Consider the following 111633-nt stretch of genomic DNA (forward strand, 5'->3'; position numbering starts at 1 on the left):
CGCCCGCGAAGCGCGCAGGCAGCACACCGTCAATGCCTTCTGGCTGCACGGCGCGGGCACCCTGCCGGTCGGCGCGCCAGCACCTGCGCAGCCCGTGACCGTGTCAGATGGCCTGCGCGCCAGCGCGCTGCACGGCGATGTGCAGGCCTGGCGACAAACCTGGCAACAGCTGGATGCCACCGCGGTGGCCGACCTGCTGGCCCACTTCAAAGCCACCGGGCAGGCTACGCTGAGCCTGTGCAGCGAACACGCGGCGCACACTTATGAAGCCGCGCCTGCCGCCTGGCACCAGCGCCTGTTCAAGCAACTGTTCAACAAAACCACCCCTGCAGCGGCACTCCAAGCCCTCATCACCGCCTGATCACCCCATGAATTTGCTCACCCGAGATGTGCCCCCCCGCAGTGCCTGGGCACTGGAACAAGCGGGCATCCACCCCCTGCTGGCCCGCCTGTATGCCGCCCGGGGCGTGCAGTCCAAAGACGAACTCGACGACGCGCTGAACCTGCTGCTGCCCCCGGCCGGCATGCTGGGCACCCTAGAGGCGGCCAAGTTGCTGGCCGACGCCATGGCAGACAACAAACGCCTGTGCATCGTGGCCGATTACGACTGCGACGGCGCCACCGCCTGCGCCGTGGCGGTGCGCGGCCTGCGCATGCTGGGGGCGCACAACGTGAGTTATCTGGTGCCCGACCGCGTGGTGGACGGCTATGGCCTCACGCCCACCATCGCCCAGCGTGTGCACGCGCAAGGAGCCGACGTGCTGATCACGGTGGACAACGGCATCGCCAGCGTGGCTGGCGTGCAGGCGGCGCAAGCCCTGGGCCTGCAGGTGCTGGTGACAGACCACCATTTGCCCGGCAGCGAACTGCCTACCGCCGAAGTCATCGTCAACCCCAACCAGCCCGGTTGCGGCTTTGCCAGCAAGTCCATCGCAGGCGTGGGCGTGATGTTTTACGTGCTGCTGGCCCTGCGGGCCGAGCTGCGCCAGCGCGGCGTGTTTGACGCCAGCAACCAGCCGCGCCTCGACGCCCTGCTGCCCTTGGTGGCTTTGGGCACCGTGGCCGACGTGGTCAAGCTCGACGCCAACAACCGTCGCCTGGTGGCGCAAGGCCTGCGCCGCGTGCGTGCGGGTGCCCTGCCCCCAGGCATGGCCGCGCTCATGCGGGCGGCCAGCCGCGAAACCGCCAAGGCCACGACTTTTGACTTTGGCTTTGCCCTCGGCCCACGCATCAACGCCGCTGGTCGCCTGGCCGACATGACACTCGGCATCGAGTGCCTGCTGACCGACGACGCAGGCCGCGCCGACGAGCTGGCCAAGCAGCTGGACGCGATCAACCGCGAACGCCGCGTGATCGAGGGCGACATGCGCGAGATGGCCATGGAAATGGCCGAGTCGCTGTTTGACGAAGGTGACGAGCCGCCGCCCGCCATTTGTGTGTTCGACCCGGATTTTCACGAAGGCGTGGTGGGCATCGTGGCCTCGCGCATCAAGGACAAACTGCACCGCCCCACCTTTGTGTTCGCGGCCAGCAGCGCCCCGGGCAAGGAGCACGAACTCAAGGGGTCAGGCCGCTCGATCGCTGGCTTTCATTTGCGCGATGCGCTCGACCTGGTGGCCAAACGCGCCCCGGGCGTGCTGCTGCGCTTTGGCGGCCACGCCATGGCGGCAGGCTGCACGATTGCCGAAGAGCATCTGGATGTCTTTGAGGAAACGCTGAACCAGGTGGCCATGGAATGGCTGGACGCGGCCACGCTGCAGCGCCGCCTGGAAACCGATGGCCCGCTGCCCGCCGAGTACCGCCGGGTGGACCTGGTGGACATGCTGCACCACGAGGTCTGGGGCCAGGGCTTTGCACCGCCCGTGTTTTGCGAAGAGATCGAGGTGGTGTCGCAGCGCCTGGTGGGCGAAAAACACCTGTCCCTCAAAATGAAGCACCAAGGCCAGCCGGTCGACGGCATCTGGTTTGGCCGGACTGAGCCTTTGCCTGCGCGGGTGAAATTGGCTTACCGACTGGACGCCGACGAGTGGCAGGGCCAAAAGCGGGTGCGCTTTTTGGTGGAAGGCGCGGAGCTTTGAGTTTCAGTGCTTGGTGGCGACCTTGGCTTGCAAGGCATTGAGCACCGGGGCGGACACCAGCCCCGACACATCACCACCGAGTTTCGAAATCTCACGCACCAGGGTGCTGCTGATGTGCTGCACGCCCGCGCTGGTGTGCAAAAACACCGTGTCCACCTCGGGGGCCAGGTGGCGGTTCATGCCCGACATCTGGGTTTCGTAGTCGTAATCGGTCACCGAGCGCAAGCCGCGCACGATGACCTGGGCGTTTTGCGAGCGCACAAACTCCACGATCAAACCATCAAACGGCAGCGCTTTCACGTTGGGGCAATCGGCCAGCGCGGCTTGTGCCAAGGCCAAGCGCTCGTCCAAAGAGAACAGGGTGTTTTTGTGGTGCGCCCGCGCCACCGCAATGATGACTTGGTCAAACAGCTGTGCAGCGCGGCGAATCGCGTCTTCGTGGCCCAGCGTCAGGGGGTCAAAAGTGCCGGAATACACGGCGGTCACAGCGGCGTTGGCAGATCGGCTCATGGCGGGTCCTTGAAAAACGGGGTCGGGCTGGAATGGCTTGACCGGCGAATTATGCGGTCCGTTGCAACAAATGCGCATGCACAGCGCCGGCTTTGAGGTGGCGTTCACATTGGAGCCCCAATTCACCCAAGGCCTCGGCGGTCCAGGCCACTGGCGCCTCCAGATAAATCCAGCCACCGGCCGGCACGGCCTTGGCTGCTGCTTTGAGCGCAGGCTCAAACCAGGGCCCGTCAAAAGGCGGGTCCAGAAAGACCAGGTCCACACTGCCCGCCGTCAAACGCGTCAACGCCGTCACGGCATCACCGCGCTGCACGCTGACCATGTCAGCTTTCAGGCGCGCAGCGTTGTCTTGCAAATCGCGCACCAGCACCGCATCTTGCTCCACCATCAGCACATGGGCTGCACCACGCGAGGCAGCTTCCAGGCCCAACACGCCGGTGCCTGCAAACGCATCCACACAGCGCCAGCCGCTCAGGTCTTGACCCAACCAGTTGAACAGGGTTTCGCGCACGCGATCGGGCGTGGGGCGCAAGCCCGGTTTGTCGATCACTTTCAGGCGGGTGCGGCGCCACTGCCCGCCGATGATGCGGATCTCGTGCGAAGGCGGGCCTTTGGGCGTGCGGTGCACAGGCTTTTTGGCGTCAGGTTTGCGGGCATTGCCGCTGGTCGACTGACGTGAAGATTTGGATGAAGACATAGGCCACAAGTGTAAAGGCCATGACGCAGAACGATTTGCCAGCCCCTTCACGAAGACCTGCACCCTGCGCGAAACACAGACAGAAAAAAACCAGCACGAAGCTGGTTTTTTCTGAGGCCTTAAGCCAGGCCGTAGCCTGGCCATTCAGGTCACTTGGTTGGTGCGACTTTGGCGTCGGCTTTGGCGTCCGCCTTGACAGCTGGGGCATCGGCCTTGGCAGCTGCTTTGGCCGCTTTCTTTTCCGCTTTGGCGGCGGCTTTTTTCTCGGCTTTGACTTTGGCGTCTGCCTTTGCTTCGGCCTTCACATCTTTTGCCTCAACCTTGGCTGGCGCAACAACTGCAGCAGGTGTCGCAGCCACAACGGGCGCAGCAGCAGGGGCTTGGGCGAATGCACCGGCAGCAAAGAAACCGGCAACGAGGGTGGCGAGCAGCTTGTTCATGATGAGAGTCCTTGATTCAGGTTTTCAGTCCAACACCTTGTTGGACTTGCAACTACAACGCGGCCCGATGGCGTGCTGATGACCGCCAGAGACGTGCAGTTGTAACGCCGTGTAATGGGTCAGGGCTGACCACCCACCACCACCGTGACCATGCGCTGGGGTTGCAGCACCCGCGCCATGGCGCGGCGCACATCGGCCACAGTGACACGCTCCACTTGCTGGGTCCAGGTGTCCAGGTAATTCAATGGCAAACGGTTCCAGGCGATGTTGGCCACGTTGTCCAGCAACTTGCGGTTGCTGTCGATGCGCAGTGCAAAGCCGCCCACCAGATTCGACTTGGCCGCCTGCAACTCGGCCTCGGTCGGACCTTCACTCACAAAAGCCTGCACCACCTCCTTGGCCACGCTCACGGCTTGTGCAGCCTGGTCTGGCCTGGTTTGCAGGCCGACGGTGAACGCCCCTGCATGCAAGCCCGGCGAAAAATAACTGTACACGCTGTAACTCAGCCCCCGCTTTTCGCGCACCTGTTCGGTCAAACGCGACACGAAACCGCCCCCACCCAGAATATGGTTGCCGATCAGGAGCGGAAAAAAGTCAGGGTCGTTGCGTTTGTAGCCCGGCTGTCCGATCAGGACATGGGCTTGGGCTGAATCAAAAACCACATTCAGGTTTCGGGGTTCGGCCAAGGGTGCCACCTCGGGCACTGCTGGCAGGGCCTGGCAAGCGGCATCGGCAGGCCACAGCGCCAGCAAACGCTGAACCAAGGCATCGGTCTGTGCGCGGGTCAGCGCGCCCACCACACTGACCGATGCGCGACAAGCGCGCAGCGACGTGGCGTGCAGCGCCTTCAAGTCTTTCACATCCATGTTTGACAAGGACTCGGGTGTGACACGGTAAGCATACGGGTGGGTGCCATACACCGCAGAAGCGAAGTTGTTTTGCACCAGCGTGCCGGGCTGGGTCAAGGACTCGCGCAAGGAGGCCGACATGCGCTCCCGGTCGCGCAGCCAAACGTCTTCTGGAAAAGACGGGTTTGCCATTTGCCGGGCAGCCAAAGCCACCGCCTTGCCCAGCAAATCCGGATAACTCAGGCTGCGCAAGGCAAAACTCAAACGGTCAGCGCTGGCGCTGCTCGAAAAACTGGCGCCCAGATCGGCCCAGGCTTCCCCGATCTGGTTTTCATCGAGCGCCTGTGCATAAGGGCCCTTGTCTGCAAGGGCCGCACGCATGCCGCTCGAAATCTGCCCCGCCATCACCGATGCCAAGCCGGCTTGGGCTGCGGGATCGCGGCGGCTGCCGGCATCCAGGTCAATCTGGACATCGACCATGGGAATGGCGTGACTTTCCACCAAATACACACGGGCACCACTGGCTTGTGTCCAGTGCTGAATCGGCAAAGCGGCTTGCGCCCAACCGGCCGCACACCAGCCCGTGAGCGCCAAAACCGAGTGCACCAGAAAATTTGACATGACCGATGGGTGAGGAATCAAGGTCATTTTGCTTGTGACTTTCATGAAATAACGGTGGCTCAATGCCGAGCGCCGGGAACCGAACGCCGCACACGCGGCTGGCCTGACAAAGGCTGGGGACGCAAAATCGCGACCGTGAGGCTGTCGTCTCCAAAATATTTCTGAGCGACGGTCTGCACCTGTGCTGGCGTCACTTGGCGCAGACGCGAAATCAGTTGCGAACCGTAATCCGGCGGCAAACCCAAAGTCCAGGCGACACCCAATTCACGCCCCTGGTTGAACACCGAGTCGAGTTTGTAAATTTCACTGGCGACCCACTGGGTTTTGACGCGCTGCAATTCCGCTTCGGTCACGCCCTCTGTCGCCACGCGCTGGACCTGGGCACGCAAGGCCACCTCCAGTGCTTCAGGGGTTTGCCCCTTGGCGGGCACACCGTCCAGATAAAAGAACTGAGGGCCTCTGCCCATCAGCCCGTTGTGCGCACCCACGCTGTCAGCCAACCGGTTATCACCTTGGGTCAGGCTGCGCTCCAGCCGTGCGCCGCTGTAACCGTCCAGCACGGCGGCCAGCACCGTCAAAGCCAGGGCATCGTCGTGCTCGGGGGTCACCGCCAGGCTGGCCAAGCGCGGCACCTTGAACGCCAAGGCCACATAAGACTGTTCAGCAGGCGCTTTGAACTCCAAAAGCCGCCGACCTTGTTGTGCAGGCTCTTGCTGGGGCTTGCGGTCTGCAACGGGACGCACGGGGATGGTGCCGTAGTACTTTTCGGCCAAAGCTTTCACTTGCAGCGGGTCTACATCGCCCGCCACCACCACCACCGCATTGGCTGGCGTGTACCACTTGCTATAAAAATCACGCGCATCTTGCGCGGTCATGGCCTCCAAATCGCTCATCCAGCCCACGATGGGGCGACGATAAGGCGATGCCGACAAGGCCGTGGCCGACAGCATTTCGTGCAATTGGGCACGGGGGTTGTCATCGGTGCGCAGGCGACGCTCCTCTTTGACCACCTCCAGCTCCTTGGCAAACTCCGCATCGGGCCACTGGTTGTTGGCAAAGCGGTCCGCCTCTAGGCGCATCACGGCTTCGAGCTGGCCAGAAGGGATTTGCTGGTAATAGCCGGTGTAGTCCTTGGAGGTGAAGGCGTTTTCACGCCCCCCCAACGCGGCCACGCGGCGCGAAAACTCCCCAGCAGCCAGGCTGGGCGTGCCCTTGAACATCATGTGTTCGAGCACATGCGCCACGCCACTGGTGCCGTCCACCTCGTCCATCGAGCCCACACGCACCCAGACCATGTGCACAGCCGTGGGGGCACGACGGTCGGTTTTGACCCACAGCGTCATGCCATTGGCCAGGGTGAAGGTGTGAACTGGCGTGGCCACGCTGCTCGAAGCGCCCGGTGCTGGCCTTGCAAGGCCCGTTGAGACCTGTGCCCCAGCGCTCCAAGGTGCGGCCAGCAAGGCCATGACCAAAGAAATATCCAGAAGAAAGTTCGGTTTCATAGAATGCATGATCCTTGAAATCCACACCATGTTCAGTTTTTTCAAAAAAAAATCCCCTGCCCCAGAGGCCCAATCCGTCTCTGCGCCTTTGTCAGAGCCCACGCAAACGCCTGACGTCAGGGTCGCCACCACAGCCGTGCAGACAGCCGCGGCAGCCAAGCCTGGCACCACGCACGAGACAGAACCCAGCCCATCTGGCAGTGAAAACGTCCCTGCCACCCGCCAAGGTTGGCTGGACCGCCTGAAGGCCGGTCTGCGCAAAACCGGCTCCAGCATCACCACCGTCTTCACCGGCACCCGGATCGACGACGAACTGTATGAAGAGTTGGAAACCGCCTTGTTGATGGCCGACACCGGCGTCAAAGCCACCGAGCATTTGCTGCAAGACCTCAAGCGCCGCGTCAAAGACGCCAAGGCCACCGACCCTTCGCAGGTGAAGACTTTGCTGGCAGATGCCATCACCGACCTGCTGCAACCCTTGCAAAAGCCCCTGGCCATCGGCGACCACCACCCCACCGTGATCATGGTGGCGGGCGTCAACGGCGCGGGCAAAACCACCTCGATTGGCAAACTGACCAAGCACCTGGCCGACGAAGGCCTCAGCGTGCTGCTGGCAGCTGCCGACACCTTCCGCGCAGCAGCCAAGGAGCAACTGGCCGTCTGGGCCAACCGCAACACGGTGGAAATCGTCAGCCAGCAAGGCGGCGACCCGGCGGCAGTGAGCTTTGACGCCGTGACGGCTGGCCGCGCACGGGGCCGCGATGTGGTGCTGGTGGACACTGCAGGCCGTTTGCCGACACAGACTCACCTGATGGAAGAGCTGAAAAAGATCAAGCGCGTGGTGCAAAAAGCCGATGGCACGGCCCCGCACGAAGTGCTGCTGGTGATCGATGGCAACACGGGCCAGAACGCCTTGGCCCAGGTGCGGGCCTTTGACGACACCCTGGGCCTGACGGGCCTGATCGTGACCAAGCTGGACGGCACGGCCAAAGGCGGGGTTTTGTGCGCCATTGCCCGCGAAAAGCCGATTCCTGTGTATTTCATCGGCGTCGGCGAGAAGCTCGAAGACCTGGAAACATTTGACGCCCGCGAATTTGCACAGGCTCTGTTGAGCTGAAACCTGTCCTTTAACGCACAGACATCATGACGCCCTCCTCTCAAAATACGGGAAAACCCTGATTTCAACGCGCCATCAGGGTCAGGCTTAGCACTCTACCCCTTGGAGTGCTAATATCTCGGTATTCTGAAAGGAGTTCTGGTATGAACATTCAAACTGGTTCCCCCGCCACAGCCATCACGCTGAGCAACCCTTGGGCGGTGGTGCCCTCGCTTGGCCACCTCGACGCCTATATTTCTGCGGTTAACCGCATGCCCATGCTCACCCTTGAGGAAGAGCAAGAGGCCGCCTGCCAACTCAAAGCCAACGACGACATCGAAGCCGCCCGCAAACTGGTGCTCTCGCACCTGCGGCTGGTGGTGTCGGTATCGCGCCAATACTTGGGCTACGGCCTGCCTCACGGCGACCTGATCCAGGAAGGCAACGTGGGCCTGATGAAGGCCGTCAAGCGTTTTGACCCAGATCAAGGCGTGCGCCTGGTGAGCTATGCGCTGCACTGGATCAAGGCCGAGATTCACGAGTACATCCTGAAAAACTGGCGCATGGTCAAGGTGGCGACCACCAAGGCCCAGCGCAAGCTGTTTTTCAACCTGCGCTCGATGAAGCAAGGCTTCAAAGCGGATGCCGCAGAAGGCACACACCGGGACACGCTGACGCCTGACCAGGTCGACTCGATGGCGCACAGCCTGAACGTCAAGCGCGAAGAAGTGCTGGAAATGGAAATGCGCATGTCCGGTGGCGATGTGCTGCTGGACCCGTCACCGTCTGACGATGGCGAGCAGGCTTTTGGCCCCATCGCTTACCTGGCCGATGTGAACCACGAACCCACGGCCATGATCGAAGCGCACCAGCGCGATGTGATGGCCAGCGATGGCTTGGCCACGGCACTCAATGCCTTGGACGAACGCAGCCGCCGAATCGTGGAAGAGCGCTGGCTCAAGGTGAACGACAACGGCTCGGGCGGTATGACGCTGCACGACCTGGCCGACGAGTACGGCGTCAGCGCCGAGCGGATTCGCCAAATTGAAGTGGCCGCCATGAAGAAAATGAAAAAGGCCTTGGTCGAATTCGCCTGATCCATTGGCCGAAAGCGGATCCCATCCATACCCGGTCTTGACCGGGTATTTTTTTGGGTACTGTGGCATGGGTCAAGGTGCAAGCCACAAACGCTGTGCGCTAAAGTGCTGAATGTTTTGTTTTCTAGGATTCGGTCATGCCCTTTGACAGGTTTGTTCATTTTTCACACCGCCTTTTTCGCCAAACCGCTTGCGTGGCTCTGGCTTTAGGCTTGGGGTCGGCCTGGTCGGCAGGCTGGCCGAGTCAAACCCTCAAATTGGTGGTGGGTTTCCCAGCAGGCTCCAGCCCCGACTTGACCGCTCGTGCTTTGGCCGAGCCCTTGGCCAAGGCTCTAGGCCAAAACGTGGTGGTCGAGAACAAAGTGGGGGCGGGCGGCAACATCGCTGCCGACTTCGTGGCCAAGTCCACCGACGGGCATACCCTGGGTCTGATGATCAACGGCAACATGACGATTGCCCGCATCCTGAACCCCAAGGTGCCGTACGACCCTCTGAAAGACCTGGCACCGATCAGCCTGATCGGCAAAGCCCCACTGGTCCTCACCGTGCCCGCCAATGCCCCAGGAGCCACTGCAGCAGAGTGGCTGAGCCAGGCCCAAAAGGCAGGCGACAAACTCAGCTATGCCTCACCCGGCGTGGGCACTGTCGCGCATTTGGGCATGGAGCTGCTGAAGACCAAAGCAGGCATCGCCCCCGTGCATGTGCCCTACCCCGGCAATCCGCAAATCATCACCGCCATGATCGGGGGCCAGGTGCAACTGGCCTTGCTGCCACCCGCCATGGCGGCAGCCCAAGTCAAAGGCGGCAAATTGCGCGCCATTGGTGCCACCAGTACTGGACGCAGCCCGGTCGCACCGGAGGTGCCCAGCTTGGCCGAAATCGGTGTGAAAGACTACCAGCTGGAGATCTGGAATGCAGTGGCTGCGCCCGCTTCGATGCCTGCGGCCGTGGCCAGCAAACTGTCGGCTTTGGTCAGCGACATCGTGCGCTCACCCGACATGCGGGCACGTTTGTTCCAGCAAGGCTGGCAAGTGGTGGGCTCATCGCCCGAAGGTTTGCGTAACCGCGTCGATGCAGACACCAAGGCCCTGGGGCAGATCATTCGGAGCCAGAAAATCGAGCAGAACTGACGCCTGCGCACCCCTGAGTCAAATATCAACGGGGTGATGCACCCGGGGCTGGCAACTTTTGCAAAGGCCCCATCGTCGGCGTGAAACTCAGCGGCCCTTGAGCAAGATCTTCACATCGTCGGCCAAGGCGGCTGCGCCACTGCCATGGCGGTTGTACAAGCGCACCCTGCCTTGCGGGTCAAAGCTAAAGCTGCCCGCCGAGTGGTCCATGGTGTAGCTGGTGGGCGTTTTGCCTTCCACCTTTTTGTAGTAAATCTTGAAGTCCTTGGTGACCTTGGGCAACTGGTCAAGCGTCGGGTGCAGGGCCACAAAATCAGGGCCGAAATTGGCCATGTAAGCCTTGAGCAATTCCGGCGTATCGCGCTCCGGGTCCACCGTGATGAAAACACCTTGCAGTTTGTCTGCGTCTGCGCCCAACAGCTGCTTGGCTTCCACCATCTCTTGCAAAGCGGTAGGGCAGACATCAGGGCATTGGGTGTAGCCAAAAAAGACGACGACCACTTTGCCTGCAAAGTCTTTCAGGGTGCGCACCTGGCCGTTGTGGTCGGTCAGCGCCCAGCCCTGGGCATAGTCGGCACCCGTGATGTCCACCCCCTTGAAAGCCGGTTTGTCTTGGCCACAACCACTCACGGCCAACAAGGCCGCCAGGCACAAGGCCCCTAAGCACTGACGTTTGTTCATGTGGATGCTCAGAAAAGGTAATGGTCCACCAGCAACGCGGCAAACAAGGCGCTCAGATGGATCAGTGAAAAACGAAAGGTCTTGCGGGCCAGCTCATCCGAATAAGCCCGGTAAAGCGCGATGGCATAGCCCATGAAGCCGATGCTCAAAACCACGGCCACGCCCAAGTAAAGCCACGAGCTCATGCCATAGACAAATGGCATCAGGCAAGCCGCCATCAGGACCACGGTGTACAGCAGGATTTGCAAGCGGGTGAACTCGTTGCCATGCGTCACGGGCAACATGGGCAGGCCCGACTTGCGGTAATCCTCCACCCGGTACAAAGCCAGTGCCCAAAAATGAGGTGGCGTCCACAGAAAAATGATCAAGAACAAAATCAGGGCTTCGGGGCCGACATCCCCCGTCATGGCCGCCCAGCCCAACACGGGAGGCATGGCGCCACTGGCTCCGCCGATCACAATGTTCTGCGGCGTGAGCGGCTTCAGGATCACGGTGTAAACGATGGCGTAACCCACAAAGGTGGCAAAGGTCAGCCACATGGTCAAAGGGTTGACCATCACATAAAGCACGGCCGAGCCGACTGCGCACAACAGACCCGAAAACAGCAAGGCCTGGCGGTCACTCAACTCCCCTTTGGCCGTCGGGCGCCAAGCCGTTCGTTTCATTTTGGCGTCAATGGTTTTCTCGACCAGACAGTTGAAGGCCGCCGCCGCACCCGCCACCAGCCAGATGCCCACGCAGGCCCAAAGACCCAGCAACAGCTCTTGCGGGCCTGGCGCACCGGGCACAGCCAGCACCATGCCGATCAGTGCGCAAAACACGATCAGTTGGACCACACGGGGTTTGGTCAGCGCGTAATACTGACGCCAAGTCGAAAGAGAAGCAGTCGCAGCAGTCATGCAGCAGGCCTTGAATCAAAAGAGGGATGCACCGCATGGGGCGGCACATCAGAAACCACAAAAATACCCGACCGGCTGATGCCGAGCGCCCAGGTCAATGACACCACCATGGCCGCAGCCCCACCGGTGTGCAACACCGCCGCAATCAATGGCCACTCGAACACCACATTGCTCACGCCGGTGAGCAATTGCAATGCCGACAAAGCCAACAAGACCTGTCCTGCGTGCCGCATGCCCGGCACTTGGCGCAAACGCCAACCCACCGCCACCAACACCGCCAGCACCAGCCAAGCCGCACTGCGGTGCACAAAGTGAAGTGCAGACAAAGCCGCGAATGGCAAGATTTGACCGTCTGCAGCGAGGCCCAATTCGCGCCACAACGCGAAGCCTTGCAGGTTCATTTCAGGAATCCACTGGCCGTTGCAGGTCGGAAAGTCCGGGCATGCCAGTACGGCGTAGTTGGTGCTGACCCATCCGCCCAAGGCAATTTGCACCCAGAGCAACGCGAAAGCCAGCCACAAACCCTTGCGCAAGCCCTGGGGCACGGTGCGGGATTGCCAGCCTTCGTAACGAACCGCTTGCGCCATAAGCAAAGCCAACAAGCCGATCCCCAACATCAGATGCAAAGTCACGATGGCTGGAAAAAGCTTCATGGTGACCGTCAGGGCACCAAATGCGCCCTGCAAGCAAACCCAAACCAGCGTCACCGTAGGCCACCATGGGCTGACCGCCGAAGTCGCGTGTCTGAGGCGCTGCCACCAAGTCATGCCGGCCAAGGTCAAGATCAACACCCCAACGCCCGTCGCCAGATAACGGTGGATCATCTCGACCCAGGCTTTACCGTGTGTCACAGGGCCTGTGGGCATGGCTGTTTGTGCCGCGGTGATGTGCACCTGGGCCCCCATGGGGCTGGCACTGCCATAGCAGCCAGGCCAATCCGGACAGCCCAGACCTGAGTCGGTCAAGCGCGTGAATGCGCCAAACAGCACAAGATCAAAGGTGAGGAACAGCGTCAACAAGGTCAAGGCCTGCAGGCGGCGCGAAGGCGCAGCATGGCGTTGTCGCCAAGCCAGCCACCCCAGGGGCAAGGCCGCCACCGCCAAACCCACCCCCATGAGGTGAAAGACAGGCTGCAGGTTGTACAAATCGACATCGGTCATGGTTCAACGTCCAGGCTGGTCCCAAGATGCAGAGGCACGTAGCAAGCGCTCCAGATCTTTCTTGGCCTTGGACGCACTGGCCACATCCATGTTCGCGGGGAAACGCATCATCCAATTGCCCATCGGGTCCACCACATACAAGTGGTCTTGCAGTGCATGGCCCGGCGCTGGGCTGAGCCATGCCTGAAGCACCGCTGGCGCCAGGCGCAGCACATGGGCTTGGCTCAGAGCGGGCAACAAAGTTTCAGACACGGGCGCGTCATCACTCACCAGCCAGACACGGTCAAGCCTGTCTTTTTCCTTGCCCATGATTTCCCGCAATTGGCGCTGGAAATACAAATTCTTCTGGCACAGATCGTCACAAGCGCCCGGGCCCACCGTGACCAGCAACCACTGGCCCTTCAGGCTGGACAAAGTCACCGCTTCGCCATTCAGGTTTTTGGCTTCGGCCTGTGGCAAATCTTTCTGTGGCGAAATCAATTCACCATAATTTCGGCGGGCTTCGGGTCGCAACACGTAATAGGTGAAGTAAGACGCGATGACCGGCGCAGCACAGACCAACATCAAGGCCACCATCTTCCAGCGGCCCATGCGGGTGCGCTGCCCATCGGCCTGCGCCACTTCGCCAGGCTGCGGTATGGAATGAACAGTCATGCTGAGCGGACCGTCAGGCAATTCGTTTTTTTCGACGGGGTTGGACAATTTGGAACCAGACATAAAGTAAAGCGATCAAGGCACTGAGCCCAAACCATTGAAAAGCGTATCCGTGGTGCTTTTCGACACCACTGGCCACCACGGGCCAATCACGCAACAAACCTTCCGATGCGGGGCCTTGCTCGAGCACACTGACTTCCAGCAAGGGCAAGCCTGTTTGTTGCCTGAACAACGGCAGATCGAGATTTTGCCGTATCGGGCCCTCCTCGGCAGCGCCAAAGTCATACAGCCGTGACGGCCATGGGGCCAAATGCCCGGTCACTTGCACCTCGGTGCTGGGGGTGACGATGGCAGGCAGTGCAGCCCGATCCGTGAACGAACGAGGCACCCAGCCACGCTGCACCAAAACAACTGCTCCACTTTCAGCCACCTTCAGCGGTGTCATGACAAAAAAACCTGGTCGGCCCTGCATCTGCCGGTTTTCAAGATAGACCGTGTGCTCTGCCAACCAATGGCCTTTTAAAACCATTCTCCTGTGGATCAAACCCTGTCGGTGAGCCGCAGAATCGGATGCACCGCCCAGCGTCCGGCCATCCAAAGGCGCCAAAGCAGCTTGCTCGTATTTGGCGTGTTGCAATGCCATTTTTTCAGCGCCACGGCCGACTTGCCACAGCCCCAAGGAGGCCGTGATGGCCACGCCCGCAACGGTCACCAGCAGGATCAGGATGTGCTGCCAAGCAGGGGGTTTTCGACTCATTGGATAATGCAGCTTATGAAAATTCTGGTTGCAATTGCTTTTATCGCCATCTTGGCAAGTCTGGCCTCGGCCTTGATCTACATGATGCGAGCCCCTCGCGAAGATGGTGCACCGCCGCCAAAAGGCAATATGGCGACTGCTTTGGCCTTGCGTGTGGGCTTGTCGATTGTGCTCTTTGTTTGTGTCCTGGTCTCATGGAAGATGGGTTGGATTCAACCCACAGGCATACCCCCTGGTGCCTGAAACAAGGACACTTCAATGCACCAACAAAAAAGCGCCCGAGGGCGCTTTTTTGTTGCGGCTTGTGTGCCTTACATCCAGTAAACCAGAATGTACAAGCCCAACCACACCACGTCCACAAAGTGCCAGTACCAAGCAGCCCCTTCGAAACCGAAATGGCGCTCTTTGGTGAAGTGGCCTTTTTGCAAGCGCAAAGTGATGAACAAGAGCATCAACATACCCACCAACACGTGGAAACCGTGGAAGCCGGTCAACATGTAAAACGTAGAGCCGTAGATGCCCGAAGACAACTTCAAGTTCAACTCACTCCAAGCGTGTGTGTACTCATAGCCCTGAACAAACAGGAAAGTCACACCCAACAGCACCGTCATCCACATGAACTTGATGGTCTTGCTGCGGTCGCCATGCTGCAAGGCATGGTGTGCAACAGTCAGCGTCACACCCGAAGTCAACAACAAAGCCGTGTTGATGGTGGGCAACCAGAATGGGCCCATGGTCTGGAAGGGCTCAATGATGCCCGCTGGCGACGTGGTCGCACCAGCCACCAAGCTGGGCCAAGCGGCTTTGAAATCTGGCCAGAGCAAAGCGTTTTCGAGGCTGCCCAGTGCTGGCACAGAGTGCGAACGGGCCCACCACAAAGCGGTGAAGAATGCGCCGAAGAACATGACTTCGGAGAAGATGAACCAAGTCATGCTCCAACGGTAAGACAGGTCAATCTTGCGGCCGTACATGCCGCCTTCACTTTCACCAATCGCCTCTTTGAACCACTGGTACAAAACAGTGAGCCACCAGACCAGTCCGAAATAGAGCGAATACATGCCCCAATCGGCACCATTGATCCATTGACCGGCGCCCAAAATGACAAAAAACAAACCAATGGCGGCCATCACGGGATGACGCGACTCATGTGGCACGTAGTAATAAGGCGTTGTGCCGTGTGCTGCTGAACTCATGGTGACTCCTGCTCTCTCTTCTTTCGAAATCTAATCTTGCGGGTTACAGACCAGTTGGCTGGACCACAACCCAATTGACCAGGGCGATCAGCCCCAGAACAAACAACAATGCCGCGCCGATGGCCACACCAATGATGTGAAACGGGTTGAGCTTTTCAATGTCTTGCTGGTATTCGGAATTCTTGCGAAGACCGACAAACGACCAAAGTACGGCCTGAATGGTGCGCAACCATGAGGCTTTCCGCACAGGCACCAAGGGCTTCATGCTCATGAGCCCACCCCGGCTTTGACCACGGCAGCCACTGGCGCCGCGGGTGTTTTGCCACCCACTTCAAAGAAGGTGTAGGACAAAGTGATGGTAGTCACGTCTTTGGACAACTTGGGGTCGATCACAAAGGCAACGGGCCAGGATTTTTTCTCTCCAGGCTCCAAGGTGTACTGATTGAAACAGAAACACTCGAGCTTGTTGAAATGGCTGGCGGCCTGACGAGGTGCGTAACTGGGAATAGCTTGTGCAGCCATGCGCCGGTTTTGCACGTTCTGGAATTCATACATCACCGTGCTCAATTCACCAGGATGAACCTGAATGGAGCGCTTTTCGGGTTTGAACTCCCATGGACCACGCACGTTTGCATCAAATTCGACAGTGATCGTGCGCGATGTGTCCACCTGGGTGTTGGCTGGCAAACGGGCGTCTGCACCCGCCTTGCCATTGCCTGGAACCTGACGCTCTGAAATAGACAGGATATTGATACCCGTCATTTCACAGATGTGCTTGTAAATCGGAATCAGCGCATACCCAAAGCAGAACATGCCAACGGTCACAACCGCCAGCTTGCCCACCATCTTCAGGTTTTCACCGCGCAAATTCATGATTGATCTCTCAGCGGCTCAGCAAAACCAACTTGGCCACAAACCCCACCAAGACAGCCAGTGCCACCGAGGCCAAAATCAGGCCCAGGCGCACGTTGCTTTTCTTTTGTTCAGGTGTCAAGGCCATCCTGGATCAACCAATCACGCGGGTCGCAGTGGCGTCCAGCTTGGGTGGGTTTTCAAAGGTGTGGAAAGGTGCTGGCGAGGGAACTTCCCATTCCAGGCCTTCAGCCGCTTCCCAAGGTTTTTGAGGTGCTTTTTCGCCTTGACCGCGCATGGTCGGCACAACCACAAACAGGAAGAAATAAACCTGCGCAAAACCGAAGAAGAAAGCACCCACCGATGCGACCATGTTGAAGTCGGTGAACTGCATGGGGTAGTCGGCATAACGACGGGGCATGCCAGCCAGACCCAGGAAGTGCATCGGGAAGAAGGTCACGTTGAAGGAAATCAGCGACCACCAGAAGTGGATTTTGCCGCGTGTCTCGTGGTACATCACACCGGTCCACTTGGGAACCCAGTAGTAAAAACCAGCAAACAAAGCGAACAAAGAGCCAGCCACCAGCACGTAGTGGAAGTGGGCCACCACGTAGTAGGTGTCCTGCAACTGGATGTCGATCGGGGCCATGGCCAGGATCAGACCGGTGAAGCCACCCATGGTGAACACGAAGATGAAGCCCACAGCGAACAGCATGGGGGTTTCAAACGTCATAGAGCCGCGCCACATGGTGGCGATCCAGTTGAAGATCTTCACAGCAGTCGGCACGGCGATCAGCATCGTGGCGTACATGAAGAACAGCTGGCCAGTCACGGGCATGCCAGTGGTGAACATGTGGTGCGCCCACACGATGAACGACAGGATGGCGATCGAAGAAGTCGCGTACACCATGGAGGCGTAACCGAACAGCTTTTTGCGGGCAAATGCGGGCACGATCTGGCTGATGATGCCGAAGGCCGGCAAGATCATGATGTACACCTCGGGGTGACCGAAGAACCAGAAGATGTGCTGGTACATGACCGGGTCACCGCCGCCAGCGGGGTTGAAGAAGCTGGTGCCAAAGTGACGGTCTGTCAGGGTCATGGTGATCGCGCCAGCCAACACAGGCATCACGGCAATCAGCAGGTAAGCAGTAATCAGCCAAGTCCATGCGAACATGGGCATCTTCATCAAAGTCATGCCGGGAGCGCGCATGTTCAGGATGGTCACGATGATGTTGATCGAACCCATGATGGACGAAGCACCCAGGATGTGCATGGCAAAAATACCAGCGTCCATCGAAGGGCCCATCTGCAGGGTCAAAGGTGCGTAGAGCGTCCAACCGGCAGCGGGTGCGCCACCTGGCATGAAGAACGAACCGACCAACATGGCGGCAGCAGGAATCATCAGCCAGAAGCTGAAGTTGTTCATGCGGGCAAAGGCCATGTCAGACGCGCCAATTTGCAAAGGCAGCATCCAGTTCGCGAAGCCCACAAAGGCGGGCATGATCGCACCGAACACCATGATGATGCCGTGCATGGTGGTGAACTGGTTGAACAACTCGGGGTTGACCACCTGCAGACCTGGCTGGAACAGCTCAGCACGAATGCCCAGTGCCAAGATGCCACCGATCATGAGCATGGTGAAACTGAACAACAGGTACAAGGTACCAATGTCTTTGTGGTTGGTGGCATACACCCAACGACGCCAGCCCGCAGGCGCGTGACCGTGATCGTCATGGGCGTGATCGTGATGGTCTAGAACGGCACTCATCTTGATTTCCTTTGATTTGAATACGGTACGGCTTATTTGCGAGCGGCCAGAACTTCAGCCGGTTGCACGATTTGGCCAGTCTTGTTGGACCAGTTGTTCTTGGTGTACGTGATCACAGCGGCGATCTCGGTATCAGACAACTGCTTCCATGAAGGCATGGCCGCATTGTTCTGACCATTCAACAAAACCGCCACCTGCTTGGACTTGTCGGCATCCAAAACGACAGCCGAGCCATCGAGCGGCTTGATGGGACCCGCGCCTTTACCGTTGGCTTGGTGGCAAGCAGCACAGTTGGCGGCATAGACCTTTTCGCCACGCTTGGACAGGTCGTCCAATGCCCACACTTTGGCAGGATCGTCTGCTTTGGCTGCTTGTTTTTTCTTCTCGCCCACAACCCAAGCTGCGTAGTCTTCAGCAGACAACACTTTCACATGGATAGGCATGTAAGCGTGTTCTTTGCCGCACAGCTCTTGGCACTGGCCGTAAAAATCGCCCGTTTTCTCGGCACGGAACCAGGTGTCACGCACAAAACCTGGAATGGCGTCTTGCTTGATGCCGAAAGCAGGCACAGCAAACGCATGGATCACATCATTGGCTGTCGTGATGACACGCACTTTTTGGCCAACAGGAACCACCAACGGGTTGTCTACTTTCAGCAAGTAGTTGTCACCCTCGGGTTTGCCCGCATCGGACATGGCGCGTTGCGACGAATCGAGCGTCGAGATGTAGCTCAGGCCTTCACCTTCACCCTTGATGTAGTCATAACCCCATTTCCACTGGTAACCCGTGGCCTTGACGGTCAGGTCGGCGTTGGTGGTGTCCTTCTGGGCGACCAATACTTTGGTGGCGGGCAAGGCCATGAGAATCACGATCAGGAAGGGGACTGCCGTCCAAATCACTTCAACCGTGATCGATTCGGTGAATGTGGCGGGCTTGTGGCCAACCGACTTGCGGTGCTTCCAGATGGAATAGAACATCACCGCAAAAACGGCAATGAAGATCACGGTGCAAATGATCAACATGAACCAGTGCAGCCAATGCTGCTCTTCGGCGATTTTGGTTGCCGGAGGTGCAAAGTTGAGCTGGTTGACCGCGGGGCCGCCCGGCAAGTCTTTGACCGCATAGGCGGCAGTAGCCAGCCAAGCGCCGACAAAAATGCCCGCGCGCGACAGCAGCGAAGCCAATTGGTTGGAAATATTCTTCATGGTTCTCACTAACTTCCAAGTCTCTGTTGAACTCACACCATGGACAAGACCAGCACAGGCCAATCCTGCCAACCAGCATCACGCATTGCGCAATGCCCTTCTGATTTCTCGCGCCAGCACTTGACGCAGCTCGGGACGCACGAAACGCCCCACCTCAATCGAACGACCCTGGCCCGACAACTCGATCAGACTGTGGTCGCCAGACTTTGGCTCAACCCTTACCCATTGACACGCAAACTCTGCTCGCTCACGGCGCCCGGCGGACTCACACTCCACGACAAGACTTGTGCCCTGCAATGAAATCCACTCGCCATCGGCCGCATGCCGGGCATAAGCCAAAAAGGCCAGCCCCACCAGCGTGATTTCCAATCCTGCAAAGGCCAACACCAAAGTGGCTCCTTGCAACCAGAAAAACACACCTATACCCAGCGACAGCGCACACAAAGAAAAGTAAAGCCAGCCCAATTGGGCTGGCGTCACAGAGCAATTGCGCCTGAGCCGCCAATGAATGGCCGGGCCAGACTCTTGTGCGAACTGGTAAGTGGGATTTGACACGCGTCAACTTTCAATAACCTAACATGCCCTTAGGCACGCATTTTGGCTAAATTCGGCCGGATTTTACCCGAGTTACGAAGGGGTTTTGATTTAACTCAAACTTTGTCGGGTATCCCGGTAGAGGTGCGCAGCATTTGCCGCATTTGATCCAAACCGATTTCCGTTTGCGCACTCAGCCGGACACGCGGCCGGGGTTTCAGGGCATGGCCATACACCACTTCAAAGCTCAACGACAGCCGCCCGCCCTCTTCTGGACGCGCTAGGCTCATCAAAAGCCCAAGCAGTTCATCGCGCCAGCGGCGCCCTCGCAAACCCGCAAAACGCTGAACATGGAGGTTTCGCCCCAATTCACGCAGTTCAGCCAGCAAGCGTTCTGGCGTCTCATAAGTCAGGGTGATGCGCTCCATGTCCATGACAGGCTCGGCAAAACCCGCCTCCACCAGCATATCCCCCCAATCGTGCATGTCGGTGAACTCATGCGCCGGCTCAGACCAGCCCCTCTGCGCGTAAGCACTTCGCAACTCGCGCAAAGTGTCAGGACCCAAACAGGAAAACATCAAAAAACCGTCAACGGCCAACGCCTGGTGCCAAGTTTTTAACAAATCCTGAGGATGGGCGGACGTGTGCAGCAACATGTTGGCCCAGAGCATCTGTGCCTGCCCCTCTGGGGGCGACCCCACCTGAATGCGGGGCTCCATCCAGCGTGCAAGTTGCCACCACCGTGCCTCCACCAAGGACTTCGCCCGTAAAGCCTGAGCGGGTTGATCACCGCTGAGCCAGACCTTTGCCTGCGGATAACGCAGCCGCAAAGCTTCATGGGCCTGCAAGCCGCCACTCAAAGGCGCCCAATGGACCCATTGACGGGGCTGCTGCTTGATAAAGTCCAGTCGATCCAGCATGCGAGAGGCGACCTCTTCATGCAGCCAGGGCGAGGTCATCCCCACAGGGTGTGCAGCCCAGCGGGCTGCAGCGACAGGGTCAAGCGAAGGAGGACGTTCGGGTGCAGACATGGTCAGGAAGAAGAAAGGGAAAATAGCCCAGCGGCACGCAAACGGGGGGGATGCCGCGCTTGTGGTCAAGCCAAGGCGGCAGTATATTGATTCCATGTGGTCAAAATGGCTCAGGGGGATAGGCTCAACGCCTGCGGTACACCACCCCGACAAGGTTTGGCGTTGGCTGCCGAGTCGCTGCGCCATCTGCCGCAGTTGGCCGCAAGCCCCTTTGTGCGATACCTGCATCAGCCGCTTTGCCCCTCCTCGGCACCGATGCCGCACTTGTGCTTTGCCCTTGCCCGGCGCGGCCCAACGGTGCGGAGCATGCCTGACCGAATCCCCGCCACTGGACCAGTGCCTGACAGCGACCGCCTACAGCTGGCCCTGGAACCAACTGATCGCAGATTTCAAATTTCACCAAAGTGCGGGCTGGGCGGGTCCATTGGCGACGCTGATGGCGAGCAGCACGGGGGCCGAAGACGCACTGGATGCCGCTGACTGGGTTTTGCCCATACCGCTGTCGGCGCAACGCCTGTCCGAACGAGGTTACAACCAGGCCTTGCTGTTGGCCCGCCAACTCAGTCCGCAAAAAACCGGTGCCGACTTGCTTTTGCGCACACGACACACCTTGGCCCAACGCACCCTGCCAAGGGCTGAGCGCCTGTCCAATCTGGCGGGGGCCTTTGCTGTCGATCCCTTGCGCACGCATCAGATTCGTGGCAAACGCATCGTGCTGATTGACGATGTCATGACCAGCGGGGCCTCACTTCATACCGCTGCGCAGGCGCTAAGACAAGCAGGAGCAGCGCACATTTGCGCTCTTGTATTGGCGCGCACAGAGGCCGAACTGGAAAGCTAGGCCCCAAGGACGACTCATTCGACCGGAGCCAAGGCACAATACCAACCATGTTTCACATTGTCCTGGTCGAACCTGAAATCCCACCCAACACGGGCAACATCATCCGTTTGGCAGCCAACACCGGCTGCACGCTTCATTTGATTGAGCCCTTGGGATTTTCAATGGACGACAAACACATGCGCCGGGCAGGCCTGGACTACCACGAATACGCTGCGTTGCGCCGCCACGAGAGCTGGGAGGTTTTTTTAGCCTCAGAACAACCTGCGACCGATCGCATGTTTGCACTCACCACCAAAGGCAGCACCGTGGCGCACACGGTGATGTTTCAGCCCGGTGACTGGCTGGTTTTTGGCGCTGAGACCCGCGGACTGTCCCCTGAACTGCGCGAGGCCTTCCCATTGTCACAACGCATCAAGCTGCCCATGCGTGAGGGTCAGCGCAGTCTGAATCTGTCCAATGCCGTGGCCGTGACCGTGTTTGAAGCCTGGCGGCAAAACGGCTTTGGCAGCGCGAGCACTGAGACAGCCCACACTCAAACGTAAAGACGCGCCAGCGATTCAGCCACGCAAACGGGTTTTTCGGCACCTTCGCGCTCAATCGTCACGTTCCACTGCACCTGCAAGCCCCCCTCAATGGGGGTGGCCGATTGCAAATGCAAATGGGCACGCAAGCGACTCCCCACCAAGACCGGGGCCATGAAGCGAACTTTGTTCAGGCCGTAATTGACACCCATGCGGGCCTCGGTCACATCAATGGTCTTGTCAAAAAATTGGGGGAGCAAAGACAGGGTCAAAAACCCATGTGCAATTGGCCCGCCAAACGGCCCTTGTTTGGCTCGCTCAATATCGACATGGATCCATTGGTGATCCCCAGTCGCTTCAGCGAACTGATTGACTTGTTGTTGGGTAATTTCAACCCAGTCGGTGATGGCCACATCCTGACCCACGCATGCGGCCAAATCGGCCAATGTTTCAAATTTTTTCATAGGCTAACTGTATTCAGCTTCCGTCATCCAGGGTGTCGATAGCGTGACACACGCCTGGGCGAATGATCAGAATTCCCAATCCGGGCTCATGTCCAACACAACACGCCCCTCAGGTGTCTGACTTCACCTGAACTGAACGCAACTTCGTCAGTTCAGAACGCAAGCGCAACAGCTCAGCTTGGTAATTCTCAGCATCCCCATAATCCGCAAACCCGTGGTAATGAGGGTGCGCCTGCATCACCTTGCGTGCATGCTTGATAGGACACCAGTATTGCTCGGTCAAGCCCACCACTTCGCGGCAATAGGCGATCAGGCCGTTGGCATAGGAACAATAGGCGCAATTGATTTTTTCGAGTACATTCAAATACGCCAGATGCGTGCGGTCATACACAAAATAGTCTGAGCGTTTGACCCGCGCAATCCGATACAAGGGAAAGCAAACCCATTGGTACAGGGTGACAAAAAAATCCAGAAAAACCATGGGCAAGAGCACAGGGTAAATAAAAGGCACACTCAGTACGTGCCGCCAATCCGCTGTCAGCACATAGCGCAGCAGACCCTCTTTGAAGCGCCGTTGCTGGGCCAGAACTTCCTTTTCAAACTTCACTTTGTGTTGGTCAAAATCCGCTTGCAGTTGCTGCCTGCGCAGCTGAATTTCCTGTTCAATGTCTGCCTCCAATTCACGGATGCGCTCCAGAAATTCATGGATGTTGGCGTTCATGATCGTCTTTCAGAAAAATTAGGCACAAGCTTCAAGCACACCATTTCAAAGGGCTTGACCTGCATCAAGCCAGTGCACGACACAACACGGCACAGTCAGTGCACTTATGCCTGCAAATCACCATAACACTCTTGGCGGTCTGACGACAACCGAAGCATCAAAACGTTTGACAGCATACGGGCCCAACGAAATTCAACAGTCGTCGGCAAGATCCGTGTGGCAGCGTGGCATCGACATGCTGCGCCAACCCATGTTTGCCTTGCTGTGCACAGCGGCCTTGCTGTACATCATTTTGGGGGATTTAACAGAGGGCCTGACGCTGTCCGTCTTTGTGCTGGCCGTCTTGGGACTCACGTTTTACCAAGAGGGCAAGTCGGAAAAATCGATACAAGCCCTGCGCGACCTGACCCAAGCCTATGCCCAAGTGGTGCGTTCGGGCCAAACCATCAAAGTGCCCGCACGCGATGTGGTGGTCGGCGATTGGCTCATGTTGTCTGAGGGGGACCGTGTCGCTGCAGATGGCGACCTCATCCGTTCGGACCATCTGCAAATCGATGAATCTTTGTTGACTGGAGAATCGGTGCCGGTCGACAAAGCCCCCGTGGACCATGGCAACGGCTCAGCCCATGGCGCTGTCAGTGGTGGCACCTTTGTGGTGAAAGGCCAAGGGCTGGCAGAAGTCACCGCCACAGGCAACCAGAGCCAAATCGGACGAATCGGCCTGTCATTGGCGCAACTGCACACAGAGGACACCCCGCTGCAAAAGCAAACCGCACGGCTGGTGAAAGTACTGGCCGGCATCGTGGGCGTTTTGTGCATCACCATGGTGATCACTTTGGGCATGCGAACAGGGCAATGGTTGCCTGCACTGCTGTCTGGCATTGCCCTGGCCATGGCCATGCTGCCGGAAGAATACGCGGTGGTGCTCACGATTTTTCCAGCACTGGGCGCACACCGCCTGGCACACGAAGGGGTTCTCACCCGGCACATCAATGCGATTGAAACACTGGGCGCCACCAGCGTGCTGTGCACCGACAAAACCGGCACCTTGACGGAAAACCGCATGACGGTGACGGCATTGGCAGCACCGAATGACAGTGACCTCAACAGCAACGCGTCAGCAGAAGTTTTGACATGGAACGCTGCGGCAGGGGGACTGCCTGACGCCTTTCGTGTTTTGCTCGAGCACGCCATTTTGGCCAGCGCCCCCGAACCTTTTGACCCCATGGAGACGGCATTTCACCAAATGGGCCAACAGCATTTGAGCGACACCGGTCACCTGCACAACGACTGGGCGCTGGTCCAAACTTATGCACTCAGCCCGGCCTTGAAAGCCATGTCACATGTCTGGCAAATGGATGACGGGCCTGCGCGCACCGTGTCCGCCAAAGGGGCTCCCGAAGCGGTGATGGACCTGTGCCACCTGACACAGGCACAACGCGAAACCTGGGGCCGCGCAGCAGATGACATGGCGGCACAAGGCTTGCGTGTTTTGGCCGTGGCACAAAGCCGTTTTATGGGCGACGACTGGCCCGACACCCCGCATGCCTTTGACTTTCAGTGGCTGGGCTTGATGGGCTTGACCGACCCTCTGCGTGCTGAGATTCCCCAAGCCGTGGCCGAATGCCAATCTGCGGGCATTCGGGTGATCATGATCACGGGAGACTATCCGGCCACGGCGCGCGTGATCGCGGCCCAAGCCGGTCTGCCCGATGGTGAAACATTGACAGGCGATGCCTTGGACCAACTGAGCGATGTGCAATTGCGCCAAACCCTGCCCCGCGTGACGGTTTGCGCTCGCATCTCACCCCACCAGAAGTTGCGGATCGTGCATGCGCTGCAAGCGGAGGGCGAAGTGGTCGCCATGACGGGTGACGGCGTGAACGATGCCCCCGCCTTGAAAGCCGCGCATGTAGGGGTTGCCATGGGCGCACGTGGCACCGACGTTGCACGCGAAGCGGCGGACCTGATCCTGGTGGATGACAACTTTGCGTCAATCGTTCGAGGCATTCGGGTCGGCAGACGCATCTTTGGCAATTTGCAAAAGTCCATGCGTTACATCTTTGCCATCCACATTCCGATTGCGGGCATCGCACTCTTGCCCATGGTGATGGGTTGGCCACCCTTGGTGTTGCCACTGCATGTGGCCTTGCTGGAATTGGTGATTGACCCGGCATGCTCGATCGCATTTGAAAACGAACCGGCCGAAGCCAATGTGATGCAAAGCCCGCCACGCGACACCCTTGCCCCCTTGTTTGGCAGCGATGCCATCGCCTTGGCCATGGGCCAGGGCTTGTGCGTATTGGCCAGTGTGGCGCTGACTTTCTTTTGGGCACATGCCGGTTATGGCACTGTGTTCAACGCCGTTTTGAGCGAAGAACAAATCCGCGCCATGGTCTTCATCACCTTGATCGCAGGCAATGCAGCGCTCATCTTGGCCAACCGCGCTGGTGGTGGAAAATTCTGGCAGAGTTTGCGCACCCCCAACCGCACGGCCTATGCCGTGATCGGGTTGGCCATGGCATTTTTGGCTTTGGCGATTCACTGGCCCTGGCTGGCCACCCCCTTGAAGTTTGAACCCTTACCGCTTGGGTCCACGGTCATTGCCATGGGCTCCGGCTTACTCAGTTTGGTCAGCGTCTCGGTGTTGCAGTGGGCTGTCGCCGCATGGCCACGGAAAGCCCGGCACAGCCATTGACCCAAAAAGCAGTGTCGCCATCTCGTTCGGCGCAGCCTCACACCTCGGGCCAGGTCACCACCACACGCAAACCGCCAAACTCTGCACTGCGCTCAACCAGAACCTGCAACCGGTAGCGCTGCGCCAAGCGCCGCACGATGGACCAACCCAAGCCACTGCCATCTGCACCATTTGCGGCCACACGGAAAAAACGATCACCCAAGCGCGCCAAGTCCGCATCGCTGAGCCCCAGACCACTGTCCTGCACCACCAATTGAGGTCGTGGCATGGCATGCCATTGCACATGGATACTCGCTCCTTCAGGACTGTAGCGCTGCGCGTTGTCCACCAAATTGCCGACAAGCACCCCCACCAAACCCGGTGGCATGGCCAATTGCAAACGCTCTGGTGCATTCAAACTCAGGCTCTGGCTTCTGGCCAAAGCCTGTGGCCCCAAGTCTGCCAAAGTTGAGCGGGTTTCAGCCACGGCATCGCAAGGTTCCTCACCCACAACGGCCTCGTCAGCCTCCAGTCTGGCCAACTGCAGCAACTGCGCCACCAGGCGCGTGGCCCGATCACAGCCTTGCAAAACAGCATCCAGGGCGGTGTTTCGGTCACTGTCCTCATTGGCGCCACGCGCCACTTGGGCCTGCATGCGGATCGCGGCAATTGGCGTTCTCAGTTCATGAGCGGCGTCGGCTGTAAAACGGCGCTCCCCCTCCATTTGCAAGGCCATCTGCTCAAACAAACGGTTGAGCGCCGCCACCAAGGGCTTGACCTCTACAGAAACCTGCTCGCTCAGTGGCTGGTGGGCATCGGCATGCCGCTGAGACACCGACTGGCTCAGTTGGCGCAATGGCGCCAATGACCTGAAGATCGCGCCCCAAATCAGAAATGCCAACACAGGCAAGGCCAGCAGCATGGGCACAATGGCGGACTTCAATCCGGCCATCAAAATATCGTTGCGTGCCGAATGCAACTCGGCCACCACCACCCAAACATCGTCTTCGCGTCCGGGCGTGGCAAAGACCCGCCAGTGTTTCTGGCCTTGCCATTGGTCGGAAATACCGCTTTGCCCCAAGGGTGCAAAAGGTGCCATCGGCGCTCCGGCTGAACGCGACATCAAAGCCTTGTCGTACCAAATCTGAAACGCCACACGGGGCTGGTATTTGTGCAGCACCGCTGCGGTCGTGAAGTCGTCATCGTGCGCATCGTCTGTTTGAACCGCCAGTACCGCGGCCGTTTGAGCCAGATGGGCATCCAGCAACTCACTGAGCTCATGCTCCGTGTTGAGCCAGGTCATCACCAACACCAGCAACCAAACAAGGCCCGTAGCCAGCAACAGGCTGAATGTCAGACGCCATTGCAGTGAAGATTGTGACCAAGACTTCATGCCGGGCCTTTTTGCACCGTTGCCGCATCCGGCTTGACCTGTTGGGGCAGCATGTAACCCACACCCCGCAAAGTTTCGATCACATCCGGGCGAAGCTTTTTGCGCAGGTTGTAAATGTGAACCTCCACCGTGTTGCTGCTGACCTCGGTGCCCCACTGATAAAGCTGTTGTTCAATTTGCGTGCGGGTCAAAACCCGTCCAGCGTGGAGCATGAAGATTTGCAAAACCTCGTATTCACGCAAAGACAACTCCACCACGCGATCACCCAGCCAGACTTGTCGCGATGCGGGATCCATTCGCAAGGCCCCCGCCTCCAGCGTGGGTTCTGAAACACCATGGGCCCTGCGTACCAAAGCACGCAAACGCGCCGCCAACTCCATCAAATCCACAGGCTTGACCAGATAGTCATCCGCACCGGCATCCAGACCGGCAATGCGATCGGGCACACCATCACGGGCCGTCAGGATCAACACCGGTGTCGTGATCTTCCGTTGCCGGACCGCGACCAAGGATTGCATGCCATCCTGCCTAGGCAAACCCAAATCGAGCACGCAAGCCTGATAAACGCCAGTCAACAATTCACGCTGAGCCGCCACACCATCTTGAACCCAGTCGACCTGAAAACCTTGTTGCTGTAACCCAGCCCGGAGACCAGCCCCCAGCAAGTGATCATCTTCAGCCAATAAAACGCGCATGTGCAGTACCTGGCTTTCCATTCAGAAAAACATCAATCATCGTCTTCTTCAGATTGTGCCTTGCCGGGTGCTGAGTGCGATACATCCAAGCTGCCGGACGTCTGCGATTGCATACCCGACTGCCATTGCCACACCCAAAATGACAACACCGCAGCCAACAACGCAGCCGCCAACACCGCGTAGTTGCGTTTGATCAAGTCTGGCCCAACGCCAGGCACACGCCCTGTGAGCATGGGTGCGGCCAGATTGCGGCGGCGCATCACACTGAGCGCCAGCACACCGCCAATGTGGGCCAACACAGCCATCAGCATGAAGTTCCCGAAAAACTCATGCACCTCTTCCATCCAGTCACCCGTCCATTCCTGATAGGTCACGTAGCCTGTCAACACCACAGGTGCGATGGCCAATAAAACCAAGCCCACCGATACCGCCATGTAAAGATTTTGAGCTTGGCTCCAGGATGCATGGCCTGCACGCAACCCCAGCAACCAGTCACCCAAGCCACGCAGCTTGCCCCACAAGGCCAACAAGCGCGCGTGGCGAGGCCCGAACAAGCCCCAGACCACACGGACCAACAGCAATCCCCCCAAGGTGTAGCCCAAGCTCACGTGCACCCCTCTGAAAATCTCGCTTTCTGCAGTGACATAGGCTCCTGCAAAGCTCAAAGCCAGCAAGGCATGCAAGGTCCGAGTGAAAGCATCCACGGTGCGGCGAGTGGGCGTGGGCACGCCATGGCGCGCATCGGCAACGGAAGAAATGTTCGACGTCATGAAGGACTCCTTGTACACATGTGCTGTCTTGAAACTTGAAGAACTGGCAAGCCAAGCGACCTGTCAGCGCGGAATCCGAACTTGATGCTCATCAAAGTTCCCCGCGTCGGCTTGGGTATGGCAAGCGCTGCACTGCGCGGCACTCTTGATGCTGGCCCGCTTCCAGACCGAGGATTCCACTTCGCGGTGTTTGCGGACAAACCAGGCCGACCGGGTGATGCGGTCGTCGACCGGCTCTTCGCGCACGCGCTTGTAAGTGCCCGCATTGGCCTGCAACCAAGCCCCAACTTGCTGAACCTGCGCAGGCTCCATCGACGCATCGCTGCCGTAGTGCCGATCCAGCCCACTGAGGATGCGTCGCCAAGAAGCCGCTGGCAACAGGCCCGGCGGATAGGCCATGTGGCAGGCAGCGCATTCCTGCTTGTAGACGGCAGGCACTTGCACTGGCATGAGTCGCCCATCGGCCCATGCCGAGACAAAGCCACCCCAAGCCAGACAGCACAAGACCACAGATTTGATGCCCATTGATTTCATCACTTGAGCCCAATCAGGTAAGCCATTACGTCGGCCTTTTCAAGGGCCGTGCACTCCCGTGACAAAACGTCCTTGCAATTGCGCTTGAACCATTTGTCCACCTTGGCACTGTCGGTGAAGCGTTCGGCATTGAACGCGGGCGCCAACGCGGTGATCTTTTTGCCTGTAGAGGCGTGTTTGCTGTCCTGTGTGGGTGGCTGACCATGGCATGACGCGCACGACCACTCACCGTTGTGACGCCGTCCGAAAAAAAACTGCCCTCGACCCGCATCACCCGACTGCCCTGCGGCCTGTTGCCAACGCAGCAATTCGGCTTGGGGTGTAGCCGCCAAGACCACGGTCTGAAACATCCAGGCACTGACGGCCAGGAGAGCGACTTTTGCACAGAAAATTTTGTTCAAGCTCATCATGGATTCGACCTTTCATAGCATCTCAATGTATAGATTAAAGATCGTGGATGAAGCACGGCTTAAACAAAAAAGCCCACAGGCCAGAGCACAAACACTCTGACCTGTGGGCGGATGAACCTCGATCAGGCTTGTGGTGCCTGGCCCTCTGGCCCCTCGTACACACTGCCGCCAAACTTCAATGCGGTGTGTTCGCGCTTCGATTGCAACAAGGGGTACCACATCTGGTGGTACCAGCGCTCTTGACCAAACAGCTTGTCATCAATCAGGCCAACCTGCGCAGGGTAGCGGCGTGTGATGTGCGCGCTGCCAAAAATGATGTCCCACAAAAACAGCAGGTTTCCAAAGTTGCCTTTGTAATGCCCCACACCATCGGCATTGGAGATGGCATGGTGCGCCCAGTGCGTTGCCGGCGTTGAAATGGTCCGCTCCAGCACCCACATGACCGGATGCAATGCGCGAATACGGTACAGCGGCTCGTCCCAACGCCACGCGCTGTGCGCCCCCAGAATGACAAAGAGCTTGACCACGATATAGCCCGCGTAAACCATGCCACCAAAACCCAAATACAACAACGCACCTGCAAACCACAGGCCCAGCATCATCAGGTAATAGAAGAAATTGTTGCGGAACGTCACCCGAATGCTCATGTACTCGGCAGAGTGGTGCGCACGGTGCAGGGGCCACAAGAACGACGTGTGCGAGAGGCGATGCCACCAATACTGCGTCATGTCGTCCAGCACCAGCAAAACACCCACCATGCCCCACCAAGGCATGTCGGCCAACACACCTTTGTATTGCGGCACCCACAAGGCACCCAGCTTGGCCGTGACAAAAATGGCCAACGGCTGCGTCACAGCCAACACGCTCAAAAACATCAACAGTTCAAGTTTGGTGTCATTGCCTGTCGCATGGACCGTTTGTTTGTAGCGTCGACTGACAAACTCCATGGTTGCAAAACCCACAATGATGCAAAGCACCAACGCGTTCTGTATCTGCGCAGCGGTCATGGATGTGTCTCCTCTAATGGATCTGCAACCCTCAAGACGGTAGAGGGCTGGATGCCGCTTAAGGTATCAAATCATCCAGGGATCGAACATCCGGGTATTCCCCTTCCTGCTTGCGAGTGATTAAAAAGAATTCAACGTATTTCATGAATTTCAATTCATGCAGCGCAATTCACATGAGCACGCCGCACGCCGACCCTCGAAGATGGCGATCATCCACCCACATAGCGCTTTCGCCAAAATAAGAGTGCCAACCCGATCGCAACGAAGGCCATGAACATCTCGGTGAAAAGCAAGCCGTGATCGGAGTGAAGCACCGGAAAATTCTCAAAGTTCATGCCAAAAAATCCGGTGATCAAATTCAAGGGCAAGAAAATGGCCGTCAGCACCGTCAACGTGCGCATGATGTCATTGGTTCGGTTGCTTTGTGCGTTGAAATGCATTTGAACCGCCGTCTCCGCACTTTGCTCCAAGCGCCCCACATGGTGCACCACACGTTCAATGTGTTCCAACACATCACGGCTTCGGACCTTCAGCATCTCCAGGTTTTCAGGCAATAAGACGTCGTCGACTTTCCAGGCATCCAGCGCGTCAATCCAGTCGGTAATGGCTGCACGCTGGTCTTCACACACCTCGTCCAGATAATGCAGAGTCAATCGGGCATTGAGCAAGGCACTCCAATCGTTGAAGCTGGTTTTCGGGTTGATCAACTCACTTTGCCAATGATCGAGCTGTCGGGTCAACTCACGCCGCAAATCAAGGTACCCATCCACAACACTGCTGACCATGCGCAGCATCAAGTCGGCTGAATTGGCAGGCAATCTGTGGGCAGCCTGGACGGGTGAAAAATGGATGGCACTGAGCAGCCGAGCCGCAAACACATCGCGCACACTGCAATCGGTCGGATGCACAGAGATGACCACGCGATCCAGCACCAAAAATGCGACGGGGCTGGTGTCGATTTTTCGCAAAATGCTGGGGCCACCTCGGGTGTTTTCCTGGTGCAGTATTTCACCTGGCTTCGACACATCGGTTTCGGTTCGCCCACGGGCCAGTCTGCGAAAAACCAGCAAATCGTAGTCTGCCGTGAAATCGTAATGAGACGGCAACTGGTTGTTGAGCAAATCCTGCAGGTGCAAGTCATAAATTTTCACACCGCAATGCGTCAACAAGAACGCCTGGACCTGTTGCTGCAATATCTCGAATTCACGCCGTGCAAAAGCCATCCACAAGAATCCCTCCGGAGGCAACCCCAGCGGCAATGTTGCAGATTCTTGAACCTGGTCTTTTTGAATCGAAAAAATACGCATATCGCCCTTTGCAAATTCAGATGCAGTGAACACATGCTGAACCACCGTCATGAAAGTGTCATGACAATCTCGAAAAACAGCGGGCGACTTGTCATGAAATTTTCATCAAACAACACGACAGTGGAAGATTATTTCCATTTGATGAACTGCCATGACACAGATCACCCACATCAACGAAGACCAGATGCGCCAATTGCGCGAAGACTTGCTCGACAGCCTGGACGAAGAACTGGAACTCGAGCTGGACGACCGTTTAATGGAAGGCGCAGGTGCATCAAAAGAAGATGCCAGCGCACGTATTCACTATTTCAAAGAACTGCTTCGCCTGCAGTCGGAACTGGTCATGCTGCAGGACTGGGTGGTTAAAACCGGTCACCGCATGGTCATTCTGTTTGAGGGCCGTGACGCCGCCGGCAAAGGCGGAGTGATCAAACGCATCACCCAGCGCCTGAACCCCCGCGTGTGCCGTGTCGCAGCTCTGCCCGCCCCCAACGACCGCGAAAAAACCCAGTGGTACTTCCAACGCTACGCATCACACCTGCCTGCTGCTGGCGAGATCGTGCTGTTTGACCGCAGCTGGTACAACCGTGCGGGCGTCGAAAAGGTCATGGGATTTTGCAACGACGAAGAATATGAAGAGTTCTTCCGGTCTGTGCCTGAATTTGAAAAGATGCTGGTGCGCAGCGGCATCCAATTGGTCAAATACTGGTTCTCAATCACCGATGACGAACAGCATGCCCGCTTTTTGGGTCGCATCCACGACCCCCTCAAGCAGTGGAAACTCAGCCCGATGGACCTGGAAAGTCGCCGTCGCTGGGAAGACTACACGCATGCCAAGGAAACCATGATCGAGCGCACCCACATCCCCGAGGCGCCATGGTGGGTGGTACAGGCCGTAGACAAGAAGAAAGCCCGACTGAACTGCATTGACCATCTGCTCAGCCAGGTCCCCTACCATGAGATCGAGCACCCCCAGATCAACTTGCCGGGCCGTGTGCGCAACCCAGACTACATTCGCCATCCCGTGCCTCAAGAGATGGTCGTTCCCGAAAAATACTGAAACGACCGCCCCTGGCCTCAAGGTCTTCTGAGCAGGGGCTGTCCCATCTTGATCCGGTGACCGGTGGCGATGCCATCGGCCCAATCAAAGCCTGCAGGCACAAACACCAACAGGGTCGAGCCGTGCTCGAACCAGCCCATTTCCTGGCCTTTGGCATAGACCGCGTCACAGGGCATTTCGTTCGGGCCTTTGTAACGCAAATTCAGCAGCACATCGACCGCATGCAGCCGCATGCTGGCCACAAGCACAGCCGCCACAGGGACAATCAAAAAGGGCACGCCGTTTTTCGTTTGCATGTGCAGCACAGCACGCTCGTTCTTGCAAAAGAGTTGCTCTACGCGCTTGAGCGCTACAGGATTGACGTTCCAAGTGTCACCTGAAATGTAGGTCACATGCTTGAGCTGAACATCATGGGGGGCATGAAACCGGTGGTACATGCTGCTGGTCAGCCGCAAGGTCAGGTATTTACCGCCTTCCAGCACCTGCTGCCAATGTTGGCAGCATGGTGACTCCCCCAGCAATGTTTGCAACTGATACGGAAAGCCTTTGGCCTGAAAGACTTGCCCCTGGCGAATCTCGCCGCATGCGCCAACGATGGCATCACATGGCGAGGTCATCAACGCCGGATCGGGGTCCACGACCCTGGCACCGGGTACCAATTCGCGTGTGAAGCACGCGTGCAGGCTGTCGAATTCCTTGTGCTTGGCATCGCTCAAGTCAAGGTCACTGAACAAGCGCCAAACCGCCATGGAAAATTTGACCACCCAAGGGTGTCGTATTTGGCTCCACCAGCCCATGAAGCGCGTCAAAGTGATGCGGGGAATGCGGTTGGTCAGCAAGAAGTTCAGGTCTTCCTGCAGCATCCATTTTTGAAACAGTGGGCGTATCTTCATCAGGTTGTCACTCAAATTGAATAAAAAGAAATTTCATTGACACAAGGAAATCGACTGTGAACCCCACTTGGATCACTTTGGCTGCATTGACCGCGTTGTTGCCATCGGTACACCGACGCATACAACTGTCGCGCGCCAAGCACCGCTCGCTCGCCGGCCATTCGCGCATGGCCAAGCGGCTGGCCCGCTGGTTGCCGGGATACAGCTTCGACGAAGCTGCATTTTTCGGCTGCGACGGCGCACCGACAGACGTGCAGGCTTTGCGCCGTGCCGCGTTTTTCGCCATGGCCCAGACACTTCAAACCCGCCATCGCCTGAGCATCAAAGCCACTTCGGATGCGCGCGAAGACATCTCGGACATGCAGTTCATTGCAGCCTACCGGGTGCCATTCCAGTTCAGTCGACTGGTGCGCGAAAACCTGAAGGTCGGCTCCTTTTTGCAATCGGCACAGGGCGTACAGGTCACCGATCTGGATGGGCAGGTGTTTTACGACCTGACGGGCTCGTATGGCGTCAACGTCTTCGGCGCCGATTTTTACAAACAAACCATGGCCGAAGGTCTGGCCCGAACCCAGGCGCTGGGCCCGGTGCTGGGCTCTTACCACCCGGTGGTCGCCAGCAACGCAGAGCGCCTCAACGCCTTGTCGGGCATGGACGAGGTGTCGTTTCACATGTCGGGCACCGAGGCGGTCATGCAGGCCGTTCGCCTGGCGCGTTACCACACACGCCGCAAAAACATCGTGCGGTTTTGCGGGGCATATCACGGCTGGTGGGAAGACGTTCAACCCGGCCCGGGTAATCCGATGCCCCCGCGGGAAACCTACACACTCAGCGACATGAACGAGCGCAGCCTGGATGTGCTGCGCACACGCAAGGACATTGCCTGTGTGCTGGTCAACCCCTTGCAGGCGCTGCATACCAACGCCAATGCGCCGGGCGACTCGACCCTGGTCGACAGCAGCCGACGCGCCGCTTATGACCGCCAGGCTTACACCGCGTGGCTCAAGGCGCTTCGCCAGGTCTGCACCGACAAAGGCATCGTGCTGATTTTTGACGAAGTCTTTTTGGGCTTTCGACTCGCCTCTGGCGGTGCACAGGCCTACTTTGGCGTGCAAGCCGACATGGTCACTTATGGCAAAACCTTGGGAGGTGGCTTCCCTGTGGGTGTGGTGTGCGGCAAAAAGGAATGGATGCACCGCTTTCATGAAGACCGCCCTGCGGACATCTGCTTTGCGCGAGGCACCTTCAATGCACACCCGGTCGTGATGGGCGCCATGTCGGCGTTTCTGGATCAACTCGAAACACCTGAAGTGACGGCCATGTACGAGGGGCTCGACGAACGCTGGAATGCCAGGGCCCAAGACTTCAACAGCACCATGAAGGCGGAGGGCTTGCCATTGCAGGCCGCCAACATGTCCAGCGTCTGGACACTTTTCTACACACAGCCCAGCCGATACAACTGGATGCTGCAGTACTACCTCAGGCTGCATGGTCTGGCACTCAGTTGGGTGGGAACTGGACGTTTGATCTTCAGTCTCAATTACAGTGACGCCGATTTCGAGATCGTGACTCAAAAGTTTGTGCTTGCCGCCCGGCAGATGATGCAAGACGGCTGGTGGTGGCACACACCTGAACTCACCAACAAGTCGATACGTCGCCGCATCTTGAAAGAAACCTTGTTTCGCTGAGTCTTTGCCCAGCCGGGTGCAGGCACCCGGCTGGGCATTCATGAAACCGACGGGGCTCTGTCAGTCATCGACTGGCGTGCAGATCCTGATCTGCAAAGCGCTGACCACGCAACAATTGCCATGGGGCCTTGTGGTACAGGTACATGTCATGAAAAGGGTCGGTCAGTATCTTGGTCATCCAGACCAAGCCCGTCTGGACATCTTGCAAGATGAACAAATGCACTGTGCGAAACACCAATGCCCCGGCTCCCAGATACAGCCAGGCATAGCCCACCGCATGCAAAAACTCGGGCAAGGATGCATGTTCGGGCAAGAGGCCGAACAAGCCAGGGTTCATGAAAATGGCCAAGGGCAACAAAGCCCACACACTGAGCAAAACCACTTTTCGGCGCAGGTTGTAACCAACCTTGATCTCTTCCTTGAATTCATTCGAGGCCTGATTGACATGGTCATATCCCAAAGGCTCGAAGAAAAAATGACCCGCTTGCCTGGACGTCATGGAAACCATCCATGCAATCAACGCCGCCACGGCAGGGTCAATGAACAACATCACATACGCCAAGACAAAGGCCATGGCACTCAGAAAATGCAAGGACTGGTTGATTCGGCAATGGTGGTAATAACGATGATCGTCCCAACGCTGAACACGCAAAGCTTCTAAGAAATCTTTCACACAGTCACCTCTTGATTAACGAAGCCTGATCATCACGAATTCGTGTGAAAAAACAATGACAGCAAGCGTTTCAAGAAATTGACACACGTCTTTCAAATCACTGGCTTTGTCATCAAGTTGTTAAACACGGCCGTCATGATCCCAGTCATGGACCTTTCACAAACTGACCGAATTCTGGTGGAAAATTTTGAGCCGGAGTCCGCCTCCATGCGGATTGCCGTGGTGACCGAGACATGGCCACCTGAAGTCAACGGCGTGGCACTCACACTGTCCAAGTTGATTCACCTGCTGAGTCAACGCAACCACACCATCCAACTGATCCGCCCTCGACAAGACAAAAATGATTCGGGTGCCGATCAAACCGGCTGGTCAGAGCTGCTGATGAAGGGCTTGCCCATTCCTCACTACCCTCAGTTGAAATTGGGACTGCCCAGTAAAAAAGCCCTTGTCAAAGCCTGGAGTCATAAAAGGCCTGACCTGGTCCACATCGCCACCGAGGGCCCATTGGGCTGGTCCGCCCTGCAGGCGGCCCGGGTCTTACGTTTGCCCGTCACTTCTGACTTTAGAACCAACTTCGCCAGTTACAGCAAGCACTACGGTGTTGGCTGGCTGAGCAAGCCCATCATGGCCTATTTGCGGAAATTTCATAACCGCACGGCCTGCACCATGGTCCCAACCCATGCATTGAAAACACAACTCCAAAGCTGTGGCTTTGACAACTTGCGCGTCGTCGCACGTGGTGTGGACACCCAACTCTTTCATCCCCATCAACGCAACAATGCCTTGCGTCAATCATGGCAAGCGAATCAAGACACCATCGTTCTGCTGTCGGTCGGTCGTCTGGCTGCAGAAAAAAATCTGGATTTGATCGTGACCACCTACCAGTCACTCCAGCAAAGTGGCCGGCCCGTGAAATTGGTTTTTGCCGGTGATGGCCCTTACCGGGCGACACTTCAGGCCCGTTGCCCCGATGCGTATTTCATGGGCATGTGCAGCCATGCGAAATTGGCAGCACTTTATGCCAGCGCTGATCTTTTCTTGTTCCCCAGTTTGACCGAAACCTTTGGCAACGTGACCTTGGAGGCACTGGCCAGTGGCACCCCCGTTCTGGCATACGACTGTGCAGCCGCCACCGAGTTGATCAAGGACACGTACAACGGCTGGCTGGTCGAAGGCGAGGACCCCCAACGCTATGTCCTCAAGGCCCTGGAAATCACACAGCACGCCAACACCCTGGCCAATGCCCGCCAACACACACACACCAGTATTCACCAATGGGATTGGCAGGAAATCACGCGACAAGTCGAGACTATTTTCCGAATGACAGCGATGAACAACGGACATGTCTGAACCAGAACATCGACGCCAGAGAAGTCCACGCGGGAGGAGCGTCGCACTCAAGCGCTCATTTTGAATGCCGCGGCCACCCCGTTTTCAAACGCCAAGGCATCACCGCAGCCAGCAAGGGCAGTGTCAACAGCAGCATCACAAGCAACAAGGGAACTTGCCATGCCAGCAAGATGCTGTAAGTGCCCAGCATGAGCAGCACGCTCAAATTCTCATTGAAGCCCTGTACTGCGATGGATCGGCCTGAAGTCAGTATTTTTTGACCTCGATGCTGCAGCAATGCATTCATCGGAACCAGCAGCATCCCTCCCGCACAGCCTGCCAGGATCAACATGGGAACAGCCAGCCACAACGATGTCGTCAACGCCATGCAGGGCAACAACAGCGCCAGCACAAAACCCCAGGGCAAGGTCTTGCGGGCATTGAAGATCTGAAACGCATTGGCGGCGATCACCGCCCCTGAAATCACACCCACGGCCACGAGCGCCTGCAAATACGCCCCCTGCTGCAAACTCAAACCCGCAGCGGTCTGGGCCCATGACAGCACCGCAAACTGGAGCACCGCCCCCACACCCCAGCTGAGCGTGGTCACGTACAAAGACAAACCACCCAAAGGGTCTGCCCACAATTGGCGGTTGCTCTTCCAAAACAAAGACCATTGGATCGAATGCCAAGTCAACGCTGGTCTTGTGCGTCGGACATCCATCGCATTCAAGCCCATGTTCAGACACGATGAAAGGATGTAAATCAGGCACACCACACCAAAGGCTGGAAATATCTGCGTCTGTGCGAGTCCTGGGGTCAAGGCCAAGGCGATCGCTGATGCCTCATGGACCCATTTGTCGTTGTACCAGCCTGTCAGCCACCCGCCCAAGGCCACGCCCAACAAAACAGACAACACCACAGAAACCTCCAACCAGGCATTGGCCTTCACGAGCAAAGATGCCGGAACCGACTCTGTGACCAAGGCATATTTGGCAGGTGCATACACAGCGGCGGCCAGGCCAGCCAATGCAAACCCAAGCAAGGGATGAACGCCACACAAAAGCAACACCACACCCGTGAGCTTGAGCATGTTCATGGACGCCATCAAACGTCCTTTTGAAAAAGCGTCTGCCATGGGGCCCACCACACCGGCCAGGAGGACATAACTCAAGGTGAATGAGAACTTCAACAAGGGTGACCACCATCCTGGATAGCCCTGCTCTTGCAGAAAGTACACCCCCAATATCATAAAGGCGTTGTCTGCCAGGCCACTGGCGAACTGCGCCAGTATCAGCAGATAAAAGCCTTTAGGCATTGACCATCAGATCATGTGTATTTGAATGTGAAACTTGAGCGCCCACAGCACAGGGCGGCACGGGATCAAATGACAAAAGTTGCACCAAATCGTTGCGACGCCCCACACCTTGGTACGCCATGCCCAGCTCGCTCAGCGCTTCAGGGTTGTACAGGTTACGGCCATCCAAAATGAAGGGTTTGCGCATCAAGGCCTTCATGGCCTCGAAATCCGGGTTGTGAAAAATCTTCCATTCCGTCAACACCATCAAGGCATCTGCACCTTGCAGGGCCTGCATGTCGTCCGAGGCCAATTCAAATCGATCCAGCCAACCGGGATTTCCCTCGCAATCGATTCGCAAAGCACGCAAGGCCTCAGCACCGGCCACCGGATCGTAAGCACTGACCTGCGCACCACGCATCAACAAGTTCTGAATCACCACGCGGCTGGTCGCCTCACGCATGTCGTCGGTATTGGGTTTGAACGACAGCCCCCAAATGGCGATTTTTCGACCCGTCAAATCAGCACCCATGCGCTGTATCAAACGCTCGACCAGCAACAGCTTTTGTTGCTCGTTGACTTGCTCTGTCGCACTGACCAGTTTCATGGACTGCCCGTGTGACTTGGCGGTGCTCACCAAAGCTTGGGTGTCCTTGGGAAAGCAACTGCCACCATAGCCACAACCTGCATACAAAAAACTGTGCCCGATGCGGCTGTCCGCACCGATGCCACGGCGAATGTGGTCAACATCTGCCCCCAAAACATCGGCCAGATTGGCGATTTCGTTCATGAACGAAATACGGGTAGCCAACATGGCATTGGCCGCGTACTTGGTCAGCTCAGCACTGCGCACATCCATCCAGACAGTCCGCGAGTGGTGCCGATTGAAACTGGCGTAAAGATCGCCCATCATGCGCTGACTTTTGGCCTGATTCACACCATCATCAACACCGACCACAATGCGATCAGGCCTCATGAAATCGTCGATGGCGGCGCCTTCTTTCAAAAACTCCGGGTTTGAAACCACATCAAACAAATCCGGAGGCATGCCTCGCTGGGACAGTTCGTGAGATATCGCAGCTCGAACACGGTCTGCCGTTCCCACGGGCACCGTGGATTTGTTGACCACCAGCTTGAAGCCCTTGAGGTGACGCCCAATCAGGGAGGCCACAGACAACACATGGCCCAGATCTGCCGAACCATCTTCTGCAGGTGGCGTGCCTACGGCAATGAAAAGAATATCGCCGTGTTCGATGGCTTCGCAGGCATCGCTTGTGAAACGAATGCGGCCGTCCGCCCGGTTTCTGGCCAAAACCTCTTTCAGACCTGGCTCGTAAATGGGCACTTCACCTTCTTGCAAGGCACGAATTTTGGCTTCGTCCTTGTCAAGGCAAACCACCTTGAAACCCAAGTCAGACAGGCAAGCCCCTGTCACCAAACCCACATAACCAGAACCTATGACCGTGATGCGCATCGCTCAACTCCTCGTTGAGATCGATGATTGATCTTTCAAATGAAATGCTGAAGTCAGTTCAAAGAATTTCAGATGACACTGAAACACTGACCCATGCTCAGTCGGACAAAGGCTCGATTCGACCGGCAGGCAACACCAGCATGAAGGTTGAGCCCTTGCCCACTTGACTCTGGATGCGCAGTTCCCCACCGTGGCGTTGAACCACATGCTTGGCGATGGCCAAGCCCAAGCCTGTGCCACCGGTTTCACGCGAGCGACTGCGATCCACGCGGTAAAACCGCTCTGACAAGCGCGGCAAATGTTCAGGCGCAATGCCAGGCCCGGTATCACTGACTGAGAAAATGGCACCATCCGACGTGCGAGACCACGCCACTCGGATCTGACCACCTTCAGGTGTGTACCGCACGGCGTTGCTCACCAGATTTGAAATGGCACTGAGCAGCTCCGAGCGCACACCCAGCAATGACCAATGCGGTACCGGCTCAAAAATCAATTCATGTACAGGTCCACGCTCGTCACCTTCTTGACCCGACAACACCGAGGACAAAGCCGCGGCATCGGTGGCCACACGGCTCATCAAGTCAGGCAAGTTCACCTTCTCGTACAAACTTGGGGGCAAGCTGCCTTCGAGCTGAGACAAAGTCAACAAATCGGCCACCAGGCTTTGCATCCGATCGGCCTGAACCGCCATCAAGTGCAGGTAGCGTTGCTGTTCATCAGCCTCCAAGGGAATGGACTGCAAGGTTTCTACAAAACCACTGAGCACGGTAAGCGGGGTGCGAATTTCGTGCGACACGTTGGCCACAAAATCACGGCGCATGGCATCGGCCAAGGTGACCGACGTGATGTCGCGTGTGAGCAGCAACTGCTGCCCTTCGCCATACGCATGAAGCTGTACCGACAACTTGGGTGTTTTGACCAGGGAGCTGGCACGACCATCGATGACCACTTCCGAGTCATGCTGGTCCATGGCGAAATATTTGGAAAAAACCGGATCGCGCACCAAATGGACAATGTGTTGCTTCAAATCGCGACGGACATCCAAGCCCAAATGGCTGGATGCGGTGGCGTTGCACCACTCGATGCGGCCTTGCGCATCCAGCAAAGTCACGCCATTGGGTGAGGCCTGAATGGCTTGTAAAAAATACTGCAAGCGCTGCTCGGCAGCAAGCGCTTGATTTTCACGTTGGCGCAGCAAGCGCTGGATGCGGTGAACAATTTCCGACCAGACACCTTTCCAGGGCACGGGGGTGTGCAAATCAGATTCAGACAACCAGCGTTCGATGCGGTAAGTTTTCCAGATCACCACGACCGCACTGACCGAAACGACCAACAGCGCAGCGAGGGCCGCTTCTGTCAAGCCAAACCACCACCAGACGGGCAAAGCCACGACCAGCGTCGATAAAAAAAGCTCAATCAATGAAACAAGCATTCAAACGCCCACCGTTAAATGGCAGGGGAGCCCGTCATGCGGTAGCCTGCACCGCGCACCGTTTCGATCATGGTGCCGGCATCACCCAGCGACTCTCGCAAGCGCTTGACATGCACATCCACCGTCCGCTCTTCGATGTAAACGTGATCACCCCAGATTTTGTCCAGCAACATGCCGCGCGTGTGCACACGCTCTGGATGACGCATCAGGTATTGCAACAACTTGAATTCGGTAGGGCCGACTTTGATGGGTTTGTCTTGCCAACTGACACGGTAGGTGTCCGCATCCAGTTGCAACTCGCCAATTTTGACGGCACCACCGACCGACTCTGGGACCCGCCGGCGAAGAACCGCACGGATTCGGGCCAGAAGTTCACGCGGAGAAAAGGGTTTAACGATGTAATCGTCCGCCCCGGCATCCAAACCGGCCACTCGATCGGCCTCGTCACCACGCGCAGTGAGCATGAGAATCGGAATGGCCTTGGTGCGCGCAGCGGACCGCCAACGGCGCGCCAATGCCAGACCGCTTTCACCCGGCAGCATCCAGTCCAGCAAGATCACATCGGGCAAGATTTCATCCAGTTCGCGCTGCGCCGACTCCGAGTCCATGGCCCAGACGGGTTGAAAACCGTTGTGACGCAAGTTCACCGAGATCAACTCGGCAATCGGAGCCTCGTCCTCAACGATCAGGATTCTGGGCAGGCTTCTCATTGGACCGCTTTTTCAATGTCCGTCAGGGCCGTGTGACGAACATCGGCACCCTTGACCACATAAATCACAAATTCAGCGATGTTCTTGGCATGGTCACCAATGCGCTCGATCGCTTTGGCCACAAACAGCAGATCCAGGCTGGCCGAAATGGTGCGGGGGTCTTCCATCATGTAGGTGACCAGCTTGCGCACAAAGCCATTGAACTCGGCATCAATCAGATCGTCTTCTTTCAAAATCACGAGCGCTGTATTGACATCGAGGCGCGCAAACGCATCCAGTGCTTTGCGCAACAAACCCGAGGCCAGATCTGAAGCGATGCGCAACTCGGACGAAGGCAGGTTGCGAGGGCTGCCTTGTTCCAGAATTTGCTTGACCATGCGGGCAATGCGTTCGGCTTCATCACCCGCCCGCTCCAGGTTGCCGGTGATTTTGGAGATCGCCATCAACAGACGCAAATCGCGGGCGGTCGGCTGGCGACGCGCAATGATGGAAGCCAGTTCAGCGTCGATCTCGACTTCCAGTGTGTTGACTTGCTTTTCAGTAGCGATAACTTGGTCAGCGACTTCCATGCTGAACTGGGCCAAAGAATAGACCGCGTGGCGCGTCTGCGACTCCACCAGGCCACCCAGCTCCAGAACCCGTGATGACACGTTGGTCAAGTCGGCATCGAATTGGCTAGAAATGTGTTTTTCCATGGTACTTCTCCTGATCAGCCGAAACGGCCGGTGATGTAGTCTTCGGTCTCTTGACGGGCAGGCTTCATGAAGATTTGCTCGGTCTGCCCGAATTCAACCAACTCGCCCAAATACATGTAGGCCGTGAAGTCCGACACACGTGCTGCTTGTTGCATGTTGTGCGTCACGATGGCCACGGTATGGTCTTTTTTGAGCTCGCTCACCAGCTCTTCCACCTTGGCCGTCGAGATCGGGTCCAGCGCAGAAGTGGGTTCATCCAGCAAAATCACAGAAGGCTTGACGGCCACGGTGCGCGCAATGCACAGGCGCTGCTGCTGGCCCCCCGACAAAGACAAACCGCTTTGACCGAGTTTGTCCTTGACTTCGTTCCAGATCGCCGCCTTGGACAATGCCCACTCCACGCGCTCGTCCATGTCGGCACGGCCCAATTTTTCATAAAGGCGAATGCCAAAGGCGATGTTGTCGTAAATTGACATCGGGAACGGCGTGGGTTTCTGGAACACCATGCCGACACGGGCGCGCAGCAAGTTCAAGTCCTGCTTGGCATCCAGCACGTTCTGGCCATGCAGGTTGATCTCACCTTCGGCACGCTGGCCGGGATAGAGGCTGTACATGCGGTTGAGCGTGCGCAGCAAAGTCGATTTGCCGCAACCCGAAGGACCGATGAAAGCGGTGACCTTGTTCTCGGCAATGTCGAGGTTGACGTTTTTCAGGCCCTTGAAGGTGCCGTAGAAAAAATTCAGATTGCGAATTTCAATCGCATTCTTCAATGGCAATGGTGAAGTTGCAGGCATGTCAATTCCGATTCATTCAAAAAATTAGGCTTGGGCTTTGTCGCGGAAAAAAACGCGCGCCAGGATGTTCAAAATCAGCACCGTCAAGGTGATCAGCAAAGCGCCACCCCAAGCCAGTCGGACCCAGTTGTCGTAAGGGCTCATGGCGAACTGGAAGATCACCACGGGCAAGTTGGCCATGGGGGCGTTCATGTCGGTCGAGAAGAACTGGTTGTTCAGCGCGGTGAACAGCAACGGCGCTGTCTCGCCGCTGATGCGGGCGAGCGCCAGCAGCAAGCCCGTCATCACACCCGACTTGGCCGCACGCAGCGTGATGAAGGTCGCCACCTTCCAGCGGGGTGCACCGAGGGCAAACGCCGCTTCACGCAAACTGCCAGGCACCAGACGCAGCATGTTTTCGGTGGTGCGAACCACCACAGGCACGGCAATCAACGACAATGCCAGCGAACCGGCCCAACCGGAAAAGTGCTGTACCTGCGCCACCAAAATGGCATAAACAAACAGGCCCAAAACGATCGAGGGCGCCGACAGCATGATGTCGGTCACAAAGCGCGTCAGCTCGGCGGTTTTGCTCTGATCGCCGTATTCGGCCAGATACACCCCGGCAAAAATGCCGATCGGCGTGCTCACAAAGGCTGTGACCAGCACCATCATCAAGCTGCCCACAATGGCGTTGGCCAGACCACCACCGTCCGAGCCGGGTGCGGGTGTGGATTGCGTGAACATGGCCCAATCGAGCGCAGCGATACCGTTCGAAAACAGCACATACAAGATCCACAGCAAAACGAACAAGCCAAGACCCATGGCCATCATGGACAAGGTCAGTCCGACCCGATTGGCCAGCTGCCTGCGTTTGTAAATTTTCAAATCCATCAAATTTCTCCTGTGCGGTGCTCAGCTTTTGGTGCCTTTGGCTTTTTCTGCACGGATCAACATGATCTTGGCAATGCTCAAGACAATGAAAGTGATCACGAACAGCAAGAAGCCCAATGCAAAGAGGGTGGACAAGTGGAAGTCTGCAGCCTCGCCGAATTCATTGGCCAAGGTGGAGGCGATGGTGGTGCCTGGCGAAAACAGCGATGCACTCAGGCGCTGCGAGTTGCCAATCACAAAGGTGACGGCCATGGTTTCACCCAGTGCGCGACCCAAGCCCAGCATCACGCCACCGATGACGCCTTTTTGGGTGTAGGGCAACACAATGCTGCGCACCACTTCCCATGTGGTGCAGCCCAAGCCGTAAGCCGACTCACGCAAGATGGGCGGCACGATTTCAAACACATCGCGCATCACCGCGGCGATGAAAGGCAAGATCATGAACGCCAAAATGATGCCTGCAGCCAAAATGCCAACGCCATTCATGGCCCCGCCGAACAGGCTGCCGATGATGGGCATCTGCCCCAAGGTCGACTGCAAGGCAGGCTGCCCGTACTCGGCAAACAGGGGGGCAAAAATGAACAAACCGAACATGCCGTAAATGATGGACGGCACTGCCGCCAACAATTCAATGGCCGTGCCCAGAGGCCGGCGCAAATAAGTGGGGCAGGTTTCAGTGAGGAACAAAGCAATGCCAAACGACAAGGGCACTGCAATCACCAGTGCGATGACCGCGCTGACCAAGGTGCCAAAAATGGCAATGGCTGCACCGAACTCGTCGTTGACGATGTCCCACTCAACGCGCCAGATGAACTGGAAGCCGAACTTCGACAGCGAAGGCCAGGCGTTGATGAGCAAAGAAATGATGATGCCCATCAGGGCGAACAAAACCAGAAGGGAAAAGCCCAAGGTGATTTTGTGAAAAAAGAAATCCTGGATGCGTTGTCGCTTCACGACGGACAGCATGTTTTGATCGGGCACTTGGCTGGCCGTTTCGATCGAGCCCATAGTTATTCCTTGTGACAACTGCATCGCAAATACCACTGTTTTGAGCGACGACCTCCCACCCACACGGGTGAGAGGTCGGTGAAACCTGCAGGGCAGGCTTCAACTCGGTTTACTTGATTTCGGACCAGACCTTGGTGCGAATCTGGCTGGTCAGGCTATCAGGCAATGGCACGTAGTCCATGTCCGCTGCCATTTTTTTGCCATTCTTAAAAGACCAGTCAAAGAACTTCAGGACTTCGTCAGAAGCCGCTTTGTCGCTTGGCTTTTTGTACATCAGGATGAACGAAGCGGTGCTGATGGGCCAGCTCTCGTTGCCCTTGGCATTCACCATGGACACGCCCATGCCGGGCACGCTGAACCAGTCGGCACTGGCCGCTGCGGCTGCAAACGTCAGATCATCCGGGCTCACATACTTGCCAGCGGCGTTTTGCAACTGCAAGAAATTCATGTTGTTTTTCTTGACGTAGGCGTATTCCACATAACCCACAGCGCCTTTGACGCGGTTCACGTTGGCGGCCACGCCTTCATTGCCCTTGCCACCGACGGACGAGTCCGCTGGCCACTTGACCGCAGCACCCTTGCCCACTTTGTCAGCCCAAGCTTTGCTGATCGAAGTCAGGTAATCGGTGAAGTTGAACGTGGTGCCCGAACCATCGGCACGGTGCACAACAGTGATGGCTTGGTCAGGCAACTTCTTGCCAGGATTCAAAGCGGCCAATTTGGCATCGTTCCACTTGGTGATGACGCCCATGTACACCTCGGCCAGCACGGGACCGGTGATGCGCAATTCGCCGGGCTTGAAGCCTTCCAGGTTCACGACCGGCACGGTGCCACCCACGATGGCAGGAAACTGGACCATGCCGTCTTTGTCCAGATCAGCACCAGACACGGGCGCATCCGAAGCGCCAAAGCTGACGGTCTTGGCGCGAATTTGCTTCAAACCACCGGAAGAGCCGATGGATTGGTAGTTCAGGCCCACGCCGGTGGCGGCTTTGTAAGCCTCGGCCCATTTGGCATAGATGGGGTAAGGGAATGTGGCGCCTGCGCCTGTGATGTCGGCAGCCCATGTGGTGGCAGCCACCACACTCAGGCCAATCGCAGCGATGGCAGATTTCATTTTCAACATGTCAACTCCTGGTTCAGGGTGATAAATATTCGGGATTCGAACGGGTGCTCACTCGAGCGTCTTTGCACCTGTCTCCACTCTATCCATCAATTGTGACAATGCCGTGTCAGAAAACCCATTGTTTTGATGACGAACAAGGGCCGGATCCTCTAAAACTTGGTTCAAATCAAGTTTCTAACCTCCTTTAGGGCTAGGCTCATGCGTCTTTCTGTTCTCAAAAAGCATCAAATGTCGAGCTTTCCCTCTGTTTCGGTTCTTTTTGATCTTTCTGTGGCTTTGGGCATTGGCCTGCTGGTCGGGGCTGAAAGAGAACGCCGCAAAGGCCATGGCCCTTTGCGGCGCTCATCGGCATTGTCTTGACGGTACTGCTGGCGCAACGCGAGCGCATCCACCAGTTCGTGCGCCAAGCCATGACACAACAAGAGCTGGAAGACTTGATTGTCTTTCTGGCTTTGGCCATGATTGTGTTGCCATTGGCACCCGATGAATTCACCGGCCCTTTCAACGCGGTCAACGGGCATCAATTGACACGTTTTGTGATCCTGATGATGACCATTGGCGCCTTGGGCCACGTCTTCAGAAGCTTGCTGGGACACCCCGGGAGCTTGGCTTGGGCTGGTTTTTTGGGTGGTTTTGTGTCGAGCACAGCCACCGTGGCCACCATGGGCGTGCTGGTCAAGCAGAACCTGATTTCTCACCCGCAAGCACAGGCTTGCATCTGGCTGGCCGTGAGCGCCAACAGCCTGAGCAAAGCCTTGATGGCCGCACTGGTGGGTGGCAAAGCCTTTGCGATGCAGTTTTTGCCCAGCCTGTTCACCCTCATCGCGGTGGTCTGGCTCGGTGTGCTGGCGGTGAATGTCCCGTTTTTTCGCTGAGCCCAACACAGCGCGGCAAAAAAAGGCCACGCACGTGGCGTGGCCTTGGTGTCACCCGGCAAACGGGCCAAGCTTGCAGGTCGTGTTTACAAGCCGATCACACCGCCGTCTTTGCGCGTGATGACGATCGTGGCTGAACGTGGCCGGCCTTTGACGCCCACGCCCTGGCTGCCTGGCCAGGTGCTTTGAGGTGCCACGCCTGTAGACAAGGCTTTGGACAACTCGCCCGGATGCTGAATGTTCACGAACAAAGTGCGGCCATCTGCGGTTTCGGTGATGCCCGTGACTTCGGCGCCAGCAGGCGACACCAGAAAACGGCGCAATTTGGCCTCACCCAAAGCAGCCCCCAGAAAAGTCTCCTGGGTGCCGGTTTGCTCGACGCCATTGACCACCATCTTGTTTTTGACAGTGACCTTGCCACCATCCCCCACCTGACCCGGAATCGCGGCCAGCAGCATGCAATTGGTCTCATCGGTGTAGGCGTTATCGTCCGTCTGGATCCAGCAGATGCCAGTGGCTTTGCTGAACCACAGGCCATCCGGCGAAGAAAACGCGTTCTTGGCGGTCAGGCCTGACAAGTTGGCATCCGTCATGTCTTCTTCTGCACCAAACAAAAAGATGTCCCAGGCAAAAGTCTTGGCTGTGCTTGTGTGGCCCGACTCCCTGAAGCGGATGATGTGACCGTTGGGATTGCCTGCCAGTTTTTTGCCATCCAGATCCATGTACGCACGCGGGTTGGCCGCATCCACCTTGGCGGGCGTGCGGTTGACGGCACTGTTGTTGGTCAGTGAAAAGTAAATCTCGCCATTGCGGTGGTTGACGGCACCCCACTCCGGACGGTCCATCTTGGTGGCGCCCACCGCGTCTGCGGCATGGCGGGCATTGACCAACACATCGGCCTGGTTGGCAAATGTGTAAGCGCTGTGCTTGGCAATGCGCGGGTCGGCCATGTTCAGCTCCAGCCATTCCCCCTGGCCGCTCGCGTCAAAGCGCGCGACATACAGTTTGCCTTCACTCAGGTATTTGTCACCGGCCACCATGCCGCCACCCACATCACGCGGGTCCCACAAGGCAGCGGTCACAAACTTGTAGATGTATTCGTTGCGCGAGTCGCAACCCATGTAAAACGCCAACGGCTCGCCTGCTTTAGGCACCCCGCAAACGGCCGCTTCGTGGGCAAAACGGCCCATGGCCGTGCGCTTGGCTGGCGTGGCGTTGGGGGCCAGAGGATCGACCTCCACAATGAAGCCAAAGGTGTTGGCTTCGTTGCGGAAATCCTTTTCGGCGTTGGCACCCAAGGCCGCCAAGTTCCAGCGGGCAAAGCGGTCGTCAGTGGCAGACACGGTATACCAGCCTTGGCTCACGGCTTTGGTCGCGCCGGCAGCCGGGGCTGCTGCTGCCACACCGTAGCGCTTGCGCGATGCCACCTCGTTCGCTGACAAAGCCGCGCCTGCGCCAGTGGTTTGAAAGTAAAAGGCCCAATTTTCTTCGCAGCCCAAGTAAGTGCCCCATGGGGTTTTGCCATGGCCACAGTTGTTGAGCGTGCCACGGGTCATGGCCCCGGCCGTGTCCCAGCGGCTGACCATGAAGTTGCGAACCTGCTCGATGTGGGCACGTGGGCCGCTGACGCGCATGGGGGTCTGCGGCGTGATGCGGCGGTTCAGCGGTGAGTCTTGCTGAATGCGCCAGCCTTGTGGGGTCTTGACCATTTCGACCACAGAGATGCCATGGAGGTTGATTTCCTTGAGCACTTCCAACTCAGGGCGCGATCCCAGATCCCATTCGCCGAACTGGTCAAATTTTTTGCCGCTGACTTTGTTGGAAGTCTGGCCGTTGGGATGCAGGAAATGCGCATCGGCCGAGCTCTCGTGGTTCACACACAATACAGCGCGACCGGTTTCCTTCTCGGAATAACGGCCATTCGCATCGATGTAGTAAATGTCCATGCCGTCATGGTGATCACCAATGCGGCGCGACCAGTCGTCTGTCTCGGCACCCACGTTGGAATAAGCGGGCAAACTGGAATCCAGTGCATCACCCGTGGCGTGCAGCACGCTGTACTGGTAGCCAGGAGGCAACACCACGTTGTCGAGCAGGCTTTTGTCCACTGCCGCAAAACCCAAGGCGGCAGGTGCCGCGGCCATGCCGGACGTCACCGAGGCACAGCCGGGCAACATGGCCAGACCCGCCAGCCCCAAACCACCGCGCAACAAACCACGGCGCATGGGGTTTTGCAAGGACTGGGTCAAGACATCCTGAAAGTGGGCGTTATCAGAGGTGTTGCACACAAGGTCAATATCGGGATGGGACATGAAAAACTCCATTGCAGAAAAGCTTGATTTGAAGGCTTTTTCATGACAACTTGATGTCGAATTTCCTGAGCTTCAATGACAACATGGCGCTTGAATTCGCAAAGGTTCATGCGTCATGGGATCGTCACAAATCTATGGCAAAGTTCACGACGTTACATTTCCAGAATCATAGAAAGATTGTTATGAAAGTCGGTATCAATGGCATGGGCCGCATCGGTCGTTTGGCCTTGCGCGCGGCCATGGGCGCGGCCGAGCGCCAATCTGACGACCCCCGCGCAGGCAATCGCCTGGAGGTGGTGCACTTGAATGAACTCAAAGGCGGCGCAGCGGCCACGGCGCATTTGCTGGCCTTTGACAGCGTGCAAGGCCAATGGCGCGAACACATCGAAGCCGAGGGCGAGAGCCAAATCCGCATCGGCGCGCGCAGCTTGGGTTTTTCGTCGCACGCCAACCCGGCTGACATCCCCTGGGGCGATTTGGGTGTGGACCTGGTGCTCGAATGCACCGGCAAATTTCTGACACCTGAAACCATTCAGGGCCACCTGGACCGGGGCGCCAAGCGCGTGATCGTGGCAGCGCCCGTCAAGGTGGGCGATGTGCTGAACATCGTGGTGGGCATCAACCACACGCAGTACAACCCGTCCAAAGACCGCATCGTCACGGCCGCGTCCTGCACCACCAACTGCCTGGCCCCCGTGGTCAAAGTGGTGCACGAAGCCATCGGCATCAAGCACGGCCAAATCACCACCATCCACGACCCGACCAACACCAACTTGGTGGTCGATGCACCGCACAAAGACCTGCGCCGCGCCCGCAGCGCCATGACCAGCTTGGCTCCCACCACCACCGGCAGCGCCACCGCCATTGCCCTGATCTACCCCGAGCTCAAGGGCAAGCTCAATGGTCACGCCGTGCGTGCCCCGGTGCTGAACGCCTCGCTGACCGATTGCGTGTTCGAGATGAAGCGCGAAACCAGCGCGGAAGAAGTCAATGCCTTGTTTGAAGCAGCTGCACGCGGTCCGTTGGTGGGCATCCTGGGCTACGAGCCCCGCCCCTTGGTGAGTGCCGATTACGCCCGTGACACCCGCAGCGCCATCGTCGATGCCCTGTCCACGCTGGTGACAGACGGCACTTTGCTCAAGGTCTACGCCTGGTACGACAACGAAATGGGCTACGCCTGCCGCATGGTGGACTTGGCTTGCCACATGCAGGAAGTCGGCATCTGAGATGAGCGCCGCTGAACGCCACGATGGCAGCATCACCGCCGCCGAACGCAACTACGGCATCGTCACCGCCGCCTATTGGGGCTTCACCCTCACCGATGGCGCTTTGCGCATGTTGGTGTTGCTGCACTTTTACAAGCTGGGCTACTCGCCTTTCACACTGGCCTTTTTGTTCTTGCTGTACGAAGCTGCGGGCGTGCTGGCCAACCTGATCGGCGGCTGGCTGGCCACGCGCTTTGGCATTGCCCGCATGCTCAGTGTGGGCCTGATCACACAAATCATGGGCTTTGGCTTGCTGTCGGCCCTGCAGCCTGAATGGACCGCCAGCATGTCGGTCGCCTGGGTGGTGCTGTCGCAAGGGGTGTGCGGTGTGGCCAAAGACCTGACCAAAACGGCCAGTAAATCGGCCATCAAGATCACGCAGGCGCAAGCCAAAACCCAAGGCAACGGCCAGTTGTTCAAATGGGTGGCCTGGTTCACCGGAAGCAAAAATGCCATGAAGGGCTTTGGCTTTTTCCTGGGTGGCTTGCTGTTGGAAACGCTGGGGTTTCAGGGTTCGCTCTGGACCATGTCGGGCCTGCTGGCCTTGGTACTGATCGGCGTGGTGACCAGCTTGCCGCCCATGATGGGCAAGAGCAAAGCCTCCAGCTCGGCGCGTGAATTGTTTGCCAAAAACCAAGGCATCAACGCGCTGGCTGCTGCACGCGTGGCCTTGTTTGGTGCGCGTGATGTGTGGTTTGTGGTGGGCGTGCCGGTGTTTTTGTATTCGGTGGGCTGGACCTTCACCATGGTCGGCGGCTTTTTGGCGGCTTGGACGATTGGCTATGGTCTGGTGCAAGCGCTGGCCCCGCAGCTGGTGCGCCGCAGCGCCGACGGCTTGAGCCATGAGGTGCCCGCAGCGCGGTGGTGGTCGGCGGTGCTCACACTCATTCCACTGGGCATTGCGGCCGCCTTGTGGCTGCAAGTGCCGCAGCTGCAGTGGTTGGTGGTGGGGGGTCTGAGCCTGTTCGGCTTTGCCTTTGCCATCAACTCGTCGGTCCACAGTTACCTGATCCTGGCCTATGCAGGCTCTGAAAAAGCGGCCGAAGACGTGGGCTTTTATTACGCCGCCAACGCACTGGGCCGCTTCATGGGCACACTGCTGTCGGGTTTGTTGTACCAGTGGGGCGGCTTGTTGTATGCCTTGCTGGGGTCTGCGCTCATGCTTTTGGTGTGCTGGCTGACCACCTTGCGTTTGCCTGTGGGTTTGCTCGAGGACGCCACCCCCTCAAAAAAGACAGCCCACCAATGACCACCGACACCGTTTTGAACGCCATGGACGAGGACCTTGCCGTCAAGGCGCTGGCGGCTTTGGCACAAAGCTCGCGCTTGCGCGTGTTCCGCGCCATCGTGGGTGCAGGCCCTGAAGGCATGCAACCGGGCCAGCTGTCGCAAGCGCTGGAGGTCCCGCCCAACACACTGTCTTTCCATCTCAAGGAACTGCACCATGCGGGCCTTGTGAGCGTGCAACGCGAAGGCCGGTTCATGCGCTACCGCGCCGACATGCCCACCATGCAAAGCCTGGTCGGCTTTTTGACCGACCACTGCTGCCAGGGCGTGCCCTGTGTTGACATGCCTCCTGTGGCTTGTAGGCAGGACAACTGCTGAACAGCGGATAGCGCCACGTTGAAGCTTGGCGCTTGCGGTCAACACCGCAGTCAGACCAGCACGTTAGTCATCAAATCGACATACATTCGTCACATAATCTGAACTTCCCTTCGCCAACGTCAGCTGCCCTCATGCAAACCAAGTCCCTCTACGCCGCCATTGATCTGGGCTCCAACAGTTTTCGGCTCGAAATTGGTCAAATGGATGCAGGTCAGTTGCGGCGCGTGGAGTACATCAAAGAGACTGTGCGACAAGGCAACGGCCTGGATGCCGAGCGCAACCTGACAGACGAAGCGATGGAGCGCGGTTGGGATTGCTTGGCTCGCTTCGGCGAACGCATTGCAGGTTTCAGGCCCAGCCAAGTGCGTGCGGTGGCCACACAAACCCTGCGCGAAGCGCGCAACCGCGATGTTTTTCTGACCAAGGCCAAGCGCATTCTGGGTTTTCCGATCGAAGTGATCGCCGGCAAAGAAGAAGCGCGGCTGATCTATTTGGGGGTCTCGCACCTGTTGCCGCAATCCCCTGAACGGCGGCTGGTGGTGGACATTGGCGGGCGGTCCACCGAAATGATTTTGGGCCAGAACGAAAACGCCAGCACCCTGGAGTCTTACCGCGTGGGCAGCGTGGCTTGGTCGATGAAATTTTTTCCGGACGGGGTTTGGACCCCATCGGCCTTCAAGGCTGCCGAAATCGCGACCAAGGCCGTGCTGGACGAAGCCCTGGTCCTGTTCAATCGCAACCACTGGGACAAGTGCTACGGCTCATCGGGTACCGTGGGTGCCGTAGCCGATGTGTTGACCGCTTCAGGCTGGCCGGAAGGCAAGATCACACGCGAAGGTCTGGCTTGGCTCAAAGACCGCCTGCTCAAAGCTCAAAAACCGGACAACCTCCGGCTTGAAGGGGTCAAGGAAGACCGCAAACCCGTCATCGGTGGCGGTTTGGCGGTCTTGCAAGCTGTATTTGATTTGCTGCAAATCGATGAAATGCACGCGGCCCAAGGCGCACTCAGACATGGCGCGCTGTACGACCTGATCGACCGTGAAGGCATGCAAGATGTCCGATCATCGATGGTGGACTGGCTGGCCCAACGCTTTGGCACCGACAAGCTGCAGGCCGACAGGGTGTCCCGAACGGCTCAAAGTTTGCTGCAAGCACTCATGGTTGCCCCCCCCAACACACCGGCTGATGAACGCCAGCGCTATTTGCAAAAGTTGCACTGGGCATGCCAGTTGCACGAAACGGGCTTGCGCATCTCGCACAGCGATTACCACAAGCACGGTGCCTACATTCTGGACAACACCGACCTGCCCGGCTTTACCCTCGACGAACTGCACCGGCTGAGTCAATTGGTGCTGGGGCACCGGGGAAAATTGCGCAAACTTGAAATCGAGATGGAAGATGCCAGCTTGGTGCAGCAACTCATGGCCCTGCGCCTGTCGGTCATCTTGTGCCACGCACGCCGAGACCCTGACTTGTCGGGTCTGGACATCGCCTGCGATGCGCTGCGACGCACAACGCGACTCAAAATCAGCAGCGAATGGGCCGAGCTTTGGCCCCAGTCCGCACACCTGTTGCGAGAAGAAAAAACCGCTTGGCAAAAAACGGACTGGACGTTTCAGGTTCAGACAGATTAAACATTGGCCTGAGTACAAATCGGCGAGATGCAAAGCAAGCTGATTCGCGCTGGCTTGAGCGCATTGGCAGGCATGGCAGACACCCCTGCAAGAAGGCCTTAGCCAGTATTCCGACCATCCAGACTGGACGCCTAGCCCAAAACCGACGCCATTTACAGTTTTTCCGGACAGGTGACGGCCAAAAGTACCGTCTGGTCCAGTCCTTCCCGGCTACGCCTGCGCAACCACCAGACAGCGCCTTTGCGAATAGCGCATGCGTCATCCGGCATTTTCAGCAAATGCGCCATCACACCACCCAATGCGGGCTGATGCCCGACCAGCAAAACCGGGTACTTGGCATCAGGCCAGCCCGAAGTCTCCAGCACATCCTGAACCGAAGCGCCGGGTGACAAGGCATCACGCACTTTGTATTTCCGGCCCAAGGCACGCACCGTTTGCTCGGACCTGACGGCCGGGCTGCTCAAAATCCGGGTACCTTGTGGCAGCTGGTTTTCAAGCCAGACCGCCATGCGCTCTGCCTGTTTGCGCCCACGGGGCGTCAAGACCCGCTGCATGTCGTCTTCTCCGGGCTCTGCCTCATGGGCTTCGGCATGGCGCCACACAATCAAGTCCATCGCATTCACTCCTGTTGGGTGATCCCGCTGTAACGTGCCATCAAGGCGTTTTGGGCACCGTGACCGGGTGCAGTCAAGCCCACTCGGTGGTACTGCCCGTCTGGTGCCAGATCCCAGGCATCACGCCCATCATGCAGATAGGCAATCAGGCATTCATCGATGATGCGCTGACGCAAAGCCGGGTCCGTCACCGGCCAAGCCAATTCGATCCTGCGCGTCATGTTGCGGCTCATCCAGTCGGCACTCGACAGGTAAAGCGATTCGTCCTGGTCAGCGCAAAAGTAAAACACCCGCGAATGCTCCAGAAAGCGGCCAATGACCGAACGCACCCGGATGTTTTCACTCAGGCCCGCCACACCGGCAGGCAGCATGCAGGCCCCGCGCACGATCAGGTCAATCCTGGCACCCTTTTGCCCCGCCTCCAGCAAAGCCTCGATCAAAGGCTCATCGGTCAAGGCATTCATCTTGATCACGATGCGCCCCAAAGCACCTCGTGCGGCTGCATCGCCCACGGCTCTGATACGCGCTTGCATGTCGGCATGAAGCTGAAAAGGGGCCACCAGCAAACGCTTCATTTTGGGCAAACGGCTCTGGCTGGCCAAGTGGCCAAACAACTGGTCCATGTCCGAGGTGATGTCGGTATCGGCCGTGAGGTAGCTGATATCGGTGTACAAGGCTGCGGTGCGGCGGTTGTAATTGCCGGTCGACAAATGCCCATAACGCTTGAGCGAACGGCCCTCGCGGCGTGTCACCAGCAGCATCTTAGCGTGTGTCTTCAGGCCCACGATGCCATACACCACCTGCACGCCAATCGATTCGAGCTGCTCAGCCCAGTTGATGTTGGCCTCTTCGTCAAATCGGGCTTTCAGCTCCACCACCGCTGTGACTTCCTTGCCGCGGCGCACCGCCTCACGCAGCAAATCCATCATGGTCGGATCGCTGCCTGAGCGGTAAATCGTTTGCTTGATGGCCAGCACATTCGGGTCCATGACCGCTTCACGCAAAAAGGCCAAGACGCCGTCGAAAGTCTCAAACGGCTGGTGGATCATCACATCGCCCTCTTTGAGGCGCGCAAAGATCGATCCATGCTGGGGCACTTGCGCAGGAAAACTGGCTTTGTAGGGCGGAAACAGCAATTCGGGGGCATCGATCAAATCGATCAGCTGCATCAAACGCACCAAATTCACAGGCCCGTTGACACGAAACACCGATGGCTCTGGCAGCTGAAATTCTTTGCGCAAAAATTCCACCAACCTGGGCGAACAGTTGGCAGACACCTCCAGCCGAACCGCTTGACCGTAGTGACGGTGCTGCAGTCCTTGCCGCAAGGCCATGCGCAAATTGGCGATTTCGTCTTCGTCTACCGCCAGATCAGAATTCCGCGTGACGCGAAACTGCGAAAACTGTCCCACCTCACGACCCGGGAACAATTCGGCCAAATGTGCCCGAATCACACTGGACAGCATGACAAAGGCGGTGCTGCCATCGCACACCTTGGCGGGCAAGGGGATCAATCGGGGCAGCACGCGAGGCACTTTTACAATGGCGATCTCATTGGATCGGCCAAACGCATCCTTGCCCGACAACTGAACGATGAAGTTCAAAGACTTGTTGGCCACCTGAGGAAACGGGTGTGCAGGGTCCAGCCCCACAGGCACGAGCAAAGGCTGAACCTCACGCTGAAAATAGCTGCGTACCCATTGGCGCTGCGCTGCATTGCGCTCACCATGCGACAGGATGCGATAACCCTTGCGCTGCAATGCGGGCAGCAAATCATCGTTGTACAGCGCATATTGCCGTGCAATCATCGCGTTGGTTTTTTCAGCAATGGCCGCCAGACTCGCTGCGGTGTAATGCCCTGATTTCAAGCCCTGCAAACTGCCCATCACATGGGGCTCGGCTCGCACCTCAAAAAATTCGTCGAGGTTGGACGACACGATGCACAAGTAACGCAAACGCTCCAGCACAGGTACTTCCGGGCGGTGCGCCCAGTCCAGCACACGTTCATTGAAGGCCAGGATGCTCAGATCCCTGTCCAACAGGACAGGCCGATCGTCTGCAGATGAAATCGCGTCTTTTGAATGAACCATGGCACTGTGTAATGAATTGAAAAATCATTCTAAGAAGCCACCGTGTCAATTTGATGACATCCTCGTGAATCAAAAACCAGCACCAGGGCCTGACACAGGAACCAAATGCGACACGAACAGTTCGACCGTTTTGGGCCACCCAAACGCCTCGGCGCGCTGACGCGGCTCTGAGCGGTCCATCGGAAGACACGCCAATACCGCTGCATTCAAATCTTCGGACAAGGCCCCCCCTGTCGTCTGCCCATCGGCATCGCCCAGCACTTGCAAGGGGCCATCCACCGGAAACGCCGCCACCGGCGTGCCGCAAGCCATGGCTTCGAGCATGACCAAACCAAATGTTTCATGGCGAGAGGGAAACACAAACACGTCGGCTGCCGCATACACCTTGGCCAACTGGTCACGTGGCAACACGCCCATCCAGACCACGTCCGGATACCGGGCCTTGAGCTGCGCCTCCAGCGGCCCGACACCGCAGACAATGCGCGTGCCTTCCAGTTTCAAGTCCAGAAAGGCATCGATGTTCTTTTCGTAAGAAACACGGCCCACAAACAAGGTGTAGGGTCGTGGGTGGCCCTGCAGTTCGGGGATCTCCAGGGGCGAAGTGTGGTGGTCAAACAAATCCAGATCCACACCATGCGTCCAGGGCTTGAGCGACTTGAACCCCCGACTTTTCAGCATGTTCAGCACGCCTTGCGTGGGCACCATCACGCCTGACGACGGACGGTGAAAATGGCGAAACAAGCCGTAACCCAAGAACAAAGGCACACGCAACGCTGCCCTGAGGATTTCAGGAAACTTGGTGTGAAAGGCGGTGGTGAATTTCCAGCCTCTTTTCAGACAATGCTTGCGTGCCGCCCAACCCAAAGGGCCTTCAGTGGCAATGTGCACAGCATCCGGCTGCAAAGCATCCAGCATCGCGGCCAAGGCTTTATAGGGACGCACGGCCAGATCAATGCCCGCATAACCGGGACAGCTGCGGTTCTTGAACAGGCCGGGGTGCATCACCGACACATCCACGCCCCATGGACCCAAGGCTTGCACCAACTCATGCAAGGTGGTGACCACGCCATTGACCTGGGGATGCCAGGCATCGGTGATGAGTGCCAACTTCATGCCGCTGCCCCCACAGCCACAGGCGCACGGTTAAGCACCACCGCCTGGGCACCCCAGTGGATGATCTCCAGGCGTCCATCAGGGTGTTCCACCAAGGCGGTTCGGCTTTCCACCCAATCGCCATCGTTGCAATACAAAGTGCCATTCACTTCGCGAATTTCTGCATGGTGAATGTGTCCGCACACCACACCATCAAAGCCCCGGCGTTTGGCTTCGTGCGCCACGGCCACTTCAAAATCGCTGATGAAGTTGACGGCCTTTTTCACCTTCAGTTTGAGGTAGGCCGACAAGGACCAGTATTCCAGCCCGATGCGTGCCCTGAAACTGTTCAGGTGCCGATTGATCTTGAGTGTCAGCTCATACAGCCAGTCCCCCACATAAGCCAACCACTTGGCACACTGGATCACGCCATCGAAATGGTCACCGTGCACCACCCACAGCTTGAGCCCCTGGGCTGTGGTGTGGGCCGCATCGTGCATCACCTCGACCCCCCCAAATGCGTGCCCCACAAAATGCCTGGCGAATTCGTCGTGGTTGCCCGGAACATAAATCACGCGGCAGCCTTTGCGGGCCCTGCGCAGCAGTTTTTGCACCACGTCGTTGTGGCTTTGTGGCCAAAACCAGCGTCTGCGCAACTGCCAGCCATCCACAATGTCCCCCACCAAATACAAAACATCGCTGGGGTGGTGCCTCAAAAAATCGAGCAAAGCTTCGGCCTGAAACCCCGGTGTTCCGATGTGCAGGTCTGAAATGAAAATCGCCCGCAACCGTTGAGGGTCTGCAGGCGATGTTTCTTCATCCTGGGGTGGGGTTCGCCCCCCAACACCCAGCGGCTCCCCCACCAAAGCCTCGTCCAAGCCCGCGTAAGAGGTCTTGAACAAGGGACTGCTTTGCAGTGGTGCAAGCGCAGACGTCATGGCACACCCATCGAAAAATGCTTGCGATACCGGGCCGGCAAATCGGCTGTGCGCATCATCATGGGCAGGTCGGCCGTGTTGAAGTCAGGATCCCATGCCGGCGCCCCCAAGACCTTGGCACCCAGCCTCAAGTAGCCCTTGATGAGCGCTGGCGGCTCGACCTGCAAACCATGGCCCAGCTCATCCACAGGCAAAGGCAATCGCGGACGAACATGGTATTGAATATTTGCCAAATGTGTCTCGCGCAGCTGATGCCAAATGCTGGCTGCCGCATCGCCTGTGACCACGCCGTTGTGGAGCATGGGAATGCTGGCACAGCCGATCATGGTGTCCAAGCGGTTGCGGTCCATGAACTCAAACAGGGCGCCCCACAAAGCCATGATCACGCCGCCATGGCGGTGATCCGCATGCACACAGCTGCGTCCCAGCTCCACCATGCGCTTGCGCAGATCACGCAGACGGGTCAAATCAAATTCGGTGTCGCTGTAGGTGCTGCCTGCGCGCTTGGCTTGTGCCGGCGTGAGCACCCTGTATGTGCCAATCACCTGCCCACTCAAGGTGTCACGGACCAGCAAATGCTCGCAGTAGTCATCGAACAAATCGATGTCATGACCGGGCAAGGTTTTTGGCAGTCTCGCGCCCATTTCGGTCGCAAAGACGGTGTACCTCAATTGTTGCGCCTCACGAACTTCGTCTTGATGCTTCGCCCAAGCCACTTGAATGGTGCTTTGCACACGTCGAGGCAAGAAATCCACAGTGGGGTTGGCTGGCCCTCGATGAAGTGACCCCCTGGGAAAATACACCGGCGACAACGCGAAAGTGGGATTTGGCAACTCTTTCATGGCAACAACTCCTGGTGATCCATGCAGCCATGGTCCCAAGAGGCAATGACAAGAAAAAGTCTGCTGTGTGAATATTTCGTGTCGGCCGCAGCTTCAACTGCGGCCAACAACGCCCATTCAAATGCGACTCAGACGGCCCGCAGCGCCTCACTCAGCTGGTCGATGCGATGGGCCCAGTCGGCATCTTCCAGCCATTTCTCACGCAACAACGCCGCCTGGGCTGGGGTCCAGAAATCGGCATCGGGCAGTGCAATGTCGCCTGCCAGTGGTGTGTGTTTTTTGACAAACGCCGCAATGCCCACGGCATCACAAGGCAAGCCCAATTGGGCAAACAACTCATGAAATGGATGGTTGGGGTTGTCCATGGGATTGGCCTTCATTTTTGCAACACATACTGACCCGGCGCATCGTCCAACGGCGACAAACCCATGTCGGGTGCGCCCATGGCAGGCAAAGGCCCCAGCTCACCCGAATGGGCTTGCAACCACGCCAGCCAATGCGGCCACCAAGAGCCTTCGTGGTGGATCGCAGCTTGCAGCCAGGCTTCAGGATCAAGATACGGCCCATCGTGCCTGCGGGTCAACACCTGGTAACTTCGCCCCGGCAGACCTGGCGGATTGACGATGCCTACATTGTGGCCACCTGAAGTCAGCAAAAACGTGGTGTCCACATTGGTCAGCAGGTGCAGTTTGTGAACCGAACGCCAAGGTGCCACATGGTCACGTACCGTGCCAATGCCGTAAATCGGGCATTGAATGTCCGTCAAGGCCACCGGCTTGCCATTGACGGGGTAACGCCCGCTGGCCAAATCGTTTTTCAAAAACATGCGGTGCAGGTATTGGGTGTGCATGCGATACGGCAAACGTGTGCCGTCTGCATTCCAGGCCATCAAATCACTCAAAGGCGTTCGCTCTCCCAGCAAGTAATCCTTGAGCAGTCGCGACCAGATGAGGTCGTTCGAGTTCATCCACTGGAACGCACCCGCCATCTGCGCACTGTCCAGATAACCCCGGTCCCACATGATGTCCTCCAGATGGGCCACCTGGCTGTCGTCGATGAAGAGTTCCAACTCGCCGGGCTCGGTGAAATCGGTCTGGGCTGCAATCAGTGTCATGCTGGCCAAGCGGTCATCGGCATCTCTGGCCATGGCTGCTGCGGCAATGGCCAGCAGTGTGCCCCCCAGGCAATAGCCCACAGCATGGACTTTGTGTCTGGGCACCACAGCGCACACCACCTCCAAAGCATCCATGATGCCCATGCGCAAGTAGTCGTCCATGTCGAGGTCTCGGTCATCGGCCGTGGGGTTGGCCCAGGACATGGCAAACACGGTGTGCCCTTGATCGACCAGGTATTTGATCAGCGAGTTGTGCGGCGACAGATCAAGGATGTAGTACTTCAGAATCCATGAGGGCACGATCAACACGGGCTCAGGCCTCACCTGAGCGGTGGTCGGTGTGTACTGAATCAGCTCAATCAGGTGGTTGCGGTAAATGACCTGCCCCGGCGTCACGGCCAGATTGCGCCCCACCTGATAAGCCTCTGCACCGATGGGTGGTGCACCCGATTGCAAGCGCTGAACGTCTTCCTGCCAATTTTGAAAACCCTGCTGCAAATTGGCACCCATGGTTTTCTGTGTGCGCTCCAGCACTTCGGGGTTGGTCAGCACAAAGTTGGCAGGCGACACCATGTCAAGACACTGCCTGGCCGTGAAATTGACCACGGCTTCGTGGTGTGGCGAAACACCGCGCACGCCGGTCGTGGCGTCGTGCCACCATTGTTGTGTCAACAAGAACGACTGACTGATCGCATTGAAAGGCCAGTTCTGCCAACCGGGATGCTTGAAACGGGTGTCGTGCACCATGGGCTCGATGCAGGGCTTGCAATCGTTTCTTTGCGCTTGAGCGGCGTAGTTGAGTCCCTGCTGCACACTTTGCATGGCCAGTTGCAGCAGCTTGAGTTGCTCGGCCGGATTCATGGACAGATGCGTCACCCAATCGTCAAACGCCATGCGCAAGGACGCCGTGGAAACACCTCGGGTCAATGGCGACCACTGGGCATGTGCCCAACGGTCCAGCGTAGGCCCTGGATGGTGGGAATCGGCAAAACGGGTTCGGTGATGAGGCATGTTCACCACGCCATGCTATGCGTCTCGGTGGCTGCCCAACATTGGCCTTTGGGTGTGTTTTTCTACACCTTAAGACCCATACCGAGAGGACACGCCAAGCTGACACGCGGCACGGTGGCAGCCCGGGTCAACACTCAAAAACTCAGAGCATCATGCTCAGCTGGAACACCGAGTTGGGCGCTTTGGGCATGACCGGGGCAGGCATGGGCTTCAGACGGAACTGACCCAACATGGAGGTCACACGGGCGTCGCGCGGCATGTGAGGCACAGCCACATCGTCCAGTGTTTGTTCAGACAAAGCTTCCTGAAGATGCCGCTGAATTTCGGACTCCAAATGCTTCATCGGGTGCGCGTCATCCGGGTACACCTCGTCAAAACGGTGCACCACTTCGAAGTGTTTCACCACGTCCCACAGGCTGATGTCTTCGGGGTTGCCGCGGATTTGATAACCACCACCCGGGCCACGGTGGGCCCTGATCAAACCGGCTTCGCGCAGCTCCTTGAGGATCGACTCTGTGTAAGAGCAAGACAGGCCCAAGCCCGAAGCAATCTCTTCGGTCGTGACAGGCTTCACGGTGGCACGCGAAGTGATGTAAACCGCGATGTCCACGGCTTTGGCTGTTTTCTTCAAGATCATGGCTTGTCCTTATTTGCACGGCAATTGTATTGTTTAACGCCTTAAATTCAACTCAAAACATATTTTATTTCTGAAAAATACTTTTATGCCATAAAATATCTATTCAATACATAAACAGACAATGAACACACCTCACTCGCTCGACTCGGCGCTTTACCGCATCGGTGCGGTCTCCAAGCTCAGCGGCATTCCTGTACCGACCTTGCGCGTTTGGCAAACACGCTATGGCGCTTTTTCACCCGTCACCACACTCGGACAGCACAGGCTGTACAACGAAGACGATGTGCGCAAAGCCGTGTTGTTGAAATCGCTGACCGGCCAAGGCCATGGCATCAGCCAAATTGCGGGCTTGTCCACCACGCAACTGCAGCAATTGCTGCAAACAGGTGCTGGCTTTGCCTCTGTGCAAGCACCGCCAGCCGAGCAGGCAGGCCAGACCACAGGCACCTGGGTGGTGATTGGCCAGGGCTTGGCCCATCGGCTGCAATCGGGCACATTCACCTCAAGCGGCTGGGGGCAGCCACTGCCCATCCAGCAGGTGTGGGCTGATCTGGCAGCGGCCAGTCGTAGCGCGCTTGACCATGCACCCGATCTGTTGCTGGTGTCGGTGAATGGCCTGACCGAGCAGATTGCACAAGAAATTCAAGCCGTCTCACAACAACATGCGGCGCGCAAAACGGTGGTGCTGTACGCATTTGGCCAAACGGGTGCTGTCACCCGATTGCGCCATGCGGGTCATGAGGTGCAACGGGATTCTTTGAACGACAGCGCATTGCTGGACATCCTCCAAAACAACCGCCCACCGCTGGCTGCGCCGTCTTGGGCACCGGACCCTCTCGCCAACCCGATTCCGGCACGCCAATTTTCAGACGAAGTTCTGCAACGCGTGGCCAACATTCCCAGCCAAGTGCTGTGTGAATGCCCCAGGCATGTGGCAGAACTCATTGGCCAACTGGGTCGGTTCGAAGACTACAGCCACGACTGCCTGAACCTCAGCCCCAAAGACGCCGAACTGCACAAACAACTGAACATCGTGGCCGCCACAGCGCGGGCCTTGTTTGAAAAAGCACTGCACATGGTCGCTACGCACGAAGGCATTTCCCTGCAAGAAAGTGCTTGAGCTGATGATCTGCAAAGCCAGCCCATGAAACGCCACGTCGCAGCCACTCTGCAGGGGGTGCTCGGATTTTGGGCCATCGAAGCATCCCGCTATGCCGCAGCGACACCCGGGACGGAACCCGGGGTGGGTGCATGACTTACCGCGTCGTTTGGTTCAAGCGCGACTTGCGTCTGCAAGACCATGCGGCACTGGTGCACGCGGCCCGGCAAGGGCCCGTGCTGTGCCTGTACATCGTCGAGCCCCCACTGTGGGCGCAGCCCGATGCCGCCTTGCAGCACTTTGAATTTGTGCGCGAATCGCTGGCCGAACTGCGCGCCGACTTGCAGGCGCTGGGTGGTGCTTTGCACTTGCGCGTGGGGTCTGCCGTGCAGGTGTTGGCAGCGCTGCACCAACAAGCGCCGTTTGCAGAGCTGGTCTCGCACATGGAAACCGGCAACGCCTTCACTTACGAACGCGACCTGGCGGTGGCCGCGTGGTGCCGCAGCAAAAACCTGAGCTGGACCGAACTGCCCTCTTTTGGTGTGGTGCGCTGCCTGAAAAACCGCAACACCTGGCAAGGCCGCTGGGAGGCGCACATGGCCGCGCCGCAAGCGGTCTTGCCTGCCCTGCGCTTTGTCAGCCCCCCAAGCGAAACGCCACATCTCACCCCAGACATGCTGCAAGCCCCCTCGGGTCTGCACCACAACCCCGCGCAGCGCCAGCTTGGCGGACGCCGCCTGGCGGTGGAGACCTTGCACAGTTTTTTGAACGCACGGGCACGGGGTTATCGCGGCGGCATCTCGTCACCGCTGTCTTCGCCTGACGCGTGTTCGCGCCTGTCGGCTTACCTGGCCTGGGGCTGCATCAGCCTGCGCGAAGTGGTGCAAAGCACCCGAGCGACCTTGGATGCCTTGCCACCCCAAGCCAACCACCACCGTGCAGGCCTCGTCGGTTTCATGAGCCGCTTGTATTGGCATTGCCACTTCATTCAAAAGCTCGAAAGCGAGCCCGAAATCGAGTGGCGCAACATGCACCCGGGCTACGACGGCCTGCGCGAAGACGGCTGGAACGACGCCCACTTTGCCGCCCTGACCTCGGCACGCACCGGTTGGCCCATGGTGGACGCCTGCATGGTCATGCTGCACGAGACCGGCTGGCTCAACTTTCGCATGCGGGCCATGCTGGTGTCGGTGGCCGCCTACCCGCTGTGGCTCGATTGGCGGCCCGTGGGCCAATGGCTGGCCACCCAGTTTCTGGACTACGAACCCGGCATCCACTGGAGCCAGCTGCAAATGCAGTCGGGCACCACGGGCATCAACACCACGCGGGTTTACAACCCGATCAAACAAGCGCAAGACCACGATCCCAAAGGCATCTTTGTGCGCCGCTGGTTGCCCCACATGCGCCGCGTGCCCGACACCTGGTTGTTTGAGCCTTGGCTCATGCCGCCCGAGGTGCAGCGCCACTGCGGCCTGACCGTGGGCAGCGGGCCAGAGGCCGACATTCCGCTGCCCCTGGTGGATCTGGCCGAAGCCACCCGCACCGCCAAAGCGGCGCTGCACGCACGCCGGGCCGACCCGGAAGTGAAGGCCGGCAAAAAAGCCGTCATCGACAAACACGCTTCGCGCAAAACGCTGGCCGCGAATTCACGCAACGCCCGAAAAAAATCAGCAGACACCACCCCACCCAGCACGCAGCTGGGCTTTGACTTTTAAACCATGCGCACCACCCTTTTTTGGTTTCGAAACGACTTGCGCTTGCACGACCAACGCGCATTGAAGCAAGCCATCGAACACGCCGAACAACATGCACAGCGGCTGCTGCTGGTCTATGTGCACGAGCCTGTGCAGGATGCACCCACCGCTTGGGGCTTTCAGCGCATGGGCGCGCACCGCAGGCGCTTTCTGGCCGACACGCTGCAAGACCTGCAAGCCTCGCTGCAGGCTTTGGGCCAACGCTTGGTGTTGCTGCACGGCCCCGTGGCCGATGTGCTGCCCGCTTGCGCACGCCAAGTTGAAGCGGACACCGTGTTTTGCGAAGACATCGCCGCACCTGAAGAGGAAGCACAGGTGCAGGCCCTGATCAACGCGGGGCTCACAGTCAAAACGCTTTGGCAGTCCAGCCTGATCGAACCCGACGCCCTGCCCTTTGCGGCCGAGGACATGCCGCAAGTGTTCACGGTGTTTCGCCAACGCATCGAATCGGCCAGGCTCCAACCCCTGGCACCTCTGCCCGCCCCCACCCAGCTGCCAACGCCGCCCCATGACGACCTGACCACCTTGCCCGGCTGGACCGACAAGCCCTTCGCACTGCTGCAAGCCCACACCGAAGACGACGCTCACGCGCGCTCGAACTTCCCATACACACAAGCCGCCTGCCAGGGCGGTGAAAGCAGCGCCTTGGCGCACCTGCAAAGCTACCTCACCCCGCCTTGGCCCGACCGCTACAAACAAACCCGCAACGCCCTGCAGGGCCAACACACCAGCAGCCACTGGTCGCCCTGGCTGGCCACGGGCGCGGTGTCGGCCCGCCGCATTTGGGCAGACCTGCATGCTTATGAACAACAGCACGGCAGCAACGACGGCACGTATTGGCTGTGGTTTGAATTGCTGTGGCGCGACAACTTCCGAATGCTGCATTTGCAACACGGCCCGCAACTCTATGCGGCGCGGGGTTTGTCTGCCCTGCCGCGACCGTCGCACTTTCCCAAAGACTTTCAACGCTGGTGCAGCGGCCAAACGGGAGAGCCCATCGTGGACGCGGGCATGCGCGAGCTGGCCGCCACCGGCTTCACCTCCAACCGCATGCGACAAATCGTGGCCAGCTTTCTGGTGCACGACCTGGCCTGCGACTGGCGCGCCGGTGCGGCCTGGTTCGAGTCTCAGTTAGTGGACTTTGATGTCTGCAGCAACCAGGGCAACTGGCTGTATGTGAGCGGCCGGGGCACCGACCCACGTGTGGGCCGGCGCTTCAACCCCACCAAACAAACGCAAGACCACGATCCGCAAGGCCGCTATCGCCAGGTCTGGCTGGCCTGATAATCCCCTTCATGTATGGCATTCAATCTTGGGGTGAAACCCTGCGCCTGTTGGTCGAGTTGTCGGCCACCGCCGCTTTTGCGCTGTCGGGCCTGATGGAGGCCGCGCGCAAGCGGCTCGATGCAGTGGGCGTGTGCGTGGTGGCTTTTTTGACCGCATTTGGCGGTGGCACGCTGCGCGACCTGCTGCTCGATCAAAGGCCCTTCTTTTGGGTGCAACACACCGAAATGCTCTGGGGCATGTTGGCCCTGTGCGTGCTGGCCATGTTGTTCATGCGCCAGCGCCATTTTGAAGTCACCGAAAAAGCCATCCTCTGGCCCGATGCGCTGGGCCTGGGTTTGTTCACCGCCACGGGCGTGCACCACGCGTTGCAGGCGCTCATGCCGCCTGTGGTCGCCGTGCTGATGGGTTTGATCACGGGCGTGTTTGGTGGCGTGCTGCGCGACATGGTGTGCAACGAAATACCCACCGCCTTCAAGGACCACCGCCCCTATGCCGTCTGCGCCTTTGCGGGCGGCTGGACTTATGTGGGTTTGTGGTTCACCGACGCCCCCGGCTGGGTGGCTCTGTTGGGCTGTCTGGTGGTCACCGTCGGCTTGCGCGCACTGGCACTTTGGCACAATTGGCAACTGCCAGCCTGGCGCACCTGAACCTGTTTACAACCCCCAACATGCCCAACAACACAAGCGCCTTCTGGGGCGGTATCTTATTTTCTCTGGCCGCCGGCATGATGTGGGGCTTGGTATTCGTCGGCCCGCTGATGCTGCCCGACTACCCCGCCGCGCTGCACACCTTTGGCCGCTATCTGGCCTTCGGTCTCATTGCGCTGCCCCTGGCCTTTGTGGACCGCGCCGACATCCGTCGCTTAAGTCGCGCCGACTGGCTGGCCGCACTCAAGCTGGCCGCCATTGGCAACGTGCTCTATTACCTGTTTCTGGCCAGCGCCATCCAGCGCGCAGGCGGGGCGCTGCCCACCATGATCATCGGCACGCTGCCGGTGGTCATCGCCATCTCTGCCAACCTGCTCAACCACCAGCGCGACGGGCGTTTTCCGTGGCTGAAACTCGCCCCGCCGCTGGTGCTGATCCTGCTGGGCATCGCCTGCGTCAACCATGTGGAGTGGACCGCCCTGGTACAAAACCCGGCGGCCGACACCACGCGCTACATCACGGGCGCCGTGCTGGCCTTAGGCGCCGTGGTGTGCTGGACCTGGTACCCGCTGAAAAACGCCGACTGGCTGCGCGGCCACCCCGACCGCAACCCCCGCGTCTGGGCCACAGCACAAGGCATCGCCACCTTGCCGCTCGCCCTGCTGGGCTATGCCGCCTTCTGGCTGTGGGCCATCGTCACGCACGACCCGATGCCCATGCCGCTGGGCCCACGCCCGCTCGAATTCATCGGCCTCATGATGGCCATTGGCCTGTTCGCCTCCTGGCTGGGCACCCTGTGCTGGAATGCCGCGAGCCAACGGCTGCCCACCGCCCTGGCCGGACAGCTCATCGTGTTCGAAACGCTAGCAGCCCTGGCTTACGCCTTCTGGCTGCGCGGCCAGTGGCCCGAACCGCTCACGCTGGCGGGCATTGCACTGCTGGTGGCGGGGGTGATTGGTGGGGTGCGCGTCAAGGCGGTTTGATTCAAGCCCCATGCCTTGGGCGACCAAGGCACTGCGGACGACCGGCACAAGAACGTGCACACCGAACTTGTCGATCCAAAGAAAGCCTTACTTCTTGGCGGGTGCATCTGGCACCCCATTGGCCTTGGCAAAAGTCAGGATCACTTCGCGAATGATCTTGCGCTGCGCGGCTGGGAGCTGCAAAAAAGCGTCGAAGGTTTCGCGCTCCAGATAGCCCATGCCGTCATCCCAGCGTTTTTGGCGCTGCTCAATGGACTTGCGCACAGCATTGCCAAACCGAAGAACCTCTGGCTCCACGTTAAGCGCTGAGGCCAGCACCAGCAACTTGTCCTGCGCAGGGATGGATTCCCCCTTCAGCCAGCGAGATACCGCCTGGAACGTCACAGAACGGCCCCAGTAATTGGTATTGAACAAATTCAACAAAACCGCCGGGCGCGGCTCCAGACCTGCAGAGCGCATGGCGGCCTGCAAGCGCTCTGAGAATTCAAGCTTTTGATCCATGCAGGAACACTAAATTTCTGTTCCATATCCATTTAACTTTGTGTTGTACTATTGGTTGAATTTTCTATTCAACTTTCGATTGAACAGGCATTCATGAATGTAGTGCCTGTGCAGACAACATGCCCAAATCCCTTCTAGAACAACTCCCCGACATCGTAGCCAATGGCCGCAAGCAAGCTGAAAAAATCCTGGAAGGCATCGAGAGCCGCCACCGTGTGGGGCTTCAAACCCGTGAAGTGGTGCTGCCAGCCCGTGACACCGCAGCGCAAGACTGGATCGCCCAGCAAAACCGGGCCAGCCAACGCGAAGTATTTGCACCGGGGCAAGCCAGCCTGGTCGATGGCCCTCAAGCCACGCTCGGGGCTGCGCAGGAAGCACCTTGGGCCAATCGGCTGATTTATGGCGACAACCTGCTGGCCATGGCGGCCTTGCTGGCGGGGGACGACAACACGCCCAGCCTGCGCGGCAAGGTGGACCTGATCTACATCGACCCACCTTTTGACTCCAAGGCCGACTACCGCACCAAGGTCACGCTGCCGGGGGTGGAGATCGAGCAAAAGCCTACAGTCATTGAGCAGTTCGCCTATTCAGACACCTGGAGCGACGGCACGGCCTCTTACCTTGCGATGATCACGCCGCGCCTGATCTTGATGCGTGAGCTGCTGGCCGATACCGGGTCCATCTACGTGCATCTGGACTGGCATGTGGGGCATTACGTGAAGTTGGTGATGGATGAAGTTTTCGGAAAGCGAAATCTGTTGAACGAAGTGGTTTGGATGAAAACCAAGCCCAAAGGCGGAACACCCACTGGCAGCGTTCACGACACCATGTACTGGTTCGCGAAAAATGCAGATCTTGCGGAGGTGAACTTTGTTTACAGGGATCATTCCCCAGAATATGTCGAAAAAACCTACAAGTACTCAGATGAAGGAGGCCGATACGGGCTTGTTACCTTGGATGCACCAGGGTCAGGACCAACCCGACGTTTTGGCGAAAGGGAAATTGCACCTCCAACAGGTAGACATTGGGCATGGACACAAGATCGCATCAACGAGCAATTCAAGTTAGGCAATGTTGTAGTAGGACCGCAGGGTGCTGTTTATCAAAAGCGCTACTTAGATAAAACAGATGGTCAGGTCGTGGGGAGTCTTTGGATTGACGAGGAGGTACGAATCGGCCTTATGGATTCAAGCAAAGAGGCAGTTGGATACGGCACTCAAAAACCAGAACGCCTCTTACAAAGAGTCATCCAGTCGGCCACCTCACCTAACGCATTGGTCACAGATTTTTTTGCGGGATCAGGCACCACAGCCGCAGTTGCCGAAAAACTAGGCCGCCGCTGGATCACCTCGGACCTTGGCAAGCCAGCCTGCATGATCATGCGCAAACGCCTGATCGACCAAGAAGCCATGCCCTTCCTTTACCAAGCCATTGGCGATTACCAAGTTGAAGCCGCCAAGGCCACGCTGGGCCGCGACTTCCGCATTGGCGATTTATCGCAAATTGTGTTGTCACTCTACGGGGCGCTTCCCTTGCCTGCCGACGTCAATCCCCAGCGCAATTTGGGCCAGATTTCGGCTTACGCCTATGGCAACTCCAAAGGCAGCAAGACCCTGGTGCTGGCCGACTCGCCCAACAAACTCACCGGCATGGCCACGCTCAAAAAGGCCATCGCGCAGCGTGACAACCTCATGGGCGGCTGGGACCGCGTGGTGGTGCTGGGCTGGAACTTTGAGCCCTCGATTGGCGAGACCATCACCGCGCTCAACGACAGCCGCCTCGAAGTACTGGTGATCCCGCCCGACCTGATGGACCGCCTCAAAAAGAAAGGCGGCATCGACAAGTTGCGTGGACAGGTGCGTTTTTCGTCACTGCAATACCTGACCATCGAGCCGATCACGCGCCAAGTTTCTACCGGTGTAGGTGAAGAAGCTCCAACCGAAACATTGACGGTCAAGCTCAAAAACTACGTGTTGCTCTCGCCCGAGGCGATCAACCTGGACGACGCAAACCGCCAAGCCTTGCAGCAAGTGGCCAATAAGGAGCCGCTGGCCCTGATCGAATATTGGGCGGTGGACCCGGACTACGACGGCAAGGTCTTCCGCTCGGTCTGGCAAGACTACCGGGGCAACACCGCCAACGATGCCGATGTGCTGCGCGTGGTCACGCAGGCGCAAGTGACAGTGCCTGCAAAAGCAGAGGCTCGCAAGGTGTGCGTGCGTGTGGTCGATGTATTTGGCTTTGAAGCCGAAGTGGTCGCCGTCGTGGAGGCCGCATGACCACAGCCGCCCACAAGGCCGATGACCAATTGGCCCTGGCCGCAGGTCTGACCGCCAAAACCAACCAACTCTGCCTGGGCCTCGAATCGGGCGCAGCAGACATTTTGGAACTGGTCACACCCACGACCGCCGATTTGCTGGCCTGGTGGTTTGGCGAAGACATGGTGATGGCCCGAGGTGCGAGCGCCGCAGGTGGCGGAGGCTTAAACTTTCATGCCGGCCAAAAGCAGGCAATTTTGAACGCCATCGTGGCGCACGAAGTGCTGGGCGCAGGCCTTGACCGCTGGACGCTGCTGGACTTGTACCGCGCCGCCGCGCCCGATGCGCTGCTGACGGGCACGCGATTGAACGAAGTGTCGGCTGACAAGCATGGCCACCCCAAGTACTGCCTGAAGATGGCCACGGGCACAGGCAAGACCTGGGTGATGCAAGCGCTGATGATCTGGCAGCTGCTCAACAAAACCGCTGCACTGACCGAAGGCATTGACGACCCGCGGTTTACCCGCCAGTTCATGGTGGTGGCGCCGGGCCTGATTGTTTATGAGCGTTTGCTCGATGCGTTTTGCGGCAAGTTGGTCACTGGTGGCAATGGCTCGCGTGACTTTGCCAGCTCGGACATGGCCAAGTTTGCCGACCTGTTCATCCCCGAGGCGCACCGCGAATCGGTGTTTGCCTTTGTGCGCGGCAACGTGTGCAGCAAGAACGACATTGGCCTCAAAGCCACAGGCAACGGCATGATCGCCATCACCAATTGGCACCTGCTGGCCGAAGGTGGCGATGTGACCGAAGACATTGAAGAAGTTGAAACACTGGGCGCACCACTGGACCCGCAAGATGTGGTGGCGCAGGTGCTGCCGCTGACACCCGGGCGCGCCACGGGCAACAGCCTGGACGTGCTGGACCGCCGCTATGCACGCGGCAATGTGCTGGAGTTTTTGGCACAGCTGCCCGAGCTGATGGTGTTCAACGACGAAGCGCACCACATTCACGAATTCAAGCGCGAGGGCGAAACCACCGAAGTGGAATGGCAAAAAAGCCTGAGCCGCATCGCCCAGACCAAGGGCCGCCGCTTTGTGCAGGTGGACTTTTCGGCCACACCTTACAACGCTGTAGGCTCGGGAAAAAACAAGCGCAGGGTGTTCTTTCCGCACATCGTGACCGACTTCGACCTGAAAAGCGCCATGCGCGCCGGGCTGGTCAAGTCGCTGGTGCTGGACCGCCGCAAGGAAATCGGCGCATTGCCACTGGAGTTCAAGGCCGAGCGCGATGAATCGGGCAACCCGGCTCTGAGCGAAGGCCAGCGCGTGATGCTGCGGGCAGGCCTGGCCAAACTGCGCAAGCTCGAAAAAGACTTTGCGGCGATTGACCCGCACCGTCACCCCAAGATGCTGGTGGTCTGCGAAGACACCACCGTGTCGCCGCTGGTGGCCGAGTTTTTGCGCGACCAGGAAGGCCTGAACGAAGACGAGGTGATGACCATCGACTCGGGCAAAAAGGCTGAACTGGGCGAAAAAGACTGGGCGCCTGTGCGCGAGCGACTGTTCAGCGTGGACCACCACGCCACCCCACGTGTGATCGTGAGCGTGCTGATGCTGCGCGAAGGCTTTGACGTGAACAACATCTGCGTCATCGTGCCGCTGCGCTCCAGCCAGGCGCAGATTTTGCTGGAGCAAACCATCGGGCGCGGCCTGCGCCTGATGTGGCGCGACGCGGAATACAACGACATCAAACGCGAAAACCGCGAACTGATCGAGGCCAGCAAAGAACCAGGCAGTTTGCTCGATGTGCTGTCCATCGTGGAACACCCGGCGTTTCAGTCTTTCTATGATGAACTGATCAACGAAGGCCTGGCGGGCACCACAGGCGATGACAACGGTGACGGCAGCTCGGCCACGGGCGACGTGATCGCGGCTGAACTGCGCGAAGACTTTGAAGCCTTTGACTTCGGCATCCCGTTCATCCTGCAAGAAGCCGACGAACTGCGCGACCACAACCAGATCGACGTGACCGCCCTGCCCGCCTTCACGGCCATGACGGCGGACCAGCTCAAGGGCATGCTGGGTAAGGGTGACACCTTTGTCTCGCAAGACCTGCAAAGCGCCACGCTGTTTGGCGACTACCGGGTGGATGGCGCGGTGATGAACGTCAGCGGCTACAACGATTACCTGTCGCGCCTGACGCGGCGCATCAGCCAGGCGCTGAGTGAGCCACTGCCCAAAGGCAACAAGATTGCCACGCACCTGGCCAAGCCCTATCTGCAAGTGAACACCGCCGAGCTGACCGGCTGGATCGACGACTACGTCTGGACGCAACTGTTTGCAGGCACCTTCAACCCGCTGGAAGATGAAAACTGGCGCTTGCTGCTGTTGCAGCCCGTGGTGGATCACATCACCAAGGTGTTTGCCGTCGGCCTGCTTGAATCGGAAGAAAAGCACCCCACAGGCCAAACCGAAGTGCATCTGCGCTATTTGAGCGAAGTGCCCAAGCTCATGGTGCGCGAGAGTGCGTCGCTCGAAGTGTCCAAGTGCGTCTACACCCGGCTGGGCTGGCCCAGCCGCAACGGCGGGCTGGAACGCGCCTTCATCCACTGGGCGCAAGCCGACACACAGGTGCTGGCGTTTTGCAAGATCAGCGAAAACCGCCACACCTTTGCCCGCCTGCGCTACGTGAAAGACGATGGCCTGCCCGCCTTCTATTCACCCGACTTTCTGGTGCGCACCGCTGGCGCGGTGTATCTGGTCGAAACCAAAGGCCAGGAACAAACCATCCACCCCAATGTGCAACGCAAACTCAAAGCCGCGCTGGCTTGGTGTGAACGCATCAACAACCTCACCGAAGACCAACGCGGCGGTCCGCCTTGGCATTACGTGCTGCTGGGTGAGGCTGCGGTGTATGAGTGGCAGGGCAAAGGTGCACGATTGGCGGAGCTGCTTGACTATGCAAGGCTGCGACCATTGGGTGAGGCTTCGTTGCAGCAGCGGTTGATTTGAGGGGTGACTGCAAGTAGGGATTCAGGGCAACGGGTCAAAGGTCAGCTGTGCAGCGGGAGCTGCCGTTCAGTCCTGGGTTGCTATGCTCGGCAACCGGCCATACGCCTTGATCGCCCAAGTTGTTTGCTGAACGCTCGAGGACCGCAGGTGCTTGGTAAAGTCGACTTCTAGCACACGTAACGTGCACGGCAAGGAATCAGGATGGCGAAGAAACCGACAGGGATACTAGGCCCAAACAAGTTGACCGTTGAGACGGACGGAACTGTGAGTCACTCATTCGCGAAGATCGTCTTCCCAAAAGAGAAGGACGCAGTCGAAGTGCTGATGGTCAGCGACTTCATCTCATCGATGAACATGTTGATGTCGCAAAGCGGCATGAAATGGTTCATGTCTGAACCGGTACAGAACTCAGAAAACGACTTCGATTTCACGATCACTTTGCCTAATGGGAACAAGGCATGGCTTGAGCTCATGGAGATCGCCCCGTTAGAACTTTTCGGGGGTTACGACAAAGTGCCCGCCGCATATAAGCCTTACGACCTAGCAAAAATCATAACTGCCATGATCATCAAGAAGGCAGTTCGGTACTCGGGCCGCATTGGAAGTGAGCTCCATCTGCTCACCTACATCACGCACTGGGGCTTCACGCCAAGCGAGAGTTTGATCAACCTTGTGCGCGTCTTCCTGGATCGAGAGAGACATCCCTTCGACGGCGTGTATTTGTACTCGCCGATCGAGCCTGGCACAGGAAGTGGGCGCGTCCTGTCGCCTATCGACGCCAATTTACGCAAGGAATTTGACCCTGAGAATTACAAGCACAACACAGTGATCAACGTCGATCCAACGAAGTTCCAGTTGGTCCAAGGCTCCGGCGGCTGGTCGCTGGGCTGACCATCGCACTTAGCCCGCCGCGGATCGCTGAATTTATCGAGACGGCCGATGGCGGCGGCAAATTGACTAAACGAACGGCCGCTATGGAGTGGAGCCAAATGCCCGCTTGAGTCGGCTGCTGCTGTCTACATGCCCGCCGTGATCGTCCGCTCCCAGCCTAAACCCGACGGAGCACATAACTCTTTGAAAGGCGGACTCTCTTAGCCCGAAGCAGCCTCAACCGCCTTCACCGCCCCCCATCAAAAAACGCCGCCTAGTCACCCAAGCGCTGCGTTTTATTTTGCAAGCCCTATCGGGCCTGCCTCTCAATACACTGGCTGGTGCTGCTTCAAGCTGGCGATCACTTCCGCCGTCAGCGCAAAACCCTGGCCGTATGCCGCGGCCAATTCTGCGCAGCGTTTGGCAAACGCATCCACCCCTTGGCCATAGATGAATTGCAGCGCCCCGCCCGTCCAGGCCGGAAAGCCGATGCCGAAGATCGAGCCGATGTTGCCGTCGTGCACCGAGGTCAGCACGCCTTCTTGCAGGCAGCGTGCAGTCTCCACCGCTTGGCGGTACAGCAGGCGGTCCTTGATGTCTTGCAGGCTGTAGCTGACGTCTGACTTTTCAAAGCGAGTTTTCAGTTCGGGCCACAGCACTTTTTTCTGGCCAGCGGGGTAGTCGTAAAAACCACCGCCTGCGGCGCGGCCGGGGCGTTTGAGTTCTTTGACCATGCGCTCGACCAGCAGCTCGCCAGGGGTGGCGGTGTAGGTCTTGCCTTCCTTGGCGAAGTCATCGCGGGTCTGGTCGAGCACATGTACCGACAAGGACAGTGCGGTTTCGTCCAGCACGGCCAGCGGGCCCACAGGCATGCCCACTTGCATGGCAAGGTTCTCGATCACGGGGGCAGGGATGCCCTCGCCCAGCATGGCCGCGCCTTCCATCACAAAGGTGCCAAAGGTGCGGCTGGTGTAAAAGCCACGCGAATCGTTCACCACGATCGGCAGCTTGCCCAGGGCCTGCACGTAGTCGTACGCACGGGCAATCGTTTCGTCGTCGGTCTGTGCGCCGCGAATGATCTCCACCAGCTTCATCTTGTCCACTGGGCTGAAGAAGTGGATGCCCACGAATTTCTCGGGCTTGGCACTGGCCGTGGCCAAACCGCTGATCGGCAAGGTGGAGGTGTTGCTGGCAAAGAACCCGCCCTCCGCCAGCATGGGCTCAGCCTCTTGCGTGACCTTGGCCTTGAGCTCTCGGTTTTCAAACACGGCTTCGATGATGAGGTCGCAGCCTTTCAGGTCTGCGGCGCTGGCCGTGGGCTGGATCAGCGACAACAAGGCCGCTTGTTTATCCGCCGCCATGCGGCCTTTGTCCACGCGCTTTTGCGTGAGTTTGTGGCTGTAGGCCTTGCCTTTTTCAGCGGCTTCAATGCTCACGTCTTTGAGCACGGTGGCGATGCCCCGGCTCGCTTGCGAATACGCGATGCCCGAGCCCATCATGCCTGCGCCCAGAATGCCCACCTTTTGGGGCTTGTAGCGCGGCGCAGCCTTGGGTCGGCTTTGGCCGCCCTTGATGCTGTTCATGTTGAAGAAGAAGGTGTTGATCATGTTGCGCGCCACCTGGCTGGTCATGAGACCGGCCAGGTAACGGCTTTCGATGCGCATGGCGGTGTCAAAGTCCACCATCGCGCCTTCGACCATGGCGGCCAGCGCCGCTTCGGGCGCGGGGTACAGGCCGCGTGTTTTTTGCTTGAGCACGGCCGGGGCCACGCTCAGCATGCCTGCGATCTTGGGGTTGCTCGGCGTGCCGCCGGGCATTTTGTAGTCCTTGCGGTCCCACAGGTGTTGGGCCGCTTCGGGCTGGCCTTGGCTGGCCGCGATGTGCGCCAGAGCGCGGGGGCGCAGCTGGTCGTCGCTGGCCACGATCTCGTGCACCAGGCCGAGCTTTTGCGCTTCTTCGGGGCCAAAGAGCTTGCTCTCCAGCACATAGGGCTGCGCGGCCAGAAGGCCCAACTGGCGCGTCATTTTGGTGATGCCACCGCCACCAGGAATCAAGCCCAGCGTGACTTCGGGCAGACCAAACTGTGTTTTGGGGTTGGCCGTGGCAATGCGGTAATGACCGATCAAGGCCACCTCCCAGCCGCCGCCCAGCGCCGTGCCGTTAAGGCAGCTGACCACGGGCACGCCCAGGGTCTCGATGGTGCGAAAGCTTTTCTTGATGCCTTCGATCTCGGCGAAGACACGCGGGCCGTCCGAAGCTTGCGAGCGCATCACGCCCTTGAGGTCGGCCCCTGCAAAGAAGGTGGACTTGGCCGAGGCCAGGATGACGCCCTTGATTTGGACTTTGTCTTTGAGCACTTGCTCGGCCGCCTGGGCCAGATCGGCCTGCCATTGCAGGCACATGGTGTTGACCGGCGAGCCTTGCTCGTCAAAGGTGATGGTGGCAATCCCGTCGGCCAGTTCGTAGCGCAGTGTTTTCAAAATCATGTTCTGTCTCTCCGGTCAAACGCGTTCAACAATGGTGGCAATGCCCATGCCGCCGCCCACACACAAAGTGGCCATGCCGTAACGCAGTTTTCGGCGGTGCAGCTCGTCGATCAGGATGCCAATGATCATGGCGCCCGTGGCCCCCAGCGGGTGGCCCATGGCAATCGCGCCACCGTTCACGTTCACTTTGTCGTGCGGCACATGCATCTCCTGCATGAACTTCATCGGCACGGCGGCAAAGGCTTCATTGATCTCGAACAAATCGATCTGGTCAATCGTCAGCCCCGCCTTGGCCAGCGCCTTGCGCGCTGCGGGCATGGGGCCAGTCAGCATGATGGTCGGGTCGGCCCCCGACAAGGCCACCGACACGATGCGTGCACGCGGCGTCAGCCCATGGGTCTTGCCTGCAGCTTCAGACCCGATCAGCACCGCAGCTGCGCCGTCCACGATGCCGGACGAATTGCCCGCGTGGTGCACATGGTGGATGCGCTCGACCTGAGGGTAGCGCTGCAAGGCCACGGCGTCAAAGCCCATGGCACCGAGTTGTTCAAACGAAGCCTTGAGCCCGCCCAGTGTTTCCACCGTGGTGCCCGGTTTGATGAATTCGTCTTGCGCCAGGATGACCTGGCCCAGCTTGTCTTTGACCGGCACCACCGAGCCATTGAAGTAGCCTGCCGCACGCGCAGCCGTGGCGCGTTTTTGCGACTCGACCGCAAAGGCATCGACATCGTGGCGGCTGAAGCCGCTCATGGTGGCGATCAAATCAGCACCAATGCCTTGCGGCACAAACAAAGTGGCGCTGTTGGTTTCGGGGTCTTGCGCCCAGGCACCGCCGTCCGAGCCGATCGGCACGCGGCTCATGCTCTCCAGGCCACCGGCCACGACCAGGTCTTCCCAGCCGCTGCGCACTTTCATGGCGGCGGTGTTGACCGCTTCCAGGCCTGAAGCACAAAAGCGGTTGAGCTGCACGCCCGAGCAGCGCCAGTCCCAGCCTGCGGCCAGCGCCGCCACTTTGGGGATGACCGAGCCTTGCTCGCCAATCGGCGAGACCACGCCCATGACCACATCGTCCACCGCAGCGGTGTCCAAGTTGTTGCGGCTTTGCAGCTCACGCAGCACGCCTGACAGCAAGCTGATGGGTTTGACTTCGTGCAGGCTGCCGTCTTTTTTGCCCTTGCCACGCGGTGTGCGTATGGCGTCATAAACAAATGCTTCGCTCATGCTGTCTCCTGGGGGTCATCAGGGGGTTTGCCCTGTGTTGCGGGGGTTTTCAAACAGTATAGACTTTTACCAAGCAAACGCTTTGTATAAATCAACCCTCCAGTCCTACAGGTGACACCATGATCGAACGCACACTTTTCAACGCCGACCACGAAGCCTTTCGCGACAGCTTTCGCCGCTTCATGGACAAGGAAATCGCCCCCCACCACGAAGCCTGGGAAGAGCAAGGCTATGTGGACCGCGCAGTCTGGAACAAGGCTGGCGAGAACGGCTTTTTGTGCATGACCCTGCCCGAGGCCTATGGCGGTTCGGATGCCGACAAGCTGTATTCGGTGGTGCAGATGGAAGAACTCTCGCGCGCCGGTTTCAGCGGCATTGGCTACGGCCTGCACAGCGAAATCGTGGCACCTTACATCCTGCATTACGGCACCGAAGCCCAAAAGCAAAAGTACCTGCCCAAGCTGGCCAGCGGCGAGATGGTCGGCGCGATCGCCATGAGCGAACCGGCTGCGGGCTCGGACCTGCAGGGCGTGAAAACCACGGCGCTGCTGCAGCCCGATGGGACCTACCTAATCAACGGCAGCAAGACCTTCATCACCAACGGCTGGCACGCCGATCTGGTGATCCTGGTGGCCAAGACCGACCCGGCCGCCGGGGCCAAAGGCACCAGCTTGTTCCTCATCGAGCGCGGCATGCCCGGCTTTGAAAAGGGCAAGCGCTTGAAGAAACTGGGCCTCAAAGCGCAAGACACGTCCGAGCTGTTTTTTGACAACGTCAAGGTCAGCGCCGACCAGCTGTTGGGCGGCACGGCCATGCAGGGCAAGGGCTTCATTTGTCTGATGGAACAGCTGCCCTGGGAGCGCCTGCAAATCGCGATTGGCGGCATTGCGGCGGCGCAAGCGGCCATCGACTGGACGGTGCAGTACGTGAAGGACCGCAAGGTGTTTGGCCAAGCCGTGGGCAACTACCAAAACACCCGCTACACCCTGGCCGAGCTGCAGACCGAGGTGCAGGTGGCCCGCGTGTTTGTGGACAAATGCTGCGAACTGATCGTGGACAACAAACTCGACACGGCTACTGCCAGCATGGCCAAGTACTGGTGCTCGGATTTGCAATGCAAGGTGATGGACGAATGCGTGCAGCTGCACGGTGGCTACGGCTACATGTGGGAATACCCGATCACCCGCGCCTATGCCGACGCCCGCGTGCAACGCATCTACGGCGGCACCAACGAAATCATGAAAGAAGTGATCTCGCGCAGCATGGGTTTGACCGGGCGCTGAATGCCAAGCAGGTCACCACACCCCCTGTGGGAGCGACGCCCTCGTCGCGAAGGTTTTCTGCCATGACCGAATTGGCTGAACCCAAACGCGCACGCGGTCGCCCCAAAAAGGCCGAACACGAACGCGATGACGGCAACCGCCGCCAGGCGCTGATCGCAGCCGCAGCACAGTTGTTCCACCGCAAAGGTTATGACGCCACCAGCACCCGCGAAATCGCAGCGCAGGTCGGCATGCAGCCGGGCTCGCCCTTCTACCACTTTGGCAACAAGCAAGACCTGTTGCTGGCCGTGATGGTCGAGGGAATGAAGCAAGCCGCCGAGCGGCAAAACGCCGCCTTCGCCACGTTGAGCGCACAACAGACCGACCGCGACCGCCTGCGCGTGCTGATCCGCAACCAGTTCGATGTGCTGCTGGGGCCTGACAGCGATTTCATCCCGGTGATGCTGTACGAATGGCGGTCCTTGAGCGCTGAACAACGCCAGACCATCACGCGCATCAAGGACGAATACGAAGCAGCCTGGATACCGGTGCTGCAAGCCCTGCACGACAGCGAGCAACTGCAAGCGCCCGTGGGTTTGGCCAGGCTGATGATCTTTGGCGCTTTGAACTGGTCGGTGCAGTGGTACCAGCCCCCTTCCCGGAAAACCACCAGGACGAAAAACCACCACGCCAGCCTGGACGAGCTGACCGAGGCCGCCCTCGCCCTGTTTTTGAGAGACACACCATGAGCACCCTCACACCTTACCAATCCATTTTTGCCCCCAGCTTGCTCAATGGCCAGGTCATTCTGGTCACCGGCGGCGGCTCAGGCATTGGCCGCTGCACCGCACACGAGCTGGCCAGCCTGGGGGCGCATGTGGTGCTGGTGGGCCGCAACCCCGACAAGCTTACGGCCACCGCACAAGAAATCATCGGCGACGGCGGCCAAGCCAGCTGGCACAGCACCGACATCCGCAACGAAGGGGATGTGAAGGCCATGGTCGCGCAGGTGGTGCAGCAGCGCGGCCGCATCCACGGCCTGGTCAACAACGCGGGTGGGCAATACATCTCACCGCTGGCCAACACCAGTGCCAAAGGCTGGCAGGCGGTCATCGACACCAACCTCACCGGCGGTTTTTTGGTGGCACGCGAGTGCTTCAACCAAAGCATGCAAGCGCACGGCGGTGCGGTGGTCAACATCGTGGCCGACATGTGGGGCTCCATGCCCGGCATGGGCCACAGCGGCGCAGCGCGGGCGGGCATGGTCAGCTTCACCGAAACCGCCGCGCTCGAATGGGCCGCACACGGGGTACGCGTCAACGCCGTGGCGCCCGGCTACATCGCCAGCAGCGGCATGGACCACTACCCACCCGAGGCCGGGCCCATGCTGCGCGAGATGCGCCAGACCGTGCCGCAAGGCCGCTTTGGCACCGAAGCCGAAACCTCGGCGGCGATCGTGTTTTTGCTCACGCCTGCGGCCAGCTTTGTCAGCGGCACGGTGCTGCGCGTGGACGGTGCACGCCCGCAGATGCGCATGGGCTGGCAACAGACGGTGGCCACGCCCGATGTGCAGCAACGCGACGCCGTCAAAGCCTTTGACGGTTTTCACCGCGCCGCCACCCCCAAGGTTTTCCAATGACGTTTGAATCCACCTGGAACCCGCACAGCCCCGTGGCGCAACAGCGGCGTGAAGCGGCACTGGCCCGCCTGGCGCAGTGGCAAGCCTTGCAAGAGCGGGCAGCGCAGGCCTCAGCCCAATCCAAACCCGTGTTCGACAAACGCGGTCAATTGCTGCCGCGTGAGCGTGTGGCCTTGTTGCTCGACCCCGGTGCCCCCTTTCTGCCCCTGTGCGCCTTGGCGGGCTTCATGCAAGACACGCCCGACCCGGCCAAGTCGGTGCCCGGCGGCGGCATGATCGCGGGCATTGGCTTCATCAGTGGCGTGCGCTGCATGGTGGTGGCCAGCGATTCGGGCATCGAGGCCGGGGCCATTCAGGCGCGGGGCCTTGAAAAAATACTGCGCGTACAGGAACTCGCACTCGAAAACAAACTGCCCTTTGTGCACCTGGTCGAGAGCGCCGGAGCCAACCTGATGCAGTACAAGGTCGAGGGCTTTGTGCTGGGGGGCAGCCTGTTCCGCAACCTGGCGCGGCTGTCGGCAGCGGGCTTGCCGGTGCTCACGGTGCAGCACGGCTCGGGGACCGCAGGTGGGGCCTACATGCCGGGCCTGTCTGACACCGTGATCATGGTGCGTGGCAGGTCACGCGCCTTTTTGGCTGGGCCGCCTTTGCTCAAGGCGGCCACGGGCGAAGTGGCCACCGAAGAAGAACTGGGCGGCGCAGAGATGCACACCAGCGTGTCGGGCCTGGGCGAGTACCTGTGCGAAGACGACCGCCACGCGCTGGGCACGGCACGCGATGTGGTGGCGCGCTGGGATTGGGCTGCCTCTGTAAAGGTCCGTCATGCCAAGGCACCACGCCACGATGCCGAAGAACTGCTGGGTCTGATGCCCGCACACCACCGCGAACCCATCGACATGCGCGAAGTCATCTTGCGGCTGGTGGACGATTCGGACTTTCTGGAATTCAAACCACTGTTTGGCGCGGCCACGGTGTGTGCACAGGCCCGCATCGGTGGCCATGCGGTGGGCCTCATCAGCAACAACGGGCCCATCGACGTGGCCGGTGCCAACAAGGCCACCCACTTCATCCAGTGGATGTGCCAGCTGGGCCACCCGATTGTGTATTTGCAAAACACCACCGGCTACATGGTGGGCAAAGACAGCGAGCAAGGCGGCATGATCAAGCACGGCTCCAAGATGATCCAGGCCGTGACCAACGCCACCGTGCCGCAGATCACCATCCAATGCGGTGCATCCTTTGGTGCGGGCAACTATGGCATGTGTGGCCGAGGTTATGCGCCGCGCTTTTTGTTCAGCTGGCCCGGTGCCAAGACGGCGGTGATGGGTGGCGAGCAGGCCGCCCGCACCATGCAGATCGTGGCCGAGGCGGGCATGGCGCGCAAAGGCATTACCCCCGACCCCGACAAGATGCAGGCTCAGTTTGACAAGATCGTCGGCCTGTTTGAGGCGCAAGCCGACGCCTTTTACACCAGTGGTCTGGTGCTCGACGATGGCGTGATCGACCCGCGTGACACCCGGTCTGTTCTGTCGTTTTGTCTGGACACCTGCGCCGAAATTTCAGCCCGCCAGCCCCGCGCCATGACCTTTGGCGTGGCCCGCATGTAAACAACCAAACCCCACGGAGACAAGTCATGCAATACACCCACGAGCACCGCGAGATCCAGAACACGCTCAAGCGTTTCATCGAATCCGAAATCAACCCCCATGTGGACGAATGGGAAGCGGCCGAGATTTTCCCCGCGCATGAGGTCTTCAAGAAGATGGGCAACTTGGGCCTGCTGGGCCTGACAAAGCCCGAGGCCTTTGGCGGTGCGGGTCTGGACTATTCCTACAGCATGGCCATGGCCGAAGCGCTGGGGCACATTGACTGCGGCGGCATCCCCATGGCCATTGGCGTGCAGACCGACATGGCCACACCCGCGCTGGCGCGTTTTGGCAGCGACGAATTGCGTGCACAGTTTCTGGCCCCGGCCATTGCGGGCGACATGGTGGGCTGCATTGGCGTGAGTGAGCCCGGTGCGGGCAGCGATGTGGCGGGCATCAAGACGGTGGCGCGCAAGGACGGCGACGACTATGTGATCAGCGGCCAGAAGATGTGGATCACCAACAGCCTGCAAGCCGACTGGATGTGCATGCTGGTCAACACGGGAGAAGGCGCAATCCATAAAAACAAAAGCCTGGTCATGGTGCCCATGCGCGAGAACGGCAAGCTGCTGCCCGGCATCGAGGTGGGTAAAAAGATCAAGAAGATCGGCATGAACAGCAGCGACACCGGCCTGATTTATTTTGACGAAGTGCGTGTGCCGCAGCGCTACCGCATCGGGGCCGAGGGCCAGGGCTTCATCTACCAGATGCAGCAGTTCCAGGAAGAGCGCTTGTGGTGCGCAGCCAGCACGCTGCAGTCGCTGACGAACTGCATCCAATGGACGGTGGAATGGGCGCAAGACCGCAAACTGTTTGGATCGACCCTGGCTGACCAGCAGTGGGTGCAGTTCAAGCTGGCCGAACTCAAGGCCGAGGTGGAAAGCCTGCGCGCCCTGACCTACCAAGCCTGCGAGCACTATGTGGCGGGCGAAGACGTGACCGAATGGGCCACGATGGCCAAACTCAAGGCCGGACGCCTGAACCGCACCGTGCCCGACACCTGCCTGCAGTTCTGGGGCGGCATGGGCTTCACTTGGGAGAACAAGGTCTCGCGCATGTACCGCGATGGGCGCCTGGCTTCGATTGGCGGCGGCGCAGACGAAGTCATGCTGGGCATCCTGGCCAAGATGATGGGCATTGCCAAGCGGCCCCAAAAATGAACACTGCGACGCTTTTGATCGAGCGCCAGGGCGCAGTCGAGACCTGGACGCTGAACGACCCGGCCACGCGCAACGCCCTGAGCGATGCCATCGTGGACGGCTTGCTGAGCGCCTGTGCGCGTGCAGCGCAAGACCCTGCGCTGCGCACCGTGGTGCTGACCGGCGCAGGGGGTGCCTTTTGTGCGGGCGGCAGTTTGGGCGGCTTTGCCAGCCTGATCGGTCAGCCATTGCAGGACGGGCAAACCGACCCGCTGCTGGCCATGAACCGAAGTTTTGGTGACCTGCTGCACGCCCTGTACGCCCTGCCCCAGCTGCTGGTGTGCCGGGTCGATGGCGCGGCCATGGGCGGCGGCTTTGGCCTGGTGTGCTGCGCCGACCATGTGGTGGCCACAAAACGCTCGGTGCTGGGCACGCCCGAAGTCACGCTGGGCCTGCCGCCTGCACAGATCGCGCCTTTTGTGTGGCAACGCCTGGGCGAGAGCGCCACCCGCCAATGCCTGCTGCAAGGCCTGAGTTACACCGCTGCGCAAGCACTGGAAGTGGGCTTGGTCAACGAAGTGATCGAACAAGACGCCGACGAAGTCTGGCAACCCATTTTGCAGCGCCTCTTGCGTGCCGCGCCCGGCGCAGTGGCCAGCACCAAACAACTGCTGCGCAGCTTGCGCGGCCCTGTGCCCGATTTGCGCGATGCCGCAGCGAAGGCCTTTGCGCACAGCTTGCGCAGCACCGAAGCCGCCCAAGGGCTGGCAGCGTTTACACGCAAACAAGCTGCGCCTTGGGTCCAAGCCACCGGAAACCTGCCATGAACCGAACAGTGACCCGCCTGCTGATCGCCAACCGAAGCGAGATCGCCCGCCGCGTGATCCGCACCGCCCGCCAGATGGGCATCCAGACAGTGGCCGTTTATTCAGACGCCGACCGCGACGCCCTGCATGTGCAAGAAGCCGACACGGCCTTCGCCTTGGGCGGTACGCTGTCGGCCGATTCGTATTTGCGCATCGACAAACTGCTGGCAGCAGCACAGGCCACCGGGGCCGATGCGGTGCACCCGGGCTATGGATTCCTCAGCGAGAACGCCGAGTTCGCGCAAGCCGTGATCGACGCGGGCCTGGCCTGGGTCGGGCCACCGCCTGAGGCCATCCGCGCCCTGGGCAGCAAATCGGCCGCCAAGGCACTGGCTCTGCAGCATGGCGTGCCTTGCCTGCCGGGCTACTTGGGCGCAGACCAAAGCGATGCCACGTTCACAGCGCAAGCTGAGCAGTTGGGCTTGCCGCTCATGGTGAAAGCCGTGGCCGGGGGCGGCGGGCGCGGCATGCGCCTGGTCACCGACATGGCGCAACTGCTGCCCGCACTGCACAGCGCACGCTCCGAAGCGCTGGCCGGTTTTGGCAACGGCGACTTGCTGATGGAGCGCGCTTTGCTGCGGCCCCGCCACATCGAGGTGCAAATCATGGCCGACACGCACGGCCACTGCATCCACCTGGGTGAGCGCGATTGTTCGGTGCAACGCCGCCACCAAAAGATCATCGAAGAATCGCCCAGCCCGGCCGTGACGCCTGCACTGCGCGAGCAACTCGGCCAAGCGGCCATTGCGCTCGCGCAATCGGCGGGCTATGTGGGCGCAGGCACGGTGGAGTTTTTGCTGGATGAAGCGCAAATTGACAAGCCGTTTTACCTGATGGAGATGAACACCCGGCTGCAGGTGGAACACCCGGTGACAGAGATGCTCACGGGTCTGGATCTGGTCGAGTGGCAACTGCGCATCGCACGCGGCGAGCCCTTGCCGCTGATGCAAGCCGATGTGCACCTGCAAGGCCACGCCATCGAAGTGCGGCTGTGCGCCGAAGACGAACACTTCACCCCGCAGACCGGCACGGTGCAGGCCTTTGCCGCGCCCGACGGTTTGCGCTTTGACCATGCACTGCACGCAGGCGCGGTGGTCACACCGCACTACGATGCGATGCTGGGCAAACTGATCGCCCACGCGCCCACGCGCAGCGAGGCCATCGACCGGCTGCATACCGGCTTGCGCCAGACGGCCGTGCTGGGCCTGCCCACCAACCGCGTCTTTCTGGCCGCTTGCTTGCAGCACCCGATGTTCCGTGCCGGTGAAGCCTTGATCCCCTTCCTGGCCGAAGAGGCCGATGCGGTGCGGCAAAGCCTGCAAGCCACGAGTGATGGACGAACCGTGGCCTCGCTGGCTGTGCTCTACGCCAGCCAAGCGCCCGCCGCCGCGATGCCCAGCCCGTTCACACGGCCGGTGCGCATGGGTTTGGGCCTGGAACTTGGCACTGGCATCTTGTCTCTGAGCCTGCAAGAACTGGGGCAGGGCCAAGTGCGCCTTCAAACCGGTGATGCCACACACCTGGCCCAGGTGGAGCGCAATGGCGAGTTGCTGCACATCGGCTTGAATGGCCAGCGCTGGCAAGCCCGCGCCGTGGCCTGCCGAGGCACGGGCACCGCCACGCGGTGGCATGTGCAGCTGCAAGGCCCCGAGAGCTTTGAGCTGTGGCTGCGCGACGAAAGCCACAGCGCCCCCAGCACAGGTAGCAGCGCGCAAGCCGCGCAGTCTTTGCGTGCGCCGTTCAACGGCAAGCTGATTGCGCTGCATGTGCAAGAAGGGCAATCGGTCCAACAGGGCGATGCCGTGCTGGTGATCGAGTCGATGAAGCTTGAACACATCTTGTGTGCCCCACGCGATGCACTGGTGCACAGCCTCTCGGCCGCCGTGGGCCAACAAGTGGGCCCCGGCCAGGTGCTGGTGCAATGGAAAGACGCCCCATGAATACCGCTGATTTCTCCACCGAAGACCTGCAAAGCCTGCAGACCACGGTGGAACGCTTTGCCCGCCAAGCCATCGCCCCGCATGTGCCCGTCTGGGAAGAAGCAGGTCAATTTGACCGATCGCTTTATACCGAAGCCGCACAGCTGGGATTGCTGGGCTTGGGCTACCCCGAGCACTTGGGCGGCACGCCCGCACCCTGGCGTGCGCGCAACGCGATGTCGCAAACTCTGGCGCGTTACGGCGGCAGCGGTGGCGTGATGGCCAGCTTGTTTTCGCTCAACATCGGCCTGCCGCCGGTCATGGCGCATGGCAGCGCCGAGTTGCAAGCCGAAGTGGTGCCCCCTGTTTTGCGTGGCGAGCGCATCGCGGCGCTGGCCATCACCGAACCCGGTGGCGGATCGGATGTGGCCGGCCTGCGCACCACCGCGCGCGCCGATGGCGCGGACTATGTGATCGATGGCGAAAAGGTCTTCATCACCTCAGGCCTGCGCGCCGACTGGATCACGCTGGCCGTGCGCACCGACCCGGCCAGCAAGGGCGCCAGCGGCATCTCCATGGTCGTGGCGCCCGGCGACACACCCGGCATCTCGCGCACACGCCTGCACAAAATGGGCTGGCACAGCTCGGACACCGCACAGCTGCGCTTTGACGGCGTGCGCGTGCCCCAACATTACCGGCTGGGCGACGAAGGCACGGGCTTCAAGATGATCATGGGCAACTTCAACGGCGAGCGCTTGGCCATGTCGGCCATGGCACTGGGCTTTGCGCAGGCCTGCTTTGATGAAGCCTTGTCATGGAGCCGCCAGCGCCAGACCTTTGGTGCCGCCCTGATTGAGCGGCAAGCGATTCGCCACAAGCTGATGGACATGCAAATGCGCATCTCGTCCACCCAGGCCTGGGTGGATGCGGTAACCCAGCAGGCCGACGCGGGCCAGACGGGCCCTGCCTGGGTGGCCGAGGTGTGCCTGCTCAAAAACCACGCCACCCAGACCATGCAGTTTTGCGCCGATGCAGCGGTGCAGATGCTGGGCGGCATGGGATACATGCGCGGCACCGTGAGCGAGCGGATCTACCGCGAAGTCAAGGTGATGATGATCGGCGGCGGGGCCGAAGAGATCATGAAAGAGCTGGCAGCCAAACAGTTGGGCATTTGAACCTTCACGCCAACACATGTTGTGCGACGGCCAGATACAAGGGAATGCCCAGCAAAATATTGAACGGAAAAGTCAGCCCCAAGGACATGCCAAAGTAAAGCGTGGGGCTGGCCTCCGGAATTGCGTGGCGGATGACGGCGGGCACAGCGATGTAAGACGCACTGGCCGAGAGCACCATCAACAAGGCCCCGTTGCCCACCGATATGCTCAGCATCCAAGCCAACAACAAGGCCAAGCCGGCATGGACCAAGGGGCCCAGCACGGCATACACCACCAACCAAAGCGATTGCCCTTTGAGCTGCCCCATGTTGCGCGCTGCCAGCAAGCCCATGTCCAACAAAAAGAAGGCCAGCATGCCCTTGAACAGGTCCACCGAAAACGGCTTCATCGCGGCCTGACCCGCTTCGCCTGTCATCCAACCGATCAGCATGGCTCCGAGCAAAAGCAGTTGTGCGCCATCGGTCAGCGCTTCATGCAAGATCTTGCCCAATGGCGGGTTACTGCCCAACGGCGCCATCTCGGCACAACCAAGCAAGACCACATCAGCGCTGGTTGGCATGCGGCGCCGCACCTGGTTGGCCATGACGACCGCAAACACAATCGCGGGCGACTCCATGAGGGCCATGGCCGCCGCCATGTGGCCGCCAAATGCCACGCCATGGTTGTTCAAGTACTGCGAGGCCGTGATGAAGGTGACAGCGCTGACCGATCCGTAAGTGGCCGCGATGGCCGCCGCATCAAAGCCGGACAAGAAACGGCGCAGGACAGAGTAGCCGATCAAGGGGACGAAAAAAGCCATGGCCAAGGCTGCACCCAAGCTGACGAGTACATCGGGTGTCAGGCCCGACTGCGCCAAAGCAAACCCGCCCTTGAGGCCCAAGGCCATGAGCAGATACCAAGACAAGAAACGGGAAATGGGTTGGGGAATTTCCAGATTCGACTTCAAAGTTCCGGCCAAGATGCCAAACACAAAGAACAAGATGGCGGGATCGGTGAAATTGCTCATTTCAATACCCAAGCATCAGTCAAATATTTCGTGCAGCCACGATTTTTTGCGTTTGTAGGTGCCTTGGTCTTCGTAGCTGTAGCGTCCATCCCCATCAACTTGCCGATGGGGCGGCATGCCTGCACTTTGGGCCACATGATGTGTCGGCGCAACTTGTGCAGGTGCAGACGCCACAGCGCGCTCAAGCAATTTATCGAGTTCGCCACGATCTAGCCAAATGCCCCGGCAAGCGGGGCAATAGTCGATCTCGACCCCCTGGCGTTCGGCCATGACCAGTGGGGTGTGCGTGCAGGTGGGGCATTTCATGTGGACTCCTTTGAATTTGAACAAGCGACGCATCCAGCTTTTGATCATTTTTCGACAGTGGTTTGCTGGCGAAATCCTGAAGGAATTTACCCATCTGAATAACCATAAGAAAGCAGATAATTGTGGAAACACACTCCTTAAAAACCTCAGCATGCGAACCACCTTCAACTACAAGCATTTGTATTATTTTTGGGTCGTTGCCAAGGAAGGCGGCATCACCCGGGCTGCCGACAAACTCGACATGGCTGTGCAAACCGTCAGCGCCCAAGTGCGTGAGCTGGAGCGCTCTTTGGGTTATGCCCTGCTCAAACCCGCAGGACGCGGCTTGGTGTTGACCGATGCGGGGCTGGCGGCCATGCAGCAAGCCGATCAGATTTTCCAGTTGGGTGAAGACCTGCCATCGAAGGTCCGCGACGCCGTCAGCTCGCCCACCGTGCGTTTGGCAGCAGGCATCTCTGACGGTTTGCCCAAGCTGGTGGTTCGCCGCCTGATGCAACCTGTGATGGACGAACCGAATTTGCGTTTGCTCTGCCACGAGGGGGAGTTTGACGAGCTGTTGGGTGACTTGGCCCTGCACCGCCTGGACGTGGTCTTGTCTGACCGTCCCGCACCGAGCAACGCCAACATCAAGCTCTACAATCATGCGCTGGGCTCGTCCGCCGTGTCTTGGTATGGCAGCGCGGCACTGGTCAAGTCGGCCAAAAAAAAGTTTCCAGCCAGTCTGGCCGAGGTGCCGGTGCTGCTGCCCACTGGCCACGCCGCTGTACGCACCCGACTGGACCATTGGTTCGAACACCATGCCATCACCCCCCGCATCGTGGGCGAATTTGAAGACAGCGCCTTGCTCAAGACCTTCGGCGAAAGCGGCATGGGCGTGTTCCCGGCTGCCGAATGGGTGCACGACGAATTGCTGGCGCACTACGATGTGCAGCGCCTGGGTCCCTGCGAAGGCGTGAAAGAAAACTTCTTTGCCATTGGCACCGAAAAGAAAGTGCAACACCCGCTGGTGCAACGGTTGCTGAAAGCCAGCGACGCGGCCACTTGAGTCGCCGCAGCTTCAGACGTGAAAAGCCCCCAGGGGCTTGAACCCCAGGGACTTTTTTCACAGACCCGGCGCGTCAGGCTTTGGCCGAGCGCACACTCAACAACATGGTTGTGGCCAGGATGCCCACCACCACCCCCAGCGAAATGCCAACCGGAATCTTGAACACATCGATCAGGCACATCTTGGTGCCGATGAACACCAGGATCACGGCCAGACCGTAGTTGAGCAGGTGGAACTTGTTGGCCACCGCCGCCAGCAGGAAGTACATGGCGCGCAAACCCAGGATGGCGAACACATTGCTCGTCAGCACGATGAACGGATCGCTCGTGATGGCAAAGATGGCCGGAATCGAGTCCACCGCAAAGATCACATCGGTCAGGGCGATCAGGCAGATCACCATGAACAGCGGGGTGGCGATTTTCTTGCCGTTCTCCACCGTCCAAAAATTTTCACCGTCGTAGTTCTTGCTCACAGGCAAGACCTTGCGCAGCAGCTTCAAGGCCGGGTTGTCGTCCAGGTCTGGCTCCTTGCCTGCGGCCCACCACATCTTCACGCCCGTGAGGATCAGGAAGGCACCGAACACATACAGCACCCAATGGAACTCTGCGAGCAACCACCCCCCCACCAAAATCATGAGCGTGCGCAGCACGATGGCACCGATGATGCCGATCATGAGCACGCGCTTCTGGAAATTCGTGGGCACCGCAAAGTAAGTGAAGATCATCAGGAAGACGAAGATGTTGTCCACCGCCAATGATTTCTCGATCAGGTAACCGGTCAGAAACTCCAGCGACTTGGTGTTCGCCAGTTCCACAGATCCGGTGGTGTCCTTGATGGCCCACCAGAACAGCCCGTTGAACAGGAAGCTCAATGCGACCCAGATCAGGGACCAGTTGAGCGCTTCCTTGACGCCAATGTCGTGCGCGCCCTGCTTTTTGAGCACGACAAAGTCCACGAACAGCGACACCAGCACAATGGCCACAAACGTGGCCCAGAGCCACAGGGGGGCAATGGTTTCCATGAAACACCTCTTTTGTGATTGAAGACACGCTACAGGCCAAAACGATCTGTCCAGTGCCGTGCAGTGGTCTCGCAGCAGCAGACAGAACAATGGGCTCTGAGGTCTTTATTTTTACTGAATAAAACCACTTATTGATCTTAAAAAACAAGAATGTCACACTGAATTTTCTTGCTGTTTTCTGAGGCCTTTGATGGGCAACATGCCTGTATCGACCCCCATGGACGCGTCATGCCTGTTTTCAATTCCTGCCGAACTTTCCTGAAAAAAACATTGCCCACCCGCGAATCCCTGGCGCAAAACGCTTGGCTGCGCCCAGTCGCGCACCACCTGCTCAATCCCCAACTGTGGCGACTGCAACACGAGTCGGTGGCACGGGGCGTGGCCATTGGCACCTTTTGGGCCTTTGTGATCCCCTTGGGTCAAACCTTGATGGCTGCTGCTCACTGCACCTGGTGGCGCGGCAACATTCCGGCTGCGGCCGTCATGACCATGCTGACCAACCCGCTGACTTTCGGTTTCTGGTTATGGCTGGCATACCCTCTGGGCAGCTTTTTTTTAGGGGCTCCCGCAACCCCTCAAGCCTTGTCTGCTGCGGGTTGGGCAGGCAGCTTGCAGGAAATAGGTGGCCCTGTTCTGCTGGGCATGGGCATTTTTGGCGTGGGCGGTGCCGTCTTGTCTTATCTCTTGGTCAAACTGACTTGGCGATTTCGGGTGGCTTTCAAACGTCATCGGTCTAATGCACGCGCATGAGGCCGCTGATGGGCAAAAAAAACCGCCAGGTCCTTTCGGTCGCTGGCGGTGGCGTCAGGCGGCGTCAAACGCCACGAATCACTTGGTTTTGGGGTAATCCGCCACCACTTTCCAGCGGCCGTCCTGGATCTGCGACATGCGCGAGATGTTGCTGCCCAAGCGCTTGGTGGGGCTGAAGGTCATTTCAGGGCTGCCAAACATGTCGGAGGGCAGCTTCATGGTGTCCATCGCCTTGATGAAGCTCTCGGTGTTCAGGTTGGCACCGGCCTTTTCCACCGCACGCAGGTAAGTGTCGAGGGCGTTGTAGCCATAGACCGAGAACACAGTCGGGTCTTCGTTGAACTTGGTCTTGTACTTGTTGGCCCAGAAACGGATGTTTTGCGCCGACTCGTCCAGATAGGGATGCTGCACCGTCATGGTGGCGTACAAACCGTTCATGGCCGGGCCACCCAATTTGTGAATCAAGTCGGTGTAAGCGGCGCTAGACCCGATGAAGGTGGGGTTGAAACCCAAGCGTCGTGCGGTGGCAATGCCGCCAATGGTTTCGCGGATGATGGTGCCCATGACCACAAAGTCGCACTTGGCGGAAGAAAGTTTTTGCATCTGTGATGCAAAGTCGGTCGCGCCACGCTTGTAGGTGGTGACTTCGGTGAACTGAAGACCTGCGTCCTTCAGACCCGCTTCGGCGCCACGGAACACTTCAAGGCCAAATTCATCGTCCTGGTACATGGCGCAAATCTGTTTGGCCCCTTTTTCCTTGACCAAGGTCGGCACGGCCTGGCGCATCTGGTCAAAGTAAGTGGCAGCAAACGAATACTTGAGCTTGTGGAAAGGCTCGTACATCTCACGCGCTGCGGTCACCGGGAAGAAGTTGACCACGTTCTTCTGGAACTGCACCGGCATGGCGGCCATGTTCTGGGCCGTACCGATGTGGGCGATCATGCCGAAAATCTTGTCCTGGTTGACCAGCTTTTGCGCAGCCAGCACCGCACGGCGGGGGTCATAGCCCGAATCCTCCACCAGCAGCTTGATCTTGCGGCCATTGACACCGCCTTGCTCGTTGGCTTCATCAGCGCGCAACATCAGACCCAGGCGAACCTGCTTGCCAAAGCCCGCCAAGGGGCCTGACAGATCCTGGATCGAGCCCAGAACGATTTCGTCCTTGCTCACGCCTTGTGTTTGGGCCATGCCAGAACCAGCAGCGAGGGCCAGTGCGGCGGCGATCAGACCGAGTTTGAATTTCATGGGGTTTGTCTCCTGTTGTAGTGAAAGGTGAATCGGTCAGCGGTACATCGCCTCAATCTGCGGCGCGTACTTTTGTTGAACCAGTTTGCGTTTGAGCTTCATGGTGGGCGTCAGCTCTTCGTCTTCGGCCGTCAGCTTGGTGTCGAGCAGCCAAAATTTCTTGATCTGCTCGACCCGGGCGAATTTCTTGTTGACCCGATCCACTTCGGACTGGATCAGCGTCTGCACTTCGGTGGCATGGGTCAGGCTGGCGTAGTTGGAAAACGGCACATCGTTGTCCTGTGCGTATTTCTCCACGTTTTCCTGATCGATCATGATGATCACTGTGAGGTAAGCCCGTTTGTCGCCAATGACCACCGCATCGGTGATGTAAGGCGAGAATTTCAGTTCGTTTTCCAGCTCGCTTGGGGTGATGTTTTTGCCCCCAGCCGTGATGATGATGTCTTTCATGCGGTCGGTGATGCGGAAAAACCCTTCCTCGTCCATCACGCCCACATCGCCCGTGTGCAACCAACCATCGGCATCGATGGCTTCGGCTGTTTTCTCGGGCAGGTTCAAGTAACCCATGAACACGTTGGTGCCGCGCACCAAAATCTCACTGGTCACCGGGTCCAGGCGCACTTCGTTGAAATCGGCCGCAGGACCGATTGAGCCGGGTTTGATGCGGCCCGCAGGCACCCCAGTGGCGGCGCCGCAGGTCTCGGTCATGCCCCAGACTTCGAGCATGGGCAGGCCCAGCGCCAGATACCAGCGCACCAGATCGGGCGAAATGGGCGCAGCCCCGGTCACCAAAAAGCGGGCCTTGTGGATGCCGATCATCTTGCGCACATTGTTGAGCGCCAGCCAACGGGCCACATGAAAACGCAGCTTCAGGTGCGCGGGCACGGCTTGGCCTTGCAACACCAATTCGGCCACCTGCTGGCCTACGCCGATGGCCCAGGCATACACGGCCTGTTGAAAGCCCCCGGCCTCTTTCAGCGCGATCATCACGCCGGAATAAAACTTCTCCCACACACGCGGCACCCCGGTGAACACGGTGGGCGCGATTTCGCGGACGTTCTCGGGCACGGTCTCGGGGTTCTCGACAAAGTTCAGTTTGGCCCCGGTGTAAAGCGAGAAATACTCACCGCCCATGCGCTCGGCAATGTGGCACAGCGGCAAAAAGCACATGCACTCGTCGGTCTCATCACGCGCAATCAGCGTGTTGTAGCCGCGCACGCTGTAGACCAAGCCACGGTGGCTGTGCATGCCGCCCTTGGGTTTGCCGGTGGTGCCCGAGGTGTAGACCAAAATAGCCAGGTCTTCAGGTCGGCAAGCGGCTGTGCGCTGCGTCAGCAGGACGGGGTGCGATGCCAGGTGCTCGCGGCCCAAGGCACGCAAGTCGTCCAAGCTGATCACCTGCGGGTCTTTGAACTCGCGCAGACCGTCCATGTCGAACACGACGATCTTCTTCAAAAGCGGCAGCTTGTCGCGCACCGCCAGCGCTTTGTCCAGCTGCTCGTCGTCTTCGACAAACAGGACCGAAGTGCCCGAGTCTTCGCTCAGGTAGTGCACCTGATCGGCCGCATCGGTGGGGTAGATGCCGTTGGCCACACCGCCCGCGCTCAGCACCGCCAGGTCACACAAGACCCATTCAATGTTGGTGTTCGACAGGATGGAGGCGGTGTCGCGGGCCTCAAAGCCCAGTGCCATCAGGCCGTGACCAATCTCGCGCACGGCCTGGGCAGTTTCGTTCCAGGTCCAGCTGCGCCAGATGCCCAGTTCTTTTTGGCGCATCCACACGTTGGGGCCGCGTGCGGCCACCGCGTTCCAGAAAATCGCGGGGATGGTTTCGCCCGCCATGACGATGTTTTTGTTGGGCTGGATGCCCGATGCGTCCCAGAGGTTGCTCATCTGTCTTATCTCCAGGTTTTCTTCTTTTTCCAGCGGCGGTCGGCGCGCACGCCCTCTTCCTTCATGCCCAGATAGAACTCCTTGATGTCGTCCTTTTCGCGCAGGCGGGCGCAAGTGTCTTCCATCACAATGCGGCCGTTTTCGAGCACATAGCCATAGTCCGAGGCATTGAGCGCCATGTTGGCGTTTTGCTCGACCAGCAAGATGGTGGTGCCGCGTTCGCGGTTGATGCGCACGACGATTTCAAAAATCTCTTTGGTCAGCTTCGGGGAAAGGCCGAGGCTGGGTTCGTCCAGCAAGATCAGATCGGGGTTGGCCATGAGGGCCCGGCTGATCGCCAGCATTTGCTGCTGCCCGCCCGAGAGCAAACCCGCGTCTTGCGCGGCACGCTCGCGCAGGATCGGGAAATAGTTGAAGACGGCCTCCATGTCGCGGGCCACGCCATCGCGGTCGTTGCGGGTGAAGGCCCCCATGAGCAGGTTGTCACGGATCGACAGCAGCGGAAAAACCTCGCGGCCTTCGGGCACATGCATCAGGCCGCGCTGCACGATCAGAGCCGGGTCCATGGCGGTGATGTTCTGGCCCTTGAATTCGACCGAGCCCTTGCGCGGGTCGATGATGCCGCTGATGGTTTTCAAGATGGTGGTCTTGCCCGCGCCGTTGGAGCCCAGCACAGTGGCAATCTCGCCTTTCTTGACCTGCAAACTCACGCCCCGGATGGCCTTGATCGGGCCATAGGCGCTTTCGACGTTGAGCAGTTTGAGGACGATGTCTTCGTTCACAGCGGCGTTCATGCGGCCTCCGCTTGGTGGTTTTCGCGGCGCAGGCTGGACACATCGTCCACCGAGCCCAGATAGGCTTCGATGACACCCGCATCGCTTTGCACCTGGGCGGGCGTGCCCGTGGCCAGCTCCTGGCCCTGGCTCATGGCCAGCACGCGGTCCGAGACTTTGGACACCAAACCCATGTCGTGTTCGACCATCAGCACCGAAATGCCCAGCTCGTGCTGGATGTCAGAAATCCAAAACGCCATGTCTTCGGTCTCTTCCACATTCAGGCCCGAAGAGGGCTCGTCGAGCAGCAAGAGCTTGGGCTCGGTGCACAGGGCACGGGCCAGCTCCACGACTTTGCGCACGCCGTAGGGCAAACCTGCGACCATCGAGTCGCGGTGGTGCTGCAAGTCCAGGAAATCGATGACCTCTTCGACCTTTTCACGCGCTTCGATTTCGGCGGCGCGGGTTTTGGCGCTGAAAAACATCTCGCTCCACAAACCGGTTTTGCGGTGCGTGTGGCGGCCGATCAAGAGGTTTTGCAGCACGGTGGCGTGCTCGAACAGCTCGATGTTCTGAAAAGTGCGGGCAATGCCCAAACCGGCGATGTTGTGCGGCGGCTGGTCGGTCAGGCGCAGCGTGCCTTGAGGCCCGGCGTAGTCGATCACGCCGGTGGTGGGCGTGTAGATGCGGCTGATCAGGTTGAACACGGTGGTCTTGCCTGCGCCGTTGGGGCCGATCAGGGTGAACACTTCGCCGCGCTTGACGTCAAAGCTGACGTTGTTCACGGCCAGCACGCCGCCAAAGCGGACGCTCAGATTCTGGGCAGATAAAAGGATGTCGTCGTTCATTTGAGGCGGTCCGACTTCTGGAAGGATTTCTGGCGCTTGAACATGCCACGGCGGTAGAAGGGGAACAACTGGAACCAGGTCCGCACCTTGAGCCAGCGGCCGTACAAACCCAGCGGTTCAAACAACACAAAGGCGATCAGCACCATGCCGTACACCGTGCCCTGCAAACCGGTAGCACCCCCGATGGCGGCAGGCAAGAAGTCTTTGCCCATGGCAATCAATTGCGGCATGACGATCAAAAAGATTGCGCCCAGGAAGGCCCCATGCACCGAGCCCAAACCACCGATCACCACCATCAGCAGCAGGTCGATCGACTGGATGATGTTGAACTGGTCGGGCGAGAGGAACTGGATCTTGTGCGCATACAAGGCACCGCCAATGCCCGCCAGCGCGGCCGACAAGGCAAACGACAAGGTCTTGTAACGGGCCAGATGGATGCCCATGCTTTGCGCCGAGATTTCGGAATCGCGGATGGCCACAAAAGCCCGCCCGGTGGACGAGCGCAGCAAATTGAGGATGGCCAGGGTCGCGCCCACCGCCACCACCAGGCACAGGAAATAAAACGACTCGGTGCTGTCCAGCGTCCAGCCCAGCATGGCGGGTGGGTTGACGCTCAGGCCCGCGTTGCCGCCGGTCATGTGCTCCCAACGGGCAATACCTTCTTCCACAATGAAGCCAAACGACAAGGTGGCCATGCCGAGGTAAATGCCTTTGACACGCAGCGCAGGCAAACCCACCACCACGCCCGCGATGGCTGAGAACAAACCTGCACAAATCAGCGCCAACGGAAACGGCACACCGGCATTGACCATGACGGCTTCGGTGTAAGCCCCCACGCCCAAAAAGGCCGCGTGCCCCATGGAGAACAAGCCGGTGAAGCCCGCCAGCAGCATCAGGCCCAGGCCCACCACCGCGTAGATCAGCACAAAGGTCAATTGCGCCAGCCAGTATTCGGCCAGCACCCAGGGTGCGGCCACCAGAAACAGCGCCAGCAGGCTGTACCAGAAGACATGGCCGCCGTGCTTGGCCAGCGTGATGTCCTGGTTGTATTGGGTTTTGAAAATGAATCGCATGCGAAGGCCTCAGACTTTCTTGCGCAGTTTTTCGCCGAACAAGCCATTGGGCTTGAGCACCAGCATGAGCAAGACCACGATGTAAGGCGCGATGTCTTTCACACCTTCAGGCAAATAGAAACCGGCCATGGACTCCACGATGCCGATCACCAGACCGCCCACGATGGCGCCCGGCAAACTGCCAAAGCCCCCAACCACCGCCGCCGGAAAAGCCTTCAGGCCAATGAAGCCCATGTTGGCGTGCACAAAGGTGATGGGCGCCAACAGCAAACCCGCCACCGCCGCCACCCCAGCCGCCAGACCCCAGACCAGGCCGTTGAGGCTTTGCACCGGGATGCCCATGTAATAGGCGGCCAGCTGGTTTTGTGAAGAAGCCTGCATGGCGATGCCCAGCTTGCTGTACTTGAACATCGCAAACAGGCCCAGGCACAACACCGTGGTGAAGGCGATCACCACCAGCTGCTCGGCCGCCACGACCAACGTGCCCATCTGCAAGACCTGACCGGCATAGGGCACAGGCATGGTGTGGGTGTCGGTACCCACATCGGGGATCATGGTGATCAGGCCGCGCAGCACATAGCCCACACCGATGGTCAGCATGACGATGGAGAAAGCGGGTTGCCCCAGGATCGGGCGGATGACCAAACGTTCGAGCAAGACGCCAAACACGCCCATGGCGATGATGGCGGCGGGCACCGACAGCCAGAACGGCATGCCCAGCCACGTCATGGCGGCCAAGCCCGCAAAGGCACCGACCATCATCAGGTCGCCCTGGGCAAAGCTCACCGTTTCGGTGGCCTTGTAAATCAGCACAAAACCCAAGGCGATGAGTCCGTAAATACAGCCTTGAGCCACACCGCTGATCAGCAGTTGCAGCAATTGCACGCTTGTCTCCTTTTTTGTACTTCTGTCGTCCTGCGCCAGCCCTGAGGCAAGCTGTGGTTCATGCCCCAGCCATTTGCGAACGGTCGTGCGATTGTGTCTGTCTTTCACGAGACTGACCCTAGGGGTTGTCCCCCATCCACAGTCACATGAGAGGCAGCAAGATGGGCGCATGACGCAATCCATACGCATTGGTTCCGGCTTGGGGTTTTATGGCGACAACTGGGAACCCGTGGTCGCCAGCATCGAGCGTGGCAACGTGCAATTCATCGCCAGCGACCACTTGGCCGAACTCACGCTGGCCATCTTGCAAAAAGACCGGCAGCGCGACCCCAGCCTGGGTTACGCCCGCGATGTGGTGCCCATGCTCCTGCGTCTGTGGCCTTTGATGCAGCCGCGGGGTGTGCGCTTTGTCTGCAACGCAGGGGGGCTGAACCCGATGGGGGCAGCTCAGGCTGTGCGCACCGCCCTGGCAAGCCAAGGCTGGCATCCGCTCATTGCCGTGGTGTCGGGTGACGACGTGCTGGACAAACTGCGAGATGAGCAGGCCCACTTTGACCACATGATGAACGGTGCCCAAGTGAACAGCGTGCGCGAACGCCTGGTGTTTGGCAACGCTTACTTGGGCGCACAACCGATCGTGGACGCATTGGACCAAGGTGCCGACATCGTGATCACGGGGCGTGTGGCCGATGCAGCGCTTTTTTTGGGGCCGCTGGTGCATGGTCTGGGCTGGAAGCTCGGCAATGCACAAACGACTGAAGACTTCAACCGCCTGGCCCAAGGCCTCACGGTGGGGCATTTGCTGGAGTGTTCGGGTCAGGGCAGCGGCGGCAATTTTGGCGATCAAAGCCATTGGCAAAGCATCCCAGACTTGGCGCACATGGGCTACCCGATTGCCGAGGTCTTTGTAGATGGCACAGCCATCATCACCAAAGCACCGGACACAGGCGGCTTGGTCAACTTTGACACCGTGCGCCAGCAACTGCTGTACGAAGTGCACAACCCACATGCATATTTTTCACCCGATGTCGTACTCGACATGGGCCAGATTGAATTGACCGATGAAGGCGACAACCGCGTGCGTTTGACGGGCGCACAAGGCAGCGCCCCCCCCCAACAGCTCAAGGTGGTGGCGGGCTTCAAAGAAGGCTTCAAAGCCGATGTCACTTGGGGATTTTCGTGGCCTGACGCTTGGGACAAAGTGCAAGCGGCCGAAGCGATCATCCGCATGCAGTTGCAAGAGCGGAAGATCCCCTGTGATGAGTTGTTTGTGGAATACCCTGGCCTCAACTCTGCACACGGTGCCTTGGCCCCCTTGCCACCCGCAGCCCAACTGAACGAACGCAACGAGATTTGGGTGCGCATGGTTTTGCGCACGCCCAGCAAAGTCGCTGCCGATGGCTTTGGCAGGCTCTTTCCCTGGATGGCGCTGAGTGGTCCCGCCTACACCTGCGGCTTTCAGGGCATGAACAACAGCAGCGAATTGCTGGGCATTTGGCCCACGCTCATCGACCGCCATTTGGTGAAAGCACACGTTGACATGCTGGAGACGCAAGCATGAACACCCCATTGCGCATTCCTCTCGTGCAACTGGCCCACGCCCGCAGCGGCGACAAGGCCGATTGGGTCGACTTTGGCCTGTTCGCCTGGAACGAAGCGGGCTATCGGCTGATCGAGCGCGAAGTCACCGCGGCCAAAGTGCAAGCCCACTTTGCGCCCTGGCTACCTGGTCAGGTCGATGCCTGGCCATTGCCCAACATCCTGGCCATGAAGTTTGTTTTGCATGGCGCATTGCAAGGCGGCGGCGCGCGCAACCTGCGCTTGGACAACTTGGGAAAAGCCATGGGCGCTGCCCTGCTTCGCATGGAAATCGACGTCAGCGCCGAAGAACTCGTGCAGGCACAAAAAAGCCCCCGAAGGGGCTGGTGGCCGCAGGCCTGATCACCCCGGACTTGATCCGGGGGCCGTGCATCAAACCCGCTCGATGATCAGCGCAATGCCTTGGCCCACGCCGATGCACATGGTGCACAGCGCATAACGACCTGCCGTTTGCTGCAGGCGGTTGATGGCCGTGGTGGCCAGACGGGCACCGGATGCACCCAGCGGGTGACCCAAGGCAATCGCACCACCCCAGGCGTTCACGCGCGCATCGTCGTCTTTCAGGCCCAGCATGCGCAACACGGCCAGGCCTTGTGCGGCAAAGGCTTCATTGAGTTCGATCACATCCATGTGGTCAATGGTCAAGCCGGTTTGCGCCAGCACCTTGAGCGTGGCGGGCGCAGGGCCAATGCCCATGACACGCGGCGCCACACCGGCTGTGGCCATGCCCACGATGCGGGCTTTGGGGGTGAGACCATTTTTGGCGGCGGTGGCTTCGTCGGCCAAGAGCAAAGCGCAAGCGCCGTCGTTCACACCCGAGGCATTGCCTGCGGTCACGGTGCCGTCCGGGCGCACCACGCCTTTGAGTTTGGCCAGCGCTTCGAGGCTGGTTTCACGCGGGTGTTCGTCGGTGTCGACAACGATGGCGTCGCCTTTTTTCTGGGGAATGCTCACACCCACGATTTCACGGGCCAAGTGGCCCGCCTTGATGGCCGCCACTGCGCGCAGCTGGCTGTTGTAAGCCATCAGGTCTTGCGCTTCGCGCTCGATCTTGTAGTCGGTGGCCACGTTCTCGGCGGTCTCGGGCATCGAGTCCACGCCGTATTGGGCTTTCATCAATTTGTTCACAAAGCGCCAGCCAATGGTGGTGTCATAGACTGAGTTGTTGCGGCTGAAGGCACTTTCGGCTTTGGGCATGACAAACGGGGCGCGACTCATGCTCTCGACACCGCCTGCGATCATCAGACCGGCTTCACCGGCCTTGATGGCGCGTGCTGCAGTGCCAATGGCGTCCAAACCCGAGCCACACAGGCGGTTGATGGTGGCGCCGGGCACGTCAATCGGCAGACCGGCCAGCAAGCTGCTCATGTGGGCCACATTGCGGTTGTCTTCACCGGCCTGGTTGGCGCAGCCGTACAGCACGTCGGTCACGGCGGCCCAGTCCACATTCGGGTTGCGCGCCATCAGGGCACGCAGGGGAACAGCACCCAGGTCGTCGGTGCGCACGCTGCTCAAAGCGCCACCGTAACGGCCAAAGGGGGTGCGGATGGCGTCGCAAATGTAGGCTTGGTTCATGTTTTGAGTCTCCGGAATTAGGTTGCATGCATTTTATTGCATGTTTCAATGTTTGGCTGAATTGATTCTAGGTCTTAACCCGTCTGAACAGAGGCTGGCGCTGCCCGCGCTCAGAGGCGCTTCGCTTTGCCACATCGCTCGAACAGCGCCGCTCGCGCCCATGGCTCGGTGCGTGGCATTGCAATGGCCATCGCCCACACAGTTGGGATGGGGTCAGGGGCCGGGGTGATGTGGCAAAGCGAAGCGCCTCTGAACCCCGGCCCCTGACCCCATCCCAACTCCACCAATGGGCTTCAAGTGCCGACATGACGGACAATTGGACCCATGCTGATTCAACCTTCACAAGCCGATGTGCGGCGCTTTTTTTGTGGCGTCTATGCCAAGGCCAAGACCGCTGCTCCGCTCGAACCCATGGAAATGCTCGTCAGCCAGTGGATTGACGAACACCCCGAATACCATGCCGAACTGGCGGATGTTGATGCGGCGCTGGCCAACATGCACCAAGTAGACCCCAGCCGGGAAAACGCGTTTTTGCACCTGTCGATGCACCTGTCCATCAGCGAGCAATGCAGCATTGACCAACCACGTGGGATTCGTCAGTCGGTCGAATTGCTCACACACCGACTCAACTCACTGCACGACGCCCACCACAGAGCCATGGAATGCCTGGGCCGGATGGTCCACGAAAGCCAGCACTCAGGGCGCATGCCTGACGGCGAAGCCTATATCGCGTGCGTCCAGCGCCACGCAACCAAAGACTGATTCGGATCAAGCCGCCATGCGGCTCTTGATGTGCGCCAGGATGTCTGAAACAGCCACTTTGGATGCTTCTGCATCACGGCGGTGCTGGTATTCGACCAGGCCGTCTTTGAGGCCCTTGTCGCCAATGGTGATGCGGTGCGGCACACCGATCAACTCCCAGTCGGCAAACATGGCGCCGGGGCGCTCGCCCCGGTCGTCCAGGATCACGTCCACGCCATCGGCCAGCAAGGCGGCGTAGATGCGCTCGGCCTCGGCTTTGACCGCTTCGCTGCGGTCCATGCCGATGGGGCAAACAACTGCAGTGAACGGGGCAATCGCATCGGGCCAGATGATGCCGCGCTCGTCGTGGTTTTGCTCGATGGCAGCAGCAGGCAGGCGCGTGACGCCGATGCCGTAGCAGCCCATTTCCAGGAATTGCGGCTTGCCGGTTTCGTCCAGGAACGTGGCGTTCATGGCCTTGGAGTATTTGGTGCCCAGGTAGAACACATGGCCCACTTCGATGCCGCGTTCAATGGCGAGTTCGCCCTGGCCGTCGGGCGATTTGTCGCCAGCCACCACGTTGCGGATGTCTGCCACCAAAGCAGGCTCAGGCAGGTCGCGGCCCCAATTGACGCCAGTGATGTGGAAGTCTTCTTCGTTGGCGCCACAGATCCAGTCGGCCATCACGGCCACTTCGCGGTCGGCCACGATGTGCACGGGTTTCTTCAGGTTCAGCGGGCCCAGGTAACCGGGTTTGCAGCCGAAGTGCTCTTCGATTTCGGCCAAAGTGGCAAAACGGAAACCGCCTTCCATGCCGGGCAGTTTGTTGGCCTTAACTTCGTTCATGTCGTGATCGCCGCGCAGCAGCAACAGCCAAACTTGCGATTTCACGATCTCGCCCTGCTCATTGAGCGTGTCGGTGGCCAGCACCAGCGACTTGACGGTGGTGGACAGGGGCACGTTCAGCAAGGCGGCGACGTCTTCGCAGGTGCTTTTGCCCGGGGTGGCGGTCTTCGTCAGGGCTTGAGAGGCCGAGCCGCGTGGCTGAGCAGGGGCCAGCGCCTCGGCTTTTTCCATGTTGGCGGCATAGCTGCTGGTGGGGCAGTAAACGATGGCGTCTTCGCCGGTGGCGGCGATCACCTGGAACTCTTCAGACAGGTCGCCGCCAATGGCGCCGCTGTCAGCCGCCACAGCGCGGTAAGTCAGGCCAAAGCGGTCAAAGATCTTGCGGTAGGCAGCGGCCATCACCTGGTAGCTGGCCTTGGCGCTGACCATGTCGCGGTCAAAGCTGTAGGCATCCTTCATGATGAACTCACGGCCGCGCATCAGACCAAAACGGGGGCGGCGTTCGTCGCGGAATTTGGTCTGGATCTGATAGAAGTTTTTGGGCAGCTGCTTGTAGCTGCGCACTTCCTGGCGCACCACATCGGTCACGACTTCTTCGCTGGTGGGCTGGATCACGAAGTCGCGGCCATGGCGGTCCTTGATACGCAACAACTCTGGGCCCATCTTGTCAAAGCGGCCGGTCTCTTGCCACAGCTCGGCAGGTTGCACCACGGGCATGGTCATCTCGATGGCACCGGCGCGGTTCATCTCTTCGCGCACGATGGCTTCGACCTTGCGGATCACGCGCAGGCCCATGGGCATGTAGTTGTAAATGCCCGCGCCCAGCTTCTTGATCATGCCCGCACGGGTCATCAGTTTGTGGCTGACCACTTCAGCATCGGCTGGCGCTTCTTTGAGGGTGGAAATGAGGAATTGGGAGGCTTTCATCGCGGCAGACTCAATGACAGGGGCATCAGGGGAAACATCCAATAGCGAGCGCTGGTACGGCGTGCATAATGGACACAATTTAAAAATTTGAGGTTGATTATGCTTGACCGTGAAGGCTTTAGGCCGAACGTCGGCATCATTCTGCTCAACCAGAGAAACCAGGTTTTCTGGGGCAAGCGCATACGCACCCACAGCTGGCAGTTTCCGCAGGGTGGCATTGACCGGGGCGAAAGCCCTGAGCAGGCCATGTTCCGAGAACTGCACGAAGAGGTGGGGCTCCATCCGGAGCATGTGCGCATCGTGGCCCGAACCCGTGACTGGTTGCGCTATGAGGTGCCAGACCGCTTCATCCGTCGGGATGCACGCGGCTTTTACAAGGGCCAGAAACAAATCTGGTTCCTGCTGCAGATGGTCACGCACGACCACCACCTGAACCTGCGCGCCACCGACCACCCCGAGTTTGACGCTTGGCGTTGGAACGACTATTGGGTCCCGCTGGATGTGGTGGTGGAGTTCAAACGTGGCGTTTATGAAATGGCGCTGACCGAGCTGGCGCGTTTCCTGCCTCGCAATGACCGGCAAAACCGTTATTTACGTGGAGGCAACCGTGGTCCACGCGAAGGCATGGACCCGGAAAACGGCACGATGGAGATGCAGGCACCGCCGCACATGGAGTTGCCTCCGGGCGCCAGCTTCGATCCGAATCCGCAAGGATGAACCACAAAAAGCCCGCAAATGCGGGCTTTTTTGACTTCAGCGACTGAGGATCAAATTGTCGCGATGCACCATCTCGGGCTCGGCGGTGTAACCCAGTAAGGCCTCGTATTCGTGCGAGGGTTTGCGGCACAGCAAACGGGCTTCAGCACTGGCGTAGTTGGCTAGGCCCCGGGCAATTTCTGCACCTTGCTCGTCCCGGATGGCAATGACGTCACCGCGCGAGAAATCTCCTGCAACGCCGCTCATGCCAATGGGCAGAAGGCTCTTGCCTTCGGTCAGCACCTTATGGGCAGCCCCGGCGTCCACCGTCACCGAGCCACGCAACTGCAGGTGGTCGGCCATCCACTGTTTGCGGGCTTGTTGTTTGGCGGTTTGCGCCACCAGCAAGGTACCCATGTTGTCGCCTTGACTCAAGCGCAGCAACGCGTCGGGTTCGCGCCCCCAGGCGATCACGGTCGATGCGCCAGAGCCCGCCGCACGCTTGGCCGCCAGGATTTTGGTGATCATGCCGCCCTTGCCGATGCTCGAGCCCGCACCACCCGCCATGGTTTCCAGCGCAGGGTCACCCGCACGGGCCTCATGCACAAACGTGGCCGAAGGATCTTTGCGGGGGTCGGCGGTGTACAAGCCCTTCTGGTCGGTCAGAATGACCAGCAGATCGGCTTCGATCAGATTGGCGACCAAAGCACCCAAGGTGTCGTTGTCGCCGAACTTGATTTCGTCGTTGACGACCGTGTCGTTTTCGTTGATGACCGGCAGCACGCGGTGCTGGAGCAAAGTGAGCAGGGTGGAGCGGGCATTGAGGTAGCGCTCACGGTCTGCCAGATCAGCGTGCGTGAGCAAGACCTGGGCGCTGCCCATGCCGTTTTCGCGCAGCTTGGTTTCGTACATTTGCGCCAGGCCCATCTGGCCGACGGCAGCGGCGGCTTGCAAGGCGGGCACTTCGCTCGGGCGGGTGGTCCAGCCCAGGCGCTTCATGCCTTCGGCAATCGCGCCACTGGACACCATCACCACCTCTTTGCCTTGCGCGCTGAGCAGCGCCATCTGGCGGCACCATTCACCAATCGCACCCTCGTCCAGACCGCGCCCCTCATTGGTGACCAAGCTCGAGCCCACTTTGACAACGATGCGGCGGGCGTCACGCAACAGGGTGGATACGGCAGGAGAGGTCATGCTCGGGGTGTGCTTGGCGTTGATACAGCGGGCGGCAGGTCAGACCTGGGGGTCGCCTTACTCGGAATCCGTGGGCAGAGCCTTGAACCGTGGATCGTCGGCATCGGGCTCTTGCGGCTTGTCCTGCTCCGTGAAACGGGGGTCAATGTCCACAACACCTTGCTCGATGATCTGCTGGGCACGGATGTGCTTATAGATCTCTTTGATCAAGGGCTCGCAGCCTTCGCGGGTCAGGGCCGAAATCTGGAAGACCGGGCCTTTGTAGCGCATGCGCTTGATGAAGTCCTTGACACGGGCTTCGCGCTCTTCGGCAGGCACCATGTCCAGCTTGTTGAGCACCAGCCAGCGGGGTTTGTTGTACAGGCCCGGGTCGTACTTTTTGAGCTCGGCCACGATGGCCTTGGCTTGCTGCACCGGATCGACGTTTTCGTCAAACGGCGCAAAGTCGACCACATGCAACAGCAAACGGGTGCGCTGCAGATGACGCAAGAACAAATGGCCCAGGCCTGCGCCTTCGGAGGCACCTTCGATCAAACCGGGCACATCGGCCACCACAAAACTTTGCTCTGGACCCACACGGACCACGCCCAGATTGGGGTGCAAGGTGGTGAAGGGGTAATCGGCGATCTTGGGGCGCGCGTTGGACACCGCCGCAATGAAAGTGGATTTTCCTGCGTTGGGCATGCCCAGCAGACCGACATCGGCCAGCACTTTCAATTCGAGCTTGAGCTCTTTCTTTTCACCAAGCCAGCCCGGCGTTTTTTGGCGCGGGGCACGGTTGATGGCGCTTTTGAAGCGCATGTTGCCAAAACCACCGTCACCGCCCTTGGCGATCATGATGGTTTCCCCCGGCACCAGCAATTCGTACAGCACTTCGCCCGTTTCGGCGTCGGTGATGATGGTGCCCACGGGCATTTTGAGGGTCACGTCGTCACCGGCGGCACCGAACATGTCCGAGCCCATGCCATGCTGGCCGCGCTTGGCTTCGTGGCGGCGCGAATAACGATAGTCGACCAGGGTATTCAGGTTGATGTCGGCAAAGGCAAACACATGCCCGCCACGACCACCATCGCCCCCGTTGGGGCCACCGAATTCCTTGTACTTCTCATGGCGGAACGAGACGCAGCCGTTCCCGCCGTCACCTGCGGAGATGTCAATATAGGCTTCGTCAACGAACTTCATGAGATTTCCAGTGTAGCTTGGGGCTCGCCGTCAAAATACCAGCGGGCCAAAATGCGAAAAGCCCCGGCTTGCGGGGCTCCTCTTCGCAATGGGCGAGACAGGCTTAAACAGCCGGTGTCACGTTGACCATGTGCTTGCTGAGCTCACCTTTGGTGGAAAACGACACGTGGCCATCAACCAGGGCAAACAAAGTGTGGTCTTTGCCGATACCGACATTGTTGCCGGCATGGAACTTGGTACCACGTTGACGAACGATGATCGAGCCAGCGCTGATCAGTTCACCACCGAAAGCCTTGACACCCAGCATCTTTGGCTTGGAATCACGACCGTTGCGCGTAGAGCCGCCGCCTTTTTTCTGTGCCATGACCTATTCTCCTCAGGCAGAGATCGCGCCGATTTGCAGTTCGGTGAACTGCTGGCGGTGACCCTGACGTTTCTGATAGTGCTTACGACGGCGCATCTTGAAGATGTGCACTTTGTCGTGCTTGCCATGCGCCAACACTGTGGCTTTGACTGTGGCGCCGGACACCAGGGGCGTGCCGATCTTGAGTTCAGCGCCGGTACCGACGGCCAAAACTTGATCAATCACGATTTCCTGGCCAACGTCCGCAGCAATCTGTTCTACTTTAATTTTTTCGCCAGCGACAACACGATACTGTTTGCCACCGGTTTTTATGACCGCGTACATAAATGACCTCTTTGAATGGAAGTTTCCAAGGGCTAATCCCCAAGGAACCGAAGATTCTAGCACGGTCAAGCCCATCAGGCAAATCTCGCGGCCCCACCGATCTCTCAAGGCATGACCGACAAACGCGGTCCCTATAATGTGTGCACATTCAAAACGTGTCCCACCCTCGTCATTTCCAGACTCGGCCCAGCCGGGTAACCCAGCCGGATATTCCACTTGTCTGCCTCTGATCACAGCACCGCCACCGTCCTAGCACTGGTGGCTCCCGACATGGCCGAAGTCGACCGGGTCATCGCCCAGCGACTGGATTCAGGTGTCCCTTTGGTCGGCGAGGTGGCACGCTACATCATCTCGGCGGGTGGCAAACGCTTGCGTCCCGTGTTGCTGCTGCTGACCTGCGGCGCATTGGGCTATACCGGCACGCAACGCCACAATCTGGCCGCCGTGGTCGAATTCATCCACACGGCCACCTTGCTGCACGACGATGTGGTGGACGAATCCACCCTGCGGCGCGGCCGCCCCACGGCCAACGAAAATTTTGGCAACCCGGCCAGCGTGCTGGTGGGCGATTTTTTGTATTCGCGTGCCTTCCAGATGATGGTGGACGCCGACAGCATGCGCGTCATGCAAACCCTGGCCGATGCGACCAACGTGATCGCCGAAGGCGAAGTGCTGCAACTGATGAACATGCACGACGCCTCGCTGGACGAAGAAGGCTATCTGCGCGTCATCCGCTCCAAAACCGCCAAATTGTTCGAAGCCAGCGCCCGCTTGGGGGCCATTTTGGCGGGCAGCCCTGCTTCTGTTGAAGCGGCCTGCGCTGACTACGGTCAAGCCTTGGGCACAGCTTTCCAGGTCATCGATGATGTGCTCGACTACGACGGCAACACGGCTGAAATGGGCAAAAACCTGGGTGATGACTTGCGTGAAGGCAAAGCCACCCTGCCGCTGATTTTGGCCATGCAGCGTGGCAGCACAGCCCAAAGCCAGACCGTTCGCGAAGCCATTGAAACCGGCAGCGTCGACCGCCTGGCCGACATCGTGGCCATCGTGCGCGAAACCGGTGCCCTGGAGGCCACACGCAACGCAGCAGCAGCAGAAGCCCAACGGGCCATTGATGCCGCCATGCAACTGCCGGACAACGCACACCGTCAGGCCATGGTGCTGCTGGCCTCACAACTGCTGAACCGCCGAACCTGACCGTTTTTGCCGCTGATGAGCCCATCTCTGCGCAAGCTCAATACAGCCATCAGCCGATGGTTCATGATTCAGACAACCAGACAGGATTGAGAACCATGAAACTGACCCGTCCCATCGCCTGTGCCCTCTTGGGTTTATCGCTTCTCTTGTGCCAAGGCACCCAGGCCAGCACCAAGTGGGAGGCCCTCATGCTCAATGACCAAGGCCTGTTCTACATCGACCCCCAATCCATCACCGAAGAAGATGGCCGCAAAAAGGTGTGGAGCGCACTGGATTACAAGAAGCCCCAAACCACAGGCGATGGCAAGCCCTACTTGTCCATCCACTCACAGATCCAGGTCAATTGCCATTTGAAAATGGCCCGGGTTTTGCATCTGACCTATTACACCGGCCCGATGCTCACGGGCAAGGTCGTGAGTCGACAAGGCATGCTGCATGAGTGGCTGGACATCGACCCGACATCCCCCATTCAAAAAATCGCACGACGCGTTTGTTGAACAGAAAAACCCTGCAACGCTGACGTCAATCCGTCACGATTCGGCAAGGCTCTTTGATTTTCAGTTCTTGCCGTTTTTCTTCGCAATAACGCATGGCACGGCGTACCCCCTCAGCCGCCATTTTGATGTGCACGGAGCATTGCAAAGTCATTTTTTCAACGTCGCTGTGGTTGTCAAAAGCTGCTGCACAACGGCTGTTCCCGGTCATCTCCGGCTTGGTTTGTAGCCAAACCATCTTGAGCCCTTCGGGAATGTCCCTGACACGAACCGAAGGGTAAGCATCCGCTGCCATCAACGGGGCCGCGCTCGCGAACAAAAGAACGCTCAAGAACAGATTTTTCATAAGTAAGCCCATTTGCACTTTGATCATGTTCCAACAGCCCGACCCGCGACACGGGTGAGCCATCGTCACGGCTCAGTCCTTGGCATCACGCAACCGGATCACCTCTTCGCGCAAAGCATGAGCCCAAGCGCGGCGATCACGGCCTTCGGCGTACTGCAACTCGCCAAAATGGACCACCGCCGTGATGCGAGACGCAGTCAGTGTGCGCCAAATGGAACCCAACAAGGTGTCATCCCCGATGTAGCAAGGCGCAAAACTCGTCTCCCCACTTTGTGCATCGATGAACTGCAGCGACATCGGCTGCACAGGGGCTTCGGCCTGAATCGCGGATTGGATTAAGTTGGCGTGAAACGGCAGCAA

108 protein-coding genes (2 of these 108 cut by a window edge) are annotated in these 111633 nt (G+C 58.9%); 41 read left to right on the plus strand and 67 right to left on the minus strand.

The features are described 5' to 3' along the window. Positions 1 to 361 carry the 3' portion of a hypothetical protein gene (locus ACZ5VE_RS11360; protein ID WP_464455270.1) on the plus strand. Its footprint begins 590 nt before the window's first position, so only the last 361 of its 951 coding nucleotides appear in the window; the start codon falls outside the window, past its left edge; the stop codon is at positions 359 to 361. A 7-nt stretch (positions 362 to 368) separates the two neighbouring features. Next, positions 369 to 2078 carry a single-stranded-DNA-specific exonuclease RecJ gene (recJ, locus tag ACZ5VE_RS11365; RefSeq protein ID WP_464455271.1) on the plus strand — a complete coding sequence of 570 codons (1710 nt, stop codon included), beginning with the start codon at positions 369 to 371 and terminating at the stop codon, positions 2076 to 2078. 3 nt (positions 2079 to 2081) lie between these two features. Here the strand turns inward: recJ and coaD are convergent, their stop codons facing one another. From coaD to ACZ5VE_RS11390, 5 genes are all read right to left on the minus strand, one after another. Then, positions 2082 to 2588 carry a pantetheine-phosphate adenylyltransferase gene (gene coaD / locus ACZ5VE_RS11370; RefSeq protein ID WP_464455272.1) on the minus strand — a complete coding sequence of 169 codons (507 nt, stop codon included), beginning with the start codon at positions 2586 to 2588 and terminating at the stop codon, positions 2082 to 2084. 49 nt (positions 2589 to 2637) lie between these two features. Beyond that, complete coding sequence (rsmD, locus tag ACZ5VE_RS11375; protein ID WP_464455273.1) at positions 2638 to 3285, minus strand: 16S rRNA (guanine(966)-N(2))-methyltransferase RsmD; 648 nt, start codon at positions 3283 to 3285, stop codon at positions 2638 to 2640. Positions 3286 to 3434: 149 nt separating this feature from the next. Next, positions 3435 to 3725, minus strand: a complete 291-nt coding sequence (locus ACZ5VE_RS11380) for a hypothetical protein (RefSeq protein WP_464455274.1) — start codon at positions 3723 to 3725, stop codon at positions 3435 to 3437. Positions 3726 to 3844: 119 nt separating this feature from the next. Continuing rightward, positions 3845 to 5194: a M16 family metallopeptidase gene (locus ACZ5VE_RS11385; protein WP_464457490.1), complete on the minus strand. Its 1350-nt coding sequence runs from the start codon at positions 5192 to 5194 to the stop codon at positions 3845 to 3847. 59 nt (positions 5195 to 5253) lie between these two features. Then, positions 5254 to 6696, minus strand: coding sequence for a M16 family metallopeptidase (locus ACZ5VE_RS11390; RefSeq protein WP_464457491.1), 1443 nt, complete (start codon positions 6694 to 6696; stop codon positions 5254 to 5256). A gap of 28 nt (positions 6697 to 6724) precedes the next feature. Between ACZ5VE_RS11390 and ftsY the strand changes: the two genes are divergently transcribed. The 3 genes from ftsY to ACZ5VE_RS11405 all read left to right on the plus strand — a co-directional run bounded on the left by ftsY (position 6725) and on the right by ACZ5VE_RS11405 (position 10019). Next, the gene (gene ftsY, locus ACZ5VE_RS11395) at positions 6725 to 7813 is read left to right on the plus strand and encodes a signal recognition particle-docking protein FtsY (protein WP_464455275.1); all 1089 of its coding nucleotides are present in this window, start codon (positions 6725 to 6727) and stop codon (positions 7811 to 7813) included. Between the two features lie 143 nt (positions 7814 to 7956). Further along, a complete protein-coding gene (gene rpoH / locus ACZ5VE_RS11400) occupies positions 7957 to 8889 on the plus strand; it encodes an RNA polymerase sigma factor RpoH (protein WP_464455276.1) in 933 nt (310 codons plus the stop codon). A 137-nt stretch (positions 8890 to 9026) separates the two neighbouring features. Continuing rightward, the gene (locus ACZ5VE_RS11405) at positions 9027 to 10019 is read left to right on the plus strand and encodes a Bug family tripartite tricarboxylate transporter substrate binding protein (protein ID WP_464455277.1); all 993 of its coding nucleotides are present in this window, start codon (positions 9027 to 9029) and stop codon (positions 10017 to 10019) included. Positions 10020 to 10106: 87 nt separating this feature from the next. On the opposite strand, the gene ACZ5VE_RS11410 is transcribed toward ACZ5VE_RS11405, so the two are convergent. Genes ACZ5VE_RS11410 through ACZ5VE_RS11430 form a run of 5 tightly spaced genes read right to left on the minus strand, consistent with a single transcriptional unit; the run spans position 10107 to position 14170 of the window. Continuing rightward, positions 10107 to 10700, minus strand: coding sequence for an SCO family protein (locus tag ACZ5VE_RS11410; RefSeq protein ID WP_464455278.1), 594 nt, complete (start codon positions 10698 to 10700; stop codon positions 10107 to 10109). An 8-nt stretch (positions 10701 to 10708) separates the two neighbouring features. After that, entirely contained in the window at positions 10709 to 11599 is an 891-nt protein-coding gene (gene cyoE, locus ACZ5VE_RS11415; protein WP_464455279.1) for a heme o synthase, read from the minus strand. Next, on the minus strand, positions 11596 to 12759 hold the full coding sequence (locus ACZ5VE_RS11420) for a COX15/CtaA family protein (protein WP_464455280.1): 1164 nt from the start codon (positions 12757 to 12759) through the stop codon (positions 11596 to 11598). The genes cyoE and ACZ5VE_RS11420 overlap by 4 nt, the downstream gene beginning before the upstream one ends. Positions 12760 to 12762: 3 nt before the next feature. Beyond that, positions 12763 to 13476 carry an SCO family protein gene (locus ACZ5VE_RS11425; RefSeq protein WP_464455281.1) on the minus strand — a complete coding sequence of 238 codons (714 nt, stop codon included), beginning with the start codon at positions 13474 to 13476 and terminating at the stop codon, positions 12763 to 12765. Then, the gene (locus ACZ5VE_RS11430; RefSeq protein ID WP_464455282.1) at positions 13427 to 14170 is read right to left on the minus strand and encodes an SURF1 family protein; all 744 of its coding nucleotides are present in this window, start codon (positions 14168 to 14170) and stop codon (positions 13427 to 13429) included. The genes ACZ5VE_RS11425 and ACZ5VE_RS11430 overlap by 50 nt, the downstream gene beginning before the upstream one ends. Positions 14171 to 14185: 15 nt before the next feature. Between ACZ5VE_RS11430 and ACZ5VE_RS11435 the strand changes: the two genes are divergently transcribed. Continuing rightward, complete coding sequence (locus tag ACZ5VE_RS11435) at positions 14186 to 14413, plus strand: twin transmembrane helix small protein (protein ID WP_464455283.1); 228 nt, start codon at positions 14186 to 14188, stop codon at positions 14411 to 14413. Between the two features lie 68 nt (positions 14414 to 14481). Here ACZ5VE_RS11435 and ACZ5VE_RS11440 read toward each other — a convergent pair whose 3' ends face one another. The 8 genes from ACZ5VE_RS11440 to ACZ5VE_RS11475 form a co-directional block, all read right to left on the minus strand. Beyond that, positions 14482 to 15363 (minus strand): cytochrome c oxidase subunit 3, encoded by an 882-nt coding sequence (locus tag ACZ5VE_RS11440; RefSeq protein WP_464455284.1) that lies wholly within the window; start codon positions 15361 to 15363, stop codon positions 14482 to 14484. A gap of 43 nt (positions 15364 to 15406) precedes the next feature. Further along, complete coding sequence (locus ACZ5VE_RS11445) at positions 15407 to 15634, minus strand: DUF2970 domain-containing protein (RefSeq protein ID WP_464455285.1); 228 nt, start codon at positions 15632 to 15634, stop codon at positions 15407 to 15409. Beyond that, entirely contained in the window at positions 15631 to 16236 is a 606-nt protein-coding gene (locus ACZ5VE_RS11450; protein ID WP_464455286.1) for a cytochrome c oxidase assembly protein, read from the minus strand. The genes ACZ5VE_RS11445 and ACZ5VE_RS11450 overlap by 4 nt, the downstream gene beginning before the upstream one ends. Before the next feature lie 10 nt (positions 16237 to 16246). Continuing rightward, the gene (locus tag ACZ5VE_RS11455) at positions 16247 to 16363 is read right to left on the minus strand and encodes a cytochrome oxidase small assembly protein (RefSeq protein WP_464455287.1); all 117 of its coding nucleotides are present in this window, start codon (positions 16361 to 16363) and stop codon (positions 16247 to 16249) included. Between the two features lie 6 nt (positions 16364 to 16369). Further along, complete coding sequence (gene ctaD / locus ACZ5VE_RS11460; RefSeq protein ID WP_464455288.1) at positions 16370 to 17986, minus strand: cytochrome c oxidase subunit I; 1617 nt, start codon at positions 17984 to 17986, stop codon at positions 16370 to 16372. Between the two features lie 32 nt (positions 17987 to 18018). After that, a complete protein-coding gene (coxB, locus tag ACZ5VE_RS11465) occupies positions 18019 to 19191 on the minus strand; it encodes a cytochrome c oxidase subunit II (protein WP_464455289.1) in 1173 nt (390 codons plus the stop codon). A gap of 78 nt (positions 19192 to 19269) precedes the next feature. After that, positions 19270 to 19746 (minus strand): DUF2244 domain-containing protein, encoded by a 477-nt coding sequence (locus tag ACZ5VE_RS11470; RefSeq protein ID WP_464455290.1) that lies wholly within the window; start codon positions 19744 to 19746, stop codon positions 19270 to 19272. 95 nt (positions 19747 to 19841) lie between these two features. Next, positions 19842 to 20756, minus strand: coding sequence for a biotin synthase (locus ACZ5VE_RS11475; RefSeq protein WP_464455291.1), 915 nt, complete (start codon positions 20754 to 20756; stop codon positions 19842 to 19844). A gap of 436 nt (positions 20757 to 21192) precedes the next feature. Here ACZ5VE_RS11475 and ACZ5VE_RS11480 point away from each other — a divergent pair, with 436 nt between their 5' ends. Then, positions 21193 to 21597, plus strand: a complete 405-nt coding sequence (locus ACZ5VE_RS11480; protein ID WP_464455292.1) for a ComF family protein — start codon at positions 21193 to 21195, stop codon at positions 21595 to 21597. Positions 21598 to 21644: 47 nt separating this feature from the next. Continuing rightward, positions 21645 to 22139, plus strand: coding sequence for a tRNA (uridine(34)/cytosine(34)/5-carboxymethylaminomethyluridine(34)-2'-O)-methyltransferase TrmL (gene trmL / locus ACZ5VE_RS11485; protein WP_464455293.1), 495 nt, complete (start codon positions 21645 to 21647; stop codon positions 22137 to 22139). Here trmL and ACZ5VE_RS11490 read toward each other — a convergent pair. Next, positions 22130 to 22582 (minus strand): MaoC family dehydratase, encoded by a 453-nt coding sequence (locus ACZ5VE_RS11490; RefSeq protein WP_464455294.1) that lies wholly within the window; start codon positions 22580 to 22582, stop codon positions 22130 to 22132. The genes trmL and ACZ5VE_RS11490 overlap by 10 nt on opposite strands. A 109-nt stretch (positions 22583 to 22691) precedes the next feature. Beyond that, entirely contained in the window at positions 22692 to 23303 is a 612-nt protein-coding gene (locus ACZ5VE_RS11495) for a hypothetical protein (RefSeq protein WP_464455295.1), read from the minus strand. A gap of 106 nt (positions 23304 to 23409) precedes the next feature. Here ACZ5VE_RS11495 and ACZ5VE_RS11500 point away from each other — a divergent pair, with 106 nt between their 5' ends. Next, positions 23410 to 26001 (plus strand): cation-translocating P-type ATPase, encoded by a 2592-nt coding sequence (locus ACZ5VE_RS11500; protein WP_464455296.1) that lies wholly within the window; start codon positions 23410 to 23412, stop codon positions 25999 to 26001. A 37-nt stretch (positions 26002 to 26038) separates the two neighbouring features. Here the strand turns inward: ACZ5VE_RS11500 and ACZ5VE_RS11505 are convergent, their stop codons facing one another. The 7 genes from ACZ5VE_RS11505 to ACZ5VE_RS11535 form a co-directional block, all read right to left on the minus strand. Then, a complete protein-coding gene (locus ACZ5VE_RS11505; RefSeq protein WP_464455297.1) occupies positions 26039 to 27373 on the minus strand; it encodes a histidine kinase dimerization/phospho-acceptor domain-containing protein in 1335 nt (444 codons plus the stop codon). Then, positions 27370 to 28068: a response regulator gene (locus ACZ5VE_RS11510; protein WP_464455298.1), complete on the minus strand. Its 699-nt coding sequence runs from the start codon at positions 28066 to 28068 to the stop codon at positions 27370 to 27372. The genes ACZ5VE_RS11505 and ACZ5VE_RS11510 overlap by 4 nt, the downstream gene beginning before the upstream one ends. Positions 28069 to 28100: 32 nt before the next feature. Then, positions 28101 to 28838 carry a cytochrome b/b6 domain-containing protein gene (locus ACZ5VE_RS11515; RefSeq protein WP_464455299.1) on the minus strand — a complete coding sequence of 246 codons (738 nt, stop codon included), beginning with the start codon at positions 28836 to 28838 and terminating at the stop codon, positions 28101 to 28103. A 63-nt stretch (positions 28839 to 28901) separates the two neighbouring features. After that, a complete protein-coding gene (locus ACZ5VE_RS11520; protein ID WP_464455300.1) occupies positions 28902 to 29363 on the minus strand; it encodes a diheme cytochrome c in 462 nt (153 codons plus the stop codon). Positions 29364 to 29371: 8 nt separating this feature from the next. Next, positions 29372 to 29782 (minus strand): DUF1924 domain-containing protein, encoded by a 411-nt coding sequence (locus tag ACZ5VE_RS11525; protein ID WP_464455301.1) that lies wholly within the window; start codon positions 29780 to 29782, stop codon positions 29372 to 29374. 122 nt (positions 29783 to 29904) lie between these two features. Further along, positions 29905 to 30789, minus strand: coding sequence for a sterol desaturase family protein (locus ACZ5VE_RS11530; protein WP_464455302.1), 885 nt, complete (start codon positions 30787 to 30789; stop codon positions 29905 to 29907). A 209-nt stretch (positions 30790 to 30998) separates the two neighbouring features. Continuing rightward, positions 30999 to 32096: a magnesium transporter CorA family protein gene (locus ACZ5VE_RS11535; protein WP_464457492.1), complete on the minus strand. Its 1098-nt coding sequence runs from the start codon at positions 32094 to 32096 to the stop codon at positions 30999 to 31001. Between the two features lie 151 nt (positions 32097 to 32247). Between ACZ5VE_RS11535 and ppk2 the strand changes: the two genes are divergently transcribed. Then, on the plus strand, positions 32248 to 33156 hold the full coding sequence (gene ppk2, locus ACZ5VE_RS11540) for a polyphosphate kinase 2 (RefSeq protein ID WP_464455303.1): 909 nt from the start codon (positions 32248 to 32250) through the stop codon (positions 33154 to 33156). A 17-nt stretch (positions 33157 to 33173) separates the two neighbouring features. Here ppk2 and asd read toward each other — a convergent pair whose 3' ends face one another. Then, entirely contained in the window at positions 33174 to 34049 is an 876-nt protein-coding gene (gene asd / locus ACZ5VE_RS11545; protein ID WP_464455304.1) for an archaetidylserine decarboxylase, read from the minus strand. Between the two features lie 56 nt (positions 34050 to 34105). Between asd and ACZ5VE_RS11550 the strand changes: the two genes are divergently transcribed. Then, positions 34106 to 35737, plus strand: a complete 1632-nt coding sequence (locus tag ACZ5VE_RS11550) for an aminotransferase class III-fold pyridoxal phosphate-dependent enzyme (RefSeq protein WP_464455305.1) — start codon at positions 34106 to 34108, stop codon at positions 35735 to 35737. Between the two features lie 64 nt (positions 35738 to 35801). Here ACZ5VE_RS11550 and ACZ5VE_RS11555 read toward each other — a convergent pair whose 3' ends face one another. Next, positions 35802 to 36410: a hypothetical protein gene (locus tag ACZ5VE_RS11555; protein ID WP_464455306.1), complete on the minus strand. Its 609-nt coding sequence runs from the start codon at positions 36408 to 36410 to the stop codon at positions 35802 to 35804. Positions 36411 to 36557: 147 nt separating this feature from the next. Between ACZ5VE_RS11555 and ACZ5VE_RS11560 the strand changes: the two genes are divergently transcribed. Beyond that, a complete protein-coding gene (locus ACZ5VE_RS11560) occupies positions 36558 to 37760 on the plus strand; it encodes a glycosyltransferase family 4 protein (RefSeq protein ID WP_464455307.1) in 1203 nt (400 codons plus the stop codon). 55 nt (positions 37761 to 37815) lie between these two features. Here the strand turns inward: ACZ5VE_RS11560 and lplT are convergent, their stop codons facing one another. From lplT to pstS, 9 genes are all read right to left on the minus strand, one after another. Beyond that, positions 37816 to 39057 (minus strand): lysophospholipid transporter LplT, encoded by a 1242-nt coding sequence (gene lplT / locus ACZ5VE_RS11565; RefSeq protein ID WP_464455308.1) that lies wholly within the window; start codon positions 39055 to 39057, stop codon positions 37816 to 37818. Beyond that, positions 39050 to 40510, minus strand: coding sequence for a UDP-glucose dehydrogenase family protein (locus tag ACZ5VE_RS11570; RefSeq protein WP_464455309.1), 1461 nt, complete (start codon positions 40508 to 40510; stop codon positions 39050 to 39052). The genes lplT and ACZ5VE_RS11570 overlap by 8 nt, the downstream gene beginning before the upstream one ends. A gap of 97 nt (positions 40511 to 40607) precedes the next feature. Further along, the gene (phoR, locus tag ACZ5VE_RS11575) at positions 40608 to 41942 is read right to left on the minus strand and encodes a phosphate regulon sensor histidine kinase PhoR (protein WP_464455310.1); all 1335 of its coding nucleotides are present in this window, start codon (positions 41940 to 41942) and stop codon (positions 40608 to 40610) included. 14 nt (positions 41943 to 41956) lie between these two features. Then, the gene (phoB, locus tag ACZ5VE_RS11580) at positions 41957 to 42652 is read right to left on the minus strand and encodes a phosphate regulon transcriptional regulator PhoB (protein WP_464455311.1); all 696 of its coding nucleotides are present in this window, start codon (positions 42650 to 42652) and stop codon (positions 41957 to 41959) included. Further along, positions 42649 to 43347, minus strand: a complete 699-nt coding sequence (gene phoU / locus ACZ5VE_RS11585; RefSeq protein ID WP_464455312.1) for a phosphate signaling complex protein PhoU — start codon at positions 43345 to 43347, stop codon at positions 42649 to 42651. The genes phoB and phoU overlap by 4 nt, the downstream gene beginning before the upstream one ends. 14 nt (positions 43348 to 43361) lie before the next feature. Continuing rightward, the gene (gene pstB, locus ACZ5VE_RS11590) at positions 43362 to 44141 is read right to left on the minus strand and encodes a phosphate ABC transporter ATP-binding protein PstB (RefSeq protein ID WP_464455313.1); all 780 of its coding nucleotides are present in this window, start codon (positions 44139 to 44141) and stop codon (positions 43362 to 43364) included. A 24-nt stretch (positions 44142 to 44165) separates the two neighbouring features. After that, on the minus strand, positions 44166 to 45014 hold the full coding sequence (pstA, locus tag ACZ5VE_RS11595; RefSeq protein WP_464455314.1) for a phosphate ABC transporter permease PstA: 849 nt from the start codon (positions 45012 to 45014) through the stop codon (positions 44166 to 44168). Positions 45015 to 45035: 21 nt separating this feature from the next. Beyond that, complete coding sequence (gene pstC / locus ACZ5VE_RS11600; protein WP_464455315.1) at positions 45036 to 46022, minus strand: phosphate ABC transporter permease subunit PstC; 987 nt, start codon at positions 46020 to 46022, stop codon at positions 45036 to 45038. Positions 46023 to 46131: 109 nt separating this feature from the next. Then, positions 46132 to 47148 (minus strand): phosphate ABC transporter substrate-binding protein PstS, encoded by a 1017-nt coding sequence (pstS, locus tag ACZ5VE_RS11605; RefSeq protein WP_464455316.1) that lies wholly within the window; start codon positions 47146 to 47148, stop codon positions 46132 to 46134. 356 nt (positions 47149 to 47504) lie between these two features. Here pstS and ACZ5VE_RS11610 point away from each other — a divergent pair, with 356 nt between their 5' ends. Continuing rightward, the gene (locus ACZ5VE_RS11610) at positions 47505 to 48023 is read left to right on the plus strand and encodes a DUF4010 domain-containing protein (protein WP_464455317.1); all 519 of its coding nucleotides are present in this window, start codon (positions 47505 to 47507) and stop codon (positions 48021 to 48023) included. Between the two features lie 86 nt (positions 48024 to 48109). Here ACZ5VE_RS11610 and ACZ5VE_RS11615 read toward each other — a convergent pair whose 3' ends face one another. After that, complete coding sequence (locus ACZ5VE_RS11615; RefSeq protein ID WP_464455318.1) at positions 48110 to 50335, minus strand: PhoX family protein; 2226 nt, start codon at positions 50333 to 50335, stop codon at positions 48110 to 48112. A gap of 182 nt (positions 50336 to 50517) precedes the next feature. Here ACZ5VE_RS11615 and ACZ5VE_RS11620 point away from each other — a divergent pair, with 182 nt between their 5' ends. The 4 genes from ACZ5VE_RS11620 to ppx all read left to right on the plus strand — a co-directional run bounded on the left by ACZ5VE_RS11620 (position 50518) and on the right by ppx (position 54839). Continuing rightward, positions 50518 to 51561 (plus strand): ArsJ-associated glyceraldehyde-3-phosphate dehydrogenase, encoded by a 1044-nt coding sequence (locus ACZ5VE_RS11620; RefSeq protein WP_464455319.1) that lies wholly within the window; start codon positions 50518 to 50520, stop codon positions 51559 to 51561. Between the two features lies 1 nt (position 51562). Then, positions 51563 to 52849 carry an organoarsenical effux MFS transporter ArsJ gene (arsJ, locus tag ACZ5VE_RS11625; protein ID WP_464455320.1) on the plus strand — a complete coding sequence of 429 codons (1287 nt, stop codon included), beginning with the start codon at positions 51563 to 51565 and terminating at the stop codon, positions 52847 to 52849. 23 nt (positions 52850 to 52872) lie between these two features. Continuing rightward, on the plus strand, positions 52873 to 53205 hold the full coding sequence (locus tag ACZ5VE_RS11630) for an ArsR/SmtB family transcription factor (RefSeq protein ID WP_464457493.1): 333 nt from the start codon (positions 52873 to 52875) through the stop codon (positions 53203 to 53205). 131 nt (positions 53206 to 53336) lie between these two features. Continuing rightward, on the plus strand, positions 53337 to 54839 hold the full coding sequence (gene ppx / locus ACZ5VE_RS11635; protein WP_464455321.1) for an exopolyphosphatase: 1503 nt from the start codon (positions 53337 to 53339) through the stop codon (positions 54837 to 54839). Positions 54840 to 54991: 152 nt separating this feature from the next. On the opposite strand, the gene ACZ5VE_RS11640 is transcribed toward ppx, so the two are convergent. The 8 genes from ACZ5VE_RS11640 to ACZ5VE_RS11675 form a co-directional block, all read right to left on the minus strand. Further along, positions 54992 to 55453, minus strand: a complete 462-nt coding sequence (locus tag ACZ5VE_RS11640; RefSeq protein WP_464455322.1) for a SixA phosphatase family protein — start codon at positions 55451 to 55453, stop codon at positions 54992 to 54994. A 5-nt stretch (positions 55454 to 55458) separates the two neighbouring features. Then, on the minus strand, positions 55459 to 57543 hold the full coding sequence (ppk1, locus tag ACZ5VE_RS11645; RefSeq protein ID WP_464455323.1) for a polyphosphate kinase 1: 2085 nt from the start codon (positions 57541 to 57543) through the stop codon (positions 55459 to 55461). A 69-nt stretch (positions 57544 to 57612) separates the two neighbouring features. Next, entirely contained in the window at positions 57613 to 58656 is a 1044-nt protein-coding gene (locus ACZ5VE_RS11650) for a glycosyltransferase family 4 protein (protein ID WP_464455324.1), read from the minus strand. Beyond that, a complete protein-coding gene (locus tag ACZ5VE_RS11655) occupies positions 58653 to 59573 on the minus strand; it encodes a UDP-2,3-diacylglucosamine diphosphatase (RefSeq protein WP_464455325.1) in 921 nt (306 codons plus the stop codon). The genes ACZ5VE_RS11650 and ACZ5VE_RS11655 overlap by 4 nt, the downstream gene beginning before the upstream one ends. Beyond that, complete coding sequence (locus tag ACZ5VE_RS11660; protein WP_464455326.1) at positions 59570 to 60415, minus strand: GNAT family N-acetyltransferase; 846 nt, start codon at positions 60413 to 60415, stop codon at positions 59570 to 59572. The genes ACZ5VE_RS11655 and ACZ5VE_RS11660 overlap by 4 nt, the downstream gene beginning before the upstream one ends. A gap of 128 nt (positions 60416 to 60543) precedes the next feature. Further along, entirely contained in the window at positions 60544 to 60780 is a 237-nt protein-coding gene (locus ACZ5VE_RS11665) for a DUF2789 domain-containing protein (RefSeq protein WP_464455327.1), read from the minus strand. Between the two features lie 11 nt (positions 60781 to 60791). Next, positions 60792 to 62540: a PHA/PHB synthase family protein gene (locus tag ACZ5VE_RS11670; RefSeq protein ID WP_464455328.1), complete on the minus strand. Its 1749-nt coding sequence runs from the start codon at positions 62538 to 62540 to the stop codon at positions 60792 to 60794. Between the two features lie 142 nt (positions 62541 to 62682). After that, positions 62683 to 63177 carry an RrF2 family transcriptional regulator gene (locus ACZ5VE_RS11675; RefSeq protein ID WP_464455329.1) on the minus strand — a complete coding sequence of 165 codons (495 nt, stop codon included), beginning with the start codon at positions 63175 to 63177 and terminating at the stop codon, positions 62683 to 62685. 121 nt (positions 63178 to 63298) lie between these two features. Here ACZ5VE_RS11675 and ACZ5VE_RS11680 point away from each other — a divergent pair, with 121 nt between their 5' ends. From ACZ5VE_RS11680 to ACZ5VE_RS11700, 5 genes are all read left to right on the plus strand, one after another. After that, on the plus strand, positions 63299 to 64297 hold the full coding sequence (locus ACZ5VE_RS11680) for a MerR family transcriptional regulator (RefSeq protein WP_464455330.1): 999 nt from the start codon (positions 63299 to 63301) through the stop codon (positions 64295 to 64297). 131 nt (positions 64298 to 64428) lie between these two features. Continuing rightward, positions 64429 to 65991 carry a cryptochrome/deoxyribodipyrimidine photo-lyase family protein gene (locus ACZ5VE_RS11685; RefSeq protein WP_464455331.1) on the plus strand — a complete coding sequence of 521 codons (1563 nt, stop codon included), beginning with the start codon at positions 64429 to 64431 and terminating at the stop codon, positions 65989 to 65991. A gap of 3 nt (positions 65992 to 65994) precedes the next feature. Beyond that, a complete protein-coding gene (locus tag ACZ5VE_RS11690; RefSeq protein ID WP_464455332.1) occupies positions 65995 to 67314 on the plus strand; it encodes a DASH family cryptochrome in 1320 nt (439 codons plus the stop codon). Positions 67315 to 67325: 11 nt separating this feature from the next. Beyond that, a complete protein-coding gene (locus ACZ5VE_RS11695) occupies positions 67326 to 67964 on the plus strand; it encodes a trimeric intracellular cation channel family protein (protein WP_464455333.1) in 639 nt (212 codons plus the stop codon). 20 nt (positions 67965 to 67984) lie between these two features. After that, positions 67985 to 68947 carry a DMT family transporter gene (locus tag ACZ5VE_RS11700; RefSeq protein WP_464455334.1) on the plus strand — a complete coding sequence of 321 codons (963 nt, stop codon included), beginning with the start codon at positions 67985 to 67987 and terminating at the stop codon, positions 68945 to 68947. A gap of 87 nt (positions 68948 to 69034) precedes the next feature. On the opposite strand, the gene ACZ5VE_RS11705 is transcribed toward ACZ5VE_RS11700, so the two are convergent. Further along, positions 69035 to 69448, minus strand: coding sequence for a helix-turn-helix domain-containing protein (locus tag ACZ5VE_RS11705; protein WP_464455335.1), 414 nt, complete (start codon positions 69446 to 69448; stop codon positions 69035 to 69037). A 119-nt stretch (positions 69449 to 69567) separates the two neighbouring features. Between ACZ5VE_RS11705 and ACZ5VE_RS11710 the strand changes: the two genes are divergently transcribed. The 3 genes from ACZ5VE_RS11710 (at position 69568) to ACZ5VE_RS11720 (ending at position 75608) form a co-directional block, all read left to right on the plus strand. Continuing rightward, on the plus strand, positions 69568 to 71727 hold the full coding sequence (locus ACZ5VE_RS11710; protein ID WP_464455336.1) for a site-specific DNA-methyltransferase: 2160 nt from the start codon (positions 69568 to 69570) through the stop codon (positions 71725 to 71727). Beyond that, entirely contained in the window at positions 71724 to 74717 is a 2994-nt protein-coding gene (locus ACZ5VE_RS11715; RefSeq protein ID WP_464455337.1) for a DEAD/DEAH box helicase, read from the plus strand. Before ACZ5VE_RS11710 ends, ACZ5VE_RS11715 begins: the two co-directional genes overlap by 4 nt. Positions 74718 to 74918: 201 nt before the next feature. Beyond that, a complete protein-coding gene (locus ACZ5VE_RS11720) occupies positions 74919 to 75608 on the plus strand; it encodes a hypothetical protein (RefSeq protein ID WP_464455338.1) in 690 nt (229 codons plus the stop codon). A 305-nt stretch (positions 75609 to 75913) separates the two neighbouring features. Here ACZ5VE_RS11720 and ACZ5VE_RS11725 read toward each other — a convergent pair whose 3' ends face one another. Then, positions 75914 to 78067, minus strand: a complete 2154-nt coding sequence (locus ACZ5VE_RS11725) for a 3-hydroxyacyl-CoA dehydrogenase NAD-binding domain-containing protein (protein ID WP_464457494.1) — start codon at positions 78065 to 78067, stop codon at positions 75914 to 75916. Between the two features lie 21 nt (positions 78068 to 78088). Next, positions 78089 to 79294 (minus strand): acetyl-CoA C-acetyltransferase, encoded by a 1206-nt coding sequence (locus ACZ5VE_RS11730; protein WP_464455339.1) that lies wholly within the window; start codon positions 79292 to 79294, stop codon positions 78089 to 78091. 119 nt (positions 79295 to 79413) lie between these two features. On the opposite strand from ACZ5VE_RS11730, the gene ACZ5VE_RS11735 reads away from it, so the two are divergent. The 8 genes from ACZ5VE_RS11735 to ACZ5VE_RS11770 all read left to right on the plus strand — a co-directional run bounded on the left by ACZ5VE_RS11735 (position 79414) and on the right by ACZ5VE_RS11770 (position 88940). Continuing rightward, positions 79414 to 80577: an acyl-CoA dehydrogenase family protein gene (locus tag ACZ5VE_RS11735; protein WP_464455340.1), complete on the plus strand. Its 1164-nt coding sequence runs from the start codon at positions 79414 to 79416 to the stop codon at positions 80575 to 80577. Positions 80578 to 80639: 62 nt separating this feature from the next. Further along, positions 80640 to 81305: a TetR/AcrR family transcriptional regulator gene (locus tag ACZ5VE_RS11740; protein WP_464455341.1), complete on the plus strand. Its 666-nt coding sequence runs from the start codon at positions 80640 to 80642 to the stop codon at positions 81303 to 81305. Then, positions 81302 to 82195: an SDR family oxidoreductase gene (locus ACZ5VE_RS11745; RefSeq protein WP_464455342.1), complete on the plus strand. Its 894-nt coding sequence runs from the start codon at positions 81302 to 81304 to the stop codon at positions 82193 to 82195. Before ACZ5VE_RS11740 ends, ACZ5VE_RS11745 begins: the two co-directional genes overlap by 4 nt. Beyond that, positions 82192 to 83802, plus strand: a complete 1611-nt coding sequence (locus ACZ5VE_RS11750) for an acyl-CoA carboxylase subunit beta (protein WP_464455343.1) — start codon at positions 82192 to 82194, stop codon at positions 83800 to 83802. Before ACZ5VE_RS11745 ends, ACZ5VE_RS11750 begins: the two co-directional genes overlap by 4 nt. Before the next feature lie 26 nt (positions 83803 to 83828). After that, on the plus strand, positions 83829 to 85001 hold the full coding sequence (locus tag ACZ5VE_RS11755; protein ID WP_464455344.1) for an acyl-CoA dehydrogenase family protein: 1173 nt from the start codon (positions 83829 to 83831) through the stop codon (positions 84999 to 85001). After that, positions 84998 to 85807 (plus strand): enoyl-CoA hydratase/isomerase family protein, encoded by an 810-nt coding sequence (locus ACZ5VE_RS11760; protein WP_464455345.1) that lies wholly within the window; start codon positions 84998 to 85000, stop codon positions 85805 to 85807. Before ACZ5VE_RS11755 ends, ACZ5VE_RS11760 begins: the two co-directional genes overlap by 4 nt. Then, positions 85804 to 87786, plus strand: coding sequence for an acetyl/propionyl/methylcrotonyl-CoA carboxylase subunit alpha (locus ACZ5VE_RS11765; RefSeq protein ID WP_464455346.1), 1983 nt, complete (start codon positions 85804 to 85806; stop codon positions 87784 to 87786). The genes ACZ5VE_RS11760 and ACZ5VE_RS11765 overlap by 4 nt, the downstream gene beginning before the upstream one ends. Beyond that, entirely contained in the window at positions 87783 to 88940 is a 1158-nt protein-coding gene (locus ACZ5VE_RS11770) for an acyl-CoA dehydrogenase family protein (RefSeq protein ID WP_464455347.1), read from the plus strand. The genes ACZ5VE_RS11765 and ACZ5VE_RS11770 overlap by 4 nt, the downstream gene beginning before the upstream one ends. A 4-nt stretch (positions 88941 to 88944) precedes the next feature. Here the strand turns inward: ACZ5VE_RS11770 and ACZ5VE_RS11775 are convergent, their stop codons facing one another. Together ACZ5VE_RS11775 and ACZ5VE_RS11780 are read right to left on the minus strand one after the other, a co-directional pair. After that, the gene (locus tag ACZ5VE_RS11775; protein WP_464455348.1) at positions 88945 to 89946 is read right to left on the minus strand and encodes a sodium-dependent bicarbonate transport family permease; all 1002 of its coding nucleotides are present in this window, start codon (positions 89944 to 89946) and stop codon (positions 88945 to 88947) included. Between the two features lie 15 nt (positions 89947 to 89961). Continuing rightward, the gene (locus ACZ5VE_RS11780) at positions 89962 to 90252 is read right to left on the minus strand and encodes a TFIIB-type zinc ribbon-containing protein (protein ID WP_464455349.1); all 291 of its coding nucleotides are present in this window, start codon (positions 90250 to 90252) and stop codon (positions 89962 to 89964) included. A gap of 151 nt (positions 90253 to 90403) precedes the next feature. Between ACZ5VE_RS11780 and ACZ5VE_RS11785 the strand changes: the two genes are divergently transcribed. Beyond that, positions 90404 to 91297, plus strand: a complete 894-nt coding sequence (locus tag ACZ5VE_RS11785) for a LysR family transcriptional regulator (protein WP_464455350.1) — start codon at positions 90404 to 90406, stop codon at positions 91295 to 91297. A gap of 73 nt (positions 91298 to 91370) precedes the next feature. Here the strand turns inward: ACZ5VE_RS11785 and ACZ5VE_RS11790 are convergent, their stop codons facing one another. Continuing rightward, positions 91371 to 92318: a TerC family protein gene (locus tag ACZ5VE_RS11790; RefSeq protein WP_464455351.1), complete on the minus strand. Its 948-nt coding sequence runs from the start codon at positions 92316 to 92318 to the stop codon at positions 91371 to 91373. Positions 92319 to 92546: 228 nt separating this feature from the next. On the opposite strand from ACZ5VE_RS11790, the gene ACZ5VE_RS11795 reads away from it, so the two are divergent. Continuing rightward, a complete protein-coding gene (locus ACZ5VE_RS11795) occupies positions 92547 to 93068 on the plus strand; it encodes a DUF2062 domain-containing protein (protein WP_464455352.1) in 522 nt (173 codons plus the stop codon). A gap of 78 nt (positions 93069 to 93146) precedes the next feature. Here the strand turns inward: ACZ5VE_RS11795 and ACZ5VE_RS11800 are convergent, their stop codons facing one another. Genes ACZ5VE_RS11800 through ACZ5VE_RS11825 form a run of 6 tightly spaced genes read right to left on the minus strand, consistent with a single transcriptional unit; the run spans position 93147 to position 99785 of the window. Continuing rightward, positions 93147 to 94313, minus strand: coding sequence for an ABC transporter substrate-binding protein (locus tag ACZ5VE_RS11800; RefSeq protein ID WP_464455353.1), 1167 nt, complete (start codon positions 94311 to 94313; stop codon positions 93147 to 93149). Positions 94314 to 94349: 36 nt separating this feature from the next. Then, positions 94350 to 96206 (minus strand): AMP-dependent synthetase/ligase, encoded by a 1857-nt coding sequence (locus ACZ5VE_RS11805; protein ID WP_464455354.1) that lies wholly within the window; start codon positions 96204 to 96206, stop codon positions 94350 to 94352. 5 nt (positions 96207 to 96211) lie between these two features. Continuing rightward, positions 96212 to 97000 (minus strand): ABC transporter ATP-binding protein, encoded by a 789-nt coding sequence (locus ACZ5VE_RS11810; protein WP_464455355.1) that lies wholly within the window; start codon positions 96998 to 97000, stop codon positions 96212 to 96214. Next, positions 96997 to 97827 (minus strand): ABC transporter ATP-binding protein, encoded by an 831-nt coding sequence (locus ACZ5VE_RS11815; protein ID WP_464455356.1) that lies wholly within the window; start codon positions 97825 to 97827, stop codon positions 96997 to 96999. The genes ACZ5VE_RS11810 and ACZ5VE_RS11815 overlap by 4 nt, the downstream gene beginning before the upstream one ends. Further along, entirely contained in the window at positions 97824 to 98900 is a 1077-nt protein-coding gene (locus ACZ5VE_RS11820; RefSeq protein WP_448504356.1) for a branched-chain amino acid ABC transporter permease, read from the minus strand. Before ACZ5VE_RS11820 ends, ACZ5VE_RS11815 begins: the two co-directional genes overlap by 4 nt. A 9-nt stretch (positions 98901 to 98909) precedes the next feature. Further along, complete coding sequence (locus ACZ5VE_RS11825; protein WP_464455357.1) at positions 98910 to 99785, minus strand: branched-chain amino acid ABC transporter permease; 876 nt, start codon at positions 99783 to 99785, stop codon at positions 98910 to 98912. Positions 99786 to 99954: 169 nt separating this feature from the next. On the opposite strand from ACZ5VE_RS11825, the gene ACZ5VE_RS11830 reads away from it, so the two are divergent. Next, entirely contained in the window at positions 99955 to 101346 is a 1392-nt protein-coding gene (locus ACZ5VE_RS11830; protein WP_464455358.1) for an acyclic terpene utilization AtuA family protein, read from the plus strand. Beyond that, positions 101343 to 101726, plus strand: a complete 384-nt coding sequence (locus ACZ5VE_RS11835) for an AtuA-related protein (RefSeq protein ID WP_464455359.1) — start codon at positions 101343 to 101345, stop codon at positions 101724 to 101726. Before ACZ5VE_RS11830 ends, ACZ5VE_RS11835 begins: the two co-directional genes overlap by 4 nt. 30 nt (positions 101727 to 101756) lie before the next feature. On the opposite strand, the gene pcaF is transcribed toward ACZ5VE_RS11835, so the two are convergent. After that, complete coding sequence (pcaF, locus tag ACZ5VE_RS11840; RefSeq protein ID WP_464455360.1) at positions 101757 to 102959, minus strand: 3-oxoadipyl-CoA thiolase; 1203 nt, start codon at positions 102957 to 102959, stop codon at positions 101757 to 101759. A 327-nt stretch (positions 102960 to 103286) separates the two neighbouring features. Here pcaF and ACZ5VE_RS11845 point away from each other — a divergent pair, with 327 nt between their 5' ends. Further along, positions 103287 to 103721, plus strand: a complete 435-nt coding sequence (locus ACZ5VE_RS11845) for a DUF1841 family protein (RefSeq protein ID WP_464457495.1) — start codon at positions 103287 to 103289, stop codon at positions 103719 to 103721. Positions 103722 to 103727: 6 nt separating this feature from the next. On the opposite strand, the gene ACZ5VE_RS11850 is transcribed toward ACZ5VE_RS11845, so the two are convergent. Then, complete coding sequence (locus ACZ5VE_RS11850) at positions 103728 to 105473, minus strand: proline--tRNA ligase (RefSeq protein ID WP_464455361.1); 1746 nt, start codon at positions 105471 to 105473, stop codon at positions 103728 to 103730. A 99-nt stretch (positions 105474 to 105572) separates the two neighbouring features. Here ACZ5VE_RS11850 and ACZ5VE_RS11855 point away from each other — a divergent pair, with 99 nt between their 5' ends. Then, complete coding sequence (locus ACZ5VE_RS11855) at positions 105573 to 106190, plus strand: RNA pyrophosphohydrolase (RefSeq protein WP_464455362.1); 618 nt, start codon at positions 105573 to 105575, stop codon at positions 106188 to 106190. Between the two features lie 36 nt (positions 106191 to 106226). Here ACZ5VE_RS11855 and proB read toward each other — a convergent pair whose 3' ends face one another. The 4 genes from proB to rplU all read right to left on the minus strand — a co-directional run bounded on the left by proB (position 106227) and on the right by rplU (position 109233). After that, on the minus strand, positions 106227 to 107363 hold the full coding sequence (gene proB, locus ACZ5VE_RS11860; RefSeq protein WP_464455363.1) for a glutamate 5-kinase: 1137 nt from the start codon (positions 107361 to 107363) through the stop codon (positions 106227 to 106229). Between the two features lie 57 nt (positions 107364 to 107420). Continuing rightward, on the minus strand, positions 107421 to 108545 hold the full coding sequence (gene cgtA, locus ACZ5VE_RS11865) for an Obg family GTPase CgtA (protein ID WP_464455364.1): 1125 nt from the start codon (positions 108543 to 108545) through the stop codon (positions 107421 to 107423). A gap of 103 nt (positions 108546 to 108648) precedes the next feature. Beyond that, complete coding sequence (rpmA, locus tag ACZ5VE_RS11870; protein ID WP_019430604.1) at positions 108649 to 108909, minus strand: 50S ribosomal protein L27; 261 nt, start codon at positions 108907 to 108909, stop codon at positions 108649 to 108651. Positions 108910 to 108921: 12 nt separating this feature from the next. After that, positions 108922 to 109233, minus strand: coding sequence for a 50S ribosomal protein L21 (gene rplU / locus ACZ5VE_RS11875; RefSeq protein ID WP_019426390.1), 312 nt, complete (start codon positions 109231 to 109233; stop codon positions 108922 to 108924). Positions 109234 to 109449: 216 nt separating this feature from the next. On the opposite strand from rplU, the gene ACZ5VE_RS11880 reads away from it, so the two are divergent. Together ACZ5VE_RS11880 and ACZ5VE_RS11885 are read left to right on the plus strand one after the other, a co-directional pair. After that, complete coding sequence (locus ACZ5VE_RS11880) at positions 109450 to 110433, plus strand: polyprenyl synthetase family protein (protein WP_464455365.1); 984 nt, start codon at positions 109450 to 109452, stop codon at positions 110431 to 110433. 95 nt (positions 110434 to 110528) lie between these two features. Next, a complete protein-coding gene (locus ACZ5VE_RS11885) occupies positions 110529 to 110930 on the plus strand; it encodes a surface-adhesin E family protein (RefSeq protein WP_464455366.1) in 402 nt (133 codons plus the stop codon). 25 nt (positions 110931 to 110955) lie between these two features. Here the strand turns inward: ACZ5VE_RS11885 and ACZ5VE_RS11890 are convergent, their stop codons facing one another. Beyond that, on the minus strand, positions 110956 to 111300 hold the full coding sequence (locus ACZ5VE_RS11890) for a hypothetical protein (RefSeq protein WP_464455367.1): 345 nt from the start codon (positions 111298 to 111300) through the stop codon (positions 110956 to 110958). 45 nt (positions 111301 to 111345) lie between these two features. Next, positions 111346 to 111633, minus strand: the final stretch of a protein-coding gene (locus ACZ5VE_RS11895; protein WP_464455368.1) for a lysophospholipid acyltransferase family protein. Its footprint extends 456 nt past the window's final position; 288 of the gene's 744 nt are visible here — the last part of the coding sequence; its start codon lies beyond the right edge, outside the window — the gene reads right to left on this strand; its stop codon occupies positions 111346 to 111348.

Source organism: Limnohabitans sp. INBF003 (assembly GCF_055396645.1).

What these genes read in the sequence shown, in the direction of transcription:
- ACZ5VE_RS11785 (WP_464455350.1), top strand. Translation starts at nt 90,404, where the DNA reads ATGCGAACCACCTTCAACTACAAGCATTTGTATTATTTTTGGGTCGTT.
- ACZ5VE_RS11790 (WP_464455351.1), bottom strand. Translation starts at nt 92,318, where the DNA reads ATGGAAACCATTGCCCCCCTGTGGCTCTGGGCCACGTTTGTGGCCATT.
- ACZ5VE_RS11570 (WP_464455309.1), bottom strand. Translation starts at nt 40,510, where the DNA reads ATGCGCATCACGGTCATAGGTTCTGGTTATGTGGGTTTGGTGACAGGG.
- ACZ5VE_RS11715 (WP_464455337.1), top strand. Translation starts at nt 71,724, where the DNA reads ATGACCACAGCCGCCCACAAGGCCGATGACCAATTGGCCCTGGCCGCA.
- ACZ5VE_RS11800 (WP_464455353.1), bottom strand. Translation starts at nt 94,313, where the DNA reads ATGAAATTCAAACTCGGTCTGATCGCCGCCGCACTGGCCCTCGCTGCT.
- ACZ5VE_RS11480 (WP_464455292.1), top strand. Translation starts at nt 21,193, where the DNA reads ATGGCGAGCAGCACGGGGGCCGAAGACGCACTGGATGCCGCTGACTGG.
- ACZ5VE_RS11770 (WP_464455347.1), top strand. Translation starts at nt 87,783, where the DNA reads ATGAATACCGCTGATTTCTCCACCGAAGACCTGCAAAGCCTGCAGACC.
- ACZ5VE_RS11520 (WP_464455300.1), bottom strand. Translation starts at nt 29,363, where the DNA reads ATGGGCATCAAATCTGTGGTCTTGTGCTGTCTGGCTTGGGGTGGCTTT.
- asd (WP_464455304.1), bottom strand. Translation starts at nt 34,049, where the DNA reads ATGAAGATACGCCCACTGTTTCAAAAATGGATGCTGCAGGAAGACCTG.
- ACZ5VE_RS11805 (WP_464455354.1), bottom strand. Translation starts at nt 96,206, where the DNA reads ATGAGCAACCTCTGGGACGCATCGGGCATCCAGCCCAACAAAAACATC.
- pstS (WP_464455316.1), bottom strand. Translation starts at nt 47,148, where the DNA reads ATGTTGAAAATGAAATCTGCCATCGCTGCGATTGGCCTGAGTGTGGTG.
- pstB (WP_464455313.1), bottom strand. Translation starts at nt 44,141, where the DNA reads ATGCCTGCAACTTCACCATTGCCATTGAAGAATGCGATTGAAATTCGC.
- ACZ5VE_RS11440 (WP_464455284.1), bottom strand. Translation starts at nt 15,363, where the DNA reads ATGAGTTCAGCAGCACACGGCACAACGCCTTATTACTACGTGCCACAT.
- ACZ5VE_RS11495 (WP_464455295.1), bottom strand. Translation starts at nt 23,303, where the DNA reads ATGAACGCCAACATCCATGAATTTCTGGAGCGCATCCGTGAATTGGAG.
- trmL (WP_464455293.1), top strand. Translation starts at nt 21,645, where the DNA reads ATGTTTCACATTGTCCTGGTCGAACCTGAAATCCCACCCAACACGGGC.
- ppx (WP_464455321.1), top strand. Translation starts at nt 53,337, where the DNA reads ATGCAAACCAAGTCCCTCTACGCCGCCATTGATCTGGGCTCCAACAGT.
- ACZ5VE_RS11640 (WP_464455322.1), bottom strand. Translation starts at nt 55,453, where the DNA reads ATGGACTTGATTGTGTGGCGCCATGCCGAAGCCCATGAGGCAGAGCCC.
- phoR (WP_464455310.1), bottom strand. Translation starts at nt 41,942, where the DNA reads ATGCTTGTTTCATTGATTGAGCTTTTTTTATCGACGCTGGTCGTGGCT.
- ftsY (WP_464455275.1), top strand. Translation starts at nt 6,725, where the DNA reads ATGTTCAGTTTTTTCAAAAAAAAATCCCCTGCCCCAGAGGCCCAATCC.
- phoU (WP_464455312.1), bottom strand. Translation starts at nt 43,347, where the DNA reads ATGGAAAAACACATTTCTAGCCAATTCGATGCCGACTTGACCAACGTG.
- ACZ5VE_RS11680 (WP_464455330.1), top strand. Translation starts at nt 63,299, where the DNA reads ATGAACACACCTCACTCGCTCGACTCGGCGCTTTACCGCATCGGTGCG.
- phoB (WP_464455311.1), bottom strand. Translation starts at nt 42,652, where the DNA reads ATGAGAAGCCTGCCCAGAATCCTGATCGTTGAGGACGAGGCTCCGATT.
- ppk1 (WP_464455323.1), bottom strand. Translation starts at nt 57,543, where the DNA reads ATGGTTCATTCAAAAGACGCGATTTCATCTGCAGACGATCGGCCTGTC.
- ACZ5VE_RS11500 (WP_464455296.1), top strand. Translation starts at nt 23,410, where the DNA reads ATGCCTGCAAATCACCATAACACTCTTGGCGGTCTGACGACAACCGAA.
- ACZ5VE_RS11795 (WP_464455352.1), top strand. Translation starts at nt 92,547, where the DNA reads ATGCCTGTTTTCAATTCCTGCCGAACTTTCCTGAAAAAAACATTGCCC.
- ACZ5VE_RS11535 (WP_464457492.1), bottom strand. Translation starts at nt 32,096, where the DNA reads ATGCGTATTTTTTCGATTCAAAAAGACCAGGTTCAAGAATCTGCAACA.
- ACZ5VE_RS11890 (WP_464455367.1), bottom strand. Translation starts at nt 111,300, where the DNA reads ATGATCAAAGTGCAAATGGGCTTACTTATGAAAAATCTGTTCTTGAGC.
- ACZ5VE_RS11390 (WP_464457491.1), bottom strand. Translation starts at nt 6,696, where the DNA reads ATGAAACCGAACTTTCTTCTGGATATTTCTTTGGTCATGGCCTTGCTG.
- coaD (WP_464455272.1), bottom strand. Translation starts at nt 2,588, where the DNA reads ATGAGCCGATCTGCCAACGCCGCTGTGACCGCCGTGTATTCCGGCACT.
- ACZ5VE_RS11655 (WP_464455325.1), bottom strand. Translation starts at nt 59,573, where the DNA reads ATGACGTCTGCGCTTGCACCACTGCAAAGCAGTCCCTTGTTCAAGACC.
- ACZ5VE_RS11675 (WP_464455329.1), bottom strand. Translation starts at nt 63,177, where the DNA reads ATGATCTTGAAGAAAACAGCCAAAGCCGTGGACATCGCGGTTTACATC.
- ACZ5VE_RS11835 (WP_464455359.1), top strand. Translation starts at nt 101,343, where the DNA reads ATGAACACCCCATTGCGCATTCCTCTCGTGCAACTGGCCCACGCCCGC.
- ACZ5VE_RS11855 (WP_464455362.1), top strand. Translation starts at nt 105,573, where the DNA reads ATGCTTGACCGTGAAGGCTTTAGGCCGAACGTCGGCATCATTCTGCTC.
- ACZ5VE_RS11425 (WP_464455281.1), bottom strand. Translation starts at nt 13,476, where the DNA reads ATGTCTGGTTCCAAATTGTCCAACCCCGTCGAAAAAAACGAATTGCCT.
- pstC (WP_464455315.1), bottom strand. Translation starts at nt 46,022, where the DNA reads ATGGGCTCGATCGAAACGGCCAGCCAAGTGCCCGATCAAAACATGCTG.
- ACZ5VE_RS11450 (WP_464455286.1), bottom strand. Translation starts at nt 16,236, where the DNA reads ATGAATTTGCGCGGTGAAAACCTGAAGATGGTGGGCAAGCTGGCGGTT.
- ACZ5VE_RS11385 (WP_464457490.1), bottom strand. Translation starts at nt 5,194, where the DNA reads ATGTCAAATTTTCTGGTGCACTCGGTTTTGGCGCTCACGGGCTGGTGT.
- ACZ5VE_RS11720 (WP_464455338.1), top strand. Translation starts at nt 74,919, where the DNA reads ATGGCGAAGAAACCGACAGGGATACTAGGCCCAAACAAGTTGACCGTT.
- pstA (WP_464455314.1), bottom strand. Translation starts at nt 45,014, where the DNA reads ATGGATTTGAAAATTTACAAACGCAGGCAGCTGGCCAATCGGGTCGGA.
- ACZ5VE_RS11745 (WP_464455342.1), top strand. Translation starts at nt 81,302, where the DNA reads ATGAGCACCCTCACACCTTACCAATCCATTTTTGCCCCCAGCTTGCTC.
- ACZ5VE_RS11775 (WP_464455348.1), bottom strand. Translation starts at nt 89,946, where the DNA reads ATGAGCAATTTCACCGATCCCGCCATCTTGTTCTTTGTGTTTGGCATC.
- ACZ5VE_RS11445 (WP_464455285.1), bottom strand. Translation starts at nt 15,634, where the DNA reads ATGAGCATGAAGCCCTTGGTGCCTGTGCGGAAAGCCTCATGGTTGCGC.
- ACZ5VE_RS11405 (WP_464455277.1), top strand. Translation starts at nt 9,027, where the DNA reads ATGCCCTTTGACAGGTTTGTTCATTTTTCACACCGCCTTTTTCGCCAA.
- recJ (WP_464455271.1), top strand. Translation starts at nt 369, where the DNA reads ATGAATTTGCTCACCCGAGATGTGCCCCCCCGCAGTGCCTGGGCACTG.
- ctaD (WP_464455288.1), bottom strand. Translation starts at nt 17,986, where the DNA reads ATGAGTGCCGTTCTAGACCATCACGATCACGCCCATGACGATCACGGT.
- rplU (WP_019426390.1), bottom strand. Translation starts at nt 109,233, where the DNA reads ATGTACGCGGTCATAAAAACCGGTGGCAAACAGTATCGTGTTGTCGCT.
- cyoE (WP_464455279.1), bottom strand. Translation starts at nt 11,599, where the DNA reads ATGACTGCTGCGACTGCTTCTCTTTCGACTTGGCGTCAGTATTACGCG.
- ACZ5VE_RS11685 (WP_464455331.1), top strand. Translation starts at nt 64,429, where the DNA reads ATGACTTACCGCGTCGTTTGGTTCAAGCGCGACTTGCGTCTGCAAGAC.
- proB (WP_464455363.1), bottom strand. Translation starts at nt 107,363, where the DNA reads ATGACCTCTCCTGCCGTATCCACCCTGTTGCGTGACGCCCGCCGCATC.
- ACZ5VE_RS11475 (WP_464455291.1), bottom strand. Translation starts at nt 20,756, where the DNA reads ATGTCTGCACCCGAACGTCCTCCTTCGCTTGACCCTGTCGCTGCAGCC.
- ACZ5VE_RS11885 (WP_464455366.1), top strand. Translation starts at nt 110,529, where the DNA reads ATGAAACTGACCCGTCCCATCGCCTGTGCCCTCTTGGGTTTATCGCTT.
- ACZ5VE_RS11750 (WP_464455343.1), top strand. Translation starts at nt 82,192, where the DNA reads ATGACGTTTGAATCCACCTGGAACCCGCACAGCCCCGTGGCGCAACAG.
- rpoH (WP_464455276.1), top strand. Translation starts at nt 7,957, where the DNA reads ATGAACATTCAAACTGGTTCCCCCGCCACAGCCATCACGCTGAGCAAC.
- ACZ5VE_RS11700 (WP_464455334.1), top strand. Translation starts at nt 67,985, where the DNA reads ATGCCCAACAACACAAGCGCCTTCTGGGGCGGTATCTTATTTTCTCTG.
- ACZ5VE_RS11650 (WP_464455324.1), bottom strand. Translation starts at nt 58,656, where the DNA reads ATGAAGTTGGCACTCATCACCGATGCCTGGCATCCCCAGGTCAATGGC.
- ACZ5VE_RS11850 (WP_464455361.1), bottom strand. Translation starts at nt 105,473, where the DNA reads ATGAAAGCCTCCCAATTCCTCATTTCCACCCTCAAAGAAGCGCCAGCC.
- ACZ5VE_RS11695 (WP_464455333.1), top strand. Translation starts at nt 67,326, where the DNA reads ATGTATGGCATTCAATCTTGGGGTGAAACCCTGCGCCTGTTGGTCGAG.
- ACZ5VE_RS11380 (WP_464455274.1), bottom strand. Translation starts at nt 3,725, where the DNA reads ATGAACAAGCTGCTCGCCACCCTCGTTGCCGGTTTCTTTGCTGCCGGT.
- ACZ5VE_RS11660 (WP_464455326.1), bottom strand. Translation starts at nt 60,415, where the DNA reads ATGAAAGAGTTGCCAAATCCCACTTTCGCGTTGTCGCCGGTGTATTTT.
- ACZ5VE_RS11420 (WP_464455280.1), bottom strand. Translation starts at nt 12,759, where the DNA reads ATGACCGATGTCGATTTGTACAACCTGCAGCCTGTCTTTCACCTCATG.
- ACZ5VE_RS11560 (WP_464455307.1), top strand. Translation starts at nt 36,558, where the DNA reads ATGGACCTTTCACAAACTGACCGAATTCTGGTGGAAAATTTTGAGCCG.
- ACZ5VE_RS11735 (WP_464455340.1), top strand. Translation starts at nt 79,414, where the DNA reads ATGATCGAACGCACACTTTTCAACGCCGACCACGAAGCCTTTCGCGAC.
- ACZ5VE_RS11410 (WP_464455278.1), bottom strand. Translation starts at nt 10,700, where the DNA reads ATGAACAAACGTCAGTGCTTAGGGGCCTTGTGCCTGGCGGCCTTGTTG.
- ACZ5VE_RS11505 (WP_464455297.1), bottom strand. Translation starts at nt 27,373, where the DNA reads ATGAAGTCTTGGTCACAATCTTCACTGCAATGGCGTCTGACATTCAGC.
- ACZ5VE_RS11730 (WP_464455339.1), bottom strand. Translation starts at nt 79,294, where the DNA reads ATGAGCGAAGCATTTGTTTATGACGCCATACGCACACCGCGTGGCAAG.
- ACZ5VE_RS11760 (WP_464455345.1), top strand. Translation starts at nt 84,998, where the DNA reads ATGAACACTGCGACGCTTTTGATCGAGCGCCAGGGCGCAGTCGAGACC.
- ACZ5VE_RS11710 (WP_464455336.1), top strand. Translation starts at nt 69,568, where the DNA reads ATGCCCAAATCCCTTCTAGAACAACTCCCCGACATCGTAGCCAATGGC.
- ACZ5VE_RS11780 (WP_464455349.1), bottom strand. Translation starts at nt 90,252, where the DNA reads ATGAAATGCCCCACCTGCACGCACACCCCACTGGTCATGGCCGAACGC.
- ACZ5VE_RS11665 (WP_464455327.1), bottom strand. Translation starts at nt 60,780, where the DNA reads ATGGACAACCCCAACCATCCATTTCATGAGTTGTTTGCCCAATTGGGC.
- ppk2 (WP_464455303.1), top strand. Translation starts at nt 32,248, where the DNA reads ATGACACAGATCACCCACATCAACGAAGACCAGATGCGCCAATTGCGC.
- ACZ5VE_RS11510 (WP_464455298.1), bottom strand. Translation starts at nt 28,068, where the DNA reads ATGCGCGTTTTATTGGCTGAAGATGATCACTTGCTGGGGGCTGGTCTC.
- ACZ5VE_RS11630 (WP_464457493.1), top strand. Translation starts at nt 52,873, where the DNA reads ATGGACGAGGACCTTGCCGTCAAGGCGCTGGCGGCTTTGGCACAAAGC.
- ACZ5VE_RS11670 (WP_464455328.1), bottom strand. Translation starts at nt 62,540, where the DNA reads ATGCCTCATCACCGAACCCGTTTTGCCGATTCCCACCATCCAGGGCCT.
- ACZ5VE_RS11455 (WP_464455287.1), bottom strand. Translation starts at nt 16,363, where the DNA reads ATGGCCTTGACACCTGAACAAAAGAAAAGCAACGTGCGCCTGGGCCTG.
- ACZ5VE_RS11815 (WP_464455356.1), bottom strand. Translation starts at nt 97,827, where the DNA reads ATGAACGACGACATCCTTTTATCTGCCCAGAATCTGAGCGTCCGCTTT.
- ACZ5VE_RS11620 (WP_464455319.1), top strand. Translation starts at nt 50,518, where the DNA reads ATGAAAGTCGGTATCAATGGCATGGGCCGCATCGGTCGTTTGGCCTTG.
- ACZ5VE_RS11740 (WP_464455341.1), top strand. Translation starts at nt 80,640, where the DNA reads ATGACCGAATTGGCTGAACCCAAACGCGCACGCGGTCGCCCCAAAAAG.
- ACZ5VE_RS11690 (WP_464455332.1), top strand. Translation starts at nt 65,995, where the DNA reads ATGCGCACCACCCTTTTTTGGTTTCGAAACGACTTGCGCTTGCACGAC.
- rpmA (WP_019430604.1), bottom strand. Translation starts at nt 108,909, where the DNA reads ATGGCACAGAAAAAAGGCGGCGGCTCTACGCGCAACGGTCGTGATTCC.
- ACZ5VE_RS11830 (WP_464455358.1), top strand. Translation starts at nt 99,955, where the DNA reads ATGACGCAATCCATACGCATTGGTTCCGGCTTGGGGTTTTATGGCGAC.
- ACZ5VE_RS11435 (WP_464455283.1), top strand. Translation starts at nt 14,186, where the DNA reads ATGAAAATTCTGGTTGCAATTGCTTTTATCGCCATCTTGGCAAGTCTG.
- ACZ5VE_RS11490 (WP_464455294.1), bottom strand. Translation starts at nt 22,582, where the DNA reads ATGAAAAAATTTGAAACATTGGCCGATTTGGCCGCATGCGTGGGTCAG.
- ACZ5VE_RS11755 (WP_464455344.1), top strand. Translation starts at nt 83,829, where the DNA reads ATGCAATACACCCACGAGCACCGCGAGATCCAGAACACGCTCAAGCGT.
- ACZ5VE_RS11430 (WP_464455282.1), bottom strand. Translation starts at nt 14,170, where the DNA reads ATGAGTCGAAAACCCCCTGCTTGGCAGCACATCCTGATCCTGCTGGTG.
- coxB (WP_464455289.1), bottom strand. Translation starts at nt 19,191, where the DNA reads ATGAAGAATATTTCCAACCAATTGGCTTCGCTGCTGTCGCGCGCGGGC.
- ACZ5VE_RS11515 (WP_464455299.1), bottom strand. Translation starts at nt 28,838, where the DNA reads ATGACGTCGAACATTTCTTCCGTTGCCGATGCGCGCCATGGCGTGCCC.
- rsmD (WP_464455273.1), bottom strand. Translation starts at nt 3,285, where the DNA reads ATGTCTTCATCCAAATCTTCACGTCAGTCGACCAGCGGCAATGCCCGC.
- ACZ5VE_RS11530 (WP_464455302.1), bottom strand. Translation starts at nt 30,789, where the DNA reads ATGACCGCTGCGCAGATACAGAACGCGTTGGTGCTTTGCATCATTGTG.
- ACZ5VE_RS11820 (WP_448504356.1), bottom strand. Translation starts at nt 98,900, where the DNA reads ATGCGATTCATTTTCAAAACCCAATACAACCAGGACATCACGCTGGCC.
- cgtA (WP_464455364.1), bottom strand. Translation starts at nt 108,545, where the DNA reads ATGAAGTTCGTTGACGAAGCCTATATTGACATCTCCGCAGGTGACGGC.
- ACZ5VE_RS11615 (WP_464455318.1), bottom strand. Translation starts at nt 50,335, where the DNA reads ATGTCCCATCCCGATATTGACCTTGTGTGCAACACCTCTGATAACGCC.
- ACZ5VE_RS11810 (WP_464455355.1), bottom strand. Translation starts at nt 97,000, where the DNA reads ATGAACGCCGCTGTGAACGAAGACATCGTCCTCAAACTGCTCAACGTC.
- pcaF (WP_464455360.1), bottom strand. Translation starts at nt 102,959, where the DNA reads ATGAACCAAGCCTACATTTGCGACGCCATCCGCACCCCCTTTGGCCGT.
- ACZ5VE_RS11765 (WP_464455346.1), top strand. Translation starts at nt 85,804, where the DNA reads ATGAACCGAACAGTGACCCGCCTGCTGATCGCCAACCGAAGCGAGATC.
- arsJ (WP_464455320.1), top strand. Translation starts at nt 51,563, where the DNA reads ATGAGCGCCGCTGAACGCCACGATGGCAGCATCACCGCCGCCGAACGC.
- ACZ5VE_RS11705 (WP_464455335.1), bottom strand. Translation starts at nt 69,448, where the DNA reads ATGGATCAAAAGCTTGAATTCTCAGAGCGCTTGCAGGCCGCCATGCGC.
- lplT (WP_464455308.1), bottom strand. Translation starts at nt 39,057, where the DNA reads ATGCCTAAAGGCTTTTATCTGCTGATACTGGCGCAGTTCGCCAGTGGC.
- ACZ5VE_RS11525 (WP_464455301.1), bottom strand. Translation starts at nt 29,782, where the DNA reads ATGATGAGCTTGAACAAAATTTTCTGTGCAAAAGTCGCTCTCCTGGCC.